This window comes from Enterobacter cloacae complex sp.6700776, from assembly GCF_048284255.1.
In the GTDB taxonomy this organism is placed as follows: Bacteria; Pseudomonadota; Gammaproteobacteria; order Enterobacterales; family Enterobacteriaceae; genus Enterobacter; species Enterobacter intestinihominis.
This window is the reverse complement of record NZ_JBLVYK010000014.1, coordinates 1-104,749: the sequence shown is the minus strand read 5'-3', so window position 1 is coordinate 104,749 and position 104,749 is coordinate 1. Positions and strand designations below refer to the sequence as shown.

General features: G+C 56.4%; 93 protein-coding genes and 1 pseudogene. 50 read left to right on the top strand and 44 right to left on the bottom strand.

Annotated features, from left to right (window positions below; translation table 11 throughout):
• The first annotated feature begins 264 nt into the window (after nucleotides 1–264).
• The 4 genes from metA to aceK all read left to right on the top strand — a co-directional run bounded on the left by metA (nucleotide 265) and on the right by aceK (nucleotide 6,192).
• On the top strand, nucleotides 265–1,194 hold the full coding sequence (metA, locus tag ACNQ0T_RS17840; RefSeq protein WP_022646716.1) for a homoserine O-acetyltransferase MetA: 930 nt from the start codon (nucleotides 265–267) through the stop codon (nucleotides 1,192–1,194).
• Between the two features lie 270 nt (nucleotides 1,195–1,464).
• Nucleotides 1,465–3,066 carry a malate synthase A gene (aceB, locus tag ACNQ0T_RS17835; protein ID WP_417930280.1) on the top strand — a complete coding sequence of 534 codons (1,602 nt, stop codon included), beginning with the start codon at nucleotides 1,465–1,467 and terminating at the stop codon, nucleotides 3,064–3,066.
• Between the two features lie 31 nt (nucleotides 3,067–3,097).
• On the top strand, nucleotides 3,098–4,402 hold the full coding sequence (gene aceA, locus ACNQ0T_RS17830; protein ID WP_023299080.1) for an isocitrate lyase: 1,305 nt from the start codon (nucleotides 3,098–3,100) through the stop codon (nucleotides 4,400–4,402).
• A gap of 50 nt (nucleotides 4,403–4,452) precedes the next feature.
• Nucleotides 4,453–6,192: a bifunctional isocitrate dehydrogenase kinase/phosphatase gene (gene aceK / locus ACNQ0T_RS17825; protein ID WP_150312708.1), complete on the top strand. Its 1,740-nt coding sequence runs from the start codon at nucleotides 4,453–4,455 to the stop codon at nucleotides 6,190–6,192.
• A gap of 68 nt (nucleotides 6,193–6,260) precedes the next feature.
• Here the strand turns inward: aceK and iclR are convergent, their stop codons facing one another.
• A complete protein-coding gene (gene iclR, locus ACNQ0T_RS17820; protein ID WP_022646720.1) occupies nucleotides 6,261–7,088 on the bottom strand; it encodes a glyoxylate bypass operon transcriptional repressor IclR in 828 nt (275 codons plus the stop codon).
• A 193-nt stretch (nucleotides 7,089–7,281) separates the two neighbouring features.
• Here iclR and metH point away from each other — a divergent pair, with 193 nt between their 5' ends.
• The 5 genes and pseudogenes from metH to rluF all read left to right on the top strand — a co-directional run bounded on the left by metH (nucleotide 7,282) and on the right by rluF (nucleotide 14,226).
• The gene (gene metH, locus ACNQ0T_RS17815) at nucleotides 7,282–10,965 is read left to right on the top strand and encodes a methionine synthase (RefSeq protein ID WP_022646721.1); all 3,684 of its coding nucleotides are present in this window, start codon (nucleotides 7,282–7,284) and stop codon (nucleotides 10,963–10,965) included.
• Between the two features lie 217 nt (nucleotides 10,966–11,182).
• Nucleotides 11,183–12,814 (top strand): Na/Pi cotransporter family protein, encoded by a 1,632-nt coding sequence (locus ACNQ0T_RS17810; protein WP_022646722.1) that lies wholly within the window; start codon nucleotides 11,183–11,185, stop codon nucleotides 12,812–12,814.
• A gap of 94 nt (nucleotides 12,815–12,908) precedes the next feature.
• Nucleotides 12,909–13,124: pseudogene (locus ACNQ0T_RS17805) on the top strand (type II toxin-antitoxin system CcdA family antitoxin); the annotation flags it as partial.
• Between the two features lie 13 nt (nucleotides 13,125–13,137).
• On the top strand, nucleotides 13,138–13,299 hold the full coding sequence (locus ACNQ0T_RS17800) for a CcdB family protein (protein WP_417930282.1): 162 nt from the start codon (nucleotides 13,138–13,140) through the stop codon (nucleotides 13,297–13,299).
• Between the two features lie 54 nt (nucleotides 13,300–13,353).
• Nucleotides 13,354–14,226: a 23S rRNA pseudouridine(2604) synthase RluF gene (gene rluF / locus ACNQ0T_RS17795; RefSeq protein WP_022646725.1), complete on the top strand. Its 873-nt coding sequence runs from the start codon at nucleotides 13,354–13,356 to the stop codon at nucleotides 14,224–14,226.
• Here the strand turns inward: rluF and ACNQ0T_RS17790 are convergent, their stop codons facing one another.
• From ACNQ0T_RS17790 to lysC, 3 genes are all read right to left on the bottom strand, one after another.
• Nucleotides 14,227–14,499 carry a DUF3811 domain-containing protein gene (locus ACNQ0T_RS17790; RefSeq protein WP_017382612.1) on the bottom strand — a complete coding sequence of 91 codons (273 nt, stop codon included), beginning with the start codon at nucleotides 14,497–14,499 and terminating at the stop codon, nucleotides 14,227–14,229.
• Nucleotides 14,500–14,549: 50 nt separating this feature from the next.
• Nucleotides 14,550–15,494, bottom strand: a complete 945-nt coding sequence (panS, locus tag ACNQ0T_RS17785) for a ketopantoate/pantoate/pantothenate transporter PanS (RefSeq protein ID WP_023295757.1) — start codon at nucleotides 15,492–15,494, stop codon at nucleotides 14,550–14,552.
• Nucleotides 15,495–15,587: 93 nt separating this feature from the next.
• Nucleotides 15,588–16,937 (bottom strand): lysine-sensitive aspartokinase 3, encoded by a 1,350-nt coding sequence (gene lysC / locus ACNQ0T_RS17780; RefSeq protein ID WP_022646727.1) that lies wholly within the window; start codon nucleotides 16,935–16,937, stop codon nucleotides 15,588–15,590.
• 374 nt (nucleotides 16,938–17,311) lie between these two features.
• On the opposite strand from lysC, the gene pgi reads away from it, so the two are divergent.
• The 6 genes from pgi (at nucleotide 17,312) to psiE (ending at nucleotide 23,691) form a co-directional block, all read left to right on the top strand.
• Nucleotides 17,312–18,961, top strand: a complete 1,650-nt coding sequence (gene pgi / locus ACNQ0T_RS17775) for a glucose-6-phosphate isomerase (RefSeq protein WP_022646728.1) — start codon at nucleotides 17,312–17,314, stop codon at nucleotides 18,959–18,961.
• A 366-nt stretch (nucleotides 18,962–19,327) separates the two neighbouring features.
• Nucleotides 19,328–19,570 carry an exopolysaccharide production protein YjbE gene (gene yjbE / locus ACNQ0T_RS17770; protein WP_003860341.1) on the top strand — a complete coding sequence of 81 codons (243 nt, stop codon included), beginning with the start codon at nucleotides 19,328–19,330 and terminating at the stop codon, nucleotides 19,568–19,570.
• Between the two features lie 63 nt (nucleotides 19,571–19,633).
• Nucleotides 19,634–20,272: a YjbF family lipoprotein gene (locus ACNQ0T_RS17765; RefSeq protein ID WP_003860339.1), complete on the top strand. Its 639-nt coding sequence runs from the start codon at nucleotides 19,634–19,636 to the stop codon at nucleotides 20,270–20,272.
• Nucleotides 20,269–21,006 (top strand): capsule biosynthesis GfcC D2 domain-containing protein, encoded by a 738-nt coding sequence (locus tag ACNQ0T_RS17760; protein ID WP_023305255.1) that lies wholly within the window; start codon nucleotides 20,269–20,271, stop codon nucleotides 21,004–21,006. Before ACNQ0T_RS17765 ends, ACNQ0T_RS17760 begins: the two co-directional genes overlap by 4 nt.
• A complete protein-coding gene (locus ACNQ0T_RS17755) occupies nucleotides 21,006–23,102 on the top strand; it encodes a YjbH domain-containing protein (RefSeq protein ID WP_417930279.1) in 2,097 nt (698 codons plus the stop codon). Before ACNQ0T_RS17760 ends, ACNQ0T_RS17755 begins: the two co-directional genes overlap by 1 nt.
• A 178-nt stretch (nucleotides 23,103–23,280) precedes the next feature.
• Nucleotides 23,281–23,691 carry a phosphate-starvation-inducible protein PsiE gene (psiE, locus tag ACNQ0T_RS17750; RefSeq protein WP_000202963.1) on the top strand — a complete coding sequence of 137 codons (411 nt, stop codon included), beginning with the start codon at nucleotides 23,281–23,283 and terminating at the stop codon, nucleotides 23,689–23,691.
• A gap of 96 nt (nucleotides 23,692–23,787) precedes the next feature.
• On the opposite strand, the gene malG is transcribed toward psiE, so the two are convergent.
• The 3 genes from malG to malE all read right to left on the bottom strand — a co-directional run bounded on the left by malG (nucleotide 23,788) and on the right by malE (nucleotide 27,549).
• On the bottom strand, nucleotides 23,788–24,678 hold the full coding sequence (gene malG / locus ACNQ0T_RS17745) for a maltose ABC transporter permease MalG (RefSeq protein WP_003860332.1): 891 nt from the start codon (nucleotides 24,676–24,678) through the stop codon (nucleotides 23,788–23,790).
• Nucleotides 24,679–24,692: 14 nt separating this feature from the next.
• Entirely contained in the window at nucleotides 24,693–26,237 is a 1,545-nt protein-coding gene (malF, locus tag ACNQ0T_RS17740; RefSeq protein WP_023299085.1) for a maltose ABC transporter permease MalF, read from the bottom strand.
• A 121-nt stretch (nucleotides 26,238–26,358) separates the two neighbouring features.
• Nucleotides 26,359–27,549, bottom strand: coding sequence for a maltose/maltodextrin ABC transporter substrate-binding protein MalE (gene malE / locus ACNQ0T_RS17735; protein WP_022646733.1), 1,191 nt, complete (start codon nucleotides 27,547–27,549; stop codon nucleotides 26,359–26,361).
• 371 nt (nucleotides 27,550–27,920) lie between these two features.
• Between malE and malK the strand changes: the two genes are divergently transcribed.
• From malK to ubiA, 5 genes are all read left to right on the top strand, one after another.
• Nucleotides 27,921–29,030 carry a maltose/maltodextrin ABC transporter ATP-binding protein MalK gene (malK, locus tag ACNQ0T_RS17730; RefSeq protein ID WP_003860329.1) on the top strand — a complete coding sequence of 370 codons (1,110 nt, stop codon included), beginning with the start codon at nucleotides 27,921–27,923 and terminating at the stop codon, nucleotides 29,028–29,030.
• Between the two features lie 42 nt (nucleotides 29,031–29,072).
• Nucleotides 29,073–30,440, top strand: a complete 1,368-nt coding sequence (locus ACNQ0T_RS17725) for a maltoporin (protein WP_032621777.1) — start codon at nucleotides 29,073–29,075, stop codon at nucleotides 30,438–30,440.
• Between the two features lie 111 nt (nucleotides 30,441–30,551).
• Nucleotides 30,552–31,490 (top strand): maltose operon protein MalM, encoded by a 939-nt coding sequence (malM, locus tag ACNQ0T_RS17720; RefSeq protein ID WP_417930278.1) that lies wholly within the window; start codon nucleotides 30,552–30,554, stop codon nucleotides 31,488–31,490.
• 172 nt (nucleotides 31,491–31,662) lie between these two features.
• Entirely contained in the window at nucleotides 31,663–32,160 is a 498-nt protein-coding gene (ubiC, locus tag ACNQ0T_RS17715) for a chorismate lyase (RefSeq protein ID WP_022646736.1), read from the top strand.
• 12 nt (nucleotides 32,161–32,172) lie between these two features.
• A complete protein-coding gene (gene ubiA / locus ACNQ0T_RS17710) occupies nucleotides 32,173–33,042 on the top strand; it encodes a 4-hydroxybenzoate octaprenyltransferase (protein WP_417930277.1) in 870 nt (289 codons plus the stop codon).
• Between the two features lie 89 nt (nucleotides 33,043–33,131).
• Here the strand turns inward: ubiA and plsB are convergent, their stop codons facing one another.
• Complete coding sequence (gene plsB / locus ACNQ0T_RS17705; RefSeq protein ID WP_022646738.1) at nucleotides 33,132–35,552, bottom strand: glycerol-3-phosphate 1-O-acyltransferase PlsB; 2,421 nt, start codon at nucleotides 35,550–35,552, stop codon at nucleotides 33,132–33,134.
• A 154-nt stretch (nucleotides 35,553–35,706) separates the two neighbouring features.
• Here plsB and ACNQ0T_RS17700 point away from each other — a divergent pair, with 154 nt between their 5' ends.
• The 4 genes from ACNQ0T_RS17700 (at nucleotide 35,707) to ACNQ0T_RS17685 (ending at nucleotide 38,522) form a co-directional block, all read left to right on the top strand.
• A complete protein-coding gene (locus ACNQ0T_RS17700) occupies nucleotides 35,707–36,075 on the top strand; it encodes a diacylglycerol kinase (protein WP_006810487.1) in 369 nt (122 codons plus the stop codon).
• A gap of 108 nt (nucleotides 36,076–36,183) precedes the next feature.
• Nucleotides 36,184–36,792: a transcriptional repressor LexA gene (gene lexA, locus ACNQ0T_RS17695; RefSeq protein WP_003860318.1), complete on the top strand. Its 609-nt coding sequence runs from the start codon at nucleotides 36,184–36,186 to the stop codon at nucleotides 36,790–36,792.
• 63 nt (nucleotides 36,793–36,855) lie between these two features.
• Entirely contained in the window at nucleotides 36,856–38,193 is a 1,338-nt protein-coding gene (dinF, locus tag ACNQ0T_RS17690; RefSeq protein WP_417930276.1) for an MATE family efflux transporter DinF, read from the top strand.
• Nucleotides 38,194–38,312: 119 nt separating this feature from the next.
• Complete coding sequence (locus ACNQ0T_RS17685; protein ID WP_003860314.1) at nucleotides 38,313–38,522, top strand: CsbD family protein; 210 nt, start codon at nucleotides 38,313–38,315, stop codon at nucleotides 38,520–38,522.
• Between the two features lie 47 nt (nucleotides 38,523–38,569).
• Here the strand turns inward: ACNQ0T_RS17685 and zur are convergent, their stop codons facing one another.
• On the bottom strand, nucleotides 38,570–39,082 hold the full coding sequence (gene zur, locus ACNQ0T_RS17680; RefSeq protein WP_006810484.1) for a zinc uptake transcriptional repressor Zur: 513 nt from the start codon (nucleotides 39,080–39,082) through the stop codon (nucleotides 38,570–38,572).
• Nucleotides 39,083–39,199: 117 nt separating this feature from the next.
• On the opposite strand from zur, the gene ACNQ0T_RS17675 reads away from it, so the two are divergent.
• The 4 genes from ACNQ0T_RS17675 to pspG all read left to right on the top strand — a co-directional run bounded on the left by ACNQ0T_RS17675 (nucleotide 39,200) and on the right by pspG (nucleotide 42,624).
• Nucleotides 39,200–39,688, top strand: coding sequence for a cupin domain-containing protein (locus ACNQ0T_RS17675; RefSeq protein WP_022646741.1), 489 nt, complete (start codon nucleotides 39,200–39,202; stop codon nucleotides 39,686–39,688).
• 192 nt (nucleotides 39,689–39,880) lie between these two features.
• Nucleotides 39,881–41,167: a conjugal transfer protein TraF gene (gene traF, locus ACNQ0T_RS17670; RefSeq protein ID WP_227414713.1), complete on the top strand. Its 1,287-nt coding sequence runs from the start codon at nucleotides 39,881–39,883 to the stop codon at nucleotides 41,165–41,167.
• Between the two features lie 82 nt (nucleotides 41,168–41,249).
• On the top strand, nucleotides 41,250–42,245 hold the full coding sequence (gene dusA / locus ACNQ0T_RS17665) for a tRNA dihydrouridine(20/20a) synthase DusA (RefSeq protein WP_003860304.1): 996 nt from the start codon (nucleotides 41,250–41,252) through the stop codon (nucleotides 42,243–42,245).
• A gap of 136 nt (nucleotides 42,246–42,381) precedes the next feature.
• Nucleotides 42,382–42,624: an envelope stress response protein PspG gene (gene pspG / locus ACNQ0T_RS17660; protein WP_017382623.1), complete on the top strand. Its 243-nt coding sequence runs from the start codon at nucleotides 42,382–42,384 to the stop codon at nucleotides 42,622–42,624.
• 185 nt (nucleotides 42,625–42,809) lie between these two features.
• Here the strand turns inward: pspG and ACNQ0T_RS17655 are convergent, their stop codons facing one another.
• A complete protein-coding gene (locus ACNQ0T_RS17655) occupies nucleotides 42,810–43,793 on the bottom strand; it encodes a quinone oxidoreductase (protein WP_022646744.1) in 984 nt (327 codons plus the stop codon).
• Nucleotides 43,794–43,859: 66 nt separating this feature from the next.
• On the opposite strand from ACNQ0T_RS17655, the gene dnaB reads away from it, so the two are divergent.
• The 6 genes from dnaB to ACNQ0T_RS17625 all read left to right on the top strand — a co-directional run bounded on the left by dnaB (nucleotide 43,860) and on the right by ACNQ0T_RS17625 (nucleotide 49,528).
• Nucleotides 43,860–45,272 (top strand): replicative DNA helicase, encoded by a 1,413-nt coding sequence (dnaB, locus tag ACNQ0T_RS17650; protein ID WP_003860298.1) that lies wholly within the window; start codon nucleotides 43,860–43,862, stop codon nucleotides 45,270–45,272.
• A 16-nt stretch (nucleotides 45,273–45,288) separates the two neighbouring features.
• Nucleotides 45,289–46,368, top strand: a complete 1,080-nt coding sequence (gene alr / locus ACNQ0T_RS17645) for an alanine racemase (RefSeq protein ID WP_032627027.1) — start codon at nucleotides 45,289–45,291, stop codon at nucleotides 46,366–46,368.
• Nucleotides 46,369–46,477: 109 nt separating this feature from the next.
• Nucleotides 46,478–47,671 carry an aromatic amino acid transaminase gene (gene tyrB, locus ACNQ0T_RS17640; RefSeq protein ID WP_417930275.1) on the top strand — a complete coding sequence of 398 codons (1,194 nt, stop codon included), beginning with the start codon at nucleotides 46,478–46,480 and terminating at the stop codon, nucleotides 47,669–47,671.
• Nucleotides 47,672–47,929: 258 nt separating this feature from the next.
• On the top strand, nucleotides 47,930–48,643 hold the full coding sequence (gene aphA / locus ACNQ0T_RS17635) for an acid phosphatase AphA (RefSeq protein WP_003860292.1): 714 nt from the start codon (nucleotides 47,930–47,932) through the stop codon (nucleotides 48,641–48,643).
• A gap of 112 nt (nucleotides 48,644–48,755) precedes the next feature.
• Nucleotides 48,756–49,172, top strand: a complete 417-nt coding sequence (locus tag ACNQ0T_RS17630) for a secondary thiamine-phosphate synthase enzyme YjbQ (protein WP_023305263.1) — start codon at nucleotides 48,756–48,758, stop codon at nucleotides 49,170–49,172.
• 2 nt (nucleotides 49,173–49,174) lie between these two features.
• Nucleotides 49,175–49,528, top strand: coding sequence for an MmcQ/YjbR family DNA-binding protein (locus ACNQ0T_RS17625; protein WP_006810472.1), 354 nt, complete (start codon nucleotides 49,175–49,177; stop codon nucleotides 49,526–49,528).
• Between the two features lie 3 nt (nucleotides 49,529–49,531).
• On the opposite strand, the gene uvrA is transcribed toward ACNQ0T_RS17625, so the two are convergent.
• A complete protein-coding gene (gene uvrA, locus ACNQ0T_RS17620) occupies nucleotides 49,532–52,354 on the bottom strand; it encodes an excinuclease ABC subunit UvrA (RefSeq protein WP_003860287.1) in 2,823 nt (940 codons plus the stop codon).
• A gap of 251 nt (nucleotides 52,355–52,605) precedes the next feature.
• Here uvrA and ssb1 point away from each other — a divergent pair, with 251 nt between their 5' ends.
• On the top strand, nucleotides 52,606–53,130 hold the full coding sequence (gene ssb1 / locus ACNQ0T_RS17615; protein WP_003860284.1) for a single-stranded DNA-binding protein SSB1: 525 nt from the start codon (nucleotides 52,606–52,608) through the stop codon (nucleotides 53,128–53,130).
• Between the two features lie 60 nt (nucleotides 53,131–53,190).
• Here ssb1 and ACNQ0T_RS17610 read toward each other — a convergent pair whose 3' ends face one another.
• Nucleotides 53,191–53,472: a YjcB family protein gene (locus tag ACNQ0T_RS17610; RefSeq protein ID WP_022646751.1), complete on the bottom strand. Its 282-nt coding sequence runs from the start codon at nucleotides 53,470–53,472 to the stop codon at nucleotides 53,191–53,193.
• A gap of 431 nt (nucleotides 53,473–53,903) precedes the next feature.
• Here ACNQ0T_RS17610 and ACNQ0T_RS17605 point away from each other — a divergent pair, with 431 nt between their 5' ends.
• A complete protein-coding gene (locus ACNQ0T_RS17605; protein ID WP_063850406.1) occupies nucleotides 53,904–55,304 on the top strand; it encodes a sensor domain-containing diguanylate cyclase in 1,401 nt (466 codons plus the stop codon).
• Nucleotides 55,305–55,569: 265 nt separating this feature from the next.
• Nucleotides 55,570–57,135: an EAL domain-containing protein gene (locus ACNQ0T_RS17600; protein ID WP_045620929.1), complete on the top strand. Its 1,566-nt coding sequence runs from the start codon at nucleotides 55,570–55,572 to the stop codon at nucleotides 57,133–57,135.
• Nucleotides 57,136–57,141: 6 nt separating this feature from the next.
• Here ACNQ0T_RS17600 and soxS read toward each other — a convergent pair whose 3' ends face one another.
• Complete coding sequence (soxS, locus tag ACNQ0T_RS17595) at nucleotides 57,142–57,468, bottom strand: superoxide response transcriptional regulator SoxS (protein ID WP_003860277.1); 327 nt, start codon at nucleotides 57,466–57,468, stop codon at nucleotides 57,142–57,144.
• A 98-nt stretch (nucleotides 57,469–57,566) separates the two neighbouring features.
• Here soxS and soxR point away from each other — a divergent pair, with 98 nt between their 5' ends.
• The 4 genes from soxR to ACNQ0T_RS17575 all read left to right on the top strand — a co-directional run bounded on the left by soxR (nucleotide 57,567) and on the right by ACNQ0T_RS17575 (nucleotide 62,454).
• Nucleotides 57,567–58,025, top strand: coding sequence for a redox-sensitive transcriptional activator SoxR (gene soxR / locus ACNQ0T_RS17590; RefSeq protein ID WP_003860275.1), 459 nt, complete (start codon nucleotides 57,567–57,569; stop codon nucleotides 58,023–58,025).
• Between the two features lie 310 nt (nucleotides 58,026–58,335).
• On the top strand, nucleotides 58,336–59,007 hold the full coding sequence (locus ACNQ0T_RS17585) for a glutathione S-transferase family protein (protein ID WP_417930274.1): 672 nt from the start codon (nucleotides 58,336–58,338) through the stop codon (nucleotides 59,005–59,007).
• A 297-nt stretch (nucleotides 59,008–59,304) separates the two neighbouring features.
• Entirely contained in the window at nucleotides 59,305–60,654 is a 1,350-nt protein-coding gene (gene ghxP, locus ACNQ0T_RS17580) for a guanine/hypoxanthine transporter GhxP (RefSeq protein WP_022646757.1), read from the top strand.
• Nucleotides 60,655–60,807: 153 nt separating this feature from the next.
• On the top strand, nucleotides 60,808–62,454 hold the full coding sequence (locus ACNQ0T_RS17575; RefSeq protein ID WP_022646758.1) for a Na+/H+ antiporter: 1,647 nt from the start codon (nucleotides 60,808–60,810) through the stop codon (nucleotides 62,452–62,454).
• Nucleotides 62,455–62,966: 512 nt separating this feature from the next.
• Here ACNQ0T_RS17575 and ACNQ0T_RS17570 read toward each other — a convergent pair.
• Nucleotides 62,967–63,854 (bottom strand): LysR family transcriptional regulator, encoded by an 888-nt coding sequence (locus tag ACNQ0T_RS17570; RefSeq protein ID WP_022646759.1) that lies wholly within the window; start codon nucleotides 63,852–63,854, stop codon nucleotides 62,967–62,969.
• A gap of 102 nt (nucleotides 63,855–63,956) precedes the next feature.
• On the opposite strand from ACNQ0T_RS17570, the gene ACNQ0T_RS17565 reads away from it, so the two are divergent.
• A complete protein-coding gene (locus tag ACNQ0T_RS17565) occupies nucleotides 63,957–64,367 on the top strand; it encodes a CidA/LrgA family protein (RefSeq protein WP_022646760.1) in 411 nt (136 codons plus the stop codon).
• Nucleotides 64,360–65,049 carry an LrgB family protein gene (locus ACNQ0T_RS17560; protein ID WP_022646761.1) on the top strand — a complete coding sequence of 230 codons (690 nt, stop codon included), beginning with the start codon at nucleotides 64,360–64,362 and terminating at the stop codon, nucleotides 65,047–65,049. Before ACNQ0T_RS17565 ends, ACNQ0T_RS17560 begins: the two co-directional genes overlap by 8 nt.
• Nucleotides 65,050–65,082: 33 nt before the next feature.
• On the opposite strand, the gene actP is transcribed toward ACNQ0T_RS17560, so the two are convergent.
• From actP to acs, 3 genes are all read right to left on the bottom strand, one after another.
• Nucleotides 65,083–66,732 (bottom strand): cation/acetate symporter ActP, encoded by a 1,650-nt coding sequence (gene actP / locus ACNQ0T_RS17555; protein WP_023299099.1) that lies wholly within the window; start codon nucleotides 66,730–66,732, stop codon nucleotides 65,083–65,085.
• Nucleotides 66,729–67,043: a DUF485 domain-containing protein gene (locus tag ACNQ0T_RS17550; protein WP_038415083.1), complete on the bottom strand. Its 315-nt coding sequence runs from the start codon at nucleotides 67,041–67,043 to the stop codon at nucleotides 66,729–66,731. The genes actP and ACNQ0T_RS17550 overlap by 4 nt, the downstream gene beginning before the upstream one ends.
• 133 nt (nucleotides 67,044–67,176) lie before the next feature.
• The gene (gene acs / locus ACNQ0T_RS17545; RefSeq protein ID WP_023299100.1) at nucleotides 67,177–69,135 is read right to left on the bottom strand and encodes an acetate--CoA ligase; all 1,959 of its coding nucleotides are present in this window, start codon (nucleotides 69,133–69,135) and stop codon (nucleotides 67,177–67,179) included.
• A 423-nt stretch (nucleotides 69,136–69,558) separates the two neighbouring features.
• Between acs and gltP the strand changes: the two genes are divergently transcribed.
• Nucleotides 69,559–70,872 (top strand): glutamate/aspartate:proton symporter GltP, encoded by a 1,314-nt coding sequence (gltP, locus tag ACNQ0T_RS17540; RefSeq protein WP_022646765.1) that lies wholly within the window; start codon nucleotides 69,559–69,561, stop codon nucleotides 70,870–70,872.
• Nucleotides 70,873–70,955: 83 nt separating this feature from the next.
• Here gltP and ACNQ0T_RS17535 read toward each other — a convergent pair whose 3' ends face one another.
• From ACNQ0T_RS17535 to fdhF, 3 genes are all read right to left on the bottom strand, one after another.
• Nucleotides 70,956–71,630, bottom strand: coding sequence for a tetratricopeptide repeat protein (locus ACNQ0T_RS17535; protein ID WP_038415085.1), 675 nt, complete (start codon nucleotides 71,628–71,630; stop codon nucleotides 70,956–70,958).
• Between the two features lie 121 nt (nucleotides 71,631–71,751).
• Nucleotides 71,752–71,904 (bottom strand): Hok/Gef family protein, encoded by a 153-nt coding sequence (locus ACNQ0T_RS17530; protein ID WP_046618234.1) that lies wholly within the window; start codon nucleotides 71,902–71,904, stop codon nucleotides 71,752–71,754.
• Between the two features lie 321 nt (nucleotides 71,905–72,225).
• A complete protein-coding gene (gene fdhF, locus ACNQ0T_RS17525; RefSeq protein WP_080298763.1) occupies nucleotides 72,226–74,373 on the bottom strand; it encodes a formate dehydrogenase subunit alpha in 2,148 nt (715 codons plus the stop codon).
• Nucleotides 74,374–74,629: 256 nt separating this feature from the next.
• Here fdhF and ACNQ0T_RS17520 point away from each other — a divergent pair, with 256 nt between their 5' ends.
• Entirely contained in the window at nucleotides 74,630–75,361 is a 732-nt protein-coding gene (locus ACNQ0T_RS17520; RefSeq protein WP_022646769.1) for a response regulator, read from the top strand.
• Here the strand turns inward: ACNQ0T_RS17520 and ACNQ0T_RS17515 are convergent.
• From ACNQ0T_RS17515 to ACNQ0T_RS17490, 6 genes are all read right to left on the bottom strand, one after another.
• Nucleotides 75,343–76,362, bottom strand: coding sequence for a carbohydrate kinase family protein (locus ACNQ0T_RS17515; protein WP_058646401.1), 1,020 nt, complete (start codon nucleotides 76,360–76,362; stop codon nucleotides 75,343–75,345). The genes ACNQ0T_RS17520 and ACNQ0T_RS17515 overlap by 19 nt on opposite strands.
• Nucleotides 76,362–77,222, bottom strand: coding sequence for a ketose 1,6-bisphosphate aldolase (locus ACNQ0T_RS17510; protein ID WP_417930281.1), 861 nt, complete (start codon nucleotides 77,220–77,222; stop codon nucleotides 76,362–76,364). The genes ACNQ0T_RS17515 and ACNQ0T_RS17510 overlap by 1 nt, the downstream gene beginning before the upstream one ends.
• Nucleotides 77,223–77,232: 10 nt before the next feature.
• Entirely contained in the window at nucleotides 77,233–77,919 is a 687-nt protein-coding gene (locus ACNQ0T_RS17505) for a D-lyxose/D-mannose family sugar isomerase (protein ID WP_126314489.1), read from the bottom strand.
• Between the two features lie 141 nt (nucleotides 77,920–78,060).
• Nucleotides 78,061–79,002, bottom strand: coding sequence for an ABC transporter substrate-binding protein (locus ACNQ0T_RS17500; RefSeq protein WP_003860240.1), 942 nt, complete (start codon nucleotides 79,000–79,002; stop codon nucleotides 78,061–78,063).
• Nucleotides 79,003–79,030: 28 nt separating this feature from the next.
• Nucleotides 79,031–80,026 (bottom strand): ABC transporter permease subunit, encoded by a 996-nt coding sequence (locus ACNQ0T_RS17495; RefSeq protein ID WP_108368011.1) that lies wholly within the window; start codon nucleotides 80,024–80,026, stop codon nucleotides 79,031–79,033.
• A 2-nt stretch (nucleotides 80,027–80,028) separates the two neighbouring features.
• Nucleotides 80,029–81,543 (bottom strand): sugar ABC transporter ATP-binding protein, encoded by a 1,515-nt coding sequence (locus tag ACNQ0T_RS17490; protein ID WP_022646773.1) that lies wholly within the window; start codon nucleotides 81,541–81,543, stop codon nucleotides 80,029–80,031.
• Between the two features lie 181 nt (nucleotides 81,544–81,724).
• Between ACNQ0T_RS17490 and ACNQ0T_RS17485 the strand changes: the two genes are divergently transcribed.
• Nucleotides 81,725–84,004: an ATP-binding protein gene (locus ACNQ0T_RS17485; RefSeq protein ID WP_417930273.1), complete on the top strand. Its 2,280-nt coding sequence runs from the start codon at nucleotides 81,725–81,727 to the stop codon at nucleotides 84,002–84,004.
• A 69-nt stretch (nucleotides 84,005–84,073) separates the two neighbouring features.
• The gene (gene yjdP, locus ACNQ0T_RS17480) at nucleotides 84,074–84,397 is read left to right on the top strand and encodes a DDRRRQL repeat protein YjdP (protein ID WP_126490747.1); all 324 of its coding nucleotides are present in this window, start codon (nucleotides 84,074–84,076) and stop codon (nucleotides 84,395–84,397) included.
• A gap of 52 nt (nucleotides 84,398–84,449) precedes the next feature.
• Here the strand turns inward: yjdP and phnP are convergent, their stop codons facing one another.
• The 16 genes from phnP to ACNQ0T_RS17400 form a co-directional block, all read right to left on the bottom strand.
• Nucleotides 84,450–85,208 carry a phosphonate metabolism protein PhnP gene (gene phnP, locus ACNQ0T_RS17475; protein WP_161177877.1) on the bottom strand — a complete coding sequence of 253 codons (759 nt, stop codon included), beginning with the start codon at nucleotides 85,206–85,208 and terminating at the stop codon, nucleotides 84,450–84,452.
• 9 nt (nucleotides 85,209–85,217) lie between these two features.
• The gene (phnO, locus tag ACNQ0T_RS17470; protein WP_417930272.1) at nucleotides 85,218–85,652 is read right to left on the bottom strand and encodes an aminoalkylphosphonate N-acetyltransferase; all 435 of its coding nucleotides are present in this window, start codon (nucleotides 85,650–85,652) and stop codon (nucleotides 85,218–85,220) included.
• Nucleotides 85,645–86,196, bottom strand: coding sequence for a ribose 1,5-bisphosphokinase (gene phnN / locus ACNQ0T_RS17465; protein ID WP_108368006.1), 552 nt, complete (start codon nucleotides 86,194–86,196; stop codon nucleotides 85,645–85,647). Before phnN ends, phnO begins: the two co-directional genes overlap by 8 nt.
• Complete coding sequence (gene phnM / locus ACNQ0T_RS17460) at nucleotides 86,193–87,329, bottom strand: alpha-D-ribose 1-methylphosphonate 5-triphosphate diphosphatase (RefSeq protein ID WP_417930271.1); 1,137 nt, start codon at nucleotides 87,327–87,329, stop codon at nucleotides 86,193–86,195. The genes phnN and phnM overlap by 4 nt, the downstream gene beginning before the upstream one ends.
• On the bottom strand, nucleotides 87,326–88,006 hold the full coding sequence (gene phnL, locus ACNQ0T_RS17455) for a phosphonate C-P lyase system protein PhnL (protein WP_022646780.1): 681 nt from the start codon (nucleotides 88,004–88,006) through the stop codon (nucleotides 87,326–87,328). The genes phnM and phnL overlap by 4 nt, the downstream gene beginning before the upstream one ends.
• A 106-nt stretch (nucleotides 88,007–88,112) precedes the next feature.
• The gene (gene phnK / locus ACNQ0T_RS17450) at nucleotides 88,113–88,868 is read right to left on the bottom strand and encodes a phosphonate C-P lyase system protein PhnK (RefSeq protein WP_006177354.1); all 756 of its coding nucleotides are present in this window, start codon (nucleotides 88,866–88,868) and stop codon (nucleotides 88,113–88,115) included.
• Nucleotides 88,865–89,710, bottom strand: coding sequence for an alpha-D-ribose 1-methylphosphonate 5-phosphate C-P-lyase PhnJ (gene phnJ, locus ACNQ0T_RS17445; RefSeq protein WP_022646781.1), 846 nt, complete (start codon nucleotides 89,708–89,710; stop codon nucleotides 88,865–88,867). Before phnJ ends, phnK begins: the two co-directional genes overlap by 4 nt.
• A complete protein-coding gene (locus ACNQ0T_RS17440; protein ID WP_022646782.1) occupies nucleotides 89,703–90,767 on the bottom strand; it encodes a carbon-phosphorus lyase complex subunit PhnI in 1,065 nt (354 codons plus the stop codon). Before ACNQ0T_RS17440 ends, phnJ begins: the two co-directional genes overlap by 8 nt.
• On the bottom strand, nucleotides 90,767–91,351 hold the full coding sequence (gene phnH / locus ACNQ0T_RS17435) for a phosphonate C-P lyase system protein PhnH (RefSeq protein WP_003860219.1): 585 nt from the start codon (nucleotides 91,349–91,351) through the stop codon (nucleotides 90,767–90,769). Before phnH ends, ACNQ0T_RS17440 begins: the two co-directional genes overlap by 1 nt.
• On the bottom strand, nucleotides 91,348–91,800 hold the full coding sequence (gene phnG / locus ACNQ0T_RS17430) for a phosphonate C-P lyase system protein PhnG (RefSeq protein WP_023299115.1): 453 nt from the start codon (nucleotides 91,798–91,800) through the stop codon (nucleotides 91,348–91,350). Before phnG ends, phnH begins: the two co-directional genes overlap by 4 nt.
• A complete protein-coding gene (gene phnF / locus ACNQ0T_RS17425; protein ID WP_022646784.1) occupies nucleotides 91,801–92,526 on the bottom strand; it encodes a phosphonate metabolism transcriptional regulator PhnF in 726 nt (241 codons plus the stop codon). It abuts the gene before it with no gap.
• A gap of 20 nt (nucleotides 92,527–92,546) precedes the next feature.
• Nucleotides 92,547–93,326, bottom strand: coding sequence for a phosphonate ABC transporter, permease protein PhnE (gene phnE / locus ACNQ0T_RS17420; RefSeq protein WP_022646785.1), 780 nt, complete (start codon nucleotides 93,324–93,326; stop codon nucleotides 92,547–92,549).
• Between the two features lie 50 nt (nucleotides 93,327–93,376).
• Nucleotides 93,377–94,393 carry a phosphonate ABC transporter substrate-binding protein gene (gene phnD, locus ACNQ0T_RS17415; RefSeq protein WP_022646786.1) on the bottom strand — a complete coding sequence of 339 codons (1,017 nt, stop codon included), beginning with the start codon at nucleotides 94,391–94,393 and terminating at the stop codon, nucleotides 93,377–93,379.
• Between the two features lie 23 nt (nucleotides 94,394–94,416).
• On the bottom strand, nucleotides 94,417–95,205 hold the full coding sequence (phnC, locus tag ACNQ0T_RS17410) for a phosphonate ABC transporter ATP-binding protein (RefSeq protein WP_003860210.1): 789 nt from the start codon (nucleotides 95,203–95,205) through the stop codon (nucleotides 94,417–94,419).
• 173 nt (nucleotides 95,206–95,378) lie between these two features.
• Nucleotides 95,379–95,810 (bottom strand): VOC family metalloprotein YjdN, encoded by a 432-nt coding sequence (gene yjdN / locus ACNQ0T_RS17405; RefSeq protein WP_022646788.1) that lies wholly within the window; start codon nucleotides 95,808–95,810, stop codon nucleotides 95,379–95,381.
• 80 nt (nucleotides 95,811–95,890) lie between these two features.
• Nucleotides 95,891–96,226 (bottom strand): zinc ribbon domain-containing protein YjdM, encoded by a 336-nt coding sequence (locus ACNQ0T_RS17400; protein ID WP_022646789.1) that lies wholly within the window; start codon nucleotides 96,224–96,226, stop codon nucleotides 95,891–95,893.
• Between the two features lie 591 nt (nucleotides 96,227–96,817).
• Here ACNQ0T_RS17400 and crfC point away from each other — a divergent pair.
• Together crfC and ACNQ0T_RS17390 are read left to right on the top strand one after the other, a co-directional pair.
• Nucleotides 96,818–99,172 (top strand): clamp-binding protein CrfC, encoded by a 2,355-nt coding sequence (gene crfC, locus ACNQ0T_RS17395; protein WP_417930270.1) that lies wholly within the window; start codon nucleotides 96,818–96,820, stop codon nucleotides 99,170–99,172.
• Nucleotides 99,169–100,047 carry a diguanylate cyclase regulator RdcB family protein gene (locus ACNQ0T_RS17390; RefSeq protein ID WP_022646791.1) on the top strand — a complete coding sequence of 293 codons (879 nt, stop codon included), beginning with the start codon at nucleotides 99,169–99,171 and terminating at the stop codon, nucleotides 100,045–100,047. Before crfC ends, ACNQ0T_RS17390 begins: the two co-directional genes overlap by 4 nt.
• A 33-nt stretch (nucleotides 100,048–100,080) precedes the next feature.
• Here the strand turns inward: ACNQ0T_RS17390 and kdgT are convergent, their stop codons facing one another.
• Nucleotides 100,081–101,073: a 2-keto-3-deoxygluconate transporter gene (gene kdgT, locus ACNQ0T_RS17385; protein WP_022646792.1), complete on the bottom strand. Its 993-nt coding sequence runs from the start codon at nucleotides 101,071–101,073 to the stop codon at nucleotides 100,081–100,083.
• 646 nt (nucleotides 101,074–101,719) lie between these two features.
• Between kdgT and proP the strand changes: the two genes are divergently transcribed.
• Entirely contained in the window at nucleotides 101,720–103,222 is a 1,503-nt protein-coding gene (gene proP / locus ACNQ0T_RS17380; RefSeq protein ID WP_022646793.1) for a glycine betaine/L-proline transporter ProP, read from the top strand.
• Between the two features lie 32 nt (nucleotides 103,223–103,254).
• On the opposite strand, the gene ACNQ0T_RS17375 is transcribed toward proP, so the two are convergent.
• On the bottom strand, nucleotides 103,255–104,208 hold the full coding sequence (locus ACNQ0T_RS17375; RefSeq protein WP_022646794.1) for a nickel/cobalt transporter: 954 nt from the start codon (nucleotides 104,206–104,208) through the stop codon (nucleotides 103,255–103,257).
• Between the last annotated feature and the right edge of the window lie 541 nt (nucleotides 104,209–104,749).

Sequence of the window (104,749 nt, the reverse complement as noted above, 5' to 3'; positions counted from 1 at the left end):
ATGGTAGTGTGGGGTCTCCCCATGTGAGAGTAGGGAACTGCCAGGCATCAAACAGAAAGAACCCCGTACCGGAAGGTGCGGGGTTTTTTGCTTTGTGCGTTCTGAAAAGTCGGGTGGTGGCCCCACCTTACCCGCCCTACATGCTTTCCCTCCTTGAAACTTTCTCACCTTTCGCTTGCAGACTCGACATTAAGCCCGTTTCTGGCTATCGTTAGCTGTCTGGATGTCTAAACGTTTATACGTATGCTGTGAGGATTTAAGGTTATGCCGATTCGGGTGCAGGACGAGCTACCAGCCGTCAATTTCTTGCGTGAAGAGAATGTCTTCGTCATGACGGCTTCGCGTGCGACAGGTCAGGAAATTCGCCCGCTGAAGGTGCTTATTCTCAATCTGATGCCAAAAAAGATCGAAACGGAGAACCAGTTCCTGCGTTTGCTCTCCAACTCTCCGCTTCAGGTTGATATCCAGCTGCTGCGCATTGACGCCCGTGAGTCACGCAACACGCCTGCTGAGCATCTGAATAACTTCTACTGTAATTTTGAAGATATTCGCGATGAGAATTTCGATGGACTGATCGTCACCGGCGCACCGCTGGGTCTGGTGGAATTTAATGACGTTGCCTACTGGCCACAAATCAGGCAGGTGCTGGAGTGGGCAAAAGATCACGTCACGTCCACCTTATTTGTCTGTTGGGCGGTACAGGCCGCGCTGAATATCCTCTATGGCATTCCCAAGCAAACCCGCAGCGACAAACTTTCTGGCGTATACGAACACCACATTCTTCACCCGCATGCGCTGCTGACGCGTGGTTTCGATGACACTTTCCTGGCTCCGCATTCTCGCTACGCCGATTTTCCGGCACAGCTGATCCGCGATTACACCGACCTGGAAATCCTGGCCGAAACGGAAGACGGCGATGCCTACCTGTTCGCCAGTAAAGACAAACGCATCGCGTTCGTTACCGGCCATCCTGAGTACGATCCGCATACCCTCGCGTCAGAGTATTTTCGTGACGTTGAAGCGGGTCTGAATCCGGATGTCCCGTACAACTATTTCCCGAAAAACGATCCGCAAAACACGCCTCGGGCAACCTGGCGTAGTCACGGAAATCTGCTGTTCACTAACTGGCTCAACTATTACGTCTACCAGATTACGCCGTACGATCTGCGCCACATGAATCCGACGCTGGAGTAATCGTCTGCATTAAACGATCCTAAAGCGTTTCAGCTATTCACATCAGGCACCTTCGGGTGCCTTTTTTATTTCCGAAAACCAACTCAACATCGTGAAAAATTTTAATCCCATATTAATCATACAGTTGTGATTGGATATGAATTAAAATGGAAATTGTTTTTGATTTTGGAAAAATTATAGATAGTCTTAATTCTGCTGAGCGAAAACTACACAACGATCTTTCGCTCGCATCGGGGGCGTGATTTTGGATCTTTGATGAGGAGCAGAACGATGACTCAACAGGCAACAACGGTCGATGAACTGACCTTTACCCAGCCGAATGGTGAGCAAGAACAGCAAGTTTTGACGGCAGAAGCGGTAGAGTTTCTGACTGAACTGGTGACTCGCTTTACGCCACAGCGTAATAAACTGCTGGCGGCACGCATTCATCAACAGCAGGAGATCGATAACGGCAAGTTGCCAGGGTTTATTTCGGAAACCGCTTCCATTCGTCATGGTGAATGGAAAATTCGCGGAATCCCTGAAGATTTACAGGATCGTCGCGTAGAGATCACCGGCCCGGTAGAGCGCAAAATGGTGATTAACGCCATGAATGCCAACGTCAAAGTATTTATGGCGGACTTCGAAGATTCCCTCGCGCCGGACTGGCAGAAAGTTATCGACGGGCAGATCAACCTGCGCGACGCCGTCAACGGCACCATCAGCTATACCAACGAAGCCGGTAAAATTTACCAGCTCAAACCGAATCCGGCGGTGCTGATCTGCCGCGTACGCGGTCTGCATTTGCCAGAAAAACACGTTACGTGGCGCGGAGAAGCGATTCCGGGCAGCCTGCTCGACTTTGCGCTGTACTTCTTCCACAACCATAAGAACCTGCTGGCGAAAGGCAGCGGCCCCTATTTCTATCTGCCGAAAACCCAGTCCTGGCAGGAAGCGGCGTGGTGGAGTGAAGTCTTCAGCTACGCAGAAGACCGTTTCAGCCTGCCGCGCGGCACCATTAAGGCCACGCTGCTGATTGAAACCCTGCCAGCCGTATTCCAGATGCATGAGATCCTCCATGCGCTGCGTGACCATATTGTGGGCCTGAACTGCGGCCGCTGGGATTACATCTTCAGCTACATCAAAACCCTGAAAAACCATGCCGACCGGGTATTGCCGGATCGTCAGGTTGTCACCATGGATAAACCCTTCCTCAGCGCCTACTCGCGCCTGCTGATTAAGACCTGCCACAAACGCGGCGCCTTTGCGATGGGCGGTATGGCGGCCTTTATCCCGAGCAAAGACGCAGAGCGTAACAACCAGGTGCTCAACAAGGTGAAAGCCGATAAAGAACTGGAAGCCCGTAACGGCCACGACGGGACGTGGATTGCCCACCCCGGTCTGGCCGACACGGCGATGGAGGTCTTCAACCGCGTACTCGGCGATAACAAAAACCAGCTGTTTGTAACCCGTGAAGACGATGCGCCAATCGCAGAAGAACAGTTGCTCGCGCCGTGTGCGGGCGAGCGTACGGAAGAGGGCATGCGCGCCAATATTCGCGTCGCCGTGCAGTACATCGAGGCATGGATCTCCGGCAACGGCTGCGTGCCGATCTACGGTCTGATGGAAGATGCCGCCACGGCGGAAATTTCACGTACCTCCATCTGGCAGTGGATCCATCATCAAAAAACGCTCAGCAACGGCAAACCGGTCACCAAAGCCCTGTTCCGTCAGATGCTGGCCGAAGAGATGCGGGTCATCCAGGACGAACTGGGCGAGCACCGCTTCAGCAGCGGGCGTTTTAATGACGCTGCGCGCCTGATGGAGCAAATCACCACCTCTGATGACTTAATCGACTTCCTGACCCTGCCGGGCTACCGCTTCCTGGCGTAATTCACCACATAACAATATGGAGCATCTGCACATGAAAACCCGTACCCAACAGATCGAAGAGTTACAAAAAGAGTGGACCCAACCGCGCTGGGAAGGCATTCGCCGTCCGTACAGCGCAGAGGAAGTGGTGAAGTTACGCGGCTCGGTTAACCCGGAGTGTACGCTGGCGCAGAACGGCGCGGCGAAAATGTGGGATCTGCTGCACGGGGGATCTAAAAAAGGTTATATCAACAGCCTCGGCGCACTGACTGGCGGTCAGGCATTGCAGCAGGCGAAGGCCGGCATTGAAGCTATCTATCTTTCCGGCTGGCAGGTCGCGGCGGATGCTAACCTGGCCTCCAGCATGTATCCGGATCAATCTCTTTATCCGGCGAACTCGGTGCCGTCAGTGGTAGATCGGATCAACAATACCTTCCGCCGTGCGGATCAGATCCAGTGGGCGGCGGGCATTGAGCCCCACGATCCGCGCTTTACTGATTATTTCCTGCCGATCGTCGCCGATGCGGAAGCCGGTTTCGGCGGCGTGCTGAACGCCTTTGAGCTGATGAAATCGATGATTGAGGCCGGTGCAGCGGCCGTACACTTTGAAGATCAGCTGGCGTCGGTGAAGAAGTGTGGGCATATGGGCGGGAAAGTGCTGGTGCCAACTCAGGAAGCGATCCAGAAGCTGGTTGCCGCGCGTCTGGCTGCTGACGTGCTCGGCGTGCCGACGCTGGTCATTGCTCGTACCGATGCGGACGCAGCGGACCTGATCACCTCTGACTGCGACCCGTACGACAGCGAATTCATCACCGGCGAACGCACCAGCGAAGGGTTCTATCGCACGCATGCCGGTATTGAACAGGCGATCAGCCGCGGCCTGGCGTATGCACCTTACGCCGACCTGGTCTGGTGTGAAACCTCCACGCCGGATCTGGCGCTGGCGAAGCGCTTTGCCGATGCGATTCATGCGAAATATCCGGGCAAGCTGCTGGCCTATAACTGTTCACCGTCCTTCAACTGGCAAAAAAATCTGGACGACACGACCATCGCCAGCTTCCAGCAGCAGCTGTCGGATATGGGCTACAAGTACCAGTTCATCACCCTGGCGGGTATCCACAGCATGTGGTTCAACATGTTCGACCTGGCGCATGCCTACGCACAGGGCGAAGGCATGAAGCACTATGTTGAGAAGGTACAGCAGCCAGAATTTGCGGCGGGTAAAGAGGGTTACACCTTCGTTTCGCACCAGCAGGAGGTGGGAACCGGCTATTTCGATAATGTGACCACGATTATTCAGGGCGGGACTTCCTCCGTCACGGCATTAACGGGCTCAACGGAAGAAGCACAGTTCTGATCTTTCCCCCTCTCCCCCCCCGGGGAGAGGGTTGGGGTGAGGGAGAATATATGTCGCGTGGTCTTGAATTACTGATTGCCCAAACTATTTTGCAGGGCTTCGATGCCCAGTATGGCCGCTTTCTGGAAGTTACCTCTGGCGCGCAACAGCGTTTTGAGCACGCCGACTGGCATGCGGTTCAGCAGGCCATGAAGCAGCGTATCCATCTTTATGATCACCATGTAGGTCTGGTGGTGGAACAACTGCGCTGTATCACCGACGGTAAAAGCCCGGATGCGGAATTTTTACTGCGCGTGAAAGAGCATTACACCCATCTGTTACCCGACTACCCGCGCTTCGAGATTGCGGAGAGCTTTTTTAACTCCGTCTATTGCCGGTTATTTGACCACCGCTCATTATCTCCTGAGCGGTTATTTATCTTCAGCTCCCAGCCCGAGCGACGCTTCCGAACCATTCCGCGTCCGCTGGCGAAAGATTTCTTTCCCGATCGCGGCTGGGAAAAGCTCCTGCACCGCGTCTTAACGGATTTGCCGCTGCGCCTGCCGTGGGAGAATAAACCCCGGGATATCGGCTATATCCACGCGTATCTCAGTGAAACCTTCGGCGAGGCGGTGCTCAGCCGCAGCCATTTGCAGGTTGCCAACGAGCTTTTCTACCGCAATAAGGCCGCCTGGCTGGTGGGTAAACTGGTTACGCCGACAGCCATCGTGCCGTTTCTGCTGCCCATTCACCGTACCGACGACGGCGAACTGTTTGTCGATACCTGCCTGACTACCAGCGCTGAGGCGAGTATCGTATTTGGCTTCGCACGCTCCTATTTCATGGTCTACGCCCCGCTGCCCGCCGCCCTGGTGGAGTGGCTGCGCGAGATCCTGCCGGGCAAAACCACCGCCGAGCTGTATATGGCGATTGGCTGTCAGAAGCATGCCAAAACGGAGAGTTATCGGGAATACCTGCGTTATGTCACCACGGCTGATGAGCAGTTTATCGAAGCGCCGGGTATCCGCGGCATGGTGATGCTGGTTTTCACACTGCCGGGATTCGACCGGGTGTTTAAGGTGATTAAGGATAAATTCGCCCCGCAGAAAGAGATGAACGCAGCCCACGTCCGTGCCTGCTATCAGCTGGTAAAAGAGCACGATCGCGTCGGGCGAATGGCCGATACCCAGGAGTTTGAAAACTTTGTGCTGGATAAGCAGCAGATCGATCCGGCGCTAATGACGCTACTCATGCAGGAAGCGCCGACGAAAATTACCGATCTTGGCGATAAGATTGCGATCAGCCATCTCTACATTGAGCGCCGTATGGTGCCGCTAAATATCTGGCTGGAACAGTCAGAGGGCCAGGCTTTACGTGATGCCATCGAAGAGTACGGCAACGCCATCCGCCAGCTCGCCGCTGCCAATATTTTCCCCGGGGATATGCTGTTTAAAAACTTCGGCGTCACCCGTCACGGGCGGGTGGTGTTCTACGATTACGATGAAATTTGCTACATGACCGAGGTAAATTTTCGCGATATCCCGCCGCCGCGCTACCCGGAAGATGAACTGTCCAGCGAGCCGTGGTACAGCGTCTCGCCGGGCGATGTGTTTCCGGAGGAGTTTCGCCACTGGCTGTGTGCGGACCCACGCATCGGGCCGTTATTTGAAGAGATGCATGCCGATCTGTTCCGCGCCAGCTACTGGCGCGGGCTGCAAGCGCGGATTAAAAACGGGCACGTGGAAGATGTCTACGCTTACCGCCGCAAGCAGCGGTTTTGCATCCGCTTTTCTCCCTCTCCCGCAGGGTAAGGGCATCATGTTTTCTCCCTCTCCCTGTGGGAGAGGGCCGGGGTGAGGGCACCAGACCGCCCTCAATCCTAGCGAATCCCACCATACGCCAGCGTCACCTCTTTTGCGGCCTTAATCACCAGCGCACCCAGCTCGGTGACGCGGTCGTCGGTCATACGTGAAATCGGCCCGGAGATGGAGATGGCGGCAAACGGCTCGCGGTGTTCGTCGAAAATACAGGACGCGAGGCAGCGCAGCCCGAGGGCATGTTCTTCGTCATCAAACGAATAGCCGCGCTTGCGGGTCAGAGCCAGATCTTCTTTCAGATGCACCGGCGACACCAGGGTGGCGTGGGTGTAGGCGTGCAGACCTTTACGGTGCAGCAGACCCGTCACCTGCTCTTCGCTAAGCTGCGAGAGAAACGCTTTCCCTGCGCCAGAGGCATGCATCGGCAGCTTGCCGCCAATCGGTGCAGACATGCGCATCAGCTGCGTACACTGCACCTGGTCGATGATAATCGCCTGATGATCGCTCTGATCCAGCACGGCCAGGTTTACCGTCTCGCCGGACTCCTCCATCAGCTTGCGCAGAATCGGGTGGACAATCGCCAGCAGGTTGCGGCTTTGCAGAAAGCTGCTGCCGACAATAAACGCATGTGCGCCCACCGCCCAGTGTCCCAGCTCGCCCACCTGACGCACGAAGCCCAGCTGCTGCATGGTGGTCAGCAGACGGTGCGTGGTGGAGTTCGGCAGGCCAGCCTGCTGCGCCAGCTCTGTCAGGGCCACGCTACCATGCGATTCGGCTATCCATTCCAGCAGCTTCAGGCCGCGCGTCAGGGATTGAACCTGTCCGCCAGGTTGTGCAGCGGTGGTTGCAGCAGGTTTTCTGCCGCGTTTAGCGGGAACGGTCGTAACCATGACGAACTCCTTTTTCTGTATCGTGGAAATCATTTTCGTTTTATTTGGTGGTTTTGCAACCGCTTTCCTGACTGATCGGAGGAGTGATAGTGAACATGTCTCATGTTACCGCTGTGTGACTTTTCGACCCTTAGAGATTATGCCAGTATGGAACGCAGCCTTTTGGCCATGTTGAACGTTGTCGGGAGCAAGTGTGAGCAGCAAAGTAGAGCAACTGCGTGCGCAGTTAAATGAACGAATTCTGGTGCTGGACGGCGGCATGGGCACCATGATCCAGGGCTATCGTCTGAGTGAAGACGATTTCCGTGGAGAGCGCTTTGCCGACTGGCCTTGTGACCTGAAAGGAAACAATGACCTGCTGGTGTTGAGCAAACCCTCTGTCATCAGGGATATCCACAACGCCTACTTCGAAGCGGGTGCGGATATTGTAGAAACCAACACCTTCAACTCGACAACCATCGCCATGGCGGATTACCAGATGGAATCCCTGTCGGCGGAGATCAACTTTGAAGCGGCGAAACTCGCCCGCGCCTGCGCCGACGAGTGGACGGCCCGCACGCCGGACAAGCCGCGCTATGTTGCCGGGGTGCTGGGCCCGACCAACCGCACCGCGTCGATTTCTCCGGACGTGAACGATCCAGCCTTCCGCAATATCACCTTTGACCAACTGGTGGCCGCGTATCGTGAGTCCACTAAAGCGCTGGTGGAAGGCGGTTCCGACCTGATCCTGATTGAAACCGTATTCGACACTCTCAACGCCAAAGCCGCAATTTACGCGGTGAAAGAGGAGTTCGAGGCGCTGGGCGTTGACCTGCCGATCATGATTTCCGGCACCATCACCGATGCCTCGGGGCGCACGCTTTCCGGCCAGACAACCGAAGCGTTTTATAACTCTCTGCGCCATGCCGAAGCGCTCTCCTTCGGCCTGAACTGCGCGCTGGGGCCGGACGAGCTGCGCCAGTACGTGCAGGAGCTTTCGCGCATCGCAGAGTGCTACGTCACCGCCCACCCGAACGCCGGTCTGCCGAACGCGTTCGGTGAGTATGATCTGGACGCCGATACCATGGCGGCGCAAATCCGCGAGTGGGCCGAATCTGGCTTCCTCAACATCGTCGGCGGCTGCTGCGGCACCACGCCAGAGCACATCGCCGCCATGAGCCGCGCCGTCGCCGGGCTTGCACCGCGCAAGTTACCCGAGCTTCCGGTAGCCTGCCGTCTGTCCGGCCTTGAGCCGTTGACCATCGGCGACGACAGCCTGTTTGTGAACGTGGGTGAACGTACCAACGTCACCGGTTCTGCGAAGTTCAAGCGCCTGATCAAAGAAGAGAAGTACAGCGAAGCGCTGGACGTTGCCCGCCAGCAGGTGGAGAGCGGCGCGCAGATTATCGATATCAACATGGACGAGGGGATGCTCGACGCCGAAGCGGCGATGGTGCGCTTCCTCAACCTGATTGCCGGCGAGCCGGACATCGCCCGCGTGCCGATCATGATTGACTCTTCCAAATGGGACGTCATCGAAAAGGGGCTGAAGTGCATTCAGGGCAAAGGCATCGTTAACTCCATCTCAATGAAAGAGGGCGTCGATACCTTTATCCACCACGCGAAGCTGGTGCGTCGCTACGGGGCCGCCGTGGTGGTGATGGCCTTCGATGAAGTGGGCCAGGCCGATACCCGCGAGCGCAAAATTGAGATTTGCCGCCGGGCGTACAAAATTTTGACCGAAGAGGTGGGCTTCCCGCCGGAAGACATTATTTTCGACCCGAACATCTTTGCTGTCGCAACCGGCATTGAAGAGCACAACAACTACGCCCAGGACTTTATCGGCGCGTGTGAAGACATCAAACGCGAGCTACCGCATGCGCTAATTTCCGGCGGCGTGTCGAACGTCTCGTTCTCGTTCCGCGGCAACGACCCGGTGCGTGAGGCCATCCACGCCGTGTTCCTCTACTATGCCATCCGCAACGGGATGGACATGGGGATCGTTAACGCCGGACAGCTGGCGATTTACGACGACCTGCCCGCAGAACTACGCGACGCAGTAGAAGATGTGATCCTCAACCGTCGCGACGACGCCACCGAACGCATGCTGGATCTGGCGGAAAAATACCGCGGCAGTAAAGCTGACGAATCAGCCAACGTTCAGCAGGCCGAATGGCGTTCCTGGGATGTGAGAAAGCGTCTGGAATACTCGCTGGTAAAAGGCATTACTGAGTTCATTGAGCAGGATACCGAGGAAGCGCGTCAGCAGGCAGCCCGTCCGATTGAAGTGATCGAAGGGCCGCTGATGGACGGCATGAACGTGGTCGGCGATCTGTTCGGCGAGGGCAAAATGTTCCTGCCGCAGGTGGTGAAATCCGCCCGCGTCATGAAGCAGGCCGTGGCTTATCTTGAGCCGTTTATCGAAGCCAGCAAAGAGAAGGGCTCCAGTAACGGTAAGATGGTCATTGCCACCGTGAAGGGCGACGTGCACGACATCGGCAAAAACATTGTCGGCGTGGTACTGCAATGCAATAACTACGAAATTATCGATCTTGGCGTGATGGTCCCGGCGGATAAAATCCTCAGGACCGCTCGCGAAGTGAATGCGGATCTGATTGGTCTTTCCGGGCTGATTACGCCGTCGCTGGACGAAATGGTCAACGTGGCAAAAGAGATGGAGCGCCAGGGCTTCACTATTCCACTGCTGATTGGCGGGGCAACCACCTCGAAAGCCCACACCGCAGTGAAAATCGAGCAGAACTACAGTGGGCCGACGGTGTATGTCCAAAACGCCTCGCGCACCGTGGGCGTGGTCTCCGCGCTGCTGTCTGACACCCAGCGCGATGACTTTGTCGCCCGCACCCGCAAAGAGTATGAAACCGTCCGCATTCAGCATGGACGTAAGAAACCGCGCACGCCGCCGGTTTCGCTTCAGGCGGCACGCGATAACGATCTGGCGTTCGACTGGTCCAGCTATACGCCGCCGGTCGCGCACCGTCTGGGCGTGCAGGACGTGACGGCCAGCATCGAAACGCTGCGTAACTACATCGACTGGACGCCGTTCTTCATGACCTGGTCGCTGGCGGGCAAATATCCGCGCATTCTTGAAGATGAGGTAGTAGGCGAAGAGGCGAAACGCCTGTTTAAAGATGCCAACGATATGCTCGACAGACTGAGCGCAGAGAAAGCCCTCAACCCGCGCGGCGTGGTGGGGCTGTTCCCGGCGAACCGCGTGGGTGACGACATAGAAATCTACCGCGATGAAACCCGCACCCATGTGCTGGCCGTGAGCCACCATCTGCGCCAGCAAACCGAGAAAGTGGGCTTTGCCAACTACTGCCTGGCGGATTTCGTCGCACCGAAACTCTCCGGTAAAGCCGACTATATCGGCGCCTTTGCCGTAACCGGTGGTCTGGAAGAAGACGCGCTGGCGGACGCGTACGACGCACAGCACGATGATTACAACAAAATCATGGTGAAAGCGATCGCCGATCGCCTGGCGGAAGCCTTTGCTGAGTACCTCCACGAGCGCGTACGTAAGGTGCACTGGGGCTACGCGGCGAATGAGAATCTCAGCAACGAGGAGCTGATCCGCGAAAACTACCAGGGCATTCGTCCGGCACCCGGCTATCCGGCCTGCCCGGAACACACCGAGAAGGGCACTATCTGGAAACTGCTCGACGTGGAAGCGCATACCGGCATGAAACTTACCGAGTCGTTCGCCATGTGGCCGGGCGCGTCCGTTTCCGGCTGGTATTTCAGCCACCCGGACAGCAAGTACTTCGCCGTGGCACAGCTTCAGCGGGATCAGATTGAAGACTACGCCCTGCGAAAAGGCATGAGCGTGTCAGAGGTGGAACGCTGGCTAGCGCCGAATTTAGGCTACGACGCAGACTAACGTCACTTTTCCTTACAACAAACAGGGCACCGCTATGGTGCCTTGTCTCTTTCTTACGTTTAAACCCTTATACTGGAAGAAGGTTCTTACTACATTGCCCGGCGGCGCTGCGCTGACCGGGCCTGCGCGTAGGCCGGATAAGGCGTAGCCGCCATCCGGCAAGATAACGCGCAACAAGCCTCAGGAAAACAGATAACGATAAGGAGGAAAACCCACTGTGTTGACGTTGTTACACCTGCTCTCCGCAGTCGCACTGCTGGTATGGGGCACCCATATCGTTCGTACCGGCGTGATGCGCGTGTTTGGCGCACGTTTACGTACCGTTCTCAGCGGCAGTGTTGAGAAGAAGCCGCTCGCCTTCTGTGCGGGTATTGGCGTCACGGCGCTGGTGCAAAGCAGCAACGCCACCACTATGCTCGTCACCTCGTTCGTGGCGCAGGATCTGGTGGCGCTCGCCCCGGCGCTGGTGATTGTCCTGGGCGCCGACGTCGGTACCGCGCTGATGGCACGTATCCTGACCTTCGATCTCTCCTGGCTGTCGCCGCTGCTGATTTTTATCGGCGTCATTTTCTTCCTCGGTCGTAAGCAAAGCCGTGCCGGGCAGCTTGGCCGCGTCGGTATTGGCCTCGGGCTGATCCTGCTGGCGCTGGAGCTGATTGTGCAGGCTGTCACGCCGATCACCCAGGCCAACGGTGTGCAGGTCATTTTCGCCTCGTTAACCGGCGATATTATGCTGGATGCGCTGATCGGCGCGGTGTTTGCCATTGTCAGCTACTCCAGCCTGGCGGCCGTGTTACTGACGGCCACGCTAACCGCTGCGGGCGCGATCTCTTTCCCGGTGGCGCTATGCCTGGTCATCGGTGCGAATCTTGGCTCTGGCCTGCTGGCGATGCTTAACAACAGCGCAGCCAATGCTGCCGCCCGCCGGGTGGCGCTGGGGAGTTTGCTCTTCAAGCTGGTGGGTAGCCTGATCATTCTGCCGTTTGTGCACCCGCTGGCGAACCTGATGGACAACCTCTCTCTGCCGAAAGCGGAGCTGGTGATCTACTTCCACGTCTTCTACAACCTGGTACGCTGTCTGGCGATGGTGCCGTTTGCCGCGCCGATGGCCCGCTTCTGCGAGCGGCTAATTCGTGATGAACCGGAGCTGGACGCGCGCCTTAAACCGAAGCATCTGGACACCTCGGTGCTGGACACGCCCGCGCTGGCTATCGCCAATGCCGCCCGCGAAACGCTGCGCATGGGTGACGCGATGGAAACCATGCTGGAAGGGTTGCAAAAGGTGATGCACGGCGAGCCGCGCGAAGAAAAAGAGCTGCGCAGGCTGGCGGACGATATCAACGTGCTGTATACCGCCATCAAGCTCTATCTGGCACGGATCCCCCAGGACGAGCTGGCGGAAGAGGAGTCGCGCCGCTGGGCGGAAATCATTGAGATGTCGCTTAACCTGGAGCAGGCTTCGGATATTGTCGAGCGTATGGGCAGTGAAATCGCAGACAAATCCCTGGCCGCACGTCGGGCGTTTTCTGTCGAAGGGCTGAAGGAGCTGGAAGCGCTGCACGAACAGCTGGTCAGCAACCTGAAGCTGGCGATGTCGGTCTTCTTCTCCAGCGACGTGCCGAGCGCGCGCCGCCTGCGCCGCAACAAGCACCGTTTCCGCATCCTCAACCGGCGCTACTCGCACGCCCACGTTGAGCGTCTGCACCAGCAGAACGTGCAGAGTATCGAAACCAGCTCGCTCCACCTGGGGCTGCTGGGAGATATGAAGCGTCTTAACTCATTGTTCTGTGCGGTGGCATACAGCGTGATGGAGCAGCCGGATGAAGACGATGAGCGGGATGAGTATTAATCTCTGAAAGCGCCTCGCAAAACGGTTTTGTGAGGCGTGACTACCATAAAGAGCAATTTATTCTTCAACCCTTACATTTTTAAGGGAATAGGAAGTGCTCAATTATTACGCTACACTTCGCCAGTTCATGCGCATTCCAATGGGGGTTCTCATGCGCGGTGCTAATAGCATTAAAAAATCAGTGAATGTTTCCCTGTCGCCGGACATTCTTGAAGAGGCGCGAAGGCTTAAACTTAACCTTTCTGCCGTGCTAACGGCGGCTTTGCAGGAGCAATTTCGTGAACATCGGCGCGCAGAGTGGCTTGAAGAAAAATAAAGCTTCTATGGTCGCTCCCGCCGTTGAGATCGCGGGAAAACCCTGCGTGGTGATGATGCACATGATGGCAGGCATATCGCTAAAAGAGTTAGGTGAACGCATTGCCGATCTTACTAACAGCAGTGCTTCATTGCGGGATGCACTCGATTTTCTGATCAGCGGTTACTAGGACTTTTTTGTCAGGCGCAAGGTAAGGTATATTTCGCCCTTCACAGGAGAAACTATGCTGCCAACTCAATCAACCCGATTAAACAAATACATTAGCGAGAGCGGGATCTGCTCACGTCGCGAGGCTGACCGTTACATTGAACAGGGTAACGTGTTTCTTAACGGCAAACGCGCCACCATTGGCGATCAGGTGGTACCTGGCGATGTGGTGAAAGTGAATGGTCAGGTCATCGAACCGCGTGATGCCGAAGACCTGGTGTTTATCGCGTTGAACAAACCGGTTGGGATTGTCAGCACCACGGAAGATGGCGAGCGGGACAACATTGTTGATTTCGTGAACCACAGCAGCCGCATTTTCCCGATTGGCCGTCTGGATAAAGACTCTCAGGGGCTGATTTTCCTCACCAACCACGGCGATCTGGTCAACAAAATTCTGCGTGCCGGTAACGACCACGAGAAAGAGTACATCGTGACGGTGAACAAGCCGGTGACGGACGAGTTTATCCGCGGAATGGGCGCTGGCGTGCCGATTCTGGGCACCGTGACGAAGAAGTGTAAAGTCAAAAAAGAAGCACCGTTCGCGTTCCGCATCACGCTGGTTCAGGGCCTGAACCGCCAGATCCGCCGCATGTGCGAGTACTTCGGTTATGAAGTGACGAAGCTGGAACGCACGCGCATCATGAACGTCAGCCTGTCTGGCATCCCGCTGGGCGAGTGGCGTGACTTAACGGATGATGAGCTGATCGAGCTGTTCAAACTTATCGAGAACTCCTCGTCCGAAGCGAAGCCGAAAGCTAAAGCCAAACCGAAAACGCAGGCAATTAAGCGTCCGGTGGTGAAGGCACCGCAGGCGGAAGAGAAAGGGCGAGGCAAGCCGGGCAACGGAAAACGCTTTACCCAGCCGGGGCGCAAAAAGAAAGGGCGCTGATTAGCGCCTTCCACGGGTTGATGTGCTGGCGGACCAGGAAAAAGTCGCCTCTGCGTCGGGTTTATACGCCTGCTCTTTTTTCAGCTTGCGGGCTTTTTTCGCCGCGGCATCACGTTGCGCCATCAGCTTATCGATGTACTCTTTTTTAACCTGATTGGTTTCGGCGTTCGTCAGCGTGCGGCCATGCGCGATGCGGGCGCGGTCGAGAAGCGTTTTAAGTTCGCGCTGCTCGGCTTCGGTCATGTCTTTCTGGGTCAAACGTGGTGTAGCCATTGCTGAAGCCTCCTGATGGGGAGGCTTCAGTGTAAAGCAAGCCGGCTCAATTAACCCTGTTTCACCGCATCTTTTTTCGGTTGGTCATCAATCGGCTTACCGGACCAGTATCCTGCTAACAGCGAACCGGACAGGTTGTGCCAGACAGAGAACAGCGCCCCCGGCAGCGCCGCCAGCGGTGAGAAGTAAATTTTACCCAGCGCCGCCGCCAGGCCGGAGTTCTGCATCCCCACTTCGATCGCCAGCGTGCGGCAGGTGGATTCGTCAAAGCCAAACAGCTTTCCGCCCCAGTAACCGCCCAGCAGACCAATAGTGTTATGCAGCACAACCGCGACGATCACCACAAAGCCCACCGAAGCAATGTGCGATGCGGAACCGGCTACCACGGCGCTGATAATGGCCAGTATGCAGACCATCGAAAACGCGGGCAGATACGGCTCAACCGCTTTCACTACCCGCGGGAAGAGATGGTGGATCACCAGCCCCAGCGCAATCGGGATCACCACGATTTGCAGGATGCTGAGCAGCATGCCCATCACGTCCACCTGGATATGCGCGTCCACATACAGGCGGGTTAACAGCGGCGTGGCAATCACGCCCACCAGCGTGGAAACGGACGAGATGGTGACGGAGAGCGCCACGTCGCCTTTCGCCAGATAGATCATGACGTTAGATGCCGTACCGCTGGCGACGCTCCCCACCAGCACCATCCCGGCGGAAAGGTCGGGCGGCATCTTAAAGGCCATCGCCAGCAGCCAGGCCGCGAGCGGCATCACCAGGTAGTGCAGGAAAATCCCTGCGGCAACCGGTGCCGGGCGAGACAGCACGCGTTTGAAATCGTCAATTTTTAGATGCACGCCCATGCCGAACATAATCAGCATCAGTAGCGTGGTGACCCACGGACCAATGCCCGTGAACGTGGTGGGAGTGTAATACGCGAGTACGGAGAGCAGCAGCGCCCATAACGGGAACAGCCGGGTGATAGCGGAGAGCATAGTGAATTCCTTGCAGTATTGTCGTGTTGTTTTGTTATAAAAAAGCCGGGTCTGTGCCCGGCTTATGGATAATGTTTATCGTGCTAACGAATTTTATTCAAACAAATTCTGATGAAGTTTCTGCACAACCTGCTCGGCCTGATCGGCAGGGACCAGGAAGCAGAGGTTGTAGCTGGACGCGCCGTAGCAAATCATGCGGATGCTGAACGGGTCGAGCACGCCGAACACCTCTTTGCCCACGCCGCACGCGCGCGACAGCTTATTACCGATGATGGCAACCAGCGCCAGATCTTCTTCCACCTCCACGCGGCACAGCTCGGAAAGCTCAATCAGCAGCGACTGCGTCAGCAGGGTGTCGCCGGTAGAGGTGGAGCCGGTGGTGTCGAGCGTCAGCGCAATGCTGACTTCTGACGTGGTGATCAGGTCCACGGAGATATTGTGGCGCGCCAGGATGCCAAACACTTCCGCCAGGAATCCGCGGGAGTGCAGCATATTATGGCTGTGCAGGGTAACCAGCGTCTGCTTACGACGCAGGGCCAGCGCGCGGAACAGCGGCGGGTTCTCGGTTTTCTTGCAGACCAGCGTCCCGCCCGCCTTTGGATCTTTACTGGAGCCAACGAAGACCGGAATGTCGCTGCGCACGGCGGGCAGCAGCGTGGCCGGATGCAGCACTTTCGCGCCGAAGGTGGCCATTTCAGCCGCTTCTTCAAAGGCGATCACGTCAATGCGTTTTGCCGCAGAGACCACGCGCGGGTCGGTGGTGTAAATGCCCGGCACGTCCGTCCAGATATCCACGCGGGTGGCATGCAGGGCTTCACCCAGCAGGGCGGCGGTATAGTCGCTGCCGCCACGGCCCAGCGTGGTTGTGCGCCCTTTGGCTTCGCTGCCGATAAAGCCCTGGGTGATCACTATGCCTTCATCCAGACGCGGGGCAAGCTGCTGGTTAGTGAGCTCTGCCAAAGCTTCAACGTCCGGCTCGGCGCGGCCAAAGCGGTCGCTGGTGCGCATTACTTTACGCACGTCGAACCACTGCGCCTGAATATTGCGCTCGCGCATGATCTCAACGAACAGCAGGGTGGACATCAGTTCGCCGTGGCTGACCAGTTCATCGGTTAGGGCGGTAGAGGTTGCCAGTGAAGCGGCTTCTGCCAGGGTAGTGATATTTTCCAGCAGGCGTTCCACTTCCTCACGAATGACGTTCGGGTTTTGCAGACGCTCAAGGATGTCGAACTGAATTTTGCGCAGTGCATCCAGCTTCACGAAACGCTCGGTCGCTTCCAGTCCTTCAGACAAAGAAACCAGCAGGTTCGTCACGCCGGCTGAGGCGGAGAGCACCACCAGGCGGGTATTCGGATCGGCCAGCACCACATCGGCGCTGCGGTTCATGGCAGCGTAGTCTGCCACACTGGTGCCGCCAAACTTGGCGACCACAAAACTCGTCATAACAACCTCGTGTCAGGGAATGAATAGAGCGACCTTGGCACAAGAATGAAGCGAGAACAGGTGCAGGCGCAAAATACGGCCCTATAAATAAAATGCGGGGGAGGTCCTGTCAATGCTGGGATTATGCGGATTTTTCATGGGGGGGTACCCCTCAGAAACAGGACTTATAACAGGCCCATATTTTATGCTCCTTTTTACCCCTTTTTGACCAACATTTCGCCACGCCGGAAGGGCGCGACAGCAGCTATACTTTTCGGGTCTTTTCACCTGCGTTTGATGCAGACCAGGGCAATGGCATAAAAACCATCACAATTTTTATTTGCAGGCGCTACAATCGACCGCAGTCACAATTCTCAAATCAGAAGAGTATTGCTATGAAAAACATCAACCCAACGCAGACCGCTGCATGGCAGGCACTACAGAAACATTTTGATGAAATGAAAGACGTCACTATCGCGGATCTGTTCGCGAAAGATGCCGATCGTTTCAGCAAGTTTTCCGCCACCTTCGATGACCTGATGCTGGTGGATTTCTCTAAGAACCGTATCACCGAAGAGACGCTGGCGAAGCTGCAAGATCTGGCGAAAGAGACTGAGCTGGCAGATGCCATCAAATCCATGTTCTCCGGTGAGAAGATCAACCGCACCGAAGACCGTGCCGTGCTGCACGTGGCGCTGCGCAACCGTAGCAATACTCCAATTATCGTTGACGGCAAAGATGTGATGCCGGAAGTGAACGCGGTGCTGGAAAAGATGAAAACCTTCTCTGAAGCGATCATCTCAGGTCAGTGGAAAGGCTACACCGGGAAAGCGATCACCGACGTCGTAAACATCGGTATCGGCGGCTCTGACCTCGGCCCGTTCATGGTGACCGAGGCGCTGCGCCCGTACAAAAACCATCTCAACATGCACTTCGTGTCCAACGTCGATGGGACTCACATCGCTGAAGTGCTGAAAAAGGTGAACCCGGAAACCACGCTGTTCCTGGTGGCGTCTAAAACCTTCACCACTCAGGAAACCATGACCAACGCCCACAGCGCGCGCGACTGGTTCCTGAAAACCGCGGGCGACGAAAAGCACGTGGCGAAACACTTCGCGGCGCTGTCCACCAACGGTAAAGCGGTGGGTGAGTTCGGTATTGATACCGCGAACATGTTTGAATTCTGGGACTGGGTGGGTGGCCGCTACTCACTGTGGTCTGCGATCGGTCTGTCCATCATCCTGTCCGTCGGCTTCGACAACTTCGTTGAGCTGCTCTCCGGCGCGCACGCGATGGACAAACACTTCTCCACCACCGCGCCTGAGAAAAACCTGCCGGTGCTGCTGGCGCTGATCGGGATCTGGTACAACAACTTCTTCGGCGCTGAAACCGAAGCGATTCTGCCGTACGACCAGTATATGCACCGCTTTGCGGCCTACTTCCAGCAGGGCAACATGGAATCCAACGGCAAGTACGTTGACCGTAACGGTAACGCGGTGGATTATCAGACTGGCCCAATCATCTGGGGCGAGCCGGGCACCAACGGTCAGCACGCGTTCTACCAGCTCATCCATCAGGGCACCAAAATGGTACCGTGCGATTTCATCGCCCCGGCGATTACGCACAACCCGCTTTCCGACCACCATCCGAAGCTGCTGTCTAACTTCTTCGCCCAGACCGAAGCGCTGGCGTTCGGTAAATCCCGCGAGGTGGTTGAGCAGGAGTACCGTGACCAGGGTAAAGATCCGGCTACGCTGGAACACGTTGTGCCGTTCAAAGTGTTCGAAGGCAACCGTCCAACTAACTCCATTCTGCTGCGTGAAATTACGCCGTTCAGCCTGGGCGCGCTGATTGCCCTCTACGAGCACAAGATCTTCACTCAGGGCGCTATTCTGAACATCTTCACCTTTGACCAGTGGGGCGTTGAGCTGGGCAAACAGCTGGCAAACCGCATTCTGCCAGAGCTGGGTGACGATAAAGCAATCGACAGCCACGACAGCTCCACCAATGGTCTGATTAACCGTTATAAAGCATGGCGTGCGTAATAAATATGTCATGAACAATGCCGGCGATATGCCGGCATTTTTTTATCGGATAATTCCTGATGTCTGTTAGTTATCTCAAATTCTGAATCTGAGTTTAATCCGAAAAACACGGTTACCCCGTTAATTGCTGAGGGTTATTTTAAGAAAATACGGAGTGATACTTTAATGGGTTTATATTATAACTATTTGATAATGAATGGTTATCTATTTCAATAATTATTTTTTCTTTTCATTTTTAACCATTAGTCTGAAAACCTCATCCCTATTTACCCCCACGGTAAACCCACTGCTTTAGTTGTGTATACTCGAATCCGCCTGAATTTCTTTTCGGGCAAATCTCCATTCATTCATTGAAGGGAAATTGTTATGAAGAAAGTACTGTATGGCATTTTTGCCATATCTGCGCTTGCGGCGACGTCTGTCTATGCAGCTCCGGTCCAGGTCGGGGAAGCAGCAGGGTCGGCAGCGACGTCTGCGTCTGCGGGGAGTTCTACCGCAGCCAGCACCAGCGCCGTAAGTTCAGCCGTGGGTGTCGCGCTGGCGGCAACCGGTGGCGGTGATGGCTCCAATACCGGAACCACGACCACTACGACGACCAGCACCCAGTAATACCGGGTGTTTTAATCATAACCACACTTCGGTGTGGTTATTTCGCCCCTTCGGAGAAGAGTCGTGAAGCGACCTGCAATCATCCTGATTTGCCTGCTGTTGCAGGCGTGCTCAGCTACCACCAAAGGGCTGGGCCACTCACTGTGGGACAGCATGTTCGGCACGCCGGGCGTGCATCTGACCGATGACGAACTTCAGAACATGCCGTATGCCAGCCAGTACATGCAGCTAAACGATGGTCCGCAACTGTTTGTGGTGCTCGCTTTCGATGAAAACGGGCAGCAGAAATGGGTGACGCAGGATCAGGCCACCATCGTGACTCAGCATTCCCGAATCGTGAAAACGTTGCTTGGCGGCGACAACCTGCTTGAGGTAAACAACCTGGCTGAAGATCCGCTCATCAAGCCGAATCAGATCGTCGATGGCGCAAGCTGGACGCGCACAATGGGCTGGACCGAGCACAAACAGGTGCGCTACGCCACGGCCCGCTCTACCTTCCGCTGGGATGGTACGGACAGCGTCAAAGTGGGCAGCGACGAAACGCAGGTGCGCGTGCTGGATGAAGAGGTGACAACCGATCAGGCCACCTGGCATAACCGCTTCTGGGTGGACGAAGAGGGGCAAATCCGCCAGTCCTTACAGTATCTCGGTGCCGGTTTCTTCCCGGTGAAGACCACCCTGATCAAGGCGGCGAAATCATGAAAATGTTCATTCACGTTGCGCTTCTCGCCAGCCTGGCCTCGCCGCTGGCGTGGTCTGCGGGAACGGTACAGGTCTACACCCCGGACAGCGAAAAACCAAAAACCTTAACCAATGCCGGGCATCTGCTCGATCTGGTGGGGCAGCCGAGGCTGGCGAAAAGCTGGTGGACCGGGGCGGTTATCAGCGAGCGTCAGGCGACGATTGTAGCGGAACAAAAACATCAGGCGCTGCTCGCCCGACTGAGCGGGCTGGCACAACAGGAAGATGCTGACGATGCCGCGGCCATTACTAGCCTGCGTCAGCAGCTTCAGGCGGTTAAGGTGACGGGTCGCCAGAAGGTGAATCTCGATCCGGATGAGGTGCGCGTCGCCGAAAACGGCAATCCGTCGCTGGAAGGGGACTATACCCTGTGGCTGCCGGCTCAGCCTTCCACCGTCACCGTGATGGGGCTTATCAGCAGCCCTGGCAAAAAGTCGTTTACGCCGGGCCGGGACGTCGTGAGCTATCTCGACGAGCAAAGCTTGCTCAGCGGTGCGGATAACAGCTATGCCTGGGTGGTCTATCCGGACGGGCATACGCAAAAAGCGCCGGTGGCTTACTGGAATAAACGCCATATCGAACCTATGCCAGGCAGCATCATTTTTGTCGGTTTTGCCGACCATTTCTGGACGAAAGCGTATGACGGGCTTAATGCCGATATCCTTCGCTCCCTGATACAGCGGATACCGGAATAATGAAAAAAACCTATCTCTACAGCATGCTTGCACTGTGCGTGAGTGCCGCCTGTCATGCAGAAACGTATCCGGCACCCATCGGCCCGTCGCAGTCCGATTTTGGCGGCGTGGGCTTACTGCAAACCCCGACCGCGCGTATGGCCCGCGAGGGGGAAATCAGCCTTAACTATCGCGATAACGATCAGTACCGTTACTACTCTGCGTCCGTGCAGCTGTTCCCCTGGCTGGAGACCACGCTGCGCTACACCGACGTGCGTACAAAACAGTACAGCAGCGTGGACGCCTTCTCCGGCGATCAGACCTATAAAGACAAAGCCTTCGACGTGAAGCTGCGCCTGTGGGAAGAGAGCTACTGGATGCCGCAGGTCTCCGTCGGGGCGAAAGACATTGGCGGGACCGGCCTGTTTGATGCGGAATACATCGTTGCCAGCAAAGCCTGGGGACCGTTTGATTTCTCGCTGGGTCTTGGCTGGGGCTACCTCGGCACCAGCGGCAACGTAACCAACCCGTTCTGTACCTACAGCGACAAATACTGCTACCGCGATAACAGCTATAAAAAAGCGGGTTCCATCAACGGCGACCAGATGTTCCACGGCCCGGCCTCGCTGTTTGGAGGCGTAGAGTATCAAACGCCATGGCAGCCGCTGCGCCTGAAGCTGGAGTACGAAGGCAATAACTACAGCGAAGATTTTGCCGGCAAGATTGAGCAGAAGAGCAAGTTTAACGTCGGCGCCATTTACCGCGTCACCGACTGGGCCGACGTTAACCTCAGCTATGAGCGCGGTAATACCCTGATGTTTGGCTTTACGCTGCGCACCAACTTTAACGACATGCGGCCGCGCTACAATGATAACCCGCGGCCCAAATACCAGCCGGAGCCGCAGGATGCGATCATTCAGCACTCCGTGGTAGCGAACCAGCTGACGCTGCTGAAATATAACGCAGGCCTGGCGGATCCGAAGATCCAGACCAAAGGCGATACGCTGTACGTCACCGGCGAGCAGGTAAAATACCGCGACTCCCGCGAAGGGATCGAGCGCGCCAACCGGATCGTCATGAACGATCTGCCGGAGGGGATCCGCACGATCCGCGTGACGGAGAACCGTCTCAACCTGCCGCAGGTTACCACTGAAACCGATGTTGCCAGCCTTAAGCGTCATCTTGAAGGCGAACCGCTGGGACATGAAACCGAGCTGGTGCAAAAACGCGTCGAGCCGATGGTGCCAGAGAGCACCGAGCAGGGCTGGTATATCGATAAATCCCGCTTCGATTTCCATATCGATCCGGTGCTGAACCAGTCCGTGGGTGGGCCGGAAAACTTCTACATGTATCAGCTGGGCGCGATGGCGACGGCGGATCTGTGGGTGACCGACCACCTGTTGACCACCGGTAGTCTGTTCGGCAACCTTGCCAACAACTACGACAAATTTAACTACACCAACCCGCCGAACGATTCAAAACTGCCGCGCGTGCGTACCCGCGTTCGCGAATATGTGCAGAACGATATCTACGTGAATAACCTGCAGGCCAACTACTTCCAGTACTTCGGTAACGGCTTCTACGGCCAGGTTTACGGTGGCTATCTGGAAACCATGTTCGGCGGCGCGGGGGCGGAGGTGCTTTATCGTCCCGTCGACAGCAACTGGGCGTTTGGGATTGATGCCAACTACGTGAAACAGCGTGACTGGCGCAGCGCGCAGGACATGATGAAGTTCACCGACTACAGCGTCAAAACCGGCCACCTGACCGCCTACTGGACGCCGTCGTTCGCACAGGATGTGCTGGTGAAAGCCAGCGTCGGGCAGTACCTGGCGGGCGATAAGGGCGGCACGCTGGATATCTCCAAACACTTCGACAGCGGCGTTGTGGTAGGCGGTTATGCCACCATCACCAACGTTTCGCCAGACGAGTACGGGGAAGGGGACTTCACCAAAGGGGTGTACGTGTCGATTCCGCTGGATCTGTTCTCGTCAGGCCCAACCCGCAGCCGTGCGGCAGTGGGCTGGACGCCGCTGACGCGCGACGGCGGTCAGCAGCTTGGACGTAAGTTCCAGCTGTATGATATGACCAGCGATAAGAACATTAACTTCCGCTGATGCTTGTTTGCCCGGTGGCGCTGCGCTTACCGGGCCTACGAGAGTATTTTTGTAGGCCGGGCAAACGCAGTGCCGCCCGGCAAGAATGTTCATGTGGACAAAACATAAACAAAAAATATAGATCCCCGTCACATTTTTGCGTTATACAGGAACCTCGCCCTGGAGAATGAGGTGCTGTATGACATCCCTGACTCGTCCGCGTGTTGAGTTTATCTCAACGATACTCCAGACCGTGCTGAACCTCGGTCTGCTGAGCCTTGGCCTGATCCTGGTCGTGTTTCTGGGTAAAGAGACGGTGCATCTGGCGGATGTGCTGTTCGCACCTGAGCAAACCAGCAAATACGCGCTGGTGGAAGGCCTGGTGGTCTACTTTCTCTACTTTGAATTTATCGCCCTGATTGTGAAGTACTTTCAGTCCGGCTTTCACTTCCCGCTGCGCTATTTTGTCTACATTGGCATCACCGCCATTGTGCGGCTGATCATCGTCGATCATAAATCCCCGCTCGACGTGCTGATCTACTCGGCGGCGATCCTGCTGCTGGTGATCACCCTCTGGCTGTGCAACTCAAAGCGGCTGAAACGCGAATAAAAAAAGGGCGCTCCGAAGAGCGCCTAACAACAGTCACAAGTTGGTTCAATACAATACGTCTAAAGTTGAGGGTTGCAGTGGCATAACAGATGAAACTTAACCTTTCACACCGCCCGCCGTCAGGCCGTTGACCAGCCAGCGCTGGGCCAGCAGGAACACCACGGTAATCGGGATGGCAGAGAGTACGGCCGCCGCGGCAAAGTCGCCCCACAGGTAGTTTTGCGGGTTGAGGTATTGCTGCATACCGACGGCCAGGGTGTAGCTGTTCACATCGCGCAGTAACAGAGAGGCGACCGGTACTTCGGTGATCGCCGCGATAAACGACAGGATGAACACCACCGCCAGAATCGGCACCGACAGCGGCAGCAGCACCAGACGGAACGCCTGCCACGGGGTGGCGCCATCCAGCGCGGCGGCTTCTTCCAGTGAACCATCGATGGTCTCGAAATAGCCCTTGATGGTCCACACATGCAGGGCGATGCCGCCAAGATAGGCGAAGATCACGCCGCCGTGGGTGTTCAGGCCGATAAACGGCACGTACTGGCCCAGACGATCAAACAGGGCATACAACGCCACCAGTGACAGCACCGCCGGGAACATCTGGAAAATCAGCATTCCTTTCAGCAGGGTCGCTTTGCCAGGGAAACGCATACGGGCGAAGGCGTAAGCACAGGTGGTGGAGAGCGTCACGATGCCGATGGCAGTGATGGTCGCCACTTTTACCGAGTTCCACAGCCACAGCAGCACCGGGAACGGCGGTGGAGTGACGCGGCCATCCGCGTGTTCCACACTGAAGCCCAGCGCGAGTTTCCAGTGCTCCCAGGAGATTTCATCCGGGATCAGGCTCCCGGTGGCGAAGTTCCCCGAACGCAGGGAGATGGCGATAACCATCAGCAGCGGGAACATGATCGCCGCGATGAAAATCAGCAGGCCTAAGTGCGTCGCGAGGAGGCGCAGTTTCTGAGATTTGGGTTGTACCATTGCCATGTTCAGTACCCTCCTTAGTCAAATTTCATACGTGTAGCTTTCAGGTTCACGATCGCCAGGGCGCCCACCAGCAGGAAGATCAGGGTGGCAATCGCTGCCGCCAGACCGAAGTCCTGACCGCCGCCGCCTTCGAAGGCGATACGGTAGGTGTAGCTCACGAGCAGGTCGGTATAGCCTGCCGGCGTGGTGGTGCCGAGACGGTCCGGGCCACCGTTGGTCAACAGCTGAATCAGCACAAAGTTGTTAAAGTTAAAGGCGAAGCTGGCAATCATCAGCGGCGTCAGCGGCTTAATGAGCAGCGGCAGGGTAATTTTGAAGAAGTTCTGGAACGGACCCGCGCCGTCCATCGCCGAGGCTTCGTACAGGTCGTCCGGGATGGCCTTCAGCAGCCCCATGCACAGGATCATCATGTACGGATAACCGAGCCAGGTGTTCACGATGATAATCATCGAGCGAGCGGTGGTCGGGTCGCTGAACCAGGCCGGTTTGATGCCGAACAGCGCGCTCAGCATCATGTTGATTTCACCGAAGCTCTGGTTAAACAACCCTTTGAAAATCAGAATCGAGATGAACGACGGCACGGCGTACGGCAGAATCAGCAGCACGCGGTAAATCGCTTTCCCTTTCAGGGACTCCCACTGGACCAGACAGGCCAGCACCATGCCCACGGCCACGGTCAGGATCACGGTCAGGATGGAGAAGACTACCGTCCAGACGAAGATGGCGAAGAACGGTTTCTGGATGCCTTCGTCGGTAAACACGCGGGTAAAGTTATCCCAGCCGATGGTAACGGTATAGCCCGGGCTGAGCTTGTCGTCGCCCCAGCTGCCGTCGGCATTCACCGACTGATAGAAACCAATGTCGTTATTCGGACGGTACTTCACGCCGCTCTGGTTGTTGGTCAGCGTGCCGTCATCCGCCAGAGTATAAAGCGGCTGCGTGCCGGAAAACTGGCGCAGCGAGCTCATGGTTACTTTGCTGTCATCGGGCAGCACAGCGGTGAGCTGGGTCAGCGCCTGGCGATTTTGAGTGATGATACGCAGGTTGGCACGTTCACCTTCTGGCAGGGCCGCGGCCTCTTTTAAGACCAGCTTCTGCTCGCCGCCAAATTTGAACGCGTCGGAAAGATAGTTTTTGCCGCTCTCACCGTCAGTGAGCGCTAACTTCCACTCATCTCCCGCAGGATACAGGCCGAAGTTAAAGGTTTTACCCGCCTGATAAGAACGATCCAGAAGCACCTGGGTGGCACGCTCCTGCGCGAGCTGGTTGGTGCTGCTGTAGTTAGTAAAGGCAATCGCGATGGTGCAGATCAGCGGAAAGAGGACAAACAGCCCCATCCCGGCAACACCGGGGTAGACATAGCGCCAGGCATACGCTTTACGGTTGGCGAAAATATACAGGCCAACCGAGCTTAAAATCAGCGTCATGATGGCAAAAAGGTATTCCCCTTGCACGTACATTAAAACAACAAGGTAACCCACCAGCAGACACAGCAGACCTATCACTGACCACTTCAGTGCGTCGCTTTGCCACCAGCGTTTCTTTTTAATGACATCCATGGGGTTCTTCCTCTACAACGGTGGAAACTTATCGTCAGGTGGCGCTGCGCTTACCTGACCTACGGATCGTGCCGTAGTCGTAGGGCGGGTAAGCGCACGCGCCACCCGCCGTTTTTCAGACTTACTTAGTAATACGACCCTGAGCATCTTTCAGCGCGGCATCAACAGTCTGGCGACCGCTTGCCGCGTTGATGACGGCGGTACGGGTGGCGTACCAGAACGCAGCCATCTGTGGGATGTTCGGCATGATTTCGCCTTTCTGGGCGTTATCCATGGTGGCCGCAATGCGTGGATCTTTCGCTAACTGATCCTGGAAGGATTTCAGCGCAACGGCGCCCAGCGGTTTGTCCTTGTTCACTTCATCCAGACCCTGATCGGTCAGCAGGTAGTTTTCGAGGAACTCTTTCGCCAGCTCTTTGTTCGGGCTGGCGGCGTTGATACCCGCGCTCAGCACGCCAACAAACGGTTTAGACGGCTTGCCGTTGAAGGTTGGCAGCAGGGTCACGCCGTAGTTGACTTTGCTCTTGTCGATGTTGGTCCAGGCCCACGGACCGTTGATGGTCATCGCGGTTTCGCCTTTGTTGAACGCCGCTTCCGCGATGGAGTAGTCGGTATCCGCGTTCATGTGTTTGTTCTTAATCAGGTCAACCAGGAAGGTCAGGCCTTTTTTCGCGCCCGCGTTGTCCACGCCCACGTCTTTCACGTCATATTTGCCGTTTTCAAACTTGAACGCGTAGCCGCCGTCGGCAGCAATCAGCGGCCAGGTGAAGTACGGCTCTTGCAGGTTGAACATCAGAGCGGATTTACCTTTCGCCTTCAGCTCTTTATCCAGAGCAGGGATCTCTTCCCAGGTTTTCGGTGGATTTGGTACCAGGTCTTTGTTGTAAATCAGTGACAGGGCTTCAACCGCGATTGGGTAAGCGATCAGCTTGCCGTTATAGCGAACGGCGTCCCAGGTGAACGGGAACAGTTTGTCCTGGAAGGCTTTGTCTGGCGTGACTTCTGCCAGCAGGCCAGACTGCGCGTAGCCCCCGAAACGGTCATGCGCCCAGAAGATAATGTCCGGACCATCGCCAGTTGCCGCAACCTGCGGGAACTTCTCTTCCAGTTTATCCGGGTGTTCTACGGTGACTTTGATACCGGTGTCTTTCTCGAATTTTTTGCCCACTTCGGCCAGACCGTTATAGCCCTTGTCGCCGTTAATCCAGATAACCAGCTTACCCTCTTCAATTTTGGCGAGAGCCGGTGCGGAAATCATCATTGCTGCGAGGGCGGACAATGCGAAAACGCGTGCGCCAGTCTTGATCTTCATATCTGCCATCCTTTATTGGTGATGTGCTCGTGGATACATAAGGTGGTTCAACGTGACTCAGTCTCCTTATTTGACATCCTCTTTCCATCCTCCCAGTCCCTACGCCCCACCCCCTGTTTGTGTGATCCCTGTAACATAAATTTAAGTTATGAGTGCTGGCGCACATAAAAACCCACTGAATTTTGCAGGCCGCTTCACGATTTTCGCCTTAGCCCCTCCGCTGCGGTCGCAGAGCCTGCTCTCTCATCGTCCCGCCTCCTCCCCCATAAAAAAGCCGGGGGGTGGAGGATTCACGAAAGTAATGGAACACGCATAGTGAACTTATCTTGAATGTTTCTGTCGGTGACAGGTTGTAACGAAGGGAGAAGGGCATGGCGAGCGTACAGCTGCGTAATGTAACGAAAGCCTGGGGCGACGTTGTGGTGTCAAAAGACATCAATCTGGACATCCACGAAGGTGAGTTTGTGGTGTTCGTTGGTCCATCAGGCTGTGGTAAATCTACTCTGCTGCGTATGATTGCCGGTCTTGAAACCATCACCAGTGGCGATTTATTTATTGGTGATACCCGAATGAACGACATCCCGCCAGCTGAACGCGGCGTGGGCATGGTGTTCCAGTCTTATGCGCTTTATCCGCATCTTTCCGTTGCCGAGAACATGTCCTTTGGCCTGAAGCTGGCCGGCGCGAAAAAAGAGACCATTAACCAGCGCGTCACCCAGGTGGCGGAAGTACTCCAGCTGGCACATCTGCTGGAGCGTAAACCGAAGGCGCTCTCCGGTGGTCAGCGTCAGCGTGTGGCGATCGGCCGTACGCTGGTGGCCGAGCCGCGCGTGTTCCTGCTCGATGAACCTCTCTCTAACCTGGATGCCGCCCTGCGCGTCCAGATGCGTATCGAAATCTCCCGTCTGCACAAGCGTCTTGGACGCACGATGATTTACGTCACCCACGATCAGGTCGAAGCGATGACGCTGGCCGACAAAATCGTGGTACTGGACGCCGGTCGCGTGGCGCAGGTGGGCAAACCGCTGGAGCTGTATCACTACCCGGCAGACCGCTTTGTTGCGGGCTTTATTGGCTCGCCAAAGATGAACTTCCTGCCCGTAAAAGTGACCGCGACGGCAATCGAACAGGTACAGGTGGAGCTGCCAAACCGTCAGCAAGTCTGGCTGCCGGTCGACAGCGCCAACGTACAGGTGGGGGCCAATATGTCCCTCGGTATCCGCCCTGAGCATTTACTGCCGAGCCACATCGCTGATGTGACGCTGGAAGGTGAAGTTCAGGTCGTCGAACAGCTTGGTCACGAAACACAGATTCATATCCAGATCCCCGCCATCCGTCAGAACCTGGTCTACCGCCAGAATGACGTGGTGTTGGTAGAAGAGGGTGCCACATTCGCTATCGGTTTGCCGCCAGAGCGTTGCCATCTGTTCCGTGAGGATGGCACTGCATGTCGTCGGTTGCACAAAGAGCCAGGCGTTTAAGCATTCCAATTACAAAGAAAAGCAATGATCTCAGGAGATAGAATAATGATTACTCTGCGCAAACTTCCTTTGGCAGTTGCCGTCGCAGCGGGCGTAATGTCTGCTCAGGCACTGGCAGTGGATTTCCATGGTTATGCTCGTTCTGGTATCGGCTGGACGGGTAGTGGCGGTGAACAACAATGTTTCCAGGCAACAGGCGCACAAAGTAAATACCGTCTCGGTAACGAATGTGAAACCTACGCCGAACTGAAACTGGGCCAGGAAGTGTGGAAAGAAGGCGACAAGAGCTTCTATTTCGACACCAACGTAGCGTACTCCGTGGCACAGCAGAATGACTGGGAAGGTACCGATCCGGCGTTCCGTGAAGCTAACGTGCAGGGTAAAAACCTGATTGAATGGCTGCCTGGCTCTACCATCTGGGCCGGTAAGCGCTTCTATCAGCGTCATGACGTACACATGATCGACTTCTACTACTGGGATATCTCTGGTCCTGGTGCCGGTATTGAAAACATCGATCTGGGCTTCGGTAAACTGTCTCTGGCAGCGACGCGTTCCCAGGAAGCTGGCGGTTCTTATGCCTTCAGCAGCCAGAACATCTATGACCGTACCAAAGATACCGCGAACGACGTATTTGACGTGCGTTTAGCGGGCCTGGAAACTAACCCGGACGGCGTGCTGGAACTGGGTGTGGATTATGGCCGCGCGAACACGACCGACGGCTATGATCTTGCCGACGGCGCGTCGAAAGATGGCTGGATGTTCACCGCTGAACATACCCAGAGCATGCTGAAAGGCTACAACAAGTTTGTGCTGCAGTATGCGATGGACTCAATGACCACGCAGGGTAAAGGTCTGAGCCAGGGTTCCTATGGTTCTTCCAGCTTTACCATCACGAATCCTGATGGCACGACGACCAACTACGCCAACGATGTGATTAACAACAACGGCAGCCTCTGGCGCATCCTGGACCACGGTGCAATCACCCTGGCCGACAAGTGGGACCTGATGTATGTCGGTATGTACCAGAAACTCGACATGGATGATAACCAGGGGAGTGACTGGTGGACCGTGGGTGTACGTCCGATGTACAAATGGACGCCAATCATGAGCACCCTGCTGGAAGTGGGCTACGACAACGTCAAATCCCAGGAAACCGGCGATCGCAACAGCCAGTACAAAATCACCCTGGCGCAACAGTGGCAGGCTGGCGACAGCATCTGGTCTCGTCCGGCCATCCGTGTCTTCGCAACCTACGCGAAGTGGGATGAGAAATGGGGCTACGCGAAGAACGGTAACGGCGATGCCACCCGTTACGCGATCTCTGACTCCACCGGTAACGGTCGATTCTCTACCAGCCGCGGCGATGACGATGAGTTCTCCTTCGGCGCCCAGATGGAAATCTGGTGGTAACCGCATCCTGATCTGACGATGTAATCTGGGGGGCGAAAGCCCCTCAATTCCTGAGGTACTGCGCGCTATTGCCTGGCCACCGCAGTGCTTACGCTTTCTGAGGTGATAACAATGAAAATGAAGAAAAATCTCGTCGCGCTGTGCCTGACAGCGGGTCTGCTGGCCTGTGTGCCTGGCGTTACGCTCGCTGACGTCAATTATGTACCGCAGAATACCAGCGCAGCGCCTGCCATTCCGACAGCCGCTCTACAGCAATTAACCTGGACGCCGGTGGATCAGTCCAAAACGCAGAGCACACAGCTTGCGACGGGTGGCCAACAGCTCAATGTGGCTGGCATTACCGGGCCGGTAGCCGCCTATAGCGTACCGGCTAATATCGGTGAGCTAACGTTGACTTTATCCAGTGAAGTTAACAAACAGACCAGCGTTTTTGCGCCGAACGTTCTGATCCTCGATCAGAACATGACGCCTTCCGCCTATTTCCCCAGCAGCTATTTTACCTATCAAGAGCCGGGTGTAATGAGCGCGGACCGCCTGGAAGGGGTAATGCGTCTGACCCCGGCGCTCGGGCAGCAAAAGCTCTACGTACTGGTCTTCACCACTGAAAAAGATTTGCAGCAAACCACCACTCTGCTCGATCCGGCAAAAGCCTATGCCAAAGGGGTTGGTAACGCCATTCCCGATATTCCCGATCCGATTGCGCGCCATACCACCGACGGCCTGCTTAAGCTGAAGGTGAAAACCAACAGCGCCTCCAGCGTACTCGTAGGCCCACTGTTTGGCTCATCTGGCCCGGGTCCGGTAACGGTGGGTAATACTGCCGCGCCTGTGTATGCCGCGCCAGCCGCAGCACCAGCCGCAGCCCCGGCCCCGGCGAAAAAAGCCGAGCCGGTGCTTAACGATACTGAAACTTACTTTAACAACGCCATCAAGCAGGCAGTTAAAAACGGCGATGTCGATAAAGCGCTGAAACTGCTTGATGAAGCCGAGCGTTTAGGTTCAACCACTGCCCGTTCCACCTTTATCAGCAGTGTAAAAGGCAAGGGGTAACCGTCTCCCCACAGTGCTGATTTTGTTAGTCGTTTGGTGCGCCTTCGCGGGCGCACTTTTTTTGGCTAAGTTGCACCTTTGTTGCGATAGTGATCGTTAAATTCTGTTTGTCCGTCCTCATTTTGCCAATCTGCGATACAATGCTTTTACGTTATGTATCGGAGAGTCTGGCATGTCACACCCCGCGCTAACGCAGCTGCGTGCGCTACGCTATTTCGACCACATCCCTGCGCTTGACCCGGAACAGCTGGACTGGCTGCTGCTGGAAGATTCCATGACAAAACGTTTTGAGCAACAGGGTAAAACGGTCACGGTGACGATGATTCAGGAAGGGTTTGTCTCGCCTGCGGAGATTGCCAGCGAGCTGCCGCTGCTGCCGCAGGAAGAACGCTACTGGCTGCGTGAAATTTTACTCTGTGCGGATGGCGAGCCGTGGCTTGCCGGGCGAACGGTGGTTCCTGAGTCTACACTTTCCGGGCCGGAGCTTGCACTGCAACGCCTCGGCAAAACGCCGCTGGGGCGATATCTGTTCACCTCGTCTGAACTGACCCGTGATTTTATTGAAATTGGTTGCGATGCCGATTTGTGGGGGCGACGTTCCCGCCTTCGTTTGAGTGGCAAGCCGTTAATACTGACGGAACTCTTTTTGCCTGCATCGCCGTTGTACTAAGAGGGAGAAAAAATGGAGTGGAGTCTGACGCAGAATAAGCTGCTGGCCTATCACCGCCTGATGCGTACTGATAAACCCATTGGCGCGCTGCTGCTGCTGTGGCCGACCTTATGGGCGCTGTGGGTTGCCACGCCGGGCGTACCGCCGCTGTGGATCCTGGCGGTGTTTGTGGCGGGTGTCTGGCTGATGCGCGCTGCGGGCTGTGTGGTCAACGACTATGCTGACCGGAAATTTGATGGACATGTTAAGCGCACCGCGAATCGTCCTTTGCCGAGCGGTCAGGTAACCGGAAAAGAGGCGCGCATCCTGTTTGTGGTGCTGGTGCTTCTCTCTTTCATGCTGGTGTTAACCCTTAACACCATGACCATTCTGCTGTCCGTCGCTGCTCTGGCGCTGGCCTGGGTCTACCCATTTATGAAGCGATACACCCATCTGCCGCAGGTGGTATTGGGTGCGGCATTTGGCTGGTCGATTCCCATGGCGTTTGCCGCGGTCAGCGAGTCCGTTCCGCTCAGCTGCTGGCTGATGTTCCTGGCGAATATTCTCTGGGCCGTTGCGTACGATACCCAATACGCGATGGTCGATCGCGATGACGATCTCAAGATTGGCATCAAATCGACGGCGATCTTGTTTGGCCGTCACGACAAACTGATCATCGGCATATTGCAGGTGGCGGTGCTGGCGCTGATGGTGGCGATTGGTCGCCTGAACGGGCTGAACTGGGAGTTTTACTGGTCCGTGCTGGTGGCGGGTCTGCTGTTTGCGTATCAGCAGAAGCTGATCGTGAAGCGCGAGCGTGAAGCCTGCTTTAAAGCGTTTCTGAATAATAACTACGTCGGGCTGGTGCTGTTTATGGGGCTGACGATGAGTTACTGGTCATAAAAAAACCGGGTGGCGGCTTCGCCTTACCCGGCCTACGATTTAGCAGAATATGTAGGCCGGGTAAGCGTTAGCGCCACCCGGCTTTAACATCACTCGCCCTGCGTCGAACTCTCAATCGTTAAACGCACATCCGCGGTAATCAGCTCTGCCAGCATCTGGTAAACCTTCATCGTCTCTTCCGGCTCAGCATCGCCCGTATCGCTAATGTAACCTTCGTCGCGCAGCGTCAGCACCAGGGAGCTGAATACCGCTTTGTCGAAGAATTCCGGGGCGTTAATGCCATGCAGAACGGACAGGCGCTGGGCCAGCGTCCGACTCTCTTTTTCCAGCGTACCGCGGTTGATTGACGGGTTAGCACTCAATAACCAGAAGGTAATGGCGTAGCGCTGCAACGTCTCACGCGCACCGGAAGCCAGGAGCTGCAAGGTTCGGGAACGTGACGGATTGATATGCAGTTCGTCATCACTGATGGTAATCAGCCCCTGACGACGCATCTCTGCGGACATTTTATCGAGCTCTGCCGCCAGCTCATCGTTACTCCAGCGCAGGAACAGCTCCGCTTTCAGCATCGGATAGATGGCCTGAATATGGCGCAGCAGCTCCTGACGCGAAATACGGCGGTGCTGGGTAATAATGGCTGCCATCAGTGACGGCAGCATCAGCATGTGCGTGATGTTATTACGGTAGTAGGTCATCAGCACGGCCTGCTCGCGCGGCAGAATGATGATGTCACCAATCGTATCTTTCTCGACTTCGAACTTGTTCATCTGCAACGCGTGATCGATCAATTCGCTGGCGGTGGCAGACGGCACGGTCGAATCCACGGAATACGGCACGTTGCGCATGATATCCAGATAGCAATCAATCTGCTCGGTCAGCTGTTCACGGGTCAGTGAACGCTGGCGAGAGGCCAGAAGCGCGGTACAACACAGGTTCATGGCGTTTGCCGCACCAGCATTGTTGATGCGTACCATCAGCTCGGATGCAATGCCGTTGACCGTTGGCGTCAGCCAGGCCGGACGTACCGCTTCGATAGGATCAATAGACTCGCGCCACTCCGGAACATGATGGTTCAGATATGTCATCAGGGGCAGGGGCTCGCCAAAGTTCACGTAGCCCTGACCGAGGTTGCGCAATTTACTCAGACCACGCAGCATCTGCGGCAGACTCTCTTTCTCTTTGGTCGCACCGCGCAGCTCTTTCGCGTAGGTGCCCACTTCCATCACGTGTTCATAACCGATGTAAATAGGCACCAGCGTGATAGGACGCGTACCGCCACGCAGCATGGCCTGAATGGTCATCGACAGCGTGCCGGTCTTCGGATCGAGCAGACGACCGGTACGGGAGCGACCGCCTTCAACAAAGTACTCCACGGAATAACCGCGGCTGAACAGCTCGCCCAGATACTCCCTGAAAACGGTGGAGTAGAGCTTGTTACCCTTGAAGGTACGACGAATGAAGAACGCACCCAGACGGCGGAAAATCGGACCTGCTGGCCAGAAGTTCAGGTTGATACCGGCAGCAATATGCGGCGGCACCAGGCCCTGGTGATAGAGCACGTAAGAGAGCAGCAGGTAGTCCATGTGGCTGCGGTGGCAGGGCACATAGACAATCTCGTGGCCGTCATGCGCTAACTGACGCACGCGCTCGGCGTTGTGGACGTTAATCCCCTGATAGAGGCGGTTCCACGTGAAACCGAGGATACGGTCAGAGAGACGAATCATCTCGTAGGAGAAGTTCGCGGCGATCTCTTCCATCAGCGCGATTGCGTTCTGCTGCGCTTTCTCGTGCGAAATCTTCTTGCTGCGCGCTTCGTCTTCTACGGCACGGGCAATCGCTTTGGAAGCCAGCAGCTTGTTAAACAGATCCTGACGCGCCGGGAGACGTGGCCCAACGGCCGCCAGACGCTGACGTGCAAAGTGCATTCGCGCAACGCGCGCCAGCTTTTGCGCAATGATTTTGTCAGTACCGTGTTCATCCGCCATGCGGCGCAGTGAAACGGAAGGCGAGAAGCGAACAAAGCTGTCGCGTCCCAGCCATGAGACGGCGAAGAATTTCTGAATGCCGTTGAGCATACGCAGCGGCGGGTTCTCTTCCCCTTTTTCACGCCCCGGACGACGGCCAAACATCACCGACACCGGCACCATCTGCACGTCCAGATCGGGGTTGCTGCGGTGCAGATCGAGGTAATCATGGAACAGCTTAATGGACTCTTCTTTCGGCGTGTAATAGGTGAACACGCGCGGTCCGCCATGGATGAACACGTAGCGCGGCAGCAGCGTACCGTCGACTTCCAGCGGTTCAAGCGGGTCAGGTAAATCGTGCGCCAGACATTGAGCGCGAAGCGTTAGCAGGTCTGCCTTCGAGTTATAAGGCAAAACGTACATAATAGGGCGCGACGTATCGAGCCCTAATTCCAGCGCAGGTTCTGCTGGGATAGACTTACTTTTTACCAGTACGCTTAATGGTAAATTAAGTAATTTGTAGTAAATTCGTGGCCAGCCGGACATAAACGATGTAAAGCCTCTGGTTAATAATGCAATTGCGGCGCAAGGATAACAGAAAGCGCGCAAAATTTCTGTTGTTACCCGTCATACTTCAGGTCGCAGCAAAACGCGCTGCGGCTTTAGTTACTGACGCTATTTATCATAAAAGGTTCTTTTAATGGCCAATAATACCACTGGGTTAACTCGAATCATTAAAGCTGCCGGTTATTCATGGAAAGGTTTCCGCGCCGCATGGGTTAATGAAGCCGCTTTCCGCCAGGAAGCGGTTGCCGCAATCGTTGCCGTTGTCATCGCCTGCTTCCTTGATGTTGATGCTATCACCCGCGTACTGCTCATCGGATCTGTCCTTCTGGTGATGATAGTGGAAATTCTGAATAGCGCTATTGAGGCCGTTGTTGACCGAATCGGGTCGGAATTCCATGAACTGTCTGGCCGGGCGAAAGACATGGGTTCCGCTGCCGTACTGCTGTCGATTATCACGGCGGCGATCACCTGGGTCACGCTACTTTGGTCGCATTTCCGATGAGCCTCGAGGAATAATTAAGTCCCTGGTTTTTTGTGCAGTTTTTGGTTCCAAAATCGCCTTTGACTGTATATACTCACAGCATAACTGTATATACACCCAGGGGGCGGTATGAAAGCGTTAACGACCAGGCAGCAAGAGGTGTTTGATCTCATTCGGGATCATATCGGCCAGACGGGTATGCCACCCACGCGTGCAGAAATTGCGCAGCGTCTGGGCTTCCGTTCTCCTAATGCTGCCGAAGAGCACCTTAAGGCGCTTGCGCGTAAGGGCGTGATTGAGATTGTTTCCGGCGCCTCACGCGGCATCCGTCTGCTGGTGGAAGAAGAGAGCGGTATTCCGCTGGTGGGTCGCGTAGCCGCAGGTGAACCTCTGCTGGCGCAGCAGCACATCGAAGGGCACTATCAGGTTGACCCAGGCATGTTCAAGCCGAGCGCTGATTTCCTGCTGCGCGTTAGCGGAATGTCCATGAAAGATATCGGTATTCTTGATGGCGATCTGCTGGCGGTACACAAAACGCAGGACGTGCGTAACGGGCAAGTCGTGGTGGCGCGCATTGATGATGAAGTGACGGTTAAGCGCCTAAAAAAACAAGGCAATACCGTGCAGCTTCTGCCTGAAAACAATGAATTCTCCCCGATTGTGGTGGATCTCCGCGAGCAGAGCTTCTCTATTGAAGGGCTGGCTGTCGGCGTTATCCGCAACGGTGAATGGCTGTAATCTCTTCCTGACAGGCTGTAGTTCCTCTACAGCCTGGCCTGTTTTCTGATTCCGGTAATTTCCATGGCATTGCTAACTTCTGCCGATAAGGCGTTGTGGCGTCTTGCGCTACCGATGATTTTTTCCAATATTACCGTTCCTCTGCTGGGGCTGGTGGATACGGCGGTAATCGGGCATCTGGATTCGCCGATTTACCTGGGCGGCGTCGCGATCGGCGCAACGGCGACCAGCTTCCTCTTTATGCTGCTACTTTTTCTGCGCATGAGTACGACAGGCCTTACGGCCCAGGCGTATGGTGCAAAAGATCCCCTGCGTCTGGCGCGTGCGCTGGTTCAGCCGCTCATTCTGGCGTTCGGTGCTGGCGCGTTAATCGTTCTGTTGCGTACGCCGCTGATTGATCTTGCGCTCCATATTGTAGGCGGCAGCGATGCCGTACTGGAACAAGCCCGGCGGTTCCTCGAAATTCGCTGGCTCAGCGCGCCCGCTTCACTGGCAAACCTGGTCCTTCTGGGCTGGCTGCTGGGCGTGCAGTACGCCCGCGCGCCAGTGATCCTGCTGGTGGTGGGCAACCTGCTTAACATTGTGCTCGATCTCTGGCTGGTGATGGGACTGCACATGAACGTCCGGGGCGCGGCGCTGGCTACGGCAATTGCCGAGTACGGGACGCTGCTGATCGGTTTGGGGATGGTCTGGCGCGTGCTGGCGATGCGCGGTATCACCCTGGATCTGCTGAAATCGGCCTGGCGCGGCAATATGCGTAAGCTGCTGGCGCTCAATCGCGACATCATGCTCCGTTCGCTCCTGCTGCAACTCTGCTTCGGCGCATTAACCGTTTTTGGTGCGCGTCTTGGGCCTGAGATCGTCGCCGTCAACGCAGTGCTCATGACGTTACTGACCTTTACCGCTTACGCGCTGGATGGTTTTGCTTACGCCGTCGAGGCGCATTCAGGGCAGGCTTATGGCGCGCGTGAAAGCGGCCAGTTACGCGAAGTCTGGCGTGCTGCCTGTCGTCAGGCGGGTCTGGTGGCGCTGGTCTTTGCTCTGGTTTACGCCTGTTTTGGTGGGCATATTGTCGCGCTTCTCACCTCGTTGCCCGCGCTACGTGAGCTGGCCGATCGCTACATCCTCTGGCAGGTAGTATTACCGGTGGTGGGTGTGTGGTGCTATTTGCTGGACGGCATGTTTGTTGGTGCGACGCGCGGGGCGGAGATGCGCAACAGCATGGCCGTCGCTGCGGCGGGGTTCGGCCTGACGCTGCTGACCTTGCCGTATCTCGGCAATCATGGTCTGTGGCTCGCGCTGGCGGTGTTTCTCTCACTGCGTGGCCTTTCGCTGGCCGTTATCTGGCGTCGTCACTGGCGAAACAATACCTGGTTTCCAGCCCCGCACGATATATCGTAACGGTTAAAGATTCCGAATATAAAAATAAATGCCGAATCCTTAACTACAATAATAATCACGTCCAGCAGAAAAGAACGAAGCGGACGATACTCATAGACGCTTAACACGAGGACACGATTATGAATAAAGATGAAATCGGCGGCAACTGGAAGCAATTCAAAGGTAAAGCGAAAGAACAGTGGGGTAAGCTGACAGATGACGATATGACCGTCATTGAAGGTAAGCGCGATCAGCTGGTAGGTAAAATCCAGGAGCGCTACGGTTACGAAAAAGATCAGGCGGAAAACGAAGTCAAAGACTGGGAAACCCGTAACGACTACCGCTGGTAACCGGCACTATCCCCAAGGGCGGCCCTGAGCCGCCTTTTTCTTTGGTCTTAACGCGGCTTTTTCTTCACCAGGATAGAGTGATCGTGCTGACAGGCATCCTGATGACGGCATGACTCCACCTCCACGCAGGCAGAACATAAGCCGTGGGCTTCGATCACGTTATGGCGCAGCGCAAAGCCCATTCTGGCTGCCAGCGTATGCATAATATCTTCCACACCTTCCGCACACTCTTCCTTCACCACGCCACAGCGATCGCAGATAAACATGGCGGACGTGTGAGTAGGCTGGTCAAAAAGATGGCACAGCACATAGCTGTTTGTTGATTCCACTTTATGCACAAACCCTTGCTCCAGCAGAAAATCCAGCGCCCGATAGACGGTCGGCGGTTTTGCCTGCGGCTCGCTTTCACGCAGCAGGTCGAGCAGATCGTAAGCGCTGATGGCACCCTGTTGCAGGCTCATCAGACGCAGTACCTCAAGGCGCTGCGGGGTCAGGCGCACATTGCGTTGCGCACAGAGCTTTTCAGCTTGCGCTAACAGCTCTTTTGTGGACTTGTCCATCGGGCACCTCGGATGTGGTAAGGGGTGAAAACCCTCACTTTATCATGTTCTGCTAAAAACACCGAGATCCGCCGGGCTGTGCTATACCTGACGCATCGCAAATCGGGAGATCGCATGATGAAAAGACCTGACTGTATTCGGCACTGGCGGGACGTGGAAGGCGCCGATGACGCAACGTATCCGGACAGCAATGAACGGTTTTCTATTGGCGCGCCGCTGGCCCGCAAGCTGGGTCTCGGCCGCATTGGTATTCACCATGAACGGCTGCCGCCCGGACGCCGTACTTCTTATCCGCATGCGGAAAGCGACGAAGAGGAGTTTGTTTACGTTCTGGAGGGTTACCCTGAGGCCTGGATCAATGGTTATCTGTGGAAGCTTGAACCCGGAGACAGCGTGGGATTTCCTGCCGGCACGGGGGTGTGCCATACCTTTATCAACAACACCGATGAAGAGGTGCGCTTACTGGTGGTGGGTGAGGCTAATAAAAAACATAACCGCATCTACTATCCCCTCAATCCGGTGTATGCCGTGACGCGCGAAGACCACTGGGTAGACCATCCGCCTCAGTTTTTTGGCCCGCACGATGGAAAACCTGGGCGAAAATAATTTCCTCTTCTATAAATATTGATGGTCGTCACACATTAGAACAGGCCGGGATGGAATTTAACTTAGGGAAATAGCGGGTCTTTTTGTACTTATTCACAGCAATAGTTCGTTCCTGTTTGGGTGATAACAGACAGGGTTAACTAATAACAAACTATTTACGAGCACACTGTGAAAAAACATTTTAAATTTTCGATGGTTAGCATTGCTGTCTCCTTTTTTATGGCAAATCAGGCGGGAGCAGCCAATACCTGGACGGAAGCGCGTAGCGACGCAATGGGCGGAACGGGTGTCGCGGCAGGGAGCTATGGCAGCGGGGCGTTAATCAACCCCGCGTTACTGGCAAAATCTAAGCCCGAGGATGATGTGACGGTCATTTTGCCGTCCGTTGGCGTGCAGGTGACCGATGAAGACAATCTTCAGGACGAGATTGATACCATTAACGATAAAATCAATCATTACAAGGACGTGGTTGATAGTCTGACCCCCATTGATATCATCACGAATCCATTAGGTTCGATCAATCAGTTCCAGGGCGCAGCGAAAGATCTCGCTGATGAGCTGGACTACCTGAAAGGCAAAACCGCACACGCCACCGCAGGGGCGGGGATTGCCGTCAGTATCCCTAACGATGTCCTTTCCGTGGCCTTTATGGCCAAAGGCTATGCACATGGCCGCGTCAGCTCTTCAATCGATCAGCAGGACATTGATTATCTGCGCGGTATACAACGAAGCGATGCGGTGGCTGCCGGTGTGGCGCTGGATGCCGCGCTAAACGGTTCCGATCAGATCACCAAAAACCTTAACTCTACGGCGTCTGGTCGGGCGGCGATTGTGTCCGACTACGGTATTGCGGTAGCCCGTCAGTTCGATCTTGGCGGCGTTCCGGTTTCCGTTGGCGTCACGCCGAAGCTGCAAAAAACCTGGCTCTATAACTACACTACCTCAATCTACGATTACGACAGTAATAAGTGGAACGACAGCCGCTACCGTACCGACGACACTGGCTTCAACGTTGATGCCGGTATTGCTGCTGATTTCGGTGAAAACTGGACGGTCGGCGTGAGCGGGCAAAACCTGATGTCGCGCGATATCGATACCAAAGATATCCGCATTCGCAACGGGCGCACAGGAGAGGTGGTGAGTTATAAAGACACCTATCAGATCCGTCCGCTGGTCACTGCCGGGGCCGCCTGGCACAACGATCTGGTGACGCTGACCGCGGACGGGGATCTGACCGAAACCAAGGGCTTTAAAAGCGAAGACACCTCCCAGTACGTTGGCGTCGGTGCCGAAGTCACGCCGCTGAGCTGGCTGGCAGTACGCGCCGGTTATCGTGCGGATATGAAGGGGAACGACAGCAACGTCTTTACCGGCGGTGTCGGTTTCGCGCCGTTCAACTCCGTCCACGTTGACCTGATGGGGCTTTATGGCGAAGACGAGACCTGGGGTGCAGGGGCACAGTTGAGCATGACGTTCTAAAGTACACCGGAGGCGCTGCGCCTCCGGCTTTTCTTTGTGCTATAGTAGCGCCCCTTTTCCACCAGATGCTTAAAAGTTCGCCATGTCGTCAGAATTCCAGACCGCTTTCCCTGCACACCGTTTTTCCATTGCGCCAATGCTCGACTGGACGGACAGACATTGCCGCTATTTCCTGCGTCAGCTCTCCCGCCATACGCTGCTATACACCGAAATGGTCACTACCGGCGCAATTATTCACGGCAAAGGCGACTATCTGGCGTACAGCGAAGAGGAGCATCCGGTTGCGCTGCAACTCGGTGGCAGCGATCCGGCTGCGCTGGCGCAGTGCGCGAAGCTGGCCGAAGAACGCGGCTATGACGAGATTAACCTCAACGTCGGTTGTCCGTCCGACCGTGTGCAAAACGGCATGTTCGGCGCGTGTCTGATGGGAAATGCGCACCTGGTGGCGGACTGCATCAAAGCGATGCGCGACGTCGTCTCTATCCCGGTCACGGTCAAAACCCGTATCGGCATAGACGACCAGGATAGCTATGAGTTTCTGTGTGATTTCATCAACACGGTATCAGGGAAGGGTGAATGCGAGATGTTTATCATCCACGCCCGTAAAGCCTGGCTCTCAGGCCTCAGCCCGAAAGAAAACCGCGAGATCCCGCCGCTGGACTACCCGCGCGTGTACCAGCTGAAACGCGACTTCCCACACCTGACCATGTCGATCAATGGCGGTATTAAGTCGCTGGACGAGGCCAAAGCGCACCTCGAACATATGGATGGCGTAATGGTCGGACGCGAGGCGTATCAGAATCCGGGCATTCTGGCGACGGTTGACCGGGAAATCTTTGGCGTTGAGGGTGCTGACACCGATCCCGTGGCCGTAGTGCGCGCCATGTATCCGTACATTGAGCGCGAGCTGAGTCATGGTACGTATCTGGGCCACATTACCCGCCATATGCTTGGCCTGTTCCAGGGCATTCCTGGTGCGCGCCAGTGGCGTCGTTATCTCAGCGAGAACGCGCATAAAGCCGGTGCGGATATTGAGGTACTGGAACACGCGCTGCGTCTGGTTGCGGATAAACGTTAAATTTCGCTAAAAGATGGTCAAATACGCCACGCCCTGCAACACATTGCGGGGCGTTTTGCTTTCAGAATAACAACTTATTTTTGGCATGATTCTTGTAATGATCGCAGCATCATTCGGGAACTCGTGGGAGAGCACCATGCTGGAACTACTTTTTGTGATTGGCTTCTTTATCATGCTGATGGTCACGGGCGTGTCGCTGCTCGGTATTCTGGCCGCGCTCGTTGTGGCCACGGTGGTGATGTTTGTCGGCGGATTATTTGCCCTGACGATTAAACTCTTGCCGTGGTTACTTCTGGCGATTGCGGTGGTATGGGCCATACGGGCGATTAAATCACCAAAACTGCCGACTTATCAGCGTAATAACCGCTTCCGTTACTAAGGTATTGAGGGGTACGTCACATACCTGCAACTTTTCCGGCAGCAATCTTTAGAACAGAATAGGATTTACTTATCGAATCTGTCACTATGGCTGCCGCTAAAGAATTCATCGAGCTGTACCCTACATACAGCCGAACTAAAAAAAAGAAAGGGCTTCCCATGGGAAGCCCAATTTCTTTTTATGGCTCAGGGAATTAACAGACTTGAGCCCTGGGTTGCCCGGCTCTCCAGCACCTCATGCGCACGTTGCGCATCGGTCAGCGGATATTTCTGCGCTTCTGCCACATCCACTTTGATCACCCCGCTGGCGATCAGCGAGAACAGCTCGTTGCTGGCTTCCTCAAGTTCTTCCCGATTAGTGATGTAACCTTGCAGGGAAGGGCGGGTGACATACAGCGACCCTTTCTGATTCAGAATGCCCAGGTTCACGCCGGTGACAGCCCCGGAGGCGTTACCGAAGCTCACCATCAGCCCGCGACGTTGCAGGCAGTCCAGCGAAGATTCCCAGGTGTCTTTCCCCACCGAGTCATACACCACGCGTACCTTTTTGCCGCCAGTGATCTCTTTCAGCCGCTCAACGATGCTCTCTTCCCGGTAGTTGATCACCTGCCATGCGCCCGCGTCCAGCGCGCGCTGCGCTTTTTGCGCGCTGCCTGTGGTGCCGATCAGCTTCGCCCCCAGGGCTTTCGCCCACTGGCAGGCAATCAGCCCTACGCCACCTGCGGCTGCGTGAAACAGGAATTGCTCGTCAGGCTTAATTTCGTAGGTTTTGCGCAGCAGATAATAGACCGTCAGCCCTTTCAGGAATGAGGCGGCAGCCTGCTCGAAGCCGATCGCATTTGGCAGAAGCGCCGCTTTCTCGGCCGGAACGTTATGGATGGAGCTGTAAGCGCCCAGCGCCGACTGCGCGTACACCACGCGATCGCCTTCCTTAATGTGCTTAACCGCGCTGCCCACTTTGCTGACGATACCGGCCGCCTCGGTGCCCAGTCCGCTCGGCATCGACGGAGGCGGATAGAGACCGCCGCGAATATAGGTATCGATGTAGTTAATGCCGATCGCTTTGTTTTCAACCTGGATTTCGTTCTCGCCAGGTGCCGTGGGGGTAAACTCCACGGCTTGCAGTACGTCTGGCCCGCCATGTTTCTGGAACTCAATGCGTGTTGCCATGCTCCCTCCGTTAGAAAATTATGGTAATCTTTCGACCCACTCTTTATCTCGGTAACTCCATTCACTATGGCAGGAAACAAACCCTTCAACAAACAGACTGAACCCCGTGAACGTGATTATCAGGTCGCCGGGTTAAAAGTCCCGCCGCACTCGATTGAAGCGGAACAGTCGGTGTTGGGCGGTTTAATGCTGGATAACGAACGCTGGGACGACGTCGCCGAGCGCGTTGTTGCGGAAGACTTCTATACCCGCCCGCACCGCCACATCTTTACTGAAATGGCGCGTTTGCAGGAGTCGGGCAGCCCGATCGACCTGATTACACTCGCAGAATCGCTGGAGCGTCTGGGACAGCTCGACAGTGTCGGCGGGTTTGCCTATCTGGCAGAACTGTCAAAAAACACGCCAAGTGCCGCGAATATCAGCGCTTACGCTGATATCGTCCGTGAACGTGCCGTTGTCCGCGAGATGATCTCGGTGGCGAATGAGATCGCCGAGGCCGGTTTCGATCCCCAGGGGCGCACCAGCGAAGATCTACTTGATCTTGCCGAGTCCCGCGTCTTTAAAATCGCCGAAAGCCGTGCGAACAAAGACGAAGGCCCGAAAAACATCGCCGATGTGCTCGACGCCACCGTTGCGCGTATTGAGCAGCTTTTCCAGCAGCCGCACGATGGCGTGACGGGGGTGAACACCGGTTATGACGATCTCAACAAGAAAACGGCAGGTCTTCAGCCATCGGATTTGATTATCGTCGCGGCGCGTCCATCGATGGGTAAAACGACATTTGCGATGAACCTCGTCGAAAACGCGGCGATGTTGCAGGATAAACCGGTTCTTATCTTCAGTCTTGAGATGCCCTCAGAACAGATCATGATGCGTTCTCTGGCATCCCTGTCGCGCGTGGATCAGACCCGCATCCGTACCGGTCAGCTCGACGATGAGGACTGGGCGCGGATCTCCGGCACCATGGGGATTTTGCTGGAAAAACGGAACATCTATATTGATGACTCCTCCGGCCTGACGCCGACGGAAGTGCGCTCCCGCGCGCGCCGTATCGCCCGTGAACACGGTGGCATCGGCCTTATCATGATTGACTACCTCCAGCTGATGCGTGTTCCGTCGCTTTCCGACAACCGTACGCTGGAGATTGCCGAAATTTCCCGCTCGCTCAAAGCGTTAGCCAAAGAGCTGCACGTGCCGGTGGTGGCGCTGTCGCAGCTAAACCGTTCTCTGGAACAACGTGCAGACAAGCGCCCGGTCAACTCCGACCTGCGTGAATCCGGCTCCATCGAGCAGGATGCCGACTTAATCATGTTCATCTACCGTGATGAGGTTTATCACGAGAACAGCGATCTGAAAGGGATCGCCGAAATTATTATTGGTAAGCAACGTAACGGCCCCATCGGTACGGTACGTCTGACCTTTAACGGCCAGTGGTCGCGTTTCGACAACTATGCCGGTCCTCAATATGATGATGAGTAATTTCTAAGGAATTCAAATGCAAGCGGCAACTGTTGTGATTAACCGCCGCGCTCTGCGACACAACCTGCAACGTCTGCGAGAACTGGCGCCCGCCAGTAAGCTCGTTGCAGTCGTGAAAGCGAACGCTTACGGACACGGTCTTCTTGAGACCGCGCGAACGCTCCCCGATGCCGACGCTTTTGGCGTCGCCCGTCTCGAAGAAGCTCTCCGCCTGCGCGCAGGTGGAATTACGCAACCGATTCTGCTCCTCGAAGGCTTTTTTGAAGCCTCGGACCTGCCGACCATTGCCGATCAGCACCTGCACACGGCGGTGCATAACGAAGAACAGCTGGCCGCGCTGGAAACGGCCGAACTGAGCGAGCCGGTCACCGTGTGGATGAAGCTCGACACGGGCATGCACCGCCTGGGCGTGCGCCCGGAGAATGCCGAAGCGTTTTATCAGCGGCTGTGCCAGTGCAAGAACGTGCGTCAACCGGTGAATATCGTCAGCCACTTTGCCCGCGCCGATGAGCCTGAATGCGGCGCAACGGAACAGCAGCTTGATATCTTCACCACCTTCTGCGAAGGCAAACCGGGGATGCGCTCCATTGCGGCGTCCGGCGGCCTTCTGCTGTGGCCGCAGTCGCACTTCGACTGGGCGCGTCCGGGGATTATCCTGTATGGCGTTTCCCCGCTTGAGAACAAACCCTGGGGACCGGACTTCGGCTTTAAGCCGGTGATGTCGCTGGTTTCAAAGCTGATTGCCGTGCGTGAGCACAAAGCAGGGGAGCCGGTAGGTTACGGCGGCACCTGGACCAGTGAGCGCGACACGCGGCTTGGCGTGGTAGCGATGGGCTACGGCGACGGCTATCCGCGCGCCGCGCCAACGGGTACGCCGGTACTGGTCAATGGTCGCGAAGTGAAGATTGTCGGCCGTGTGGCGATGGACATGATTTGTGTCGATCTGGGACCCGACGCGCAGGATAAAGCGGGGGACGATGCGGTGATGTGGGGCGAAGGCCTGCCGGTAGAGCGTATTGCTGAAATAACAAAAGTGAGTGCTTACGAACTTATCACGCGCCTTACCTCAAGGGTAGCGATGAAATACGTCGACTAAGCATGAGCGGGATGCGGTGCATCCCGCTTCTGTTAACATCCCCTCGATCTTCTTCCGCTTCCGGTTTATTGTTGAATTCCCTGCCTCATAACAATCCGGAGAACATCGCGTGTTTCAGAAAGTAGACGCCTACGCCGGCGACCCTATCCTCTCCTTGATGGAGCGTTTCAAAGAAGATCCTCGCAGCGACAAAGTGAACCTCAGCATTGGTCTTTACTACAACGAAGACGGCATCATTCCTCAGTTGAAAGCCGTTGCCGAAGCTGAAGCGCGTCTGAACGCAACCCCGCACGGTGCTTCGCTTTATCTGCCGATGGAAGGATTAAACACCTACCGCAACACTATCGCGCCGCTGCTGTTTGGTGCGGACCACGCGGTGCTCGCGCAAAAGCGCGTGGCGACTATCCAGACGCTGGGTGGCTCGGGTGCGCTGAAGGTAGGCGCAGATTTCCTGAAAAAGTACTTCCCGGATTCCGGCGTGTGGGTCAGCGACCCGACGTGGGAAAACCACGTGGCCATCTTTGAAGGCGCGGGCTTTAAGGTTGCGACCTATCCATGGTTCGACAGCGAAACCAACGGCGTACGCATTGATGCGCTGCTGGAAAAACTGAACACCCTGCCGGAGCGCAGTATCGTATTGCTGCATCCGTGCTGCCATAACCCGACCGGTGCGGACCTCACCAATGCCCAGTGGGATGCGGTGATCGAGGTACTGAAGGCGCGTAACCTGATCCCGTTCCTCGACATCGCCTATCAGGGCTTTGGGGCGGGCATGGAGGAGGACGCCTACGCCATTCGTGCGATTGCCAGCGCGGGTCTGCCTGCGCTGGTCAGCAACTCTTTCTCAAAAATCTTCTCCCTCTACGGCGAGCGCGTCGGCGGTCTGTCCGTGGTGTGTGAAGACGCCGAAGCCGCGGGACGCGTACTCGGTCAGTTGAAAGCGACGGTCCGCCGTATTTACTCCAGCCCGCCGAACTTTGGTGCGCAGGTGGTCGCGACCGTACTGGGCGATGATCAGCTGAAAGCCACCTGGCTTGCGGAAGTGGAAGGCATGCGTAAGCGCATCCTGTCGATGCGTCAGGAGCTGGTTAACGTTCTGAAAGAGGCCGTGCCTGGACATAACTTTGATTATCTTCTCAAGCAGCGCGGGATGTTCAGCTATACCGGACTGAGCGCGGCGCAGGTCGATCGCCTGCGCGAAGAGTTCGGCGTCTACCTGATCGCCAGCGGCCGTATGTGCGTGGCGGGTCTGAATGCCAGCAACGTCCAGCGCGTGGCGCAGGCGTTTGCAGCTGTGATGTAAGTACTCACTACTTATTATCTCCCTCTCCCTGTGGGAGAGGGCTGGGGTGAGGGCATCAGGCCGCAGAAAATCTTGCCCGGTGGCGGCTGCGCCTTACCGGGCCTACATCACTCATCCACACTTTGTGATCGTCTTCTTTTTATTCAGCTTCATAAGCAAAAACTCCTTTTCTTCCCCTCCCGCTGGGGTTATGGTCGGATAGTTTTTGACCATCCGCTCAAAATAAAAAGATAACAAACTGAATATTCAGGGGAAAACATGCGCAAGATCACACTGGCGCTCAGCGCCGCCTGCTTATTGTTCTCGCTTAATAGTACCGTTGTTGCGCGGGCTTCTGCACCCACGCCGCTTTACACCGGAACCACCGCCGCCATTCTTGCCGAACAGGCCCCCATTCACTGGGTTTCAGTGGCACAAATCGAAAACAGCCTGACGGGTCGCCCGCCGATGGCCGTGGGCTTCGATATTGACGATACCGTTCTCTTCTCCAGCCCCGGTTTCTGGCGCGGCAAAAAAACGTACTCCCCGGACAGCGAAGCCTATCTGAAAAACCCGGAATTCTGGGAAAAGATGAACAACGGCTGGGATGAGTTCAGTATCCCGAAAGAGGTTGCTCGCGCGCTGATCGCCATGCACGTAAAGCGCGGCGACAGCATTTACTTCGTGACCGGACGTAGCCAGACCAAAACCGAAACCGTCTCGAAAACGCTACAGGATGATTTTCTGATCCCGGCTGCCAGCATGAATCCGGTCATTTTTGCCGGGGACCAGGAAGGGCAAAACACCAAAACCCAGTGGCTGGAAAAGAAAAATATCAAGGTGTTCTACGGTGATTCAGATAACGACATCACCGCGGCGCACGATGTGGGAGCCAGAGGCATCCGGGTGTTACGCGCCTCGAACTCCACCTACCGGCCGCTGCCAATGGCCGGTAAATTTGGTGAAGAGGTGATCGTTAACTCCGAATACTGATGCATTAACGGCGGGGTGAATGCTTTTTTAAGCAAATCTCTCCGCGCGGGTTTTACCTTTCGCTTTCTTGCTGCACACTTAGAAAGATTCATCTTTCAACACGGAGCAGCACATGTGGTATCAACAGACCCTGACCTTAAGCGCAAAACCACGCGGATTTCACCTGGTGACGGACGAAGTCATCGGGCAAATCCGCGACCTGTCGCGCGTCAAAACGGGTTTGCTGCATCTGCTGCTTCAGCACACGTCTGCTTCTCTCACGCTCAATGAAAATTGCGATCCCACCGTCCGGTCTGACATGGAGCGGCATTTTCTGAAAACCGTCCCGGATAACGCCCCGTATGACCATGATTACGAGGGGGCGGATGATATGCCTTCGCACATCAAATCCTCTTTGCTGGGGGTCTCGTTGATGCTGCCGGTCCACAACGGACGGCTACTGCTGGGAACGTGGCAGGGGATCTGGCTGGGAGAACATCGCATTCACGGTGGTTCGCGTAAAATTATCGCAACGCTACAAGGGGAATAAAGATGACAATTTCGGAGATACTTCAGTACTGCATGAGCAAGCCGGGCGCAGAACAGAGCGTTCACAGCGACTGGAAAGCCACGCAGATCAAAGTGGGTGATGTGTTGTTCGCGATGGTAAAAGAGGTTGAGGGACGTCCTGCGGCATCGCTGAAAACCAGTCCTGAACTGGCCGACTTACTGCGCCAGCAGCACGATGATGTCAGGCCAAGCAAGCATCTGAATAAAGCACACTGGAGTACGGTGTTTCTCGACGGCTCGCTGCCAGATTCGCAAATTTACTACCTGGTAGATGCGTCGTATCAACAGGCGGTAGAACTGCTGCCGGAAACGATCCGACAGCAGCTCTCCGTGTAACGATTACAGCAACGGTTTAAGGAAGCGCGCGGTGTGCGAGGCTTCGCACTCTGCAACGGTCTCTGGCGTACCGGAGACGAGGATTTCACCGCCGCCGCTGCCGCCTTCCGGGCCGAGATCGACAATCCAGTCCGCGGTTTTAATCACGTCCAGGTTGTGCTCAATCACCACGATGGTGTTGCCCTGATCGCGCAGCTGGTGCAGCACGTCCAGCAGCTGCTGGATATCCGCAAAATGCAGGCCGGTGGTCGGCTCGTCCAGAATGTACAGCGTCTGACCGGTACCGCGTTTGGACAGCTCACGCGCCAGCTTCACGCGCTGCGCTTCACCGCCGGACAGCGTTGTCGCTGACTGCCCCAGACGAATATAGGTCAGACCCACATCCATCAGGGTTTGCAGCTTACGCGCCAGCGCAGGGACGGCGTCAAAGAACTCGCGCGCCTCTTCGATGGTCATATCCAGCACTTCGTGGATGGTCTTGCCTTTGTACTTAATCTCCAGCGTTTCGCGGTTATAGCGCTTGCCTTTGCACTGGTCGCACGGCACGTAGATATCCGGCAGGAAGTGCATCTCAACCTTGATTACGCCGTCGCCCTGGCACGCTTCACAGCGGCCGCCGCGCACGTTAAAGCTGAAACGTCCTGGTGTATACCCACGCGAACGCGCTTCCGGTACACCCGCGAAGAGTTCACGGACGGGCGTAAAGACGCCAGTATAGGTCGCCGGGTTGGAACGTGGGGTGCGGCCAATCGGGCTCTGATCGATATCGATAACCTTGTCGAAATGCTCCAGCCCCTGAATGTCGCGGTACGGTGCAGGCTCGGCCAGCGTCGCGCCGTTCAGCGCCGTCTGTGCAATCGGGAACAGCGTATCGTTGATCAGCGTCGATTTACCGGAACCGGACACGCCGGTGATGCAGGTAAACAGCCCGACAGGCAGCGTCAGGGTCACGTCTTTCAGGTTGTTGCCGCGCGCCCCGGTTAGCTTCAGCACTTTTTCCGGGTTCGCCGCCACGCGCTGTTTTGGCACTTCAATTTTGCGCTTGCCGCTCATGTACTGGCCGGTCAGCGACTCGGGCACCGCCATAATGTCTTTCAGCGTCCCTTCTGCCACCACCTGTCCGCCGTGCACGCCAGCGCCCGGGCCGATGTCGATCACGTGGTCTGCGGCGCGAATGGCGTCTTCGTCGTGCTCAACCACAATCACCGTGTTGCCAAGGTTACGCAGGTGAACCAGCGTGCCGAGCAGGCGTTCGTTGTCGCGCTGGTGCAGGCCGATAGACGGCTCATCCAGCACGTACATCACGCCGACTAAGCCCGCGCCAATCTGGCTCGCCAGGCGGATACGCTGGGCTTCACCGCCGGAGAGCGTTTCAGCCGATCGGGAAAGCGTCAGGTAGTTCAGGCCGACGTTCACGAGGAACTTGAGGCGATCGCCGATCTCTTTCAGCACTTTTTCGGCGATTTTCGCGCGCTGGCCGGAGAGCTTCAGGTTGTTGAAGAAGTCCATCGCGTGGCCGATGCTCATGTCTGAGATGGTCGGCAGCGCCGTGTTTTCAACAAACACGTGACGCGCTTCGCGACGCAGACGTGTACCCTCGCAGGTGGCGCAGGAGCGGTTGCTGATGAACTTCGCCAGCTCCTCACGCACCGCGCTGGATTCGGTCTCTTTGTAGCGGCGCTCCATGTTGTGCAGCACCCCTTCGAACGGGTGGCGACGCACGGAAGTGTCACCGCGATCGTTCATGTACTTGAACTCGATGTTCTCTTTGCCGGAACCGAACAGGATCACTTTATGTACGTTCGCGCTCAGGCTGGCCCACGGGGCTTCAACGTCGAACTTATAGTGCTCTGCCAGCGATTTCAGCATCTGGAAGTAGTAAAAATTACGCTTATCCCAGCCGCGAATGGCGCCACCCGCCAGCGACAGCTCCGGGTTCTGGATCACGCGGTCCGGGTCGAAATATTGCTGAACGCCGAGGCCGTCACAGGTCGGGCACGCGCCCGCTGGGTTGTTGAACGAGAACAGGCGCGGTTCCAGCTCGCGCATGCTGTAGCCGCAAATCGGGCAGGCGAAGTTGGCGGAGAAGAGCAGCTCTTCCGCTTTCGCATCGTCCATGTCTGACACCACCGCCGTGCCGCCCGACAGTTCCAGCGCCGTTTCAAAGGATTCCGCCAGACGCGTCGCCAGATCTTCACGTACCTTAAAGCGGTCAATCACCACTTCGATGGTGTGTTTCTTTTGCAGCTCCAGCTTTGGTGGATCTGACAAGTCACACACTTCGCCATCGATACGGGCGCGGATATAGCCCTGGCTTGCCAGGTTTTCCAGCGTTTTGGTGTGTTCACCCTTACGCTCTTTAATGATTGGCGCCAGCAGCATCAGGCGTTTGCCTTCCGGCTGAGACAGCACGTTATCCACCATCTGGCTGACGGTCTGGGCCGCCAGCGGAACGTCATGATCCGGACAACGCGGCTCGCCCACGCGCGCATACAGCAGACGCAGGTAGTCATGGATTTCGGTAATGGTACCGACCGTAGAACGCGGGTTATGCGATGTGGATTTCTGCTCAATGGAGATAGCAGGAGACAACCCTTCAATGTGGTCGACATCCGGTTTTTCCATCAGCGACAGGAACTGACGCGCGTACGCCGAGAGCGATTCAACGTAACGACGCTGTCCTTCGGCATACAAAGTGTCGAAAGCCAGTGAGGATTTGCCAGACCCCGAAAGCCCGGTCACGACGATGAGTTTGTCGCGAGGGATTATGAGGTTGATATTCTTGAGATTGTGGGTGCGGGCGCCCCGAACTTCGATCTTATCCATTCACCTTTCCCGGTTGGAACACGGATTGCCTGATTTGTTTGAAGGACAAACGGCTGTCAGAAACGGCTAATTATGACACAAAATGACCTGTTTGAATATACAGTATTGGAATGCATTTTCTGATTCACTGTGTAACAATGTCGAGTCCGCGAGAGAACTCTGGAACATGCTACGCAACTATCAAAGTGTCGCATGGAAATGGTACACTCGCGCGTTTACACTATTAAGAAACGTATTCAGGAGACACGAACATGGCCAGCAGAGGCGTAAACAAGGTGATTCTCGTCGGTAATCTGGGCCAGGACCCGGAAGTACGCTACATGCCGAGTGGTGGCGCAGTTGCCAACATTACGCTGGCTACTTCCGAATCCTGGCGTGATAAAGCGACCGGTGAAATGAAAGAGCAGACCGAATGGCACCGCGTTGTGCTGTTTGGCAAACTGGCTGAAGTGGCCGGTGAGTATCTGCGTAAGGGTTCTCAGGTCTATATCGAAGGCCAGCTGCGTACCCGCAAATGGACCGATCAATCCGGTCAGGAAAAATACACCACGGAAGTGGTGGTCAACGTAGGCGGCACCATGCAGATGCTGGGTGGTCGTCAGGGCGGTGGCGCACCGGCAGGTGGCGGCCAGCAGCAGGGCGGTTGGGGTCAGCCTCAACAGCCTCAGGGCGGCAATCAGTTCAGCGGCGGCGCGCAGTCTCGTCCTCAGCAGCAGTCTGCTCCGGCACCGTCTAACGAACCGCCAATGGACTTCGACGACGATATCCCGTTCTGATATCCAGACGCGTGAAACACAAAAAACCCAGACAATGTCTGGGTTTTTTATAACAGGCTATCAGGTAATCACCATCGGCCAGTCTGGCGGAGTGTGGCTCATGGCTTCAACCATCACCACTTTAATGTTTTCCCAGACGGCGGCCATATCCACCAGCGTAATGCCGAGTAAACCTGTCGCGAACCAGCATGCGGCACCCAACCCTAACAGGGTGCTAATCACAGCAAGACCTGCGTAGTCGGACTTTCGGAACTGAATGTTTAACGTGCTGGCCAGGAACATCAAAACCGCGCTCAACAACGGCCAGCGCAGGAGCACCATGCTGGTGGTAATGGTTGCCATAAAACCCATCCTCGACAAAACAGACGAACTGGAATGAAACAATGTTTCTCGTTACATAAGATGTGTGAACTATATCACATTTGCTGTTTTATTCGCCAGTATCGTATGAGGTAAAAGTGGGTTTATAACCGGGGAAAATATATCGTACTCGCTCAGATCGGCGCTTAGCCGGAATTTTTATTTTTAATTCATTCAGATAGCAAAACCTTTGCAAAACACCCTCGGCTGTATAGCGTTTACAGCAGTATGTCTATGGATTATGCTTGTGTGGAACAATAAATGTACCCGCAAAAATAATTCATCACATTGAATTATTTGGATTTTTATTCTTTTTTAACACTCAGCATACTCTTTGATTTCGTGGTCTTATTCTTTTATTCAGATATGAGTTATTGCGGTTGCTCTCTCGATTAATGACCTGCGAAAAGATAATGAAAGAAAAAAGACGCGAGATTATTAACGACAGCATGCAGGCTCTGCACGCCCTGGCGAAGCTGATGCCACAACTCAACGCGCAGTGTTCGCCGGTTGAAATGCTGGAAATCATCAACAGCGCACTGGGGGCAAATCTCTCGTGGGTCAGTGTCGAATCCGCAGACGGGCCGCGCGTGGTTTGTGCCGGCGACGTGACGTGTCACGCCTTCAACGTGGCGGATTTTCTTGCCAGCACCCTGTTGCAGCGGCATCACCGCGCCTGGCGCGTTATCTACTGGAAAGAGCATATTGGCCGGGCGGTATTTTCCCCTCAGCACCCGGGCTATGCGCGACTGCAAAGCGGCGTGCTGTGTAAACTCTCAGCGCATGGCAGACAGTGCAGTGGTTATTTCTTTTTGGCTTTTAATGAAAAACTGACCTCGTTACCGATATTGAAAAATATCGTGGTGGTATTGGTCGAGAAGCTAAAAGATTATTTTGATGACATCATCGTGCGGGAAAAAACAGCGCAAGAGATGCAGCGCGTCGTCACGCAATATAAAACTTTATTTGAACGTGCTCCGGTATTGATGAACGCCTTTGACAGACATAACCGGTGTGTATTGTGGAACGCCGAATGCGAAAAAGTCTTTGGCTGGAGTATGACTGAAATCGGCGAGCACCCCGATCCGCTGGCCCTGTTTTACCCGGATCCCGAGGAGCGACAGCGCGTGCAGGAGTCGGTTCGTTTCGCACCACTTAAGGATATGTACGAATGGCACCCGGTGCGTAAAGACGGGACGCCGTTAACCATCCTCTGGTCAAACATCCTTTTACCGGATAACTCCATTCTCAATATTGGCCTCGATATCACCGAACGTAAAAAAGCAGAACAGCAGCTGACCGTCAAAGCCACCACGGACGATCTGACGGGCTGTCTGAATCGCTCGACAATTTTACAGCGGCTCAAAATGGCGCTGGCAGCCAGTTCGCCGCAGGATGTCAGTAGCCATTTCTGTCTCCTGATGTTCGATCTCGATTATTTCAAGCAGATCAACGATCGGTGGGGACATCAGGTTGGCGATGCGGCATTGATTCACTTTTGCGACCGTATTCGCGAAGTGAGCCCGGCCGGGTCAGCACTGGGACGGGTAGGGGGCGAAGAGTTTGTTCTTCTGCTGGCGCGTACGGATGGTATGGCCGCTACGTTGCTCTCTTCCCGGCTGCGTGCCGCGCTGATCTCAAAACCGCTGCGTGTGGGCGATAAAACGCTGGTACTCTCTTTCAGCGCCGGGGTGGTTGAAGTCTGTCAGGGGCAACGGGATACTTCTGCCATACTGATGCGTGCTGATAAGGCATTATATGACGCCAAGCGTACGGGAAGAGGAAAAACGGTTCTGGCGTCTGATTATTTATAAATCAGTATAAGAACAAAGAGCAGGCTATTTCAGCCAACGAATTTTCCACACCTGTCGCGGGTAATTATTATCCTTATCAGAAACGAAATGAATACTTTTAGTTTGGCTTACGGGAAAATATTATCGGCATCACGAATTTTAGGATTTTTAATACCAAAAGTCAGTTGCTAACTTCCCATGATTCATGCAACGTAATCACCTGTTTATCAAAGCAGCCGGTCTTCATTGCTACAGGCGTACAACATGCAGGGATACAGAGCGGGAAATGAATCGTAGCGCGCGGCGCAAAATGCTCAAAGCGGTCGGGATTATCATGGTAGTTATGCTGCCGGTGATGCTTGCGCTATGGTTTGCCCAGCTTAGAGCCGTGTCGGAAATCAGCGCTCAGCTGCGCACGTTTGCTGAACTTGCTTTAAACAAAACTGAACGGGTTATTCAACAGGTTGATATGGCCCGGGAAGACGCGGAAAAATATCAGGGTAAAGTGTGTACGCCGGAGCATCGTCAATATATGTTGAACGTTTCCCGCGGTCGCCTTTTTGTTGCCGATTTAATTTATGCTGAAGGCCAGGACTTTCTCTGCTCGACCCTTTTTACGCCGGATCATCCTTACATCATCCCCGCTGCCAATTACACACGTAAACCCGACGTTGCTATCTATTATTTTCGCGATACGCCATTTTTTAATGGTTATAAAATGATATATATGCAGCGCGGAAATTATGTCGCAGTGGTCAACCCGCTTTCGTACAGTGAGGTGATGTCAGACGATCGTTCCCTGTCGTGGGGAGTGTATGACACCGTCAGCAATGCATTCTTTTCTGTGAGTCAGGAAGCCAATATTTCTTTATTGCATTCGATGCTCCGACATCAGGAAACGACTTTTCAGAAAGATGACCGTTTTTATACGATCGTAAAATCAGAACAGAGGCCCATTGCGGCCATCGTTTCAACCTCCAATGCCCGTTTTTATAAAACGCTTTATCATCAGGCTACTCTGACGCTACCGCTGGGGATGATTTGCAGCATTATTATTTTGCTGGTGTGGTCGCGAACACACCGTGAATTCAATTCGCCTGGCCGACTTCTGCACCGGGCGCTGAATAAACGCCAGCTGTGCGTCCATTATCAGCCCATTATTGATATAAAAAATAACCAGTGCGTGGGAGCAGAGGCGTTGTTGCGCTGGCCAGGATTCAACGGTCAGGTTATGAGCCCGGCGGAATTTATTCCCCTGGCCGAAAAAGAGGGGATGATTGAGCGTATTACGGATTACGTCGTGGAGGAGGTGTTCACCGATCTGGGCCATTTTCTTGCCGCTCACCCCGATCTGTATGTCTCGATTAACCTGTCGGCGTCGGATTTTCACTCTTCGCGTCTTATCGCCCTGATCTCCGACAAAGCCCGCTTTTACTCGGTTCGCGCGCAGCAAATCAAAATTGAGGTGACGGAGCGGGGGTTTATTGACGTGCCGAAAACCACGCCGGTCATTCAGGCGTTTCGCCAGGCGGGGTATGAAGTGGCGATTGATGATTTCGGAACCGGCTACTCTAACCTGCATAACCTCTATTCACTGAACGTCGATATCCTGAAAATCGACAAATCTTTTATCGATACCTTAACCACCAACAGCACCAGCCACCTGATTGCCGAGCACATCATTGAGATGGCGCAAAGCCTGCGGCTGAAAACCATTGCGGAAGGGGTCGAGACGGGGGAGCAGGTGAGCTGGCTGCTGAAGCGTGGCGTGCAGTATTGTCAGGGATGGCACTTCGCGAAAGCGATGCCGCCCCAGGCATTTATGGCCTGGCAGCAGCAACCCTTGCGTTAACACGCATTAATTGAGCTGATGGCGGTAGTCGCTCGGCGTACGGTCAAACTCGCGGCGGAAGACGCGGGAAAAGGTCTGCTGCGACACATAGCCCAGATCCATTGCGATATCAAAAATGGGCCGCTGCGTTGAGCGTAACGCCTGCGCCGCCAGCAGGAGCCTGCGCTGGCGAATGTAGTCACCCAGCGTTTGATGCATTACGGTGCGGAACATTCTCTGTAAATACCATTTCGAATAGCCCGACTTCTTAGCGACCACATCAATGTTCAACGGCTGGTCGATATGTTCATCAATCCATTCAATAAGCGTCTGAATAATTTGCTGATGCGACATAAGGTTACCCCTCTGTGGAGACATCTGTCCTGGTTGATTCGTCGTTTTCTCTGCGGGGGAGTATAATTCCTCAAGTTAACTTGAGGTAAAGAGGTTTTATGGAAAAGAGATTACCGCGCATCAAAGCGCTGTTAACCCCCGGTGAAGTGGCGAAACGAAGCGGCGTGGCGGTGTCGGCGCTCCACTTCTATGAAAGCAAAGGGTTAATAAAAAGTATCCGTAACGCCGGAAACCAGCGGCGCTATACCCGCGATGTGCTCCGCTACGTGGCGATTATCAAAATTGCGCAACGTATCGGCATCCCCCTGGCTACCATCGGCGACGCGTTCGGCGTATTGCCGGAAGGACACTCGCTGAGCGCGAAAGAGTGGAAGCAGCTGTCGTCCCAGTGGCGAGAAGAACTGGATCGTCGTATTCACACGCTGGTGGCCCTGCGCGATGAACTGGATGGCTGCATTGGTTGCGGGTGTTTATCACGTAGCGATTGTCCGCTGCGTAACCCGGGTGACAGGCTGGGCGAGCAGGGGACGGGGGCGCGGTTGCTGGAGGAGGATTGAGAGGTGTTTGCCGGGTAAGGCGCAGCCGCCACCCGGCAACAAGCATAAAGAACTAAAGCGCCACTAAGGGCGCTTTAGTTTTTTCCGGTCTTTGTCTTTCTCTCTATCCCGCTGGCTCACGGGAGGGTTTCCCCCGACATCAGTACTCCTCGTGTCGAGCTTGTGGAGGAGGTTCCGGTTTGTACTGACACTTTAATTCTATGCCCGGCCGCCGTTTTTGCCACCGGAGATGATGAGATTTTAGCCGAATTTTTTTCGTGAAGTTGTTCAGTTTTCTATAGTTAAAAAGTATGAATCACCGGAGAACATCATGCTAACGGTCCACCACCTTAACCAGTCTCGTTCCCATCGCGTCCTCTGGGCGCTGGAAGAACTGGGTCTGACATATGAGATTGTGCGCTACCAGCGCGAAAAAACCATGCTCGCACCAGACGCGCTCAAAAAAGTGCATCCGCTGGGAAAATCCCCGGTACTGGAAGATAACGGACTGGTTCTGGCTGAATCAGGCGCGATTCTGGAATATCTTCAGGAAACGTACGATTCGGCGTCACGATTCAAACCGTTAGATCCCGCTCATAAAGTGCAGTATCGCTTCTGGCTGCATTACGCCGAAGGCTCTTTGATGCCGCTGCTGTTAATGAAGCTGGTATTTAACAGCCTCGGCAAACCCCCCGTCCCGTTTGGCCTGCGCACGCTGGGTAAGGCGCTGGGGCAGGGGGTGCAAAAAGCGTATCTCAACCGCCAGCTGGAAACGCATGCGCGCTTTATTAACGATCATCTTGCCGAAAACAGCTGGTTTGCCGGCGACACGCTGACCATGGCGGACATCCAGATGAGTTTTCCCCTCTTCGCCCTGCTGGCGAGAGGCGGCATCGACAATCTCGACCACATAGCGGCGTGGAAACAGAGAGTGGAGGCACGTCCGGGCTGGCAGACAACGCTTGCGAAAGGCGGCCCGCTGAAGATACCCGGCGGGGGATGAAATGTAACGAAATTGCGCATGGACGATAACGTTTGCGCATCCTCTGCTTAATTCTTCATCGTCATGAGGCAATTTTAGCGAAAAACGAGAAAGTTCAGTTGAAAAGGGCGGGTATTAGGCTAGATAATCGTTTGCCTACATTTGACCACCCGTTTTGTAAGCGCGGAGCTAAACGTTTGCTTTTTTTGTGACGCCCCTTTCGTCGCAAACGCAGCACAAGGATTTGACGTTTCGCTGGCAGTGGAGTCTCCACCACGCTTACGGACTTTCAATAAAAATTTTCAGGGGATGTTTTCTATGTCTACGCCATCTGCGCGTACCGGCGGTTCACTTGACGCCATGTTTAAAATTTCTGCTCGCGGCAGCACCGTGCGCCAGGAAGTTGTTGCCGGTCTGACGACGTTTCTGGCGATGGTGTACTCCGTCATCGTTGTGCCGGGCATGCTCGGCAAAGCCGGTTTCCCGCCAGCGGCGGTCTTCGTTGCCACCTGCCTGGTTGCGGGTGTGGGTTCGATTGTGATGGGCCTGTGGGCGAACCTGCCGCTGGCGATCGGGTGCGCCATCTCCCTGACCGCGTTTACCGCCTTCAGCCTGGTGCTGGGCCAGCATATCAGCGTCCCGGTAGCGCTCGGCGCGGTGTTCCTGATGGGTGTACTGTTCACCGTGATCTCTGCTACCGGCATCCGTAGCTGGATTTTGCGCAACCTGCCGCAGGGCGTGGCGCACGGCACCGGTATCGGCATCGGCCTGTTCCTGCTGCTGATTGCCGCCAACGGCGTGGGTCTGGTCATCAAGAACCCGCTGGACGGCCTGCCGGTTGCGCTGGGTAACTTCGCGAGCTTCCCGGTAATTATGTCGCTGGTGGGTCTGGCGGTGATCATTGGCCTGGAAAAACTGAAAGTGCCGGGCGGCATTCTGCTGACCATTATCGGCGTGTCCATCGTCGGCCTGATTTTCGACCCGTCCGTTCATTTCTCCGGGATTTTCGCCATGCCGTCGCTGAGCGATGACAACGGTAACTCCCTGATTGGCAGCCTGGATATTGTGGGCGCGCTGAACCCGGTGATCCTGCCAAGCGTGCTGGCGCTGGTAATGACCGCGGTGTTTGACGCCACCGGGACCATCCGCGCGGTGGCGGGGCAGGCTAACCTGCTGGACAAAGACGGCCAGATCATTGACGGCGGCAAAGCGCTGACCACCGACTCCCTGAGCAGCGTTTTCTCTGGCCTGGTGGGTGCAGCGCCAGCGGCAGTGTACATTGAGTCCGCAGCGGGTACGGCGGCAGGCGGCAAAACCGGCCTGACGGCTATTACCGTTGGCGTACTGTTCCTGCTGATCCTGTTCCTCTCTCCGCTCTCTTATCTGGTGCCAGCTTACGCGACCGCACCTGCGCTGATGTACGTCGGCCTGCTGATGCTGAGCAACGTGGCGAAAATCGACTTTGCTGACTTTGTTGATGCCATGTCCGGTCTGATCACCGCGGTCTTTATCGTGCTGACCTGTAACATCGTGACCGGCATTATGATCGGTTTCGCCTCGCTGGTGATTGGGCGTCTGGTCTCCGGTGAGTGGCGCAAGCTGAACATCGGTACCGTTGTCATCGCCGTTGCGCTGGTGGCGTTCTACGCGGGCGGCTGGGCAATTTAAGTTATCCATTGATGCGAAAACGGGTGGCTCAGGCCGCCCGTTTTTATTTTCAGGACTCATCCCGTTGTCTTTTACGTTACTCTGGAGAGGATAGAATAAGAGGCACGACGCCTCAGGTTTGGCTTAAAAAGAAACACAGCAAACAGGGAACGCATGGAAATTTTCTTCACAATACTCATCATGACCCTTGTGGTCTCATTATCCGGGGTGGTTACACGCGTACTGCCCTTCCAGGTCCCCCTGCCTTTAATGCAAATAGCTATCGGCGCGCTGCTGGCGTGGCCGACGTTCGGTCTGCACGTGGAGTTCGATCCGGAACTGTTCCTCGTGCTGTTTATCCCGCCGCTGCTGTTTGCCGATGGCTGGAAAACGCCGACGCGCGAATTTCTTGAGCACGGGCGAGAGATCTTCGGTCTGGCGCTGGCGCTGGTGGTCGTTACCGTGGTCGGGATTGGTTTCCTGATCTACTGGGCCGTACCGGGGATCCCGCTTATACCCGCCTTTGCGCTGGCTGCCGTGCTGTCGCCGACCGACGCCGTGGCGCTGTCCGGCATTGTGGGCGAAGGGCGCATTCCTAAGAAAATCATGGGCATTTTGCAGGGCGAGGCGCTGATGAACGACGCTTCCGGCCTGGTCGCCCTGAAGTTTGCCGTGGCGGTAGCCATGGGCACCATGGTCTTTACCGTCGGCGGTGCAACCCTCGAATTCTTCAAGGTGGCGATTGGCGGTATCCTCGCAGGCTTTGTTGTAAGCTGGCTGTACGGTCGTTCGCTGCGCTTCCTCAGCCGCTGGGGCGGCGATGAACCGGCGACGCAGATCGTCCTGCTGTTCCTGCTGCCGTTCGCCTCTTACCTGATTGCCGAACATATCGGCGTGTCGGGCATTCTGGCGGCGGTAGCCGCGGGGATGACCATCACCCGCTCCGGCGTGATGCGCCGGGCGCCGCTGGCGATGCGTCTTCGCGCGAACAGTACCTGGGCGATGCTCGAGTTTGTCTTTAACGGCATGGTGTTCCTGCTGTTGGGCCTGCAACTGCCGGGAATTATGGAATCTTCGCTGATAGCGGCCGAAGCGGATCCAAACGTTGAAGTGTGGATGCTGTTTACCGATATCGTACTCATCTACCTTTCGCTGATGCTGGTGCGTTTCGGCTGGCTGTGGACGATGAAGAAGTTCAGCGTTCGCTTCCTGACCAAAAAGCCGATGGAGTTCGGCTCCTGGACCACGCGCGAGCTGCTGATTGCCTCTTTCGCGGGCGTTCGCGGGGCGATCACCCTTGCTGGTGTGCTCTCCATTCCTCTGCTTCTGCCGACGGGCGACGTCTTCCCGGCGCGCTACGAGCTGGTGTTCCTGGCGGCGGGCGTGATCCTCTTCTCCCTGTTTGTCGGCGTAATTATGCTGCCGATTCTGCTGCAGCATATTGATGCGGGTGACACCTCGCAGCAGCATAAGGAAGAGCGGATTGCCCGTGCGGCGACGGCGGAAGTGGCGATTGTCGCCATCGAGAAGATGGAGGAGCGTCTGGCCGCCGATGCCGAAGAGAACATTGATAACCAGCTGCTGAAGGAAGTCAGTTCACGCGTGATCGGTAATTTGCGTCGCCGTGCTGACGGACGTAACGACGTGGAAAGTTCGTTGCAGGAAGAGAACCTCGAGCGCCGTTTCCGCCTGGCGGCGCTGCGCTCCGAGCGTGCCGAGCTGTATCACCTGCGCGCGACGCGGCAGATCAGCAACGAGACGCTGCAAAAGCTGCTGCACGATCTGGATCTGCTGGAAGCGTTGTTGATAGAGAATCAGTAGCGCTGTAATTGCCCGGTGGCGCTGCGCTTACCGGGCCTACGTGCTCGATCGGTTCCCTCTCCCTGTGGGCTGAGGGTTCCCCACAAATTAATGCGAGCACTGAGCAATCCCCTCGCCCCTCCGGGGAGAGGGTTAGGGTGAGGGGAACATACGGCGGTGGTGGTCATTCCGTTCACTTTATGTTCCTTGCTACTCTGTAACGACATGACCGGTGAACGTGCCAGGGTGGCTCAGTCGCCACCACCCTGGCGACCCGGGCTCCCGGCGGTAAATCGCCGCTTCGCGGTGCCCTCGGCTTATTCCTTCCGGCTTATCGGGTACGGGCGGAGGCAACGTCCCTGTAAAGCCGCCCTCTCGGCGCATCCCTGCGCCTCGCCCCGGCCTGCAGGAAACGCCTCAGCGATTTACAGCCGGACCAGGGCATCGCGGACAGCCCTCAGTCATTTAGAAAGCAACTTTATTGCTTCTGCATAAAAAAATTACTGGGGATCCCTCAGCCCTATGGGAAAGGGTTAGGGTGAGGGTACCCAAAACCCCTCACAGCATTGCAACCACGCCTGTGCGCTGTGCGACAGATACACCCCTTCACGCCAGATCATCCCTAACTGCCAGTGCAGATCGCTCTCCAGCGGGATCCAGCGCAGCGTGTTTTTATCCAGCCGCTCGCAGATCGGCTGCGGCAGAATGGCTATCCCCACGCCCGCCTGTACCATCGCTGCCAGAAAATCCCACTGGCCGCTGCGCACCGCAATGCGCGGCTTTACGTTGTGCTGGTTAAACAGCGCCATCAGCTGGCGGCTTAAGGCGAAATCTTCGTTGTAAATCAGCAGCGGGTGTTCGCCGAGCAGCTCGGGTTTTACTGATTCAATCTTCAGCCAGTCGCCGGAGCGCGGCACCAGCACGCACAGCGGGTGGCTGAACAGCGGCAGCGTTGCCAGCCCGCTCTCTTCTTCCACGGGAAGGGCCGTCATGGCCACGTCCAGTTCACCGTTCATCACCGCCTGCTGCACGGTCAGGCCGCCAAACTCAGAGATTTTTAGCTCAACGCCGGGATAGCGCTGGCGAAACAGGCTAATCGGCCCGGCCATCATCATGCCGACCATCGGCGGAATGCCGAGCCGCAGCAGCCCTTTTGTCAGGTGGTTGATGTCCCCAAGCTCGGCCTCCAGCTGGCGGAACTCCGCCAGAATTGCCAGCCCGCGCTCGAACACCACGCGACCGGTATCGGTCAGCAGCAGCTTGCGCCCGTCGCGGATCAGGAGGGTACAGTTCAGCTCATCTTCGAGGTTTTTCAGCATCTTACTGATGGTAGGCTGGGTTACGAATAACTTCTCCGCTGCGCGGGTAAAACTTTGCTGGCGAACCACCTCGACAAAATAGCGCAGCGTTCTTATGTCCATGATTATTCCTCGAAACTATACCTTCGATGATTTTAATTCATTTCAGTCGATACCGTACGCTCACTATACTGGCGCCTCGTCTCATTTCTGAGGAAAACCCCCATGGCCGTGGCGTTAAGCCGTGTTACGCCTGCCGTTGTTCAACGACTCCAGGTACCGGTTCAGGTACTGCTCTACGCGGGACTGTTTGTTTTTGCTGAATATCTTGTCGACTGGCTGAACCTGCCTTTACCCGCCAACCTGGTGGGAATGGTGCTGATGCTGACGCTGATCCTCTGTCGCGCGTTGCCCCTTAGCTGGGTGCGGGCCGGTGCGCGCTGGCTGCTGGCGGAGATGCTGCTGTTCTTCGTTCCGGCCGTGGTGGCGGTGGTGAATTATGCGCAACTGCTGATGGTCGACGGCTGGCGCATCTTTGCGGTTATCGCCCTTAGCACGCTGATGGTGCTGGGCGCCACCGCCTGGGTGGTGGATAAAGTGTATCGCTTTGAAATCAGCAGGCAGAAGCATGACTAACTTTCAGATAAGCGTGCTATGCCTGATTGCGACAGTCGTCATTTACTTTGCCAACAAGCGCCTGTATCGCCGCTTTCGCACGCTGCCGCTGATGCCGCTGGTCTTTACGCCGATCCTGCTGGTGCTGATGCTGGTCTTCGGCCATATCTCCTGGCAGAACTACATTGGTGAATCCCACTGGCTGCTGTGGCTGCTCGGCCCGGCGACTATCGCCTTTGCGGTGCCGGTGTATGACAACCTGGCAATTATTAAACGCCACTGGATGTCGCTCAGCGCGGGTGTCGTCACCGCGACGGTAGTGGCGGTGTGCAGCTCGGTCTGGCTGGCGCGGCTGTTTACCCTGTCTGATGAAATCCAGCGCAGCCTGGCGGTACGCTCGGTGACCACACCGTTCGCGCTGGCGGCGGCTAAACCGCTCGGCGGACAGCCGGATCTGGTGGCGCTGTTTGTGGTGGTGACCGGCGTGTTCGGCATGGCAGTGGGGGATGTGCTGTTTCTGCGCCTTTCCATTCGCGAAGGGATGGCGAAAGGGGCGGGGTTTGGCGCGGCGTCGCACGGGGCGGGGACGGCACGTTCGTATGAGCTGGGACAGCAGGAAGGCGTTGTTGCAAGCCTGGTGATGATGCTCTCGGGCGTGACAATGGTATTAATCGCGCCGCTGGTGGCGTGGGTGATGTTTTAAGTTCCCCGGCCAGAGCGACCGGGGAGAAAAGGTTTAGTGCGCGCGGCCCTGCTCAACACCCAGGCCGGTTTGCGAGCGGATAAACTGGGCGCGGAATTTCTCACGCTCCAGGTTACCCTCCGGCGAGTTGTCGGTCGCTGAGAAGAACCAGATCCCAATAAACGCCACGGCAATGGAGAACAGCGCCGGGTATTCATACGGGAAGATAGCGCTTTCGTGACCGAGGATCTGCACCCAGATGGTCGGGCCGAGGATCATCAGAATCACCGCCGTCAGCAGCCCCAGCCAGCCGCCAATCATCGCCCCACGGGTGGTCAGTTTTGACCAGTACATGGAGAGCAGAATGATCGGGAAGTTACAGCTTGCCGCAATCGAGAAGGCCAGCCCCACCATAAAGGCGATGTTCTGCTTCTCGAACAAAATCCCCAGCAGGATGGCGACGACGCCCAGCACCAGTACGGTGATTTTGGAGACTTTCAGCTCATCGCGCTCGCTTGCGCCTTTGCGGAAAACGTTGGCGTAGAGATCGTGCGATACCGCAGACGCACCAGCCAGCGTCAGCCCGGCAACTACCGCGAGGATGGTGGCGAAGGCCACGGCAGAGATAAAGCCGAGGAACAGGTTACCGCCTACCGCGTCGGCCAGATGCACCGCCGCCATGTTGTTACCGCCGATAAGCGCGCCCGCCGCGTCTTTAAACGCCGGGTTTGCCCCCACCAGCATGATCGCGCCAAAGCCGATGATAAAGGTCAGTATGTAGAAGTAGCCCATAAACCCGGTGGCGTAAAACACGCTTTTACGCGCTTCACGTGCATCAGACACCGTGAAGAAACGCATCAGGATATGCGGCAGGCCAGCGGTACCGAACATCAGGCCGAGACCGAGCGAGAGCGCGGATATCGGATCTTTCACCAGCCCGCCCGGGCTCATGATCGCTTCCCCTTTCGGGTGCACTGACATGGCTTCGGTAAACAGATTATTGAAGCTGAACCCGACGTGTTTCATCACCATAAAGGCCATAAAGCTGGCGCCGAACAGCAGCAGTACCGCTTTGATGATCTGTACCCAGGTGGTGGCCAGCATGCCGCCGAACAGGACGTACATCACCATCAGCACGCCTACCAGCACCACCGCGACGTGGTAGTTCAGACCGAACAGCAGCTCGATCAATTTACCCGCGCCCACCATCTGCGCAATCAGGTACAGCGCCACCACCACCAGCGAACCGCAGGCGGAGAGCATGCGGATGGGGCCTTGTTTGAGGCGGTATGAAGCTACGTCTGCAAAGGTGTAGCGGCCAAGGTTACGCAGGCGCTCGGCAATCAGGAACAGAATGATCGGCCAGCCGACGAGGAAGCCGAGGGAGTAGATCAGGCCGTCATACCCCGAGGTATAAACCAGCGCGGAGATCCCGAGGAACGAGGCGGCAGACATAAAGTCTCCCGCAATCGCCAGCCCGTTCTGGAAGCCGGTAATGTTGCCGCCCGCGGTGTAGTAATCGTTACGGGAGCGCACGCGTTTCGACGCCCAGTAGGTGATGTAAAGCGTTAGCACCACGAAAATCAGGAACATGATAATCGCCTGCCAGTTGGTTGGCTGGCGCTGGACCTCGCCGGTAAGGGCATCTGCCGCATGGGCAGCAAAGGGAAGTGTGGCGGCAAGCGCCGTCAGGACTCGCTTCATGATGCTTTTACCTCGCGCAGAACTTCTCTGTTAAGACGATCGAATTCACCGTTCGCACGCCAGACATACACACCTGTCAGCACAAACGAAATAACGATAACGCCAATGCCAATTGGGATGCCACGCGTAACGCTGGTTCCGGCGTGCAGCGGCGTACCGAGCCACTGCGGCGCAAAGGCGATCAGCAGAATAAAGCCGACGTAAATAACCAGCATGATGATGGAAAGGATAAAGGCAAACCGTTGCCGTTTTTCGACGAGCTCCTTGTAGTGCGCACTATTCTCTATCTGCTGACAAATATCGTTATTCATCACAGAGTCTCCAAAGGTAAGGTTGGTTTGTTTTTATCCCCTCTCCCCTATGGGGAGAGGGTTAGGGTGATGGAAGGAAGGTGCGGTCTGATGCCCTCACCCCGGCCCTCTCCCACGGGGAGAGGGAGAAACACTAGGAAGGCATTGCGATGGCCTGCTTCTCTTCGAGCAGTTTGTCCACCACGCCAGGATCGGCAAGCGTTGAGGTATCACCGAGGTTGCTGGTGTCGCCTGCTGCGATTTTGCGCAGAATACGACGCATAATCTTGCCGGAACGGGTTTTCGGCAGTGAGTCGGTCCAGTGCAGCACGTCCGGCGTGGCCAGCGGGCCGATCTCTTTACGCACCCAGTTGCGCACCTCGGTATACAGCTCTGGCGACGGCTCTTCGCCGTGGTTCAGGGTGACGTAGGCGTAGATCGCCTGGCCTTTGATGTTGTGAGGAATGCCGACAACTGCCGCTTCGGCAATCTTCGGATGCGACACCAGCGCAGACTCAATCTCCGCCGTGCCCAGACGGTGGCCGGAAACATTCAGCACATCGTCCACGCGTCCGGTGATCCAGTAATAACCGTCTTCGTCCCGGCGCGCGCCGTCGCCGCTGAAGTACATGTTTTTAAAGGTTGAGAAGTAGGTCTGTTCGAAGCGCTCATGGTCGCCGAACAGGGTACGCGCCTGGCCAGGCCAGGAATCGACGATCACCAGATTGCCCTCGGTGGCCCCTTCCTGCGGATTGCCTTCGTTGTCCACCAGCGCGGGCTGCACGCCGAAGAACGGACGGGTGGCCGAACCGGCTTTCAACTGCGTGGCGCCCGGCATCGGGGTGATCATGAAGCCGCCGGTTTCGGTCTGCCACCAGGTGTCCATCACCGGGCACTTCTCGTTGCCGATCTTCTTCCAGTACCACTCCCAGGCTTCCGGGTTGATCGGCTCGCCCACGGAACCGAGGATGCGCAGGGAAGAGCGGTCGGTCCCTTCGATGGCTTTATCGCCTTCCGCCATCAGCGCACGGATCGCCGTTGGCGCGGTGTAGAGAATGTTGACCTGATGCTTATCAACCACCTGGCACATACGCGCCGGCGTTGGCCAGTTAGGTACGCCTTCAAACATCAGCGTCGTTGCGCCGCAGGCCAGCGGGCCGTACAGCAGGTAGCTGTGACCGGTGACCCAGCCCACGTCGGCGGTACACCAGTAGATGTCGCCCGGATGGTAGTCGAAAACGTATTTAAAGGTGGTGGCCGCGTAAACCAGATAGCCGCCGGTGGTATGCAGCACGCCTTTCGGCTTACCAGTGGATCCGGATGTATAAAGGATAAACAGCGGATCTTCCGCGTTCATCTCTTCCGGCTGATGCTGGTCGCTCGCGTTTTCAATCAGATCGCTCCACCACAGGTCTCGGCCTTCGTGCCAGTCGATGTTGCCGCCCGTGCGTTTGAAGACAATGACGTTATGGATGGATTTCACGTTCGGGTTTTTCAGCGCTTCATCGACGTTTTTCTTCAGCGGAATGCCGCGCCCGGCACGCACGCCCTCGTCAGCGGTGATCACCAGCTTTGAGTTCGAGTCGACGATACGTCCGGCAACCGCCTCCGGCGAGAAGCCACCAAAAATAACGGAGTGGATCGCGCCGATGCGCGCGCAGGCCAGCATAGCCACCGCGGCTTCCGGCACCATCGGCATATAGATCGCCACCACATCGCCTTTTTTAATGCCCTGGGCCAGCAGCACGTTGGCGAAGCGGCAGACGTCGCGATGAAGCTCTTTATATGAGATGTGTTTGCTCTGAGAGGCATCGTCGCCTTCCCAGATAATGGCCGTTTCGTTGCCGCGTTCGGCAAGATGGCGGTCCAGGCAGTTCGCCGCCAGGTTCAGCGTGCCGTCTTCATACCATTTAATGGAGACGTTGCCCGGCGCGAAAGAGGTGTTCTTTACCTTCTGATAAGGTTTGATCCAGTCGAGGATGTGGCCCTGTTCACCCCAGAATGCGTCAGGGCTGGAAATGGACTGCTGGTATTTCTCCTGGTACTGCTCCGGGCTTATCAGGCAACGGTCCGCAATGTTTGCGGGAATGTCGTGTTTGTGTATTTGGCTCATGGCTTTTTTTCTCCTTGTAAGATGTTAATAATATGTCGCAAAAACGTTAATAGTAGGGGCTTTACAAGCTTTGTTTAGTATTTGGGCGACAGATCACGCAATGTCTGAAGAGTATGAAAATTGAGCGAATGAAACTTTGAAGGGAAATAATTCATCTGAAGAATTATTCACTTTTTTGTTTGTAAAAGTTTTTTCATAACAATCGGTTATTGATGTGGATTGCTATTAATTACCGTCAATGACGCTTTTTGCAGTGAAATGCCTTGTTCTTTAAGGCTTGCGCAGCATGCCGTGCAAATGATACTCATACGGCGCGTTAAAAAATCCCATAAACCAACGCAACACAATTCATACCCTTTCAGTATGTCTCCATATTCATGCAGTTTTGCTGGTGCGGAGATTTCATTGAGGAAGTCAGTTTCTATGAAAAATTTGAAAGTCAGCCTGGCCTGGCAGATCCTGCTGGCCCTTGTGCTGGGCATCTTGCTGGGCAGTTACCTCCATTACCATAGCGACAGCCGCGAGTGGCTGATTGCGAACCTTCTCTCGCCAGCGGGCGATATCTTTATTCATCTGATCAAGATGATTGTTGTGCCGATTGTGATCTCGACGCTGGTGGTCGGTATTGCCGGGGTAGGTGATGCGAAACAGTTAGGCCGCATCGGCGTTAAAACCATTCTCTATTTCGAAGTGATCACCACGGTTGCCATCATTCTTGGTATCACCCTGGCGAACGTGTTCCAGCCAGGTTCCGGGATTGATATGTCGCAGCTGGCGACGGTGGATATTTCGAAATATCAAAGCACCACCGCCGACGTGCAGAGCCATTCGCACGGTCTGATGGGCACAATTCTGTCACTGGTGCCGACCAACATTATCGCGTCAATGGCGAAGGGCGAGATGCTGCCGATCATCTTCTTCTCGGTGCTCTTTGGTCTGGGGCTTTCTTCCCTGCCCGCGACGCACCGTGAACCGCTGGTAACGGTGTTCCGCTCTATCTCTGAAACCATGTTCAAAGTTACCCACATGGTGATGCGCTATGCGCCGGTGGGTGTTTTTGCGCTGATCGCCGTAACCGTGGCGAACTTCGGCTTTGCTTCCCTGTGGCCGTTGGCGAAGTTGGTGATTCTGGTGCACTTCGCGATCCTGTTCTTCGCGCTGGTGGTGCTGGGGATTGTGGCGCGCCTGTGCGGGCTGAGTATCTGGATCCTGATCCGCATTCTGAAAGATGAGCTGATTCTGGCGTACTCCACGGCAAGCTCCGAGAGCGTGCTGCCGCGTATCATTGAGAAGATGGAGGCCTACGGTGCACCGGCGTCCATTACCAGCTTCGTTGTACCGACCGGTTACTCCTTCAACCTGGATGGTTCAACGCTGTATCAGAGTATTGCGGCAATCTTTATCGCTCAGCTGTACGGCATTGACCTGTCGCTGTGGCAGGAAATCGTGCTGGTGTTGACCCTGATGGTGACCTCAAAGGGTATCGCAGGCGTGCCGGGCGTCTCCTTCGTGGTGCTGCTGGCGACGCTGGGCAGCGTCGGTATTCCGCTGGAAGGCCTGGCGTTTATCGCCGGTGTAGACCGTATCCTCGACATGGCGCGTACCGCGCTGAACGTGGTGGGTAATGCGCTGGCGGTGCTGGTAATCTCCAAGTGGGAACACAAGTTCGACCGTAAAAAAGCGCTGGCGTATGAACGCGAGGTGCTGGGTCGTTTTGATAAAACGGCTGACCAGTGATGTAAAAATGCCGGGTGGCGGCTTCGCCTTACCCGGCCTACATAACCGTAGGCCCGGTAAGCGCAGCGCCACCGGGCAATAATTTACTCTCCGCTCAACGCATCAAACTCTTCACACCCGGTATCAAACCCTTCCGTACAGCTCAGGTTTAACCAGTAAAGCGCTTTCTGTTTATTCGGTGTGATAAAGCCTTTCTCACCCTGCCTGAACAGCATGCCTGCCCAGTACTCCGCATAGCCCGTCCGGGACAGAGCCGAACTCCGCTTGAACCACGCCGCAGCCTGCACGTCATCCTGAGGGACTTCAACGCCGTTGGCATAGATCAACCCCAGCAGCTGTTGCGCGTCTACCGCCGAGTCGCTATCGATGTCTTCGGTCGCCGTTTGCAGCAGTTTAATGGCCTGCGGGTAGTCGGTCTTGCCTGCTTGCGTGTTCACCAGCACCCGCGCCAGCATGATCGCGCCGCGTTTGCTGCCCGCAATGTTTGCCTGTTGGGCCAGAGCTTTGGCCTGTGCGTAGTCGCCCTGCGTAAAGAGGATTTGCGACAGCAGCGCCATGGCGTCGACATTGCCGCCTTTCGCCGCTTTCTCGGCCCACAGCGCGGCCTGCTTGCTGTCGCCGGAGCTGAAGTACGTATCGGCAAGATAATACTGGGCGCGCGCATCACCGGCTTCCGCCTGTTTTCGATACTGGCTGCCTATCTCATCGGCACGGGCAAAGGCGGTTAAAAATAACAACAACAGAAAAATGGCTTTCATGGATTCTTATCATCGGGGTACATGCCGCGCAGTATAATCGCGGTGACAGAAGAAAAAAACGGGGGCGTTAAGACCTCAGCATCCCACAAGCCGGGCGGAACACGCGTTCCGCCCGAAGAGGTTAGCCTGGGTTGCAGGCTAATTTCGCCGCCACCTCCTGATGTTCACTCTTTATTGAAAACTCGCAGAGCTTATCGCGAGTAATAAAGGTAAAGATCACTATCGTCAGGCAAATAATAAAGACGATGCCTAACGTAGTTTTTAATGGCGTCATGCCTTTTACTCCTTGTGAAAAATAGAATAAGAGGCTACTCTCAACCTGTTGGTAGTTGAGGGGTAGCCTCGGGTAAATGCAAATTTCCCGGGGCTTTCCACTTTCTGTCCCTCAACAATGCTCAAGACAGAAAGTCTTAAGCACCCGCCGCATATCTTATCCCTCTGAATTAAAATGCAAAGATGTAAATCTATTCTGCGTAAATTACATTATTTCTGCGAGCCGCTTTCCAGAATAATAATTTCTATTTCTTATGAATTAATCGAAAATAAAAAGGGAGTGAATATATCACTCCCTTTATTCAACGATAAATTAACGGCTTCATCCCATTGCGCTTTCACGCAGGCGGGCTTTCAGCTTGTTATATTCGTCGATCACGTACTGTTCCGCTGCGCGCTGATCCGCTATGGGCTCCACGTTTACGGCGCAGTATTTATACTCCGGCGTTTTGGTTATCGGGCTTAAGTTCTCCGTCACCAGCTCGTTACAGGCGCCAATCCACCACTGGTAGGTCATATAGACCGCGCCTTTGTTCGGACGGTCGCTGACCTGCGCGCGGGTAATGATGCGGCCTTTACGCGAGTTCACCCACACCAGCGCTTCATCTTCAATACCGAGCCGTTCGGCATCGGCGGTGTTGATCTGCGCGTAGCCCGGTTCATCCGCCAGCGCCGCCAGCGCGGCGCAGTTGCCGGTCATGGAACGGCAGGAGTAATGGCCCACTTCACGCACGGTGGAGAGCACCATCGGATACTCGTCGGTGAGTTTATCGATCGGCGCGACCCAGTCGCAGGTGAAGAATTGCGCCAGCCCGTTCGGGGTGTCGAATTTTTCTTTAAAGAGGTACGACGTTCCCTGATCCGCCTCTGACTCATCCCGACACGGCCACTGGATGTAGCCTAGCTCACCCATTTTTTCATAGGTTGCCCCATAAAAGTCCGGGCACAGATGCCGCAACTCGTCCCAGATCTCCTGGGTGTTGTTGTAGTGCATCGGGTAGCCCATGCGGGTGGCGATTTCGCTGATGATCTGCCAGTCCGTTTTCAGATCCCACTTCGGCTCGACAGCCTTGAAGAAGCGCTGGAAGCCGCGGTCTGCCGCCGTATAGACACCTTCATGCTCTCCCCAGGAGGTCGACGGTAAAATCACATCCGCCGCCGCCGCGGTTTTGGTCATAAAGATATCCTGAACAATCACCAGCTCCAGATCCTCAAACCCTTTACGCACCGCAGACAACTCGGCGTCGGTCTGGAGCGGATCTTCACCCATGATGTAGGCCGCACGCACTTCACCGTGCGCCGCGCGGTGCGGCAGCTCGCTGATGCGATACCCCGTGTGCTCAGGCAGGCTCTCCACGCCCCAGGCCTTCGCGAATTTCTCGCGATTTTCCGGGAATTTGACGTACTGGTAGCCCGGATAGGTGTCCGGCAGCGCGCCCATGTCGCACGCGCCCTGCACGTTATTCTGACCACGTACCGGGTTCACGCCCACATGCGCTTTACCCAGATTGCCGGTCAACATGGCGAGGCTGGTGAGCGAGCGCACGGTTTCCACGCCCTGGTAGAACTGGGTCACGCCCATACCCCACAGAATGGCGGCGGTTTTCGCTCCGGCGTACATCCGCGCCGCCTGGCGGATCTCCTGTGCGCTGACGCCGGTTATCGCCTCTACGGACTCCGGCGTATAGCCTTCGACAATCTTGCGATACTCTTCAAACCCTTCCGTACGGCTCGCGACAAACGCCTGGTCGTAGAGGTTCTCCTCAATAATGACGTGCCCCATTGCATTTAACAGCGCGATGTTCGAGCCGTTTTTCAGTGCGATGTGCATATCGGCAATGCGCGCGGTTTCAATTTTGCGCGGATCGCAGACGATGATTTTCGCCCCGTTCTGTTTGGCGCGAATCACGTGATTCGCGACGATAGGGTGAGAATCCGCCGGGTTATAGCCGAAGATGAACACCAGATCGGTGTTATCTATCTCATTGATGGCATTACTCATTGCGCCGTTACCGACCGACTGGTGCAGACCTGCAACCGATGGGCCGTGTCAGACGCGAGCGCAGCAGTCGACGTTATTGGTACCAATAACGGCGCGCGCGAATTTTTGCATCACATAGTTGGTTTCATTCCCGGTTCCGCGTGAGGAGCCGGTGGTCTGAATCGCATCCGGGCCATACTTGGCCTTGATGGCGCTAAGGCGCGTGGCAACATAATCCAGCGCTTCATTCCAGGAGACGGCTTCCAGCTTGCCGCCGCGCTCGCGGCGGATCATAGGGGTTTTCAGGCGCGGGGTGAGGATTTGGGTATCGTTAATAAAATCCCAGCCGTAGTACCCTTTCAGGCACAGCGTGCCCTGATTGGTTTTACCCTGCGCCGCTTCCGCCCGGACGATTTTGCCGTTATCGACCACCAGGTGGATCTTGCAACCTGAGGCACAATAAGGGCAAACCGTGACGACTTTTTTCATCACTTTGCTCCAGTTAAACAGTTCTTACCTGCCCAATATGCAGCTTCTATGCCATGTTTTTACTATGGGTATTTCCTGACTTTACGACCCTTTGCGGGGCAAAACCCTGACGAAAAACAGCCAATCGTCAAAATTGACGTGTCGAAAGGGCAGGGGATGTGACATGGATTGAATTTCCGTCACGTAAAAAACAATTCGGCTGGAGCCGGCGGCAGAATGGTTCAGACTTAACATAATTCCCTGACGGAAGCATGCGATGAAACCGGCGATTCTGGTGGTTGATGATGATGTCGCAGTCTGCGAACTGCTACAGGATGTGCTCAGCGAGCACGTCTTTACCGTGCTGACGTGTCACACCGGTCAGGAAGCGGTGAACCGTGTCCAGCAGGACTCCGGCATTGCGCTGGTTCTGCTGGACATGATGCTGCCGGATATCAACGGATTACAGGTTTTGCTGCAGATGCAAAAGCGGCGACCGTCGCTACCGGTGGTGATGCTGACGGGGCTGGGAAGTGAATCAGATGTGGTCGTTGGGCTGGAAATGGGCGCTGATGATTACATCGGAAAACCGTTCAATCCGCGCGTGGTGGTCGCCCGCGTTAAGGCGGTGCTGCGTCGTACCGGCGCGCTGGCCGCGGAGCCTGCCGCGCCGCGCGTTGAGGGTATTGCTTTTAACGGCTGGACGCTGGACACCACCCGCTGCGAGCTGAGCGATCCGCAGCGTAATACCGTGCCGTTAACCCAGGGCGAATATGGCCTGCTGCTTGCATTAACGCAAAACGCCCGCCGGGTACTGAGCCGTGAACAGCTGCTTGAACTGACCCACAGCGAAAGCGCTGAGGTCTTTGACCGCACTATCGACGTGCTGATCATGCGGCTGCGGCGAAAAATTGAGGTCAATCCGCACCAGCCTCTGCTGATCAAAACCATTCGCGGTCTGGGCTATGTTTTTGCCACGGACGTTTCCCATCATGAGAAAGCCGCCTGACCGTTCTCCTGAATAAACGTCTGAAGCTCGGCCAGCGTTTTCGCGCCGTCAATTGCATTAGCCGCCAGCAGGCTGGCCCGCGCGCAGGCGTGCGCCAGATAAATACTCTCCGTCAGCGGCAGGGATTCATGGCAGCCGTATAAAAAGCCCGCGCAAAACGCGTCGCCCGCGCCGACGCTGCCGATAATCTCGTCCTGCGTCAGCTTCCACGACGGAACCCATTGCCCTTTTTCACCCGGCGATTCACCCCATGCCCCTTCCGGACAGTGGATCACCACCCGCTGCCGCACGCCTGCCGCCAGCAGCTGTGCGGCAGCGTCGGCGATATGGGCCATGTTCAGCGCATCATGGCTGTCGCGGATCTCAAGCCCGCTAAACTCACCGGCTTCCAGCTCGTTAATCACCAGATAATCAAGATGGCGCAGGGCAGGGAGCACCAGCGGCTGATAGCGCGGGTCGCCCTTGCGGGACACCAGATCGAGCGAGGTTTCATACCCCTGATCGTGCATCTGTGCCAGTAACCGCGCGCTGCGGGTGCCGAATTCGTCATCCGGCATGTCCAGGCTGTCGAGCAGCAGCAGATAGCCGAGATGGAAGATCTTCAGCGATCCGTCTAAACGATCGAAGGCGGGAAGATCCAGCAGGCGGTTGGCGCCCGGCGAGTGGAAAAAGGTGCGCTGTCCGCTGGGGTCGGTCATCACCTGCGACATCGACGTTGGGGAGAACGTCGTGCGCTGCACGCGCTGGCGATTGACGTGATACTGGTCGAGCATCGCCAGAATATAGTCTCCGTCGCTGTCTTCCCCAATCAGCCCCACCGCCTGTAACGGCAGGCCGACGTGCATTTTCGCCAGCGTCAGCAGAACGTTGAGCGGCGCACCGCCGGTTGAGCGTTCGCTGTGGGTGATTTCTGCCAGCCAGCCGCGCTCCGGCCACTGTACGATCTGGTGGACGTGATCCACCAGCATATTGCCTGCGGCGACGATCCCTTTGCGTTCCATTAGGCCTGCCCCGCACTGCCGAAGATGCGCATCTGTTCCGCAACCGTATCGGTAATGGCCTCTTCAATGCCCAGCAGCAGCTCGGCAAACTCATCGTAAAGCGGTTGGCGGTTCGCCATGCGTTGCTCAACGGCGGCAAGTGCGGCCTGCGACATGCCGGTATAGAAATTGATTTTATGAATACCGAGTTCAATGGCGCGGCGGATATCAGTGTCGCTTATGCCAGAGCCACCGTGTAAAACCAGCGGCAGGCCCGTCTGCTGGCGAATGGCGTCCAGACGCGGAAAATCAAGCTTCGGCTCGCCCTTGTATTTGCCGTGCGCGTTGCCAATGGCAACCGCCAGCGCATCGATGCCGGTTGAATCAACAAATTCGCGCGTCAGTTGCGGGTCGGTAAAGAAGGCCTCATCCGCATGACCGTACAGCGCGCCACCTTCATCCCCGCCTACCGCGCCCAGCTCCGCCTCTACCGAGACGCCCACCGCGTGGCACATCTTCACCACTTCCCGGGTCTGGCGGATATTTTCCTCATAGCTCAGCGTGGAGCCGTCGAACATCACCGAGCTGAACCCTAAACGCAGGGCGCGCACCACCGCCTCAAAATGCAGGCCGTGGTCGAGGTTCAGCACCACGGGAATATCGTGGCGGGCAGCTTCGAATTTCACCGCTTCCACCAGCGACTCCAGAGACACGTACTTAAAATGCACTTCGGCGATGTTGATGATAAACGGCGAGCGTTCCTGCTTCGCGGCGGCAAACAGCGCGCGCAGAAAATGGGAGTCGAGCACGTTGAACGCGCCCAGGGCGTAGCGGTGTTCCCTGGCGTGGGCCAGACCGTCGGCAAGAGAAATCAATGGCATCATTCACTCCTTATATCCGAAAGAGGGTGTACTCGTTGCACAGCACCAGCACCGCCGGTTCGTCTTCTTCAATGGTGTTGTAGCGGTCAATGGGCTGTAAAAAGTGGTTGTCGTGTTCATCGTCATTGACCGACGACACTTCGCCCACCAGCACATCACCAAAGCCGCGTTCACCCCAGAAGCTATGGTACAGGCCGGGCGTCAGGCAGATGCTCTCCCCTGGCGTGAGGCGCAGCTGGCTGCCGGGCATGTGCGTCTGCCGACAGCCATCTATCGTGACGGTCACGTCGGTGTTTTCGGTCTCTTCATGCGCACCCGCATTCCATAACTCAATAATCAGATTCCCGCCGCCGCGGTTAATGATGTCCTCCCGCTTGCGCCAGTGAAAATGCATCGGCGTCACCTGGCCGTCGCGGACATGCATGATTTTTTCGGCATAGCACTTTTCATAGGGCACGCCGTTGGGGGAGCCGTTGCGCAGGGTGAAAAGCGTCAGGCCCTGGGTGGCAAAGCTGTTGCCGCCGAACGCCGTCACGTCCCAGCCGAGCCTGAGGTCAAACACCTCCTGCCAGGCGGCCTGGTCAAGCTGCTGCCATTTTGTCGGCGGAAAGCTGGCAAAAGGGGGGAGATGCACGTCGTGCATGGAGAAGAACTGCCGTGTGTGGCCGAGGATTTCATTGATGTCGGAGCGTTTCATGGGGACTCCTTACTTTTTTTGCCGCCCCCTCACCCTAACCCTCTCCCCAAAGGGGAGAGGGAACTTGAACACCCTCTCCCCAAAGGGGAGAGGGAACTTGAACACCCTCTCCCCTTTGGGGAGAGGGCCGGGGTGAGGGGCTTACTTAACCGTCCACCCCTTATACGTGCCGACGTTCTTTTTATCGATCATCGTCACCGGGATCAGCACGGGCTCTTTCGGCGCAGGTTTGCCCTGAAGAATGTCATAGCCGATCTCCACCGCCTTCGCCGCCATCACCTGCGGATCCTGCGCCGGGGTAGCAACAAACAGCGAGTTTTCGCGCTTCAGGGCTTCTTCACCATCCGGGCTGCCATCCACGCCAACGATAAAGAATTCGTTGCGTTGAGCCTGTTTAGCCGCCAGATCGGCGCCGATCGCGGTCGGATCGTTAATCGCGAATACGCCGTCGATCTTCGGATTGGCCGCCAGCAGGGAGGTCATGACCTCCAGGCCGCCTTCGCGGCTGCCTTTGGCGTTCTGATTATCCGAGAGCACTTTGATATCCGGGTGGCGCCTGAACTCGGTCTGGCAGCCCTCCACGCGGTTTTGTACCGCAGAAACCGGCGGTCCGTTGATGATCACCACGTTGCCTTTACCTTTCAGGCGGTCGGTAATGTACTTACAGGCCATTTCTCCCGCCTGAGTGTTATCGGAGGTGATGGTCGCATCGGCCCCTTCCGCCGCCACGTCCACCGCCACGACCACGATCCCCGCCTCTTTAGCGCGTTTTACCGCGGGGCCGATCCCTTTGGAATCCGCGGCATTGAGGATGATCATGTCTACTTTCGCCGCAATGAAGTTATCGATCTGCGACACCTGCTGGCCCAGATCGTACCCGCTGGAGACCAGCGTCACCTTGACGTTGTCCCCCGCCAGCTTGCGCGCTTCCAGCTCGGCACCTTTGGTGATCTGCACGAAGAACGGGTTAGCCAGGTCACCCACCGTCACGCCGATGGATTTCAGATCTTTTGCCTGCGCAAACGGGGTTGCGGCCAGCAGCGCGCCAGCACAGAGCGCGGTCACTAAGGGCTTCAATCTCATGCTGTATTCCTCACGTAGGGTATTGTTGTTATGCACTTTGATGGTGTCGGGTACGGTATTTGTCGATCAGCACCGCTATGATGATCACCGCCCCTTTGATCACCAGCTGCCAGAAATAGGAGACGCCCATCAGCGTCATGCCGTTGTTGAGGGTGGCGATGATCAGCGCGCCCACCAGGGTGCCGGTGATCGTGCCGATCCCGCCGACGAAGCTGGTGCCGCCGAGGATCACCGCCGCAATCGCATCCAGCTCGTACCCCGTGCCGAGGTTGCCGTTGGCGCTGTAGAGACGTGAAGCGCTCATCACGCCGCCTAAGCCCGAGAGCAGGCCACTCATGCCGTAGACAAACAGCAGCACCAGCCAGACCTTAATGCCGGTTAAGCGTGCCGCCTGCATATTGCCGCCGACCGCATAGATGTGAACACCGAGGGTGGTGCGGCGCAGGATGAACCAGCACACCACAATCACCGCCAGGGCGATCACCACCAGCCACGGAATCGGGCCGAGGTAGTTATTGCCGATCCACTCGAAGTTAATGTTGGAGTTAATAACCGTCGTGCCGTCCGCCAACAGGTAGGCCGCGCCGCGCAGCGCCGTATAGGTGCCGAGCGTGACGATAAACGGTGGCAGCCCGGCGAAGGCCACCAGCGCACCGTTGAACAGCCCCAGCACCATACCGAGCATCAGCGCCGCCGGAATGGAGAGCATCGCAAATTCAGGGATAAGCGAGACCACCATCGCCGCCACTGCCGTGGTGCCCAGAATCGAGCCCACGGAGAGGTCAATCCCGCCGGTCAGGATGATGAAGGTCATCCCGGCCGCCAGCACAATGTTGATCGACGCCTGCCGGGTAATGTTGAGCAGATTACTCTCGGTGAAAAAGTTCGGGGCGATAAAGCCAAATACCGCCACAATCAGGATTAAAATCGGCAAAATGCCGATCGTTTGCATCAGATCGCTCATCAGCATTTTTTTGGCGGAGGCGGATTTCGCCACCTGCTGCGGATGGGTTGGAGTTGCCATAATTACACCGCCTGATGATGTGTGTCGTTCACGCCGGTTGCCAGCGTCATGATGTTTTCCTGAGAGATGTCGCGCCCGTGCAGTTCACCCGCAATGCTGCCTTCCCGCATCACGTACACCCGGTCGCTCATCCCTACTACTTCCGGCAGCTCGCTGGAGATCATCAGAATCGCAACGCCTTTGCGCGCCATCTGGTTCATGATGCGGTAGATCTCGCTTTTTGCGCCGACGTCTACGCCGCGCGTGGGCTCGTCCAGAATCAGAATGCGCGGGCCTATCGCCACCCAGCGGGAGATCAGCAGTTTTTGCTGGTTGCCGCCGGAGAGCCCGCCCGCGCGCACCTGTGAATGGGGCACGCGGATATTGAGCAGGGCGATGGCGTCATCGGAAATCGACTGCGCTTTTTTGCGGTTCAGCCAGCCGAAGGTGGCGTCGCGCTCCAGCGTCGCCATAGTGATGTTCTCCTGCGCCGCCAGCTCCAGAAACAGACCTTGCTCCTTGCGGTTCTCGGTAAGAAAACCGATGCCGTTCTCAATGGCCGCGCGCGGGGAGTGGATCACCACCGGTTCGCCGTCCACCTCAATCATGCCGCCGGTGGCTTTGCGCACGCCGAAGATCAGCTGCGCCAGCTCGGAACGCCCGGCCCCGACCAGCCCCGCCAGTCCGACGATTTCACCGGAGCGCACCTGCAAACTACAGGGCTGCACTTTTTTGCCGTCGGTGAGGTGGTGGACGTTAAGACGCGGGCTGCCGAGGGGAATATCGCGCTCTTTGTTAAACAGATCGCTGAGCGGACGGCCCACCATCATGCGCACCAGCTCGGAGGCGTTGAGCCTGTCGCGCGTCAGGCTGCCGACGTATTGCCCGTCGCGCAGCACGCTGACGCGGTCAGAGAGTTCATACACTTCCGCCATCCGGTGGCTGATGTAAATAATCGCCATGCCTTCATCGCGCAGGCGCAAAATCAGTTCGAACAGACGGTGGGTTTCGCGCGAGGAGAGGGCGGCGGTAGGTTCGTCCATCACCAGAATGCGGCTGTTGCGGTGCAGGGCGCGGGCGATCTCCACCTGCTGTTGCTCGGCGATGGTCAGTTTCATGACCAGGTCGGTGGCGCTGAACTGCGCACCGAGGCGGTCAATGACCGCCTGCGCCTGGGCAGCCATCTCTTTGCGCTGGACCAGCCCGCCGCGCGACAGCTCGCTGCCGAGAAAAATGTTTTCTGCCACGGTCAGGTTAGGAGCAAGCTGCATCTCCTGATAAATCAGGGTAATGCCTGCGGCCAGCGCATCTTTCGGACCTTTGATGTGAAATGGCTTGCCGTCGATGAGGATGTCGCCGCTGCTGGCGGTATAGGCGCCTGCGAGGATCTTCATCAGCGTGCTTTTTCCGGCGCCGTTTTCCCCCATCAGCGCGTGGATCTCACCGGGGAAAACCGTCAAATCCACGCCCTTGAGCGCGTGGAAATTGCCAAACGTCTTGGCAATATTGCGCATCTCTAAAACCGGGGTTCTGCTCATGGCGGATCTCCTGTGAATGTCGATATCTGCACTTCATCACAGGCGCGTAAATGCAAAATGTCAGAAGCTGTTCATATTTGTCATAGTTATGAATAGCTAATCGCCATCACATTTTCCTTTTCCCTCTCCCTGTGGGAGAGGGCCAGGGTGAAGGCACCAATCCGCAGAGGAGCCCAAACCCATGTCTTCACGCCCCCCGTTCTTCACCAGCGCCCGCGGACGCCTGCTGATTTTTAATCTGCTGGTGGTCGCCGTCACGCTGATGGTGAGCGGTGTGGCGGTGCTCGGCTTTCGTCACGCCAGCCAGATCCAGGAGCAGGTCCAACAGCAAACGCTGGATGACATGACCGGCAGCATGAACCTCGCCCGTGATACCGCAAATGTGGCAACGGCGGCGGTGCGGCTGTCGCAGGTGGTCGGTGCGCTGGAGTACAAAGGCGAAGCCGAGCGGCTGAAACAGACGCAGATGGCGCTGCGCCACTCGCTGGATCAACTTGCCGATGCGCCGCTGGCGCAGCAGGAGCCGGCGCTGGTGGCGCGAATTATTCGCAGGAGTAATGAATTACAGCAGAGCGTGACGGGAATGCTGGAGCGCGGGCAAAAGCGGCATCTGGAGCGTAACGCGCTGCTCAGCTCGCTCTATCAAAGCCAAAGCTACCTGCGTCATTTGCAGGATATCAACCGCCGTTACGCGAGCAATGTGCCAGACGCCCGACAGCTTGCAGAGATGGACAGGTTGATCGTTGCCGCCATTGATACCCCTTCACCGCGCGCCACGGTGCAGCAGCTGGATGCAGTAACCGCGGGGTTACCCGCGAGCGCCCTGCAACCGGTGGCCAACCTGGTGCTCCCGGATTTTAATGATGAGCTGCGCAAGCTCGCACCACTGTCGACGCAGCTGGAGGAGAGCGATCTGTCCATCAGCTGGTACATGTTCCACATCAAGGCGCTGGTGGCGATATTAAACAGCGACATTAATCAGTACGTTGAACAGGTGGCGCAGGCTTCCCGGCTTCGCACGGCCCAGAGCCATCACGAGCTGCAATCCATCAGCGTGTTTATCAGCATCTTCGCGGTGCTGGCGCTGATCATCACCGGCTGTGCCTGCTGGTATATTTACCGCAATCTGGGCTCCAACCTGACGGCTATCTCAAGGGCGATGTCGCGTCTCGCTCATGGGGAGCAGGATGTGTCGGTGCCCGCGCTACAGCGGCGTGATGAGCTGGGGGAACTGGCGCGCGCGTTTAACGTTTTCGCCCGCAATACCGCTTCGCTGGAGCACACCACGCGGCTGCTGAAGGAGAAGACCTCACAGATGGAGGTTGACCGCATCGAACGTCAGGGGCTGGAGGAGGCGCTGCTGCACAGCCAGAAAATGAAGGCGGTCGGGCAACTGACGGGTGGCCTGGCGCATGATTTTAATAACCTGCTGGCGGTGATTATCGGCAGTCTGGAGCTGACCGATTCGGCATCACCGGACGCGCCGCGCATCACCCGTGCGCTTAAAGCCGCGGAACGCGGAGCCATGCTCACCCAGCGTCTGCTGGCCTTCTCGCGCAAGCAATCCCTGCATCCACATGCGGTAGAGATGAAGCCGCTGCTGGAGAACCTGAGCGAGCTGATGCGGCACTCGCTTCCCGCCACGCTGACGCTGGATATTGAAGCGCAAACCCCGGCGTGGCCCGCATGGATTGACGTCAGCCAGCTGGAAAACGCCATTATCAACCTGGTGATGAACGCCCGTGATGCAATGGAGGGGCAAAACGGTGTGATTAAAATTCGCACCTGGAACCAGCGCGTGACCCGCAGCGACGGGCGCAGGCAGGATATGGTCGCGCTGGAGGTGATTGACCAGGGCTGCGGGATGTCGCAGGAGGTGAAATCGCAGGTCTTTGAACCGTTCTTCACCACCAAACAGACCGGCAGCGGCAGCGGGCTAGGGCTGTCGATGGTGTACGGCTTTGTGCGCCAGTCGGGTGGTCGCGTTGAGATCGAAAGCGCGCCGGGGCAGGGAACCACCGTGCGGCTCCAGCTGCCGCGCTCGACGCTGCCCGCGTTCTCCGATGATGTCGTGCTGGCGACCACGGCCCCGGCAGAAAGTGAGCTGCTTGTGCTGGTCCTGGAAGATGAGGCGGGCGTGCGGCAGACCCTGTGCGAGCAACTGCACCAGCTTGGCTACCTGACACTTGAAGCCGAAAACGGCGAGCAGGCGTTGAACATGCTGGACGCATCACCGGATATCGGTATGTTTATCAGCGACCTGATGTTGCCGGGCGGCCTGAGCGGTGCGGAGGTGATCGGCCATGTACGCAGCCACTATCCGCAGTTGCCGGTTCTGCTGATCAGCGGGCAGGATTTGCGCCCGGCGCATAACCCGCAGCTGCCGGATGTTCCGTTACTGCGAAAACCGTTCACCCGCGCACAGCTGGCGCAGGCGCTGCGCAAGGTGAGGGTAATTTGAGATTCCTCCGCTACTCCCGCTAACAGCCAGTCATTACTTTAAGGCCAGTTCACCTGCGAGTCTGGCCTTATGAAACGTTACTCTACCGTCCTGTTATTTGGTCTGCTGACTTTAACCAGCCAACTGGCGCATGCCGATGTGATTGATGATGCTATTGGCAATATTCAGCAGGCGATCAACGACGCCTATAACCCCGGCAGCAGCCGTAATGACGATGACGACGATCGTTACGATCGCAGCCGTCAAACCGACAGCCGCCAGTACGACGATCGTCGCCGGCAGTTAGAAGACCGACGCCAGCGCTTAGACGAGCGTCAGCGGCAGCTGGATGACGACCGGCGTCGGTTAGAGGAGGATGAGCGCCGGTTGGAAGACGATTACGATCGCGGCTAAGTGCGGCCTGTTGCCCTCACCCCAACCCTCTCCCACGGGAGAGGGAGAAAACCTAATCCAGCACCAGTACCATCCCGTCATACCCCGCTTCAATGCCGTCCGGCAGCGGGTTATCCATCATCCAGACGTCAAACTGATGGCTGATATGCGTCAGGATCACCTGCGGACAGCCAATCACCTCGTTCAGCGCAATCACCGTATTCAAATCACAGTGGTTGCGCGGCGTCTCCTGGCGCGGTTCATGGCTACAGTCAATAATCATCGCCTGCGGCTGATTATTTAGCAGAAACGTCACCGTTTTATCCGGTAGCCCGGCGGTATCAGAAAGCCACGCCACGCGGCTGTGGGCAGACTCCAGCAGATAGCCAAATGTGAGTTTTGAATGGTTGAGCGGCAGCGGCGTGACCCGCAAGCCCTGAAGTTCAAACGTCACAAACGGCTCCACCGTGTGGCTGAAATCCAGAAGGCCCGGATGTTTGAACAGGTCGTCACAGCCTGCGTCGTCCGGCGGACCGTAAACCGGAATGGTCGCCCCCACGCCCCAGCGCAGAGGAAACAGCCCCTGAACGTGATCCATATGATAGTGGGTAAGCAAAAACTGCCTGAAACTCCCTGCGGGCCAGTCGTCCATCAGGTGTGGAATACCTGCGTCCAGCAAGGTGACCGCATCGTTGAATTTCACCGCCGCGCTGCAGGGGCGACGGCGATAATTTTCCTGTAAACGCGCCCGTCGGCACGCCGCGCAGTCGCAGCCAAACACCGGCACCAGCTGCGCCCCTCCGGTTCCTGTCAGCGTGATCGTCAGACTCATAACGCACCTCTACAGCGGTTTGGTGAAGCGGAAATGGCTTAGCGTATACCCTTCACGAACATAAAAACGGTGCGCGTCCACGCGCTTCACGCTGGTGGAAAGCTCGGTCAGCTCGGCGCCTGCCTGGCGTGCGATCTCCTCTGCCCAGGCCAGCAGCTGGCTGCCCACTTTCAATCCGCGCGCCTGCGGCATCACCACCAGCTCCTGGATCTCGCCGACCCAGCGGGCGTGGTGCAGGTGAAACTGCATGTGCAGGCCGATCATCCCGATGATCTTCCCGTCCAGCTCGGCCAGCTGGTAGCGCATATTGTGATCCTGCAAGTTGGCCAGATACCCGGCGTGAAACGCCTGATGATCGAACTCGGCCTGCTTAAGTTCGCAGATCAGAGCGTAAACGATCGGCGCATCGTCGGCGGTGGCGGGGCGAAGCTGGCAGTCAGGCATGCTGTTTCTCCTTCTGGCGAATAAGCGATAGAAAGGTCTCGACTGACTGTAGCAAACTTCCGTCGTTATTGAGGAGATGGCAACCCGACGGGGTGTAGCGCGCCGCCCGTTCCAGCCGCTGGTCGATCTCGCGCGCGTTTTCGCGTCCCCGCTTTTGCAGCCGGCTATGCAGAACCTCCGGGGAAACCTGCAAACAGACCGGGAGCAGCGCCGCTTCGTACCGGGCGCGAGCCTGCGGGAGATGCGCCCGTGAGCCGTTAACCAGCACGTCGAACCCCGCATGCAGCCAGAGGTCAATCTCAATGCCGACGCCATAGTAGTAACCGTTGGCATGCCAGCTTAGCGCCAGCAAGTTTTGTCCGGCGCGGGTAAAAAACTCCTGCTCGCTCAGGGCGATATGGTTTTCGCTTCCGGCGTTGGCATCGCGCGTGATATAGCGGTGCGCCACCAGCAGCTGTGAGTGTTCCCGCTGCCGTAACGCCGACAGCAGGCTGTCCTTCCCGGAGCCGGACGGGCCCATTAACCAGATGAGTCTTCCCATCAGAATACCCTTTTTCCCTGACGCCAGACGTGGTCGATATGAATGTGCTCGCCCTTACGGTGCGCCAGCACCAGATCGGCCCGTTTCCCCTCGGCAATTTCCCCGCGATCGTGAAGATTGAGCGCGGTGGCCGGGTTTTTCGTCACCAGGCGAATCGCCTGCGGCAGCGTGAAGCTATTGCCTTCGTCGTCCGCGACGCGGAAGGCCGCGTCCAGCAGGCTGGCGGGGTAATAGTCAGATGAGAGGATATCCAGCAGGCCGAGGGAGGCGAGCTTGCTTGCCGCCACGTTTCCGGAGTGCGACCCGCCGCGCACGATGTTCGGCGCACCCATTAGCACGTTCATGCCATGCTTACGCGATGCCTCTGCCGCCTCGAACGTGGTGGGAAATTCGGCGATCACGCTCCCAAGCTGGTGGGATTCGCGGACATGATCGTGCGTGGCGTCATCATGGCTGGCCAGGGCAATATGACGGTCACGGCACATCGCGGCAATGGAGAGACGATTCGGCTGCGACCACCGCGCCGCAAGCTGGAGCTGCTCTTCTTCATAGCGCGCCATCTCGGCATCATTGAGCGCGTATTTGCCCTGATAGTATTCGCGATACTTTTCAATGTTGGCGAACTGGCGCTGCCCCGGCGAGTGATCCATCAGGGAAACCAGCGAGACCGGCTCGCGGCCCACCAGCTTTTCAAACAGCGGCAGGGTGGTGTGGTGCGGCAGCTCGCAGCGCAGGTGCAGGCGGTGCTCGGCGCGGTTGAGGCCGCGCTTTTGCGTCTCCTCCACGGCGTTGATCATCTTCTCCAGGTTCTCCAGCCGATCGCCGCCGTCGCGCACGTCGCCAATCGCCACCGCGTCCAGCACCGTGGTGATGCCGCTGGCGACCATCAGCGCGTCGTGGCTGCTCATCGCTGAATGAGCAGGCCAGTCCACCTTTGGGCGCGGGGTGAAGAATTTATCGAGATTATCGGTATGCAGCTCAATCAGCCCCGGCAGCAGCCAGCCGCCTTCGCCGTCCATCGCTTCAGGAGTGCGGCTCCGGGTTTCGGCAAAGGCGCGGATGACACCGTCCCGGACCTCAACCGAGCCGTTCACGACCTCATTTTCCAGTACCAGCCTGACGTTATTGATAATCATACGTTTGTCCCCATCGGGTGCAGTCTGTCCGCCACGCGATGGCGTACGGCGTCGTCGTGGAAGATCCCGACGATCGCCGCGCCGCGCGCTTTGGCCTGTTCGATCAGTTCCATCACCGCTGCGCTGTTTTTACTGTCGAGCGAGGCGGTGGGTTCATCCAGAAGTAAAATCGGGTAATCGACGATAAAGCCGCGGGCGATGTTCACGCGCTGCTGTTCGCCGCCGGAAAAGGTCGACGGGGCGAGGTGCCACAGACGCTCCGGTACGTTGAGACGCGTCAGCAGGCTGGCGGCTTTAGCGGCGCAGGTTTCGCGCGGTACGCCGAGATCCAGCAGGGGCTGCATGACCACGTCCAGGGCAGAGATCCGCGGGATCACCCGCAGGAACTGGCTGACCCAGCCGATCGTCGAGCGGCGTACTTCCAGCACCTTGCGCGCGGGAGCCTGGACCAGATCGACCCATTCATTGTTATGGCGGATATGGATATGGCCTTCGTCCGGCAGGTAGTTGGCATACAGGGAGCGCAGCAGGGTGGATTTTCCGCTGCCGGAATGGCCATGCAGCACCACGCATTCGCCGTTGCTGACCTCTAATGAGGCATTTTGCAGTACCGGCAGGCGGACACCGTTTTGCTGGTGGAGCACAAAGGTTTTACTGACATTTTCAACGTGGATCATTTTTGCCTCGCGATTCGTTTTGCCGGGTGGCGGCTTCGCCTTACCCGGCCTACAGGTGCGCTGTTCGTAGGCCGGGTAAGCGCAGCGCCACCCGGCAACAGCGCCCTCAGTTCTGCAACACCGACGACACCAGCAGCTGGGTGTACGGATGATGGGGATCGTCGAGCACCCGGTCGGTCAGCCCACTTTCCACCACCTGACCCTGCTTCATCACCAGAAGACGGTCCGCCAGCAGGCGCGCGACGCCTAAATCATGGGTGACAATCACCACCGCCAGGTTCAGCTCCACCACCAGGCCGCGCAGCAGGTCGAGCAGGCGAGCCTGCACGGATACGTCCAGCCCGCCGGTCGGTTCGTCCATAAACACCAGCTTCGGATGGGTGACGAGATTGCGGGCAATCTGTAAACGCTGCTGCATGCCGCCGGAGAAGGTGGTCGGCAGGTCGTCGATGCGCGAGGCGGGGATTTCAACTTCCTCCAGCCAGTGCTGCGCCGTGGCGCGGATATTGCCGTAGTGGCGTGCGCCGGTGGCCATCAGCCGTTCGCCGATGTTGCCCCCCGCTGACACCTGACGGCGCAGGCCGTCCATCGGGTGCTGATGCACCACGCCCCACTCGGTGCGCAGCAGGCGGCGGCGCTCGGCTTCGCTCATGCCGTACAGCGATGCGCCCTCATACAAAATGTCGCCATTCTGCGGCGTCAGGCGCGCGGAGATGGACTTCAGCAGGGTGGTTTTACCGGAGCCGGACTCGCCGACGATGCCCAGCACTTCGCCCGGCCACAGCTCAAACGACACGTCGCTAAAGCCTTTGCCCGGCGCATAAAGGTGAGTCAGGTTGTTAACCGAAAGCAGCGGTTTCATTGGCTGTTCGCCTCGCTCTGTTGGCGGCAGTAATCGGTGTCGGAGCAGACAAACATCCGTTTGCCCGTGTCGTCCAGCACCACTTCATCCAGATAGCTGTGTTTGGATCCGCAGATGGCGCACGGCTCGTCCCACTCCTGCACCGTAAACGGGTGATCGTCGAAATCCAGGCTCTCTACGCGGGTAAACGGCGGTACGGCGTAGATGCGTTTTTCACGTCCGGCACCAAAAAGTTGCAGGGCGGGCATCATGTCCATCTTCGGGTTATCGAATTTCGGGATCGGCGACGGGTCCATCACGTAGCGGCCGTTCACCTTCACCGGGTAGGCGTAGGTGGTGGCGATATGGCCGAAGCGGGCGATGTCCTCATACAGTTTGACCTGCATGATCCCGTACTCTTCCAGGGCGTGCATGGTGCGGGTTTCGGTTTCCCGCGGCTCGATAAAGCGCAGCGGCTCCGGGATCGGCACCTGGAAAATCAAAATCTGATCTTCCGTCAGCGGGGTTTCCGGGATGCGGTGACGGGTCTGGATCAGCGTCGCGTCTTCGGTTTTTTCAGTGGTGTTGACGCCCGTTACGCGCTTAAAGAAGTTGCGGATCGACACGGCATTGGTGGTGTCGTCTGCCCCCTGGTCGATGACCTTCAGCACGTCCGCTTCGCCAATCACGCTGGCGGTGATTTGAATACCGCCGGTGCCCCAGCCGTAGGGCATCGGCATTTCGCGGCCGCCGAACGGCACCTGGTAGCCGGGGATCGCCACAGCCTTAAGGATGGCGCGGCGGATCATGCGTTTAGTTTGCTCGTCCAGATAGGCAAAGTTGTAGCCGCTTAAGTTAGCCATTGGCGCGCTCCCGTTGCAGGCGTTTCAGCAGTTCCAGTTCGGCCTGGAAATCGACGTAGTGCGGCAGCTTGAGGTGCGAGACAAAGCCCGCGGCCTCAACGTTATCCGCGTGGGCCAGCACGAACTCTTCGTCCTGTGCCGGCCCTGCAATATGCTCGCCGTAGTCCGGCGCCTGGAGCGCACGGTCAACCAGCGCCATCGCCATCGCCTTGCGCTCGCTCAGGCCATACACCAGCCCGTAGCCGCGGGTAAAGTGTGGATCTTCATTTTCTGGCGCGACAAAACCGTTGACCATTTCGCACTCGGTCATCAGCAGTTCGCCGATGTTCACCGCAAACCCCAGCTCTTCTGGCACAATTTCGACATCGAGATAGCCGCTGCGGATCTCTGCCGCGAAGGGGTGGTTGCGCCCGTAGCCGCGCTGCGTGGAGTAGGCCAGCGCCAGCAGATAGCCTTCGTCGCCGCGCATCAGCTGTTGCAGACGGGACGAGCGCGAACAGGGATAGACCGGCGGCGTGCGGGTGATGTCATCCGGTGTGCTGCCGGTGTCTTCTTCCGCCTTCGCCAGCCCCTGGTTTGCCAGCAGGCTAAAGACGTGCGGGGAGGCGTCTTGTTCAGCGTCAGAGGCGCTGAGCTGCGGTGTTTCACCGTTTGCCAGCAGAGCGAAGTCCATCAGACGATGGGTGTAGTCGTAGGTGGGGCCAAGCAGCTGGCCGCCAGGAATATCTTTATACACCGCAGAAATACGGCGCTCTAAACGCATTTCCGCCGTATTTACCGGCTCGCTCACCGCCAGCTTCGCAAGCGTTGTGCGGTAAGCGCGCAGCAGGAAGATGGCTTCCACGTTATCGCCGCTGGCCTGTTTCAGCGCCAGCGCCGCCAGCTCACGGTCCGCGATGCCGCCTTCGGTCATCACGCGGTCGACGGCCAGGTTTAACTGCTGTTCAATCTGTGCGACGCTCAGCTCGGGAAGAGCGTCATCCCCCCGGCGTCTGTGCGCCTGCAAGGCATGGGCGGCGGCGATCGCCTTCTCGCCCCCTTTGACGGCAACGTACATCAGCACACCTCCACGTGAGTGGTTCGCGGGATCGCCAGCAGGCGCTCGCCGCAGGTCAGGATCAGGTCGATACCGAGCGGGAACGGATGCGGGCGCTCGGTCAGCTCATGGATGATGCACTCCGGCAGCTGGGGGGCGACCATCCGCTCGTCGGCGATGCCTGCACCCGTCAGGCGAAGCATGCGACCACCGCTCAGGCTGGAGACCTGCAAAATCAGCGTGGCGCTGGTTTCCGGGGCGACGGCGCTGCCTTCGCTCAGGGCGTTAAGCTGCTCGTGGCTGATTTGCTCGTCTGCCACGGCGAAGACCGCCTGCTGGGGCTGCTCGACCAGCGGCGCGTTGGTGTGAAAGCGCAGGTTCTGGCTGGCGATATCGTTCAGCAATGCCCCTGACAGCCATACCGGCGTGTCGTTGTCCGCCAGCGTCAGCAGCACGCTGGTAGAGGCGAGATTCAGCGGCAGCCAGCCCTGCGAAAGCTGGTGCAGCGAGACGATCACGCCGGGCTCGCTCATGGCTTTCAGCAGGCGACGGAAACTCTGTTGGGCATCCTGGACGGCCAGGGTAAAGGCAGGTTGAAGCGTCATGCGTTGTCTCCGCGAACGAGCGTAAAGAAGTCTACCCGGCTGGTATTCACTTCGGCCTGCCGCGCGGCAAGGCGTGCGGCGCGGTCAGCTTCCAGCGGGGCAATAAGGGTTTCCATTAAGGTCTGAAAATGCGGCTGTTCCTGTAAAAGCGCGTCGATAACCGCGCAGCGCTCGGCGTGCGTTTTGTCGCGTCCAAGTACGTAGCCGTAGCCCAGCGTGCCGCTGCTCAGGCGGATCACCGCGCGGGTGAGGGTGGCATCGCCGGCGAAGAAGCGCTCGCCGGTGCCGCCCATGCGTGCCTGGATCTGCACCAGGCCGATCTCCGGCGCGCGGATCGTGTCGTAGTCCGGCGTCAGGCCGAGCGCGTTCATGCGGGCAGCCAGCGCAGCAGGCTGGCTGTGGGCCAGCACGCGCATCCAGCGCTGACGAGTGGAGGTGTCGAAGTGCATTCAGTGCTCCATGGTAAATTCAATCATGTCGGCGCGGGTCAGGCTGACGGAGTATTCCGTTGCGTTGACGTCGCCGTCACGGTGGTTGAGGGTGCGCACGCAGAGCAGCGGGGCCATGTTGGGGATCTCCAGCACCTTGCTCTCTTTAGCCTGCGCGCGGCGGGCGCTGATGCGCGTCTGGGTGCGTTTGAGCGCGATACCCGTCGCCTCCTGAAGAAAATCATGCAGGGAACCGCTGGCGAAATGTTGCAGCACGGGCCAGAGGGAGAGGTCCGCGAAGTAGTGGTCGATCTGACAGACCGCCACGCCGTTCACCCGGCGCAACGTGCGCAGGTGAACGACGTTGTCGCCCTCCTGAATCCCCAGCGCGTCCGCTACGTGGCGGGAGGCCGGGCGCAGGACAGACAGCAGCTTTTCGCTGGTGGGGTGGCTGCCCTGATCGAGCAGGTTCTGGCTAAAACGCGCCTGAGCATTGAGCGGGTAGTCAAACGGACGCATCAGCACCAGCACGCCGACGCCCTGACGACGCTGGACCCAGCCGCGTTCCACCAGCTGATCGATGGCGCGACGCAGGGTGTGGCGATTCACTTCGTAGCGGTCGGCAAGCTGCTGCTCGGCAGGCAGGTAGTCGCCGCACCGATAGTGCGTGCGCAGCTCCACTTCGAGCTTTGCCGCAATCTCTTGCCAGCGGGTAGGGTAACTGGTCGGATGTCTGGATAAGTGCATACCAATCAAAGCCTCGCTTCTCAGATGAAGTGCTTACGCAAGCGTTGAGAGAGGAAATCCAGCAGACTGACGGTGACGATGATGAGCACCATCAATGCGCAGGTTTGCTGGAACTGGAAACCGCGAATCGCTTCCCACAGGGTGACGCCAATACCGCCTGCGCCCACCATGCCGACCACGGTGGCGGAGCGAACGTTGGACTCGAAGCGGTATAGCGAATAGGAGATGAGCAGCGGCATGACCTGCGGCAGGACGCCGTAGAGGATCTCTTCGATTTTGTTCGCGCCGGTTGCGCGGATGCCTTCCACCGGGCCGGGCTCGATGGCTTCAACCGCTTCGGAGAGCAGCTTGGAGAGTACGCCGGTGGTGTGGATGAACAGCGCCATCACGCCAGCGAACGGACCCAGGCCGACGGCGACCACGAACAGCATCGCAAAGACCATTTCGTTGATGGCGCGACAGGCGTCCATCAGGCGACGCATCGGCTGGTAGATCCACCACGGCACGATGTTTTCGGCGCTCATCAGGCCAAACGGAATGGAGAGGATCACGGCGAGGGCGGTGCCCCAGACGGCGATTTGCAGGGTGGTGGCCATTTCACTGAGGTAGTCCTGCCACTGGCTGAAGTCCGGCGGGAAGAAGTCGGCGGCGAAGGTCGCCATGTTGCCCGAGTCCCTGAAGAGCAGCAGCGGATCCATCTCCGCGCCCTTCCAGGAGATAACGAGCACCGCCAGCAGAACGGCCCAGCTTATGAGCGAGAACCAGCTGCGCTTTGGCGGCGGGAGGGTGATGGTTTGCATGTTGGCTCCTTAATCTGTTCTCCCTCTCCCTGTGGGAGAGGGGACTTGAGTTACTGCACCGCTTTATTCACGCTGGTCATCGCCCCGAGCGCGGCGGTCAGGCGGTCGAGATCGTCCAGCTGCGCCTGAATTTCCGACACTTTGCTGGTTTTCTCTTCTTCCTTCAGACCTTTGTTGTCCTTCACGCCCTGCATCTGTTTAAACAGCGCCAGCTGGCGAATCGGCACCAGCTGCAAATCGCTGGACGCGCGGAACGGTGCCCAGCCCAGGTGCGCCAGCACCGCTTTCTCTTCCGGCGTTTTGCCGTAGTTCATAAAGAAGTCGTAGACCTTGTCTTTGGTGCTTTCGGAGAGGTTTTTACGCCACACAATCGGGTCGCCCGGGATCAATGGCGATTTCCAGATCACCTTCAGCGCTTTCAGCTTGTCCGGCGCGGAGGTCTTCAGCTTGTCGAGGTTTTCAGTGTTGTTGGTGGCAACGTCTACCTGCTTGTTCGCTACGGCCAGGGCGTTGGTTTCGTGGCTGGCGTTGACCGTGCGCTTGAAGTCGCTGGCGGAGATGTTGTTTTTCGCGAAGACGTAGTAACCCGGGACGAGGAAGCCGGACGTAGAATTCGGGTCGCCGTTACCAAAGGTCAGCTCTTTGCGTTTGGCGAGCATATCGTTGAGGTTGTTGATCGGGCTGTCTTTGTTAACGATCAGCACGCTCCAGTAGCCCGGGGAGCCGTCTGCTGCAACGGTCTGGGCAAAGACCTGGCCGTTGGCGCGATCTACCGCTTCCATGGCAGAGAGGTTGCCGTACCAGGCGATGTCGACTTTGTTGAAGCGCATTCCCTGGATAATGCCCGCGTAGTCCGGGGCGAAGAAGGCGTTCACTTTGATCCCCAGTTTGGTTTCCATATCTTTCAGGAACGGTTCCCACTGCGGCTTCAGGTTTTGCTGTGATTCCGTTGAAATGATGCCAAAGTTCAACGCTTTTTCCTGTTCCTCTGCCCAGGCCGGGCTTAACAGGGTGCTGATGCTGAACATGCTGGTGAAGGCCAGCGCGGCAACGGCTTTGTAGTTCATTTCCATTCCTCGTTATCGGGGCGTTAAGCAGCCTGCGCGCGTTCTTCGACGCGGTTTACGCTGCGGTAGAGATGATCAAAACGTTCGTTATCAAACTGATGGCTGGCGCCATCGAAGAACACGTGGCCCTGACGCAGGGCGACGATGCGCTCGCAGTAGCGCAGGGCGTAATCCACCTGATGCAGCGTCACCACCACGGTGATGCCGTCGTTCTGGTTGATGTCGCGCAGGGTTTCCATCACGATGCGGGCCGATTCCGGATCCAGCGAGGCGATAGGCTCATCGGCCAGAATGATTTTGGCTTTCTGCATCAGGGCGCGGGCGATGGCGACGCGCTGCTGCTGTCCGCCGGAGAGCGTTGAGACGCGCTGGTGGGCAAAATGCGCCATGCCGACGCGGGTCAGCGCCTGTAAGGCTTCTTGTTTCTGGGAAGGGGAGAACCAGCGCAGGCAGGTGCGCCAGAACGGGGTGCTGCCGAGCGCGCCAATCAGCACGTTCTCGAGCACCGTCAGGCGGTTCACCAGGTTGAACTGCTGAAAGATATAGCCCGTCTGCGCGCGGCTTTTGCGAATATCGCTCGCCAGACGCCCCGCATGTTGCACGGTGTTACCCAGCAGCTCGACGCGGCTTTCCGGCGTTTTGTCACAGGTAATGAGGCCGCTTAAGTGACGAAGAAGGGTGGATTTTCCTGAACCGGATGGCCCCAGCAGCGCCACCATTTCGCCCTGCTGGACGGTCAGATCAACGGCATGCAGCGCCTTGTTGTGATGGAAGGTTTTGCTCAGTTTCTCGACGCGAATGACAGTTTGCATGTGCTGGGCCTCACGATAAATGTGGCCTCATGCTGGCGTATCAATATGACATTCAGGTTAAGTGTTGGTTGCGGGAGTTTGAAGAGTTGAGGGGGATTTGATGACAATCACCGTAGGCCCGGCCAGCGCAGCGCCACCGGACGCTGTTGCCGGATGCGCTGCGCTTATCCAGCCTACGATTTAACGACGTTAATCATCCACGGCACGCCGTATTTGTCGGTCACAGTGCCGAATCCGTGCGCCCAGAAGGTCTCCTGCCAGGCCATTTCAATATTGCCGCCATCGGCGAGGTTGTCGAACCAGCGCTTGCCTTCCGACACATCCTGGGTGTCGAGCACCAGTGTGAAACCCGCGTATTGCGCGCTGCTGCCAGGCGGTATCCCGTCGCTCATCATAATGTCGCTGCCCGCGATGCGGACGTTAGAGTGGGCGATGGCGGTATCCGGGAAGTTCATGCCGGACGGACAGCCTTCTTCGCTGTTTTCGTCTTTAGGCATTTCGCCGAAGGTGATTTTGTAGAGGAGTTCTGCGCCGACGGCCTGCTGATAGAAGGCGGTGGCCTCCGCACAGTTGCCGGCGAAAGAGATGTAGGGACTTAACGGCATAATCTTTACCTCACGTAAGAAAAGCCCGTTAAGTGTAGTTCCCGAACGCCCGGTAAGCGAAGCGTCACCGGGCGGGTCAATCAGTTCTTTTTCACGAACTCAGATTTCAGTTTCATCGGACCGAAGCCGTCAATTTTGCAATCGATATTATGATCGCCTTCAACAAGACGGATGTTTTTCACTTTGGTACCAATCTTCAGCATGGAAGAACTGCCTTTTACCTTCAGATCTTTCACAACGGTAACGCTGTCGCCGTCTGACAGCAGGTTGCCGTTCGCGTCTTTCACAATCAGCGTATCGCTGTCCTGCGCAGGCTCCGCATCGTTCCATTCATGGGCGCATTCCGGGCAAACGAACATGCCATTGTCTTCATAGGTGTATTCAGAATTGCATTTCGGGCAGTGTGGAAGTTGCATGTTGGTATCCTCAAAAGTGTTAACACGCTGGAAAACGCCAGCTAAATGACGGCAGTGTGCCGAAAAAGGCAGCGAGTATAACGCAAATCCCCACTTTTGTCGGTGATATTGTTTTAGAAAAATAGCGCAAAAATGCGTAAAAGATGACACGAACTGTCAGTGAATTAAGGGAAGCTTATGCCCTGCACGGCAGTGATCGTTATGATGATAAATATATCGAATATTTTATTACAGCAAATTGCTACGCTGTGCCATTTCGGATAAGGTGAAGGAACAAACCGTTATTTATCTATCCTTTCTGATGCTATACATCTTTTGGTGTCAGGGAATACCTCTCTTTTTTGGTGGGTAAATAACGATGATATCTCCTGATGTTTCCTGAAAATGCGTTTTGTCTATTTACTTTTGGTCTTCTGACCAGAGGGATGTTTTACACGTATTAGAAGGGTGAGATTTAAATTCTCATTATCTTCAGTTACTTGTATTAAATGAACATGTTTTCCATACGTGATCATATAAGCCTGAACAGTATAATTAAAAAAACGTGGCTTAATAAAAGTAATAAATTTGCGTTAAGGGAAGGCTTTTATCATGCACACACAGACCATATTTGAATTAAGCCAGGAAGCCGAACGTTTGTTACAGCTGGCTCTGAACAATCTTGATTCATTAAAATCAATGCCGATTGCAAAGCTGGATAGCACAGCCGCTGCCATGAGCGGCGTTAATAACAACGTTTTGCCATTACATTTTAGCGCGCGGGGTGTCGACGCTCAGCAGGCGTTGCTGAATAACGAATTACGCAAAATAACCCGCCTCGAAATGGTGCTGGCGATTGTGGGTACCATGAAAGCGGGAAAATCGACCACCATTAATGCGATTGTGGGTACGGAAGTGCTGCCGAACCGCAATCGTCCGATGACGGCGCTGCCCACGCTGATCCGCCATACGCCGGGCCAGAAGGAGCCGGTGCTGCATTTTTTGCACGTTGCGCCCATTGATACCCTGATTTCCCAGTTGCAGACGAAATTGTGCGATAAAGATCGCGGCAAGCTGGCGCGGCGTCTGGAAATCGACAAGGACATGAATACGCTGCTGGAGCGCATCGAAAGAGGTGAGGCGTTCGGAAAACATCACCTGGGCGCGGAGCCCATCTTTCATTGTCTGAAAAGCCTGAACGATCTGGTGCGGCTTTCTCAGGCGCTGGGCGTGGAGTTTCCTTTTTCTGAGTACGCCGCGATTGAACATATTCCGGTGATTGAGGTGGAATTTGTGCACCTCGCCGGTCTGGATGCGCACCTGGGGCAACTGACGCTGCTCGACACGCCGGGGCCGAACGAGGCCGGTCAGCCGCACCTGCAAAAAATGCTCAGCGAGCAGCTGGCGCGCGCCTCCGCCGTGCTGGCGGTGATGGACTATACCCAGCTTAAATCCATTTCCGACGCCGAGGTTCGGCAGGCAATTTCGGCGGCGGGGAAATCCGTGCCGCTTTACGCCCTGGTCAATAAATTCGATCAGAAAGATCGTAACAGCGACGATGAAGAGCAGGTACGGGCGATGATTTCCGGCACGCTGATGAAAGGGAATATTTCTCCGGGACAAATTTATCCGGTCTCTTCCATGTGGGCCTACCTGGCAAACCGCGCCCGCTATGAGATGAACACCCATGGGCGGCTTCCCGATCATCAGGATCAGCGTTGGGTGCAGGATTTTGCCGAGGCCGCGCTGGGCCGCCGCTGGCGTACGGCCGATCTCGACGATAGTGACCATATTCGCCATGCGGCGGATCTGCTGTGGGAGGATTCGCTGTTCGAACAGCCCATCCGCAAGCTGATTTACGCGGCTTACGCCAACGCCTCGCTGTTCGCCCTGCGGTCGGCATCGCATAAGCTGCTGAACTATGCGCAAAATGCCAGAGAATACCTGGATTTTCGCCATCAGGGACTGACGGTCGCCTTTGATGAGCTGGAGCGGAATATTAAGCGCCTGGAAGAGGACATGGCGATGCTGCGTCAGCGGCAGAGCGTAGTGAGCGATGAGGTCCAGCATGAAGTTGAAGAGGCGCTCAACGCAGCGGATACATTTCTGCTTAGTCAGAAAGGTGAACTTCACCAGGCGCTGGACGACATGTTTAGCCGCCCGTTAATTCTTGATTTAGCCGGGCGCGAGCCATCCAGCATGCGTACAGACGACACGGATGAGAACCAGCAGCTGGTGCTTGACGATGAAGGGCAGGCACAGATTGTCCTGAGCAAGATCCGATCGTCATGCGAGCAGATTTTGCTGAATGCGCAGAGCAGAATTAGCCGGGAGCTGGCGTTACGCTTCGATCAGCTGGAGTCTACGCTCGCCCGATCGTTGAATGAGGCGATGCGCCCCATCGAGATGCAAATTAAGGAACAGCTCAGTCATGCCGGCTTTCGGGCGCGGATTAGCTTTCCGGCGTTTCAGGCAAACCAGCTTAACTTCAATACGCGCGGCTTATTTAATGATGCCATTGTGCAGGACACCCCTCCCGCCAGTCAGCCTGCAGGGGCGGGCAGCGTACGTAATACCGTCTCGCGCTGGCTCAATCATCCCGGCTGGGGCTGGGAAGCGTATGTGGAGACGCGCACCCGATATGTCATCGATATCGCTCAGCTTCATGGCAAATTTACGCAGCATACCGATCAGTTTTGCGATCAAATACGTAAAGCTTTGGCCGCGCAGGTCGATGTCTCTGTTACGGCAGGTATGGCAACGTTTTTTGCAGAGTTTTCGTTGTGCCTGACCGGGTTACAGGAAAGCTTGCGTGATAGCCTTGCCGTGCGGCAGCAGAATGAGCATTCAACCCGGGCGCTTAGCCAGTTGTTGAAGCAAAGTATGACCACAGCGGCGTGGATTCAGGAAGATACCCGACTGTTACGCGATGATATTCAAACCTTATTCGCGGCAGAGCAACCATGACAACACAGCTACTGGACGGTCCCGGGCGGACGCTGGAGTGTATTCATCCAAAATTTATGGTCGATTTGGTCCAGGGGGCGGATGCTGCTCGTCACACCCTCCTGGGGCCACAGCAACTGCAATTTCGTGAGCGTTTGACGCAGGAGATCGTTACGCAGACCCGGTTGCGGCCATGGGCAATGGCGGGAATGCTCAACGAAAATGCAGCACTGCGGCTGGGTCTGGCGGAGAAACTGGCCGGTATGCTCGACCCCGGACACCTGGCGCTGACCCGCATGTCCGACAAGCTGGTAGCCCTGCGCCAGCAGGTTAATCCACGCCTCCCTCAACCTTCCGGATTGTTGCAACAGTACGAGGCGCTCTCCGCACATTTCAACCAGCGTGCCGCCTATAAAGAGAAAGCGCTCGCGCAGCGCGGCCTTACGGTTCAGGCGGGTGAGCACAGCGAGCAAATTTTTACCCGCTGGCGAGCCGGGCAGTATGACGGCTGGTCGCTGGCTGGCCGCTGCTTTATCGTGCTGGAAGAGTTGCGCTGGGGCGCGTTTGGCGATGCCTGTCGTCTGGCGAATAGTGATGTGGCGGCCATGCTGAAAGATAACCTGCGCAGCATGGCCGCAAACTATCTGGCACAGGGGATTAACGCTTCTCCCACCACCCGGCATTTTTACCATCAGTGGCTGACGACGCCCGCTTCTCCTGGTCTGATGGATTATAAAGATATGCTTGGCTGGCTGGGGGACTGGTGTCAGGCGGATAAACATCCGGTGAGCTGGTCAGTGACGCAGAGCTGGCAAACGGTCGCGCTGGGTATGCCGAGACTCTGTTCGGCAAAACGACTGGTGGATGGCATGGTGGAAGAGATATTTAGTGCGTGATTGCCCCCTCTTTTTAAGGAGGGGGCGAACGGCTTAGTGGTGCATTTCTACCGCTTTCGGCTCTGCCTGGGTCTCCGGAACCTGTCCAAAACGTCTGGCGTACAGCGCCGTGATGATCGGGACCAGAATCGCCGTCACAATCACGCTGGCGGCAACCAGGGCCGTGGCGGAAGCCGCCACCGGTTCAAAGGCCGGGTTAATCTGGGCGATAATCACCGGGTTAGCTACCGCAGCGCCTGCGGCCGACGAGGCGGCCACACCTGCGGTTCCGTTACCGCCCCCAATGACGCGGTCTGCAATAATTAGCGGGATACCCGTGATGACGATGACGGCAACACCCAGCACAATACCCAGCAGGCCGGTTTCCAGAATCACGTTCAGATTGATGGTATTGCCCAACGCGAAGCCGAAGAACGGGATCAGTACCGGGGTGGCTTTGCTGAAGAAATCGCGCAGATCGTGATCGAGGTTGCCTAGCGCAAAACCAATCAGGAACGGCAGGATCGCCCCGACAAAATGGTGGGGTTCAAAGGAGGCAAGGCCGGCAGAACCCAGAATCAGCATGGTCATCAGCGGACCCGACTCCAGGGACATCAGCACGAACGCGCCTGATTCTTCTTTGGTGCCATATTGATTCATCAGGCTGGCATAGAGACCGCCGTTGGTCATATCCATTGCTGAAACAATGGCCAGAACGGATAATCCGGCGAAGAATCCGGTCTGTATGCCATTCTCCGGAATGAACATCGCGCAGATCATGGCAACGACCCAGGCGACCGCAATTTTAGTAATGACCAGCGTCCCTGATTTACGTAATACCGTACCAGTTGCACGTAAATTAATAGATGCGCCGATGCAAAAGAACCAGACTGCCAGAATCGGCACCGTTCCGGTGATCATACCTTTTGTAAAACCGCCAAAATAAGCACCGGTATTCGGGGCCAGCGTATTTAATATCGCGCCAAGTACCAGCGGGACCAGCATCATCCCGCCCGGGATGCGTTCTATTGTTGCTTTAATCTTCATCATTAACCCTCACATCTCGCCCGCGTGGCTGGCGGAAATCTCAAAAAATAGATCAACAAATTCAAATGATTGCCTTTCTTGAAGACCAATCGATTCGTTACTTATGCTGTAAAGCGAAATTCAGGTGCTTAGCATTCCTTCATTTGAAAGCCGCTGGGATATTGTGTTCGGGTTTATCATGCGATCTTTGGAATTGCGATTCAATGAAAATAAAACACTGTTTTAGTTATCTGCGTCACATATTGAATGTAAACAGGAATGCCCGCTGTTAATAATTAAATTTTGTGTAAATTCGATGTGAAGAAATGTGATTGTTTTTTGTTTTAAGAGGAATAATAACGGGTGTTAAGATGTGCTTGATAAAGGGGGTGAGAATGACCTTATTTATCGTGAATTGACAAAACCTGAAGCCAACTTACGAACCGGAAAAATATATGTGAAGTTGATCACATATATAAACGCTGGTAGGGTTAAAAGGTCTTTAACTGCCCAGACAGGCGTCAACAGGTTCGGTTGTATTGCGGTAAAACGTCAATGTAAGTAAACCTGCTACGCTTGAATAAGGAGATTCGCATGGAGCGGATCTCTGGTTCACAGCTTGCAAATGCGCTGTGAAACGGACGGGGCTGAGTCTACGAGGAAAGCTATGCTTAGAAGGAAAAAAGTAAAACCCATCACGCTGCGCGATGTCACCATTATTGATGATGCGAAACTGCGCAAAGCGATTACGGCGGCCTCGCTCGGTAATGCGATGGAGTGGTTCGATTTTGGTGTCTACGGCTTTGTTGCCTATGCGCTTGGTAAAGTGTTCTTCCCCGGTGCCGATCCCAGCTTGCAGATGATTGCCGCGCTGGGTACGTTCTCTGTTCCCTTCCTTATTCGCCCTCTCGGTGGCCTGTTCTTCGGCATGCTGGGTGATAAATATGGTCGCCAGAAGATCCTGGCTATTACTATTGTCATCATGTCGATAAGTACATTCTGTATCGGCCTTATTCCGTCCTATGCGACCATTGGTATATGGGCACCGATCCTGCTGTTGATCTGTAAGATGGCGCAGGGCTTCTCCGTTGGCGGCGAATATACCGGTGCATCGATTTTTGTCGCTGAGTATTCTCCGGATCGAAAACGCGGCTTTATGGGCAGCTGGCTCGACTTTGGTTCGATTGCCGGGTTTGTCATGGGCGCGGGAGTTGTGGTTCTGATTTCAACCGTAGTGGGTGAAGAGAACTTCCTCGACTGGGGCTGGCGTATTCCGTTCTTCCTGGCGCTGCCGCTTGGCATCATCGGTCTTTACCTGCGTCACGCCCTGGAAGAGACGCCTGCGTTCCAGCAGCACGTTGAAAAGCTGGAGCAGGGCGACCGTGAAGGGTTGCAGGATGGCCCGAAAGTGTCGTTCAAGGAGATTGCGACCAAACACTGGCGCAGCCTGCTGACCTGTATCGGTCTGGTGATTTCCACCAACGTGACCTATTACATGCTGCTGACATACATGCCGAGCTATCTGTCGCATAACCTGCACTACTCGGAAGACCACGGTGTGCTGATTATTATCGCCATCATGGTAGGCATGCTGTTCGTGCAGCCGATTATGGGTCTGCTGAGCGACCGCTTTGGCCGTAAGCCATTCATTATTCTCGGTAGCGTCGCACTGTTCGCGCTGGCAATCCCGGCCTTTATTCTGATTAACAGCAATGTGCTGGGGCTGATTTTCGCCGGTCTGCTGATGCTGGCGGTGATCCTCAACTGCTTTATCGGGGTGATGGCTTCTACGCTACCGGCAATGTTCCCGACGCATATTCGCTACAGTGCGCTGGCGGCAGCCTTTAATATCTCCGTTCTGATTGCGGGCCTGACGCCGACGCTTGCTGCTTCACTGGTGGAGAGCACGCAGAACCTGATGATGCCTGCTTACTATCTGATGGTTATTGCGGTGATTGGCCTGATTACCGGTATTACTATGAAGGAGACGGCGAACCGTCCACTGAAAGGGGCAACGCCTGCGGCGTCCGATATTCAGGAAGCGAAGGAGATCCTGCGCGAGCACTACGATAACGTAGAGCAGAAGATTGAAGATATTGACGCAGAGATTGAAGAGCTTCAGAAAAAACGTTCTCGCCTGGTTGACCAGCATCCGCGAATTAACGAGTGATAAAAAACCCGCCGCTGGCGGGTTTTCTTTTATTAGCATCCTGCGGCGATATAGTCGCCGCTGGCGCTGACGGGGATCACCGTCAGGAAGAGGATAGTTGCGAACAGTATCAGAACAACTCCTCCGGCTATTTTGACCATCGGCATTACCCAGTTCAGGGAAGTGCCGCCACTAAACCAGGCTACTGTGCGTTCACGCGCGTAACGTACTGCCAGCGACAGCCCCATAATCGACAACGCCGTTCCCAGCGACATTGTCATCACAGCAGCAATTCCCCAGCTAATAATGCCGAGCGCATTCGAGAACATCAGGATCATAATTGCTCCGCTGCACGGGCGTGCGCCAATGGCCAGCACCACGCCCAGACGGGTTTTCCAGTCGCTTTTAGCCAGATCCACCCCTACGCCGTGATGGCCGCAGCCACAGTGTTCATTATGCTGATGATGCGGCTTGATGGCGCTAATCGCCATTTTGCGCGGACGCAGGCTGCTGAGCGCCTGATAAATGATAAACGCACCGAAGGCGGCAATCAGTAAGGCGCTGATTTTCTCGACGTACCAACGGCTGGTACTGATATCCCCTGACGCGAGGTTCAATCCAACCGCCAGGATAAACACAAAGAGGATCGCGCTGACGCCCTGCATCAGGCTACCGATAAACGGTACGACGCGCGCCGCGAGCTGGCTCTCTTTATTGGTGCTGAGATACGTGGCGACGATAAATTTGCCGTGTCCTGGTCCAACGGCATGGAGTACACCATAAAGAAACGCACCGGTTAACAACCACAGCCCACCGCTGTACTGATGATTATTAAGTTGCAGCAAATACATCACCAGATAACGGTGCAGGGTGATCTGAGCGGCGAGGCACCACTGAATAAAAGCATTCCAGTGCGTATGCAGTGCGAAACCTGCCATAAGTAACACCAGCACGGCGAGCCCGGCGGTTGGGATACGCCAGTCACGTTGAAGTCGTTGTGTCGTCATCAGGTTGGTCTGCGAGAGGAATATTTGCCGCTAGTATAGTGTTCAATTAGCGGGATCGCACCGGGATCGTCAATGGATTGTGGATAACTCTGTGCGTAAAAGGGTATAAGGCGGGGTTTTGCTGGGGAATACAGCAGTCAGTCATTTTTTTGCAACTTTTCTGTTGCGGTCGCTCGGGAACTCCCTATAATGCGCCTCCATCGACACGGCAGATGTGAATCACTTCACAGACTACCCGGTCGGTTGAAGAGAAAAAAATCCTGAAATAACGGGTTGACTCTGAAAGAGGAAAGCGTAATATACGCCACCTCGCGACAGAGCGCTGAAGCGCGTCGCAACTGCTCTTTAACAATTTATCAGACAATCTGTGTGGGCACTCAAAGTGACATGGATTCTTAACGTCCTCGGACGAAAAATGAATACCAAGTCTCTGAGTGAACATACGTAATTCATTACGAAGTTTAATTCACGAGCATCAAACTTAAATTGAAGAGTTTGATCATGGCTCAGATTGAACGCTGGCGGCAGGCCTAACACATGC

Excerpts from the sequence above, each read along its gene's own strand:
- ACNQ0T_RS17655 (WP_022646744.1), bottom strand. The coding sequence starts at position 43,793 with ATGGCAACACGCATTGAGTTCCAGAAACATGGCGGGCCAGACGTACTG.
- pgi (WP_022646728.1), top strand. The coding sequence starts at position 17,312 with ATGAAAAACATCAACCCAACGCAGACCGCTGCATGGCAGGCACTACAG.
- lexA (WP_003860318.1), top strand. The coding sequence starts at position 36,184 with ATGAAAGCGTTAACGACCAGGCAGCAAGAGGTGTTTGATCTCATTCGG.
- ACNQ0T_RS17440 (WP_022646782.1), bottom strand. The coding sequence starts at position 90,767 with ATGTACGTTGCCGTCAAAGGGGGCGAGAAGGCGATCGCCGCCGCCCAT.
- malG (WP_003860332.1), bottom strand. The coding sequence starts at position 24,678 with ATGGCAATGGTACAACCCAAATCTCAGAAACTGCGCCTCCTCGCGACG.
- ubiA (WP_417930277.1), top strand. The coding sequence starts at position 32,173 with ATGGAGTGGAGTCTGACGCAGAATAAGCTGCTGGCCTATCACCGCCTG.
- phnF (WP_022646784.1), bottom strand. The coding sequence starts at position 92,526 with ATGCACTTATCCAGACATCCGACCAGTTACCCTACCCGCTGGCAAGAG.
- proP (WP_022646793.1), top strand. The coding sequence starts at position 101,720 with ATGCTTAGAAGGAAAAAAGTAAAACCCATCACGCTGCGCGATGTCACC.
- ACNQ0T_RS17755 (WP_417930279.1), top strand. The coding sequence starts at position 21,006 with ATGAAAAAAACCTATCTCTACAGCATGCTTGCACTGTGCGTGAGTGCC.
- ACNQ0T_RS17700 (WP_006810487.1), top strand. The coding sequence starts at position 35,707 with ATGGCCAATAATACCACTGGGTTAACTCGAATCATTAAAGCTGCCGGT.
- dusA (WP_003860304.1), top strand. The coding sequence starts at position 41,250 with ATGTCGTCAGAATTCCAGACCGCTTTCCCTGCACACCGTTTTTCCATT.
- soxR (WP_003860275.1), top strand. The coding sequence starts at position 57,567 with ATGGAAAAGAGATTACCGCGCATCAAAGCGCTGTTAACCCCCGGTGAA.
- ACNQ0T_RS17600 (WP_045620929.1), top strand. The coding sequence starts at position 55,570 with ATGAATCGTAGCGCGCGGCGCAAAATGCTCAAAGCGGTCGGGATTATC.
- kdgT (WP_022646792.1), bottom strand. The coding sequence starts at position 101,073 with ATGAAGATTAAAGCAACAATAGAACGCATCCCGGGCGGGATGATGCTG.
- phnO (WP_417930272.1), bottom strand. The coding sequence starts at position 85,652 with ATGCCTGACTGCCAGCTTCGCCCCGCCACCGCCGACGATGCGCCGATC.
- ACNQ0T_RS17495 (WP_108368011.1), bottom strand. The coding sequence starts at position 80,026 with ATGGCAACTCCAACCCATCCGCAGCAGGTGGCGAAATCCGCCTCCGCC.
- phnL (WP_022646780.1), bottom strand. The coding sequence starts at position 88,006 with ATGATCCACGTTGAAAATGTCAGTAAAACCTTTGTGCTCCACCAGCAA.
- panS (WP_023295757.1), bottom strand. The coding sequence starts at position 15,494 with ATGCTCTCCGCTATCACCCGGCTGTTCCCGTTATGGGCGCTGCTGCTC.
- ACNQ0T_RS17675 (WP_022646741.1), top strand. The coding sequence starts at position 39,200 with ATGAAAAGACCTGACTGTATTCGGCACTGGCGGGACGTGGAAGGCGCC.
- alr (WP_032627027.1), top strand. The coding sequence starts at position 45,289 with ATGCAAGCGGCAACTGTTGTGATTAACCGCCGCGCTCTGCGACACAAC.
- zur (WP_006810484.1), bottom strand. The coding sequence starts at position 39,082 with ATGGACAAGTCCACAAAAGAGCTGTTAGCGCAAGCTGAAAAGCTCTGT.
- phnE (WP_022646785.1), bottom strand. The coding sequence starts at position 93,326 with ATGCAAACCATCACCCTCCCGCCGCCAAAGCGCAGCTGGTTCTCGCTC.
- yjbE (WP_003860341.1), top strand. The coding sequence starts at position 19,328 with ATGAAGAAAGTACTGTATGGCATTTTTGCCATATCTGCGCTTGCGGCG.
- malK (WP_003860329.1), top strand. The coding sequence starts at position 27,921 with ATGGCGAGCGTACAGCTGCGTAATGTAACGAAAGCCTGGGGCGACGTT.
- aceA (WP_023299080.1), top strand. The coding sequence starts at position 3,098 with ATGAAAACCCGTACCCAACAGATCGAAGAGTTACAAAAAGAGTGGACC.
- metA (WP_022646716.1), top strand. The coding sequence starts at position 265 with ATGCCGATTCGGGTGCAGGACGAGCTACCAGCCGTCAATTTCTTGCGT.
- phnH (WP_003860219.1), bottom strand. The coding sequence starts at position 91,351 with ATGACGCTTCAACCTGCCTTTACCCTGGCCGTCCAGGATGCCCAACAG.
- malF (WP_023299085.1), bottom strand. The coding sequence starts at position 26,237 with ATGGATGTCATTAAAAAGAAACGCTGGTGGCAAAGCGACGCACTGAAG.
- traF (WP_227414713.1), top strand. The coding sequence starts at position 39,881 with ATGGTTAGCATTGCTGTCTCCTTTTTTATGGCAAATCAGGCGGGAGCA.
- psiE (WP_000202963.1), top strand. The coding sequence starts at position 23,281 with ATGACATCCCTGACTCGTCCGCGTGTTGAGTTTATCTCAACGATACTC.
- ACNQ0T_RS17790 (WP_017382612.1), bottom strand. The coding sequence starts at position 14,499 with ATGGCTACACCACGTTTGACCCAGAAAGACATGACCGAAGCCGAGCAG.
- ACNQ0T_RS17390 (WP_022646791.1), top strand. The coding sequence starts at position 99,169 with ATGACAACACAGCTACTGGACGGTCCCGGGCGGACGCTGGAGTGTATT.
- ACNQ0T_RS17685 (WP_003860314.1), top strand. The coding sequence starts at position 38,313 with ATGAATAAAGATGAAATCGGCGGCAACTGGAAGCAATTCAAAGGTAAA.
- ACNQ0T_RS17585 (WP_417930274.1), top strand. The coding sequence starts at position 58,336 with ATGCTAACGGTCCACCACCTTAACCAGTCTCGTTCCCATCGCGTCCTC.
- iclR (WP_022646720.1), bottom strand. The coding sequence starts at position 7,088 with ATGGTTACGACCGTTCCCGCTAAACGCGGCAGAAAACCTGCTGCAACC.
- ACNQ0T_RS17575 (WP_022646758.1), top strand. The coding sequence starts at position 60,808 with ATGGAAATTTTCTTCACAATACTCATCATGACCCTTGTGGTCTCATTA.
- phnM (WP_417930271.1), bottom strand. The coding sequence starts at position 87,329 with ATGATTATCAATAACGTCAGGCTGGTACTGGAAAATGAGGTCGTGAAC.
- actP (WP_023299099.1), bottom strand. The coding sequence starts at position 66,732 with ATGAAGCGAGTCCTGACGGCGCTTGCCGCCACACTTCCCTTTGCTGCC.
- ACNQ0T_RS17760 (WP_023305255.1), top strand. The coding sequence starts at position 20,269 with ATGAAAATGTTCATTCACGTTGCGCTTCTCGCCAGCCTGGCCTCGCCG.
- ACNQ0T_RS17530 (WP_046618234.1), bottom strand. The coding sequence starts at position 71,904 with ATGACGCCATTAAAAACTACGTTAGGCATCGTCTTTATTATTTGCCTG.
- acs (WP_023299100.1), bottom strand. The coding sequence starts at position 69,135 with ATGAGCCAAATACACAAACACGACATTCCCGCAAACATTGCGGACCGT.
- ubiC (WP_022646736.1), top strand. The coding sequence starts at position 31,663 with ATGTCACACCCCGCGCTAACGCAGCTGCGTGCGCTACGCTATTTCGAC.
- ACNQ0T_RS17625 (WP_006810472.1), top strand. The coding sequence starts at position 49,175 with ATGACAATTTCGGAGATACTTCAGTACTGCATGAGCAAGCCGGGCGCA.
- ACNQ0T_RS17490 (WP_022646773.1), bottom strand. The coding sequence starts at position 81,543 with ATGAGCAGAACCCCGGTTTTAGAGATGCGCAATATTGCCAAGACGTTT.
- ACNQ0T_RS17560 (WP_022646761.1), top strand. The coding sequence starts at position 64,360 with ATGACTAACTTTCAGATAAGCGTGCTATGCCTGATTGCGACAGTCGTC.
- uvrA (WP_003860287.1), bottom strand. The coding sequence starts at position 52,354 with ATGGATAAGATCGAAGTTCGGGGCGCCCGCACCCACAATCTCAAGAAT.
- ACNQ0T_RS17485 (WP_417930273.1), top strand. The coding sequence starts at position 81,725 with ATGTCTTCACGCCCCCCGTTCTTCACCAGCGCCCGCGGACGCCTGCTG.
- phnP (WP_161177877.1), bottom strand. The coding sequence starts at position 85,208 with ATGAGTCTGACGATCACGCTGACAGGAACCGGAGGGGCGCAGCTGGTG.
- ACNQ0T_RS17400 (WP_022646789.1), bottom strand. The coding sequence starts at position 96,226 with ATGCAACTTCCACACTGCCCGAAATGCAATTCTGAATACACCTATGAA.
- pspG (WP_017382623.1), top strand. The coding sequence starts at position 42,382 with ATGCTGGAACTACTTTTTGTGATTGGCTTCTTTATCATGCTGATGGTC.
- ACNQ0T_RS17515 (WP_058646401.1), bottom strand. The coding sequence starts at position 76,362 with ATGGAACGCAAAGGGATCGTCGCCGCAGGCAATATGCTGGTGGATCAC.
- ACNQ0T_RS17610 (WP_022646751.1), bottom strand. The coding sequence starts at position 53,472 with ATGGCAACCATTACCACCAGCATGGTGCTCCTGCGCTGGCCGTTGTTG.
- ACNQ0T_RS17500 (WP_003860240.1), bottom strand. The coding sequence starts at position 79,002 with ATGAGATTGAAGCCCTTAGTGACCGCGCTCTGTGCTGGCGCGCTGCTG.
- ACNQ0T_RS17520 (WP_022646769.1), top strand. The coding sequence starts at position 74,630 with ATGAAACCGGCGATTCTGGTGGTTGATGATGATGTCGCAGTCTGCGAA.
- ssb1 (WP_003860284.1), top strand. The coding sequence starts at position 52,606 with ATGGCCAGCAGAGGCGTAAACAAGGTGATTCTCGTCGGTAATCTGGGC.
- ACNQ0T_RS17505 (WP_126314489.1), bottom strand. The coding sequence starts at position 77,919 with ATGAAACGCTCCGACATCAATGAAATCCTCGGCCACACACGGCAGTTC.
- yjdN (WP_022646788.1), bottom strand. The coding sequence starts at position 95,810 with ATGCCGTTAAGTCCCTACATCTCTTTCGCCGGCAACTGTGCGGAGGCC.
- phnJ (WP_022646781.1), bottom strand. The coding sequence starts at position 89,710 with ATGGCTAACTTAAGCGGCTACAACTTTGCCTATCTGGACGAGCAAACT.
- yjdP (WP_126490747.1), top strand. The coding sequence starts at position 84,074 with ATGAAACGTTACTCTACCGTCCTGTTATTTGGTCTGCTGACTTTAACC.
- ACNQ0T_RS17550 (WP_038415083.1), bottom strand. The coding sequence starts at position 67,043 with ATGAATAACGATATTTGTCAGCAGATAGAGAATAGTGCGCACTACAAG.
- dnaB (WP_003860298.1), top strand. The coding sequence starts at position 43,860 with ATGGCAGGAAACAAACCCTTCAACAAACAGACTGAACCCCGTGAACGT.
- aceK (WP_150312708.1), top strand. The coding sequence starts at position 4,453 with ATGTCGCGTGGTCTTGAATTACTGATTGCCCAAACTATTTTGCAGGGC.
- soxS (WP_003860277.1), bottom strand. The coding sequence starts at position 57,468 with ATGTCGCATCAGCAAATTATTCAGACGCTTATTGAATGGATTGATGAA.
- lysC (WP_022646727.1), bottom strand. The coding sequence starts at position 16,937 with ATGACGAGTTTTGTGGTCGCCAAGTTTGGCGGCACCAGTGTGGCAGAC.
- phnK (WP_006177354.1), bottom strand. The coding sequence starts at position 88,868 with ATGAAACCGCTGCTTTCGGTTAACAACCTGACTCACCTTTATGCGCCG.
- ghxP (WP_022646757.1), top strand. The coding sequence starts at position 59,305 with ATGTCTACGCCATCTGCGCGTACCGGCGGTTCACTTGACGCCATGTTT.
- gltP (WP_022646765.1), top strand. The coding sequence starts at position 69,559 with ATGAAAAATTTGAAAGTCAGCCTGGCCTGGCAGATCCTGCTGGCCCTT.
- phnC (WP_003860210.1), bottom strand. The coding sequence starts at position 95,205 with ATGCAAACTGTCATTCGCGTCGAGAAACTGAGCAAAACCTTCCATCAC.
- ACNQ0T_RS17565 (WP_022646760.1), top strand. The coding sequence starts at position 63,957 with ATGGCCGTGGCGTTAAGCCGTGTTACGCCTGCCGTTGTTCAACGACTC.
- plsB (WP_022646738.1), bottom strand. The coding sequence starts at position 35,552 with ATGTCCGGCTGGCCACGAATTTACTACAAATTACTTAATTTACCATTA.
- aphA (WP_003860292.1), top strand. The coding sequence starts at position 47,930 with ATGCGCAAGATCACACTGGCGCTCAGCGCCGCCTGCTTATTGTTCTCG.
- ACNQ0T_RS17510 (WP_417930281.1), bottom strand. The coding sequence starts at position 77,222 with ATGCCATTGATTTCTCTTGCCGACGGTCTGGCCCACGCCAGGGAACAC.
- ACNQ0T_RS17570 (WP_022646759.1), bottom strand. The coding sequence starts at position 63,854 with ATGGACATAAGAACGCTGCGCTATTTTGTCGAGGTGGTTCGCCAGCAA.
- malM (WP_417930278.1), top strand. The coding sequence starts at position 30,552 with ATGAAAATGAAGAAAAATCTCGTCGCGCTGTGCCTGACAGCGGGTCTG.
- ACNQ0T_RS17605 (WP_063850406.1), top strand. The coding sequence starts at position 53,904 with ATGAAAGAAAAAAGACGCGAGATTATTAACGACAGCATGCAGGCTCTG.
- dinF (WP_417930276.1), top strand. The coding sequence starts at position 36,856 with ATGGCATTGCTAACTTCTGCCGATAAGGCGTTGTGGCGTCTTGCGCTA.
- phnG (WP_023299115.1), bottom strand. The coding sequence starts at position 91,800 with ATGCACTTCGACACCTCCACTCGTCAGCGCTGGATGCGCGTGCTGGCC.
- malE (WP_022646733.1), bottom strand. The coding sequence starts at position 27,549 with ATGAAGATCAAGACTGGCGCACGCGTTTTCGCATTGTCCGCCCTCGCA.
- crfC (WP_417930270.1), top strand. The coding sequence starts at position 96,818 with ATGCACACACAGACCATATTTGAATTAAGCCAGGAAGCCGAACGTTTG.
- aceB (WP_417930280.1), top strand. The coding sequence starts at position 1,465 with ATGACTCAACAGGCAACAACGGTCGATGAACTGACCTTTACCCAGCCG.
- ACNQ0T_RS17375 (WP_022646794.1), bottom strand. The coding sequence starts at position 104,208 with ATGACGACACAACGACTTCAACGTGACTGGCGTATCCCAACCGCCGGG.
- rluF (WP_022646725.1), top strand. The coding sequence starts at position 13,354 with ATGCTGCCAACTCAATCAACCCGATTAAACAAATACATTAGCGAGAGC.
- ACNQ0T_RS17630 (WP_023305263.1), top strand. The coding sequence starts at position 48,756 with ATGTGGTATCAACAGACCCTGACCTTAAGCGCAAAACCACGCGGATTT.
- ACNQ0T_RS17800 (WP_417930282.1), top strand. The coding sequence starts at position 13,138 with ATGGTCGCTCCCGCCGTTGAGATCGCGGGAAAACCCTGCGTGGTGATG.
- ACNQ0T_RS17535 (WP_038415085.1), bottom strand. The coding sequence starts at position 71,630 with ATGAAAGCCATTTTTCTGTTGTTGTTATTTTTAACCGCCTTTGCCCGT.
- phnD (WP_022646786.1), bottom strand. The coding sequence starts at position 94,393 with ATGAACTACAAAGCCGTTGCCGCGCTGGCCTTCACCAGCATGTTCAGC.